Genomic DNA, 113467 nt, shown 5'->3' with positions numbered 1-113467 from the left:
CATCGCGGCCAGGACGGGGGTGGCCAGCAGGCCGCAGCCCGCGTTGTTGAAGTGGGTGACCTGCTCGCAGCCGGGTGTGTCGGCTCGCAGCATCAGAAGCGATTCCGCACTCCAGTCAGAAGCGCTACCATTGTCTCTCATGTCGGACAGTAGCACTTCTGATGCTTTGGTCGCGAGCCTCCGGCCTGAACTGGACCGGATGAAACCGGGTGAACGGCTGCCGAGCAGCAGGGACCTCATCGAGCGTTTCCGCGTCGGGCCCGCCACCGTCTCGCGTGCGATCGCCCTGCTGGTCGCCGAAGGCGCCGTGGTCACCCGGCCGGGATCGGGCACGTTCGTCGCGCCCCGCCGGTCCTCCGCGGACGCGCCGACGGGTGACACCTCGTGGCAGGAGATCACCCTGGCCGGCCGCGAGTACGACCCCGGAAACGCGGTCGAGGCAGCTCATCCCACACCCCGGGACGGCATCGCCATGTCCGGCGGCTACCTTCACGAGACGCTGCAACCCACACGGGCGCTGGGCGCCGCCCTGGCCCGGGCGGCGCGCCGCCCCGACGCCTGGCATCGCGCCCCGACCGCCGGCCTGCAACCCCTGCGCGCCCTGTTCGCCAAGACCGCGGGCAGCAGCGTGAACGCAGACGACGTGCTGATCACCGGAGGCGGGCAAGGAGCACTGTCGATGCTCTTTCGCGCGCTGGCGGCACCGGACGGCCCCGTGCTGATGGAGTCACCCACCTATCCGGGCGCCCTGGCCGCCGCCAGAGCGGCGGGACTACGCCCGATCCCCGTCCCCATGGACGGCGACGGTATCCGCCCCGACCTGCTGGCCGACGCCTTCGACATGACCGGCGCCCGCCTGCTGTACTGCCAGCCCACCCTGCACAACCCCTCCGGGACGGCACTGGCCACCCCACGGCGCCACCAGATCCTCCAGATCGCACGCCAGGCGGGCGCCTTCCTCATCGAAGACGACTTCGCCAGACACCTCAGCCACGGACGTCCCCTCCCACCGCCGCTGATCGACGACGACCCCGACGGCACGGTCGTCTACCTGACCTCCCTGACCAAACCCGTCTCCCCCAGTCTGCGCATCGGTGCCGTCATCGCGCGCGGCCCGGTCTCGCGGCGCCTGCTCGGCATGCGCTACGTCGACGACTTCTTCACCGCCCGGCCCCTGCAGGAAGCGGCGATCGAACTCCTCAGCGCCCCCGCCTGGGACCGCCACCTGCAGACCCTGCGGGGCATTCTGCGCGAACGCTGCGCCACCTTGGTCGGCGCCCTGTCCCACCATCTGCCCGACTGGACACCCACCCACCTGCCCCACGCCGGATTCCACCTCTGGGTCCGACTACCGGCCGGCCGGCAGGCCACCGCCGCGGCGGAGACCGCCCGAACCCGCGGCGTCCTGGTCAACTCCGGCGACCGGTACTTTCCCGCCGAACCCCCCGGCGCCTTCCTCCGGCTGAGCTTCGCCGCCCCCGCCACCGCGACGGAACTGACCGACGCCGCCCAACGCCTCCGATGACAACCCCGGACAGCTGCCCCCCATCTGGAGTCGGCCCGGTTTGGAGGGACTGAACCGCACCGGGTATGGCTCCGGGCCGGTGCCGACGATTCTCGAACTGGCCGAGGTGGAGAAGGACGCCCGGGTGCACGACGCCCGGCATACCGCTGCAACGCTGCTCCTGGAGCTGGGGGTGGACATCCTGTAGGGCTCAAGAACTCGATTCACTTCCAGCGCAGAGCGCATCGTCCTGGGGTGGACGGGTTGAGAGTTGCAGTGGCTGGTTCGGGTTATCTGGGATCATCTTTTGTGATCTTGTCCACGGTGCACGCGGCCCGGGTTCCAGCACCGGCACGCCACTTGTGGCAGCCGACCCGGTTGAGGCCGATCACCTGGCATAACCGCTTCACCTCGAAGGTGTCCCGATGGTCGTCAACGAACTGGAAGCGGTTCACCGGTGCGTCTCCCCGGCGAAATATTTGGCCGCCTTGCGAAGGATGTCGCGTTCGGTGGTGAGCTTCTTCTCGCCGGCTTCCAGTTCACGCACGCGGGCTTTCAGTTGGGCGATCCGCTCCGCGGCGTCGTCGCTTGCCTCGGCGGGTGGCCGTCGCTGTGGGATATCCGAGCCGGTCGTCGGCCTGGCTGGCTCTTCACCTCGGCGGGCGCGCCCGCAGCACCCACTCGCGCAGGCTGCCCCGGCTCACGCCCAGATCGGCGGCGATGCCTTTGTACGTCGCGCCGGGGGTGGACTCGTACAAGGCCACGGCATCGGCCCTGAACTCCTCCGAGTAGTCCTTCAACGCCATCGGCGGTCTTCTCGCTTCCTCCGGATCAAGCAAGATCCAGTATCAGCGTGTCCACCAACCAGGGGGAAGTCTCGGGTTTGCTTTCCGGTGCTGCGGCCGTCGCGCGTGCCGCCCTCGGCGCTTCGGCGTACGAAACCGAGCGGGGACCGGAGCGTCGTGACCGGCGTGCTCGTGCCCGGTCACGGTGCGCCGTCTACTGCTGGCGGACTATCGTCCGGAGATCAGCCTCCGTGCTCGAAGGGCATCGCCAGGGTTCCGCCCACCTGTGTGGACGTGGAGACCGCCAGGGTCGTCACCGTGGCCGCAATCAGTGCGACGATGGTGACCAGGATCCTGCAGGTCATATTGGTGACTCGCACGTCTGACCTCTCCATTTCGTGATAGACGAACTGACAAAGGCTCAGCCTACGAAGATGGCGTATAGATCACGTATATTCGACGTGCATCCCCGCGCTGTTCTTTCGCCGCTGTGCGAGGCGCCGGGCGCGCCGGCTGGGCTGGACACGGATGTGAACGCGGCCGCGCTCGGTGATGAGTGGCGGCATGGCGCGGGCCGGGGGATGGACACGGTCGCGTACATGACGGTGGGTACCGGCATCGGCATGGGCGCCATCGTGCACGACCGTCCGCTGCATGGCCTCATACATCCTGAGTACGGACATATCCGCATCCCCCACGACACTGATCGCGATCCCTTCACGGGTAGTTGTCCCTATCACGGAGATAGCCTGGAAGGGCTCGCCTCCGGCGAGGCGATGCGGCGGCGATGGGGGCGTCCGGCTGAGCAGCTGGACGATCCCGCGGCCTGGGAGCTCGAAGCCGACTATCTCGCGCTGGCTGTGCTCAACCTGGTGTACACGCTGTCCCCCCAGCGCGTCATCGTGGGCGGGGGCGTATCCAAGCGTCCCGCGCTCATCGATGAGATACGGAACCGTGTACGCGACCTCGCCGCGGGCTATCCGGAAGAGCCCGCCCTGACCGACCAGGTCGTCACACCGTCTCTCGGGGATCTGTCCGGGGTCGTGGGGGCCGTGGAACTGGCGCGCGACGCCGCGGAACGCACTCAATGAAGATGGGGTCGGCGTCCACGGTGACCCGCGGATACTCGCGCGCCAGCCGCTCGGCACGCGCCCAATGGGTGGTGACCCGACGCTCATCCAGCAATCCGGCCGCGGCCAGCAGAAAGGCACCGCTGCACACCGAGGTCACCCGCCTGGCTCCGGCCGACGCGGCACGCACCCAGCCGGTCAGCCGGGTGTCGTGCCTGGAGGCGTACACGCCCGCGCCGCCGGTGACCACCAGCGTGTCGATGCCCTCCGGTGGTGTGTCCAGCCCTAGCTCGACGTGGATCGGCAACCCCGTAGCCGACCGGACCAGGCCGGGCACGGGCGCGACGACCTCGCAGGTGTAGCCGCCTGCCCGCTGGAACACTCCGTAGGGTCCGACGAGGTCCAGCACCTGGAACTCCTCGTAGACCACGAACACCACCCGTCGCTTCACCTCTCCACCCTGTGCGGCTCGCCCTGATGGCGTCAACGACGCGCATCCCACGGATCGCGCCATGCCAGGGGCTCCAGAATCATCTGGCCCGAGGGTGCCCGGTTCTCGACGGCGGCGTGCGCTGGTGCCGCCTACTCCAGCGGGACGCCTGGATCGCCGGGATCAAGGGGCCTTCGCCGGCGGCCACGGCCCGCTGTTCTGCGCGGACGCCCTGCCGGTCCGCTGACCTTGAGACGGGATCGTGCTCCTGGTGGCGAGGAGTTGCGTCAGCGGTTCGGCGGCCAGGAGCAGGGATGGAGGACTTCTCACAATGTGAGACCGAGGACGATGTGGAAGTCGTCGCGCACCCACGTTTGCGATCGCCTCGCGGCGGCTCGACGCTAAGGCTGCGGGACCCCGGAGTACGCGGGGCCGAAGAAGACCAGGGTGACCAGGTCTTTTGTGATGTCGTGAAATCGATGCTCTTCGCGGGCCGGGATGAAGAGGGCCGTCCCCGGGCCGACCTCGACGGTCTGGCCGCCGGAGGTGAAGGAGCCGCGTCCTTGCGTCACCACGTAGATCTCATCCTCGTTGTGCGGTGACTGTTCGTCTGTCGCACCTGCGGGGATGGAGTACGTACCAAAGCTGAGCGCAGGCACGCTCAGGTGCTCCACGAAGTCAGCGGACCCGTCCGCCGCGGGTGTGAACTGCCCGCTCCTGATGATCTCCACGACCCCGATCTTCGCACGACAGGCAAGTTCGACACGTGCTGGCCTACGGCGCCATGACAGTCCTGTGGCCGCCTGGCGCCCAGAACGCCGGTATGCCCTGACCCCAGCGCAGCCAAGACCACCAGGCGACCAGCGGGAGACCGTACGTGAGTACGCATGATTTCCGACGGATGTGAACCCGCTGTCGCGGGTGGGTGGCGCGACTGACTCACCTGGATCCCGATCTCTCGTTCGCGCCGTCTCGATTGCGGGGCCCTGGCTGAGATGCTCACAGAGCTGGGGGACACAGTGGAACTGCTGGGCCGTGCCGATCAGGTCCGGAAGGCGAAGATCTACGCCGCTCTGGGTTTGCGTCTCGTCTTCCACCCGGGAAAGAGAAAAGTCCTGGTCACCTCAGTGAGCGACCAGGACCATATGGGGTATTCGTTTGTGTCCGAGGGGGGACCTGAACCCTTAGCCCATCACCTGGCCGCGTCCGAGGCGTCGTGGCTGGATCTGCCACCGTGATCGGAGGCGTTACAGATGCTCAGACTGCCGCATGAACTCAACTTCTTTGTGGGTGTCTGTCGTGCACCGTTCGGTCGGACGTACCCTGCATTACACCGACAGGAACAGGGAGGCATCGTGAGCGCTCAATCATTGGAGTCACACGACCCGCTGGATCCCGACACCATCCTTCGTGACCTGCCCCCCGGCGAGCGTGACCGGTTCCTGGTGGACTACCGGGCCGCTCTGGCCGCCGCGCATGAGACATGGCGGTACCGGCAGCTCCAGGACGTGCTCAGGCTTTGGCACATGCGTGCGGTCGCCTACGCGCAGCCGGACTTCACCGCACGTGCCCGGGCCGCGCGGGCCGACCGGGGAGAACGGGTTCCCGCGGAACAGGCCATACCGGGATGGGCCGACCACGCCGGGCAGGGGAGTTGAGCTACCGGCTGGAGTTCGACCTGGTGGCCGCCGGCCAGATACCGGGCATGCCCGACTGGGCGTTCCGCGTGCTGGTGGCCGCGCTGGTCCAGGTGAAGGCCGACCCCTACCAGAGCATGCCCCTGCGTTCGGAGGAACCCGACGACCGGCAGGTGGTGTTCGGGGAACGCGGCCTGGTCACCTTCTACATCAACAAGCCCGCCCGCCTGATCGTCGTGTACGACGTGACCTGGACCGGATAGAGTACGAGCGGTACCGTTCCCCGGTCCCGGCCTCCAGCACACTCGGCTCCGGAGACCCATCCAAAATCACGTTCTCACCTTGGCCTTCTCCTATCCCGGCCACCTCGTGTCCCAGAAACAATGCCCGCAGCAGCTACCTTCAGGCCGCTCAGACTTCGAGGCTGACTCGCAGACCACGCCGGGTGCAGCCATGGTGTGTGCAAAAGCTCCAGTGAACCTCAACCGATACTGATCGACCACCAGTCGAATCAATACCCCACCTCACAGGTGGTTGGCAAGGGAGCATGTCAGGGAGTCGATCCCACTAACACCCTAATGCTGACCAGCAAGGTACCCCCAAAGTAGGATTGAGTTGCGATGAAGAAGCACCGATCCTGATTGTTATGGCTCCGACGAACGGTAACGAAAGGGGAGGTTCCCGGACACCTATACAAGAGGCCTGCTCATAGATCCAGGATTGAGCACTCCCAGTAGCCTCTTCTCATGACTAACACATGCATATCACCCTATAATCGGCCTATGCCAACTGATCTATTTGTGCCAATCTTAGCGGGATCCTTCGCTTTGGGCGGTGGCCTCGGAGGTGCCCTACTCACTGGTTGGATGGCTCGGCGCAACGAACGACGTAAGTTGGCGGCCGACGATGAGCGGCGCTGGTTAAGCGACCGGCGCCAAATATACGCCCGATATCTGACACTCACCCAAGCTATGCATCGCGAGATTGATAGTATCGGGGTGTTCTTGTCGTACGACGGGCTCGAGATAGTCGAAGACGAACAAGAGGAGTGCATCTCGGACGGCCTATTAGGCTATTTTCGCCGTTGGGATGATGAACTACAGCCAATACTCCTCGAGGTTCAACTCATGGCCACGCCACCCGTTGCAGACCTTGCTGATCGCATATCAGGAGCACTCCTAGAGATTACAACAGTCATTGAGCTTCGAGGAGCCTTTATCGACTACTATCCTGGCTGGTTCCAAGCCCAGGATCTACTTGAAGTGTTGCGCAACGCAATGCGCGTAGAGCTCGGCCTGACCGAAACCCTCTCATCAAACCCTCGAAAACGTGATGACGATTGGCCGTGGCTAAGCAGTAGACCATCTCGCGAGTCCTACTCACAACACGATGCCAATGGGCGACACATTACGAAGTCAATTTCAAAGGTCAATGAACTACCAGAAGGCTCAACCCATGACAACTCGGGCGACTCACAGAAATTCGTGATAGCCAATTACGCCGAGTCTGGATTCTTTGAGCGAGGAAAGGGCCCCAAATTCGGGTGGCGTTGGAAAAATGCACGCTCTTAGCCATGAGGTAATCACGCGCTACGGAAGCGCATTGTGCCATCCATATCCCGCGACGGCATTGTCAGATTGCCAGCTCCGACATGGTTTCACGATGTAGCTTGCGCCAGCGGCGTGTAGGCGGGTGAGCTTCTCGGGGCGGTTTGCGTAGCCCAGGGCGAGGATGCCTGCTGTCTTGGAGACGGTCATGTCGGATTCGGAGTCTCCGATCAAGGCTGTGCTTGCCGCGTCGGCTTGTAGGGCGGTCATTGCCCGGTGGACGAGGTGGGGATTCGGTTTCATCAGGTCGGGGTCGGAGCTGACTCGTCCGGCTACGTAGTCGAAGTATGGCGTTAGCTCGTTTGCTTGAAGGTATGCTTTCACGGCTTGTTCGGAATTGTTGCTTACGACGGCGAGTGATCTGCCTGATTCCTTGAGCTGGCGGATGAGCTCGGCTGCGCCCGGGGTTGGGGTTGCCGACTCGGTCGCCGATACCTCGAATTCGGTCAAGGCCTTGTTCACCAGTGCGCTGACACTTTCTCCGAACATCGCGCTGAAGCGGAAGACGGACAGCGGATCGGGGTCGTCGGCGACTTCGCGGGGGATTTCCACTCCGGTGCTGAGCGGATGGTGCCGCTCAAGGCGCCCCCGGTCCCGGAGCACATGAGGCGGACGGGGCCCTCTCCCCGGGGGATCGTCCGGTCCCGGGTCCGGCACATGGACACCGTGCGGGCCGCGGCCGAGCGCGGCTGGCCCGGCGATGTGAACGCGCTGGTGGAGACGGCCGACCGGTTCCAGGAGGCGCTGCGGGCGGCGATCTGGGCCACTTGCGACCAGGAGGCCATGTACCGGCTGGGCATGGTGCTGGCCGAATACGCACAGGACGCCGGGCTGGGCAGGTGGGGACCGGAGCTGCTCGTCGACTACCGGCACCAGCACCACATGGAGGGGCTGGCCTACGTGGTGCGGCAGCTGACCTGCCGCATCATCGAGATCGCCGCCATGACGGGGCAGGTTCACGCGCTCGCGCGACTCGCTCTGGCCGCGCTCGCGGAGCTGTGCGCTCTGGAGTTCAGCGGCGGCCGGCGGCGTACCCGCCTCGAAACGAGGACGTAGCGATGAGGCGTCGCCGCCCTGCGTGGTCCCCATGCGGTCCCCAGGAACGATCACTGTAGATTGAGCGATCGAAGAATCCGGGGAATGAGTGACGGCCCGATGAGCTAGGGGTTTTTCCCCTTCATCGGGCCTTGCCACACCGTCCCAGGATTTGAACCTGCGACCCCTTGACCCCCAGAAATATAGCCCAAGCTAGTGGGATGCGTCTCTCTGTCGGATCACGGGGATTGACCGTTCCGGCAAGGCGGTAGCCGTGGCGCGCTAACGAACCATTTCAGTACGTCGTTGCTCGTTTCGGCATTGGATATGGAGCTCCTATTAATAATGGGTAGATCTATTTCCGGCGAGGTAAGGAGCTATTTCAGGATGGGGCTATCGGGTTCCACCCGAGGTTCTGAATGCCTATTGTTCGGTTTGGCACAGTATCTGATCGGGTGGCGGTGGGTCCCTTTTGGAGAACGTTAGGGTCCCTCATGGGGCTGCGATTGTGGGCGGAATGATTCTACAGGTAGATCGGAAATTCGTCTTCTGCATGTCATCTGACTCTCTTAGGGTCTCGCAGATGTTCCGGATCTACGCACTCTATGTGGCCCGCCGTTGCACCGCCGATTCCTATTGGCCAGGTGAACGGGTTTCTGAGTAGGAGCGGGTGGAATTGCACTCATCTTTCTGAGTGTTGATTTCATTTCTTCCAAGCGTTGCCGAAGGGCCCCCAATGCTTCTACCCTATCGTTTGTTCTAGTGGTTGCGTAGTTCAAATTCTGTAGCGCCTGATTGTGGGTGGCGATATATCTGGAAAGCTTGCTATATTTGGGGTCTAATAGCTTAATATGTTCGATTCGTAGCCCCTGTAGGGCAAGTTCGAGGCCAAGGCTTTGAATTTCCAATCGGACTCTGAGTAGGCTCTCGAATTCTTCTTCAATATCCCTTCTGATGCGCCATCTTTGGATCACTAATCGAGGTGATCTTAGATATTGGATGGCAAGCCAAGAGCCGGGGATGTTGAGCAGTCCAAAAATTGCTGGCTCGAGGACAAGTAATGTGAGGCCGCCTCCGATGGTCATTTCGGCAAGTGAACTACCATTTTTTGTTGGGGGGTTGCTTCGAAGTTGGTAAAGGGCCGTGTATTCTGTGACAATGCCACAGATGACATATGCTGTGAATGGTAGGGTTTGAATCAATTGGGTCCAAGGGGGAAGTGTATGACTCTGCCACCTATTGCGAATTGCCCGCAACTCAACGACCAGGGCGAGAGCAATTACGGGAACAATCGCCGCAACGGCTTCCCAATAGCTGTCCATGATGTCACTCTTTAAATCTAGTGAAGTCCCTGAAACTCCAGCCTGCTGATGGAGTCGAGCCTGTGCTCGATGGATAGGCCATGGCAGTGCTTGGTGAAGCCTAAATAGTAAACGAACCTCGTATCATGGTGGTCCCTCTTCTGCGGACATCTTGGGGTGCCTGACGATTCGGCTTGGCGAAGCCACCGTCATGTGGTCGCTGGCCGTTGAGGTTTGAGGTCAATCTGCCTCGACGGTCAGTGGCCGAGCCAGAGCAAATATGCACACTATCTGTTCGCTCTGGTACGGGCGGGCTACCCTCCTGGTATGGCAGAGACGGTTAAGGTCACGGTGTCCAAACCCAAGGAGCAGCTGTTCAAGGCCAAGCTCGATGCCAGTGAGATCGCCTCAGTATCTATGTCACCGAGGCCGTCGAAGACCGGATGACCCGGGAGAACTGGCTCAAGCAGTGACGTGACCGGGTCGGCGAGCCCACCCGACGCCCAGGTCTGGGCGGACGAACTCATTGACCGCTACCTCAACCAGGAGCGGAAAGCCTCGTGAGGCAGACGCCGGACACGCTCAGCGGGTTCGTCCTCGACGGTGCGGCCCTGGCCGAAATGGCGGACATGAGCATCTACGCGACCACCTTCGCCGACCGCGGCGTCACGCTGTTGGTGCGGGCGGCTGCCGTATCTGAGGCCTGGCAGACGATTCGCCGATCGGCCCGCAGCGGGTCAACCAGATGACCGACTTCCTCGCTGGCCCAACCATCCTGATCGAGGCCCTGGACGCCACCGACGCATTCAGCTGGGTGGGCAGGTGGCTCTCGTCGCCATTGGCGTCGCCCCCACAGACCGTAAGCCGAGTGGGTGGACAACTGGCGCCGCCGTAGCCGTCCACGCCGCATGCACGAGTGCCCCGGCTCCAACGGGTGAGTCCTCTTAGCTGCTCGTCTGCTCGATCTGCTCGCCGGGACCAGCCGCGACGAGACGCCGCACCTCGCCGATCACAACGAGCGGCAGCGTCACCACGAAGAACCCCACCCGCGTCATCCGCTCGGCGTGACGAGCCCAGGCGTTGCGGCCGTCGGCGAACCGCGGCCCGCCCGCCTGCATCAGGCGCTGCCAGCGCGTAGGACGATCGACCGGCGGCTCGAAGAAGCCGCGGTACCACGCAACCCGCCATCCGGCTGCCACCCGCCACCGGAGCCGACTAAGGCTCTCACGGTAGGCGACGTTCGCAATCACGACGCGACACCGTCCTCTCGATCGACGCGTTCTCCGCCGTGTACGGCTTCCCCTTGTAGCGTCCGACTGTGCGTGCCCGTACCCGCCAATGGCCGGGCGAGCATGCCGTACCCACAGTGACCTGCTTACGCACCTTGAAGTTCACTCCCGGGATCGTCGAGCTGGTCTCCTTCGCCCGGATCAGCCACTTGGCGTTGGTGTCGCGGCGCTCCAGCGAGACGGTCAGGACATGCCGCTGAGGTGGTGTGACGCAGATGGTGAAAGCCGCCCCGACGATGCGCCCGTTTCCGGGCCGGGCTTGCGATCCGAAGTCGAAGTGCGTCTCGCAGTTGAAGCCCACCCCGGACGGCTGAGGCGGGCCGGCGCACCCTGACGGTTGCGGGGTGAGCAGGAGTAGGGCGCCGGTCAGGGTGAGGACCCGCATCGGCGCCTCCGGAGCGTGGTGGTGAGCTCATCCAGTGTGAAGGCTGCTGTGCCCGAGGCCAAGAGGCGCAACCGACACCGCATACCCGATTGACCCCCGCGAGCACGGCTTCACGATGGGCTGGTGGACACTTCGACGAGCATCTCCGCCGACCCCGACCTCCGCCACCTCGCCGACCTCCTCGACATCATCCCCCGACCTGAGAACCAGGAGTGGTGGGAACTCCTGGCAGGCAAGGGCAAACGCGACAGGCAGTACTGCGACGACTATGTCCTCCCCAAACTTGTCTACCACCTGCGCGTGCTACGCCAGGACAAGCCGAAATGCTCGGACGTCGCCGGGTTGGGCAAGTATCTGTTGATGTTCTTCGGCGATCACGACGCGCCGGTGCTTGATCTGATCGAGCGGTTCACCGAGAGCCTGTACCTGAAGAACAATGTGATGGGTCGGCTGTGGGCTGAGGACCTGGTGGCGACGAGCTGGCGGTTGTTCGTCCGGTACTCGGCCGACGGTTCATGGGAGGAGAAGTGGCCGGCCGATGTCCTGGGCTGGTCCGAGGCACGGCGGAGAAGGACACCAGCGGCGTAAACGAACCGAGCAGGCGATCTTTCCCGTGCTCGAAAGCCCCGTCTAGCTGGGGCTTCTACGTTGAGCTGGCCCGCATCGAGTAGCTCACAACGACTCGTCGACCTATTCTTCCTGGCATTCGCACTTGACCATCAGCATGGTCCGCGTCGCCCAATCCACGTTCAGAACTCGGCTGGCGTCCAGGTAACGGTGGCGTTGGGTGGCGAAAGCGTACCTACCGCTAGCTGCTCCCGTCCGTAACCCCAACTGCCTGGTGATATGTGAGTTCATAGAGGTGGCCAGGCTTGACGATGATTGAGACCTCGATCGGCCGGTCGTGATCTGAGAAAACGGTCCGGAACTGGCGCAACACCGGCACTCCATTTGGCATGTTCAGCCCTTCAGACTCCTCTTTGGTCGGAGGGCGGGTGGACAGCCGGTCAGTGAATGCACGCTCGGGATGCCCCAGTTCGGCAAGCACCTTGGGAGCGCCTCCCGGGATCTTCCCCCGCTGAGTGAGAGGTGTTCCAGCGACAAGGCTCAGCGGATAGTAGGACCAGGACAGCTCAACAGGCACATCGTCTGGAAGCCGTACGGTCATGCGATGCCGTAGGACGGCTCGATCCTCACCTAGTGCCACGGCCACATCGGCGGGCGGCTCAACCTCGCGAACGTCCAGCATTCGGTACTTAACCGAGCGTGCGGCGGGATCGTAGTAGGCGGCAGCGTCAACGACAAAGGTGTCCCGTTCCCGCACATAGACGCCCTTGCCTGTTCGGCTCACCAAGTAACCCTCTGCCTTGAGGATCTTCCAAGCGTTCTGAATAGCAGTGGTAGATACGCCTCGCTGGGCGGCTGCCTTCGGCACCGAAGGCAATTCGGCCCCAGGTGCAAGCAAGCCAGCCATGATCAGGGCGCGCACATCGGCGGCGATCTGTTCGGACAGGTCGCGGGTGTCGGGTCTCACGAATGCCGCTCCTATCTGGTGGTACAGCACGGTGACCTTGCCACCTTATCCGTAGAGCAGTACGGCAGCAGGGTGGACCTATCCACATCCTTGCATCCTTGACGTCAAGGACGTATGCTCGCCTGGCATGCGGTGCAAAAGCCCTGCCGTCCGTGCCACGTACGCCTTGGCGCGGAAAGTTGTGAACGAGCTTCATTTCTAGGAGGGGATCTTTAGTGAGGAATTCGGTGGTTTCCGCTGCTCGGGCTTGGTTTCCCGGGCTGTACGTCCCGGGCACCGCGCCATCGATGACTGCGGCATCCCGGGGCCGGTGAGGACACCCATGGACATCGGCCCCGTCACACTGCCACCAGGCATCGGCAAGGCCTTTCGCTTCGAAGGGGGTCACCGGCTCGCGGGCCTACCGGCCGGGGCATCGGTGCTCGCGCCAGTACGGCCACAGCTACGAGGTAGAGGTCGTCCTGACCGCCTCCGATCTGGAAGGCCCCGGCTTCGTGACCGGTTTTGGCACGCTCGCCCCCTTCAAAGCGTTCGTGGACACCGGGCTCGACCACCGCAACCCGCACGAGATCCTGCCTGTCGAGCCGACCTCGGAGCTGCCGACCCGGTTCCTGGCCGGCTGGTTCATCAAGCACGCGCAGCCGGCGTCGAACACAATGTGACCGACGTTCGCCGGAAGCGCAGCAGGCGCTGAACAGGAGAGGGACCTGATGCTGAACACCACCACCGCTCAGGAGTTGCGGGAGGCGATGGTCGACCGGATCGCCGCGAACCGGCAGACCCTCGGCCTGAGGCTGCCGGAAGAGGTGGCGCGTGCGCTGCGGACCGTACCCCGGCATCTGTTCACCGGCGACGCCCCGCTGGAGGAAGCCTACGGAGACGGCGCGATCGTCACCGTGCGCGGCGAGGACGGATTGAACCTCAGCTCGGTGTCGGCGGCGTGGCTGCAGGCCGCGATGCTCTGCCAGGCTGCCCTGAGGCCCGGCGAGCACGTCCTGGAAATCGGCAGCGGCGGCTACAACGCCGCCCTCATCGCCGAGCTGGTCGGGCCGCGCGGCTCGGTGACCACCGTCGACATCGACCCTGCCGTCACCCAGCGCGCCCGCGCCTGCCTGGACGAGGCCGGATACACCGATGTCGAGGTCGTCTGCGCCGACGCCGAATTCGAGCTCGAACCGGGCCGCACCTTCGACGCCATCATCGTGACGGTCGGCGTTCCCGACATCTCACCGGCGTGGTGGTCCCAGCTCGCCGCCGGTGGACGCCTGGTCGTCCCGCTCCGCACCCTGGGCCTGACCCGCTCCTGGCTGCTTGGGCGCGAAGGCGGAACGCTGGTCTCCGGCGACCACTTCACCTGCGGGTTCGTGCCCCTGCGGGGCGCGGGCGCCCGGCAGGGCCTGAGTATCCCGCTGCGCGATGACCCGTCGGTGAGCCTGTGGCTGGGCGAGGACGCCCACGCCGGCCAAGCCGACAAGATGCGGGATCTGACGGGAGTCCTGGATCTGCCACGCGTCGGCGCGCGGTCGGGTATCACCTTCAGCTCGGGAGAGTCCACCTCCGGCCAGGACATGTGGCTGGCCGCGACCGTGCCCGGGTTCTGCCAGGTCATCGCCGACCAAGAGGCTATCGACACCGACATCGTGCGCCTGACCTGGAGGTGGGGAAGCCCCGCCCGCGCCGACGCGGCGACACTGGCCTACAGGGGCACGCCGCGGCTCGCAGCCGACGGCTTGCACGAGTTCGTGACCTACGCCCACGGCCCCGACGCCGCGGCCGCCGCCGCATTCCTCGCGGAACAGATCGGCGCCTGGGACCGTGCGGGCCGGCCCAAGCCTCGCCTGCGTGTCTACCCGGCCGCGACCCCCGACGGCGAGCTGGCGGAGGGGTTCCGGCTGGACAAATGGCACAGCCGCCTCGTCATCGACTTCCCGGCGGACATCGCCGGGTAGCACTCACCCCCGACAACCGGAAGGACCGTCGATGAACGACATCGAAGACCCCGAAGGCTCCGAGGACTTCACCCTCAACGTCCGTCTCGTGGACAACGCGCCCGAACTGGCGACCGTCCCCAGCGCCGACTGCACCAGCGACGGCTGCACGACCACCATGAGCGTCTACCCCTGCTGAAGGTGCCGACGGTCAGGCGGTCGTTCCCGGCAGATGCCGGGGACGACCGCCCACAGACGGGAGCAGCATGGACCGACCAGCGTTCGCCGCAGTGGACGCAGTGCTCCTGCGCGCCGCGGCCTACCCCGCCGCCTTGCGTCTTCCGCCCTGGCCCGACCTTGACGCCGACGAGCCCACCAGCCTGCTGGCCTGGCTAGACCAGGTGTGGTGCCTGGAGGGTGTCGCCCAAGCCATCGCGGTGGCCAGCCCCGACCTGGCCCACGCCCTCACCGGCCTGCACGACGGCACCGGCCCGCTGCGGCCCCGGCAGGCCCGCCGCGCCGTCGAGGCGCTGATGCGTTACCTGCTGCGCTGGACGAGCAGGGCAACGCCGTTCGGAGGGTTCGCCGGGATCGCCCCAGCCGGTCTTGCCGATCACGCATCCGTCCGCTGGGGCGGGCGGCACACCGGTGTCGAACGCGCCGACGCCGCCTGGCTCGCCGATCTCGCCAGCGGCCTGGAAGCACAGCCACAGGTGCTGCGCCGCCTGCCGGTCCAGGCGAACAACCTGGGTTTCCGGCGCGGCACCGAGTGGGTCGTGCCGTGTCGGCCTCTCGCGGAAGGCGGCTTCGCCGACGTCGCGGTCACCCTGTCGCCACCCCTGGAGCGGGCGCTTGAAGCAACGCAGGCTCCGATCGTCTTCGCGGCGCTGCTGGACAGGATGAGTCGGCAGCACCCGACGGCCTCGGTCGACACCATAGAGGCCATGCTGACCGAGCTGGTGGCGCTGGGGGTGCTCCTCAGCGGACTCCGCCCGCCGATGACGGTCACCGACCCGGCGCCGTACCTGACCTCCGCGATTTCGGGGTCGGCGACCACCGGATCTGCGACCGCCGCCCAAGCGCCGGCATCTGCGCCGAGGCGGGCCGTGGACCTGCGGCTGGACTGCGCGGTTGCGCTTCCGCCTGCCGTGGTCAGCGCCGCTGAACAGGCCGCGTTGCTGCTGGCTGCCCTCGGTCCCGACCGTCCGGTCTGGCGGGCGTATCACGCCGCGTTCGTTCACCGGTACGGGATCGGCGCCGTCGTGCCGGTCCGGGAGGTGGCCGACACCGATCGCGGGATCGGCTACCCGGCTGGCTACCGCGGCTCGGCGACGCACCCGCCGGCCCGGTGGTGCGACCGCGACCTCGTGCTCGCCCGCCTCGCACAGGAGGCCGCGCTGGAGGGTCGCCATGAGGTGACCTTGCAGGAGAGTCTCCTGGAGCGGCTGGCATCCGACCCGCCTGCCGTACCGGTCCCGCACACCGAGCTTCGGTTCCTGCTGGACGCCGCTGCTCCGGCCGCCCTCGATTCCGGCGACTTCACACTCTGGGTGGCGGGCGCCTCACGCCACGCCGGAACAACGGCCGGCCGGTTCCTGCACCTCCTGGACGAGGGCGAAAGAGCCCTCTTCACCAAGGCCTACCGGGACCTGCCGGTCAGTACCGCGGGCGCCGTCGCACTCCAGCTGTCGTGCCCACCGCTGGTCGCGCGCAACGGCCACCTGGCGCGCGTTCCCGAGCTGCTGCCGATCCTTTCGCTCGGCGAGCACCGGTCCGCAGGCGAGGCGGCATTCGACCTCGACGAACTGGCGGTGACGGCAGACGCCGGCCGGTTCTACCTGGTGTCGACTAGGACCGGGCAGATCGTCGAACCGGTGCTGCCGCACGCCGTAGACCTGCAGTACGGCACTCAGCCGATGGCGCGGCTGCTATGCGAGATCAGCACCGGCGCTTGCCGGCCGTGCCGCCCGTTCTCCTGGGGCCAAGCCGCCGACGGGTTCGCCTTCCTGCCCCGCCTCCGCCACGGCCGCATCATCCTCAGCCCGGCCCGATGGACCCTCACCGCCGACCAGCTACCCCCGCCCCGCACGTCGGCGCCCGAATGGCGCGCGGCCTTTACCGCCCTGCGGGCGGTTCGACGCATGCCCGATCACGTCATGGCCGGTGTCGGCGATGTCGTGTTCGGCCTGGACCTCACCGAGTCGGCGCACCTGGCGATCCTGCGCGGGCAGCTCCGCAAGGCGTCCCCGCTCACCCTGACCGAGGCCGGCCAGGACTTCGGCTGGATCGACGGCCGTCCCCACGAGATCGTCATGCCGCTAGCCCGCACGGCCGCCCCGCAGCCGCCGACCAGGCGGATCCGGCGACACCTCACCGCCGCGACGCCATCTCATCTGCCCGGCGCGTCCAGCTGGCTGTACGCGCAGCTGTTCGCCCACCCAGGCCGCCACAACGATCTTCTCACCGTCCACCTGCCCCGGCTGCTGTCCGGCTGGAGTGACGGGCCCGCCGACGACTGGTGGTTCATCCGCGACCGCCGGCCGCAGCCCCACCTGCGGCTCCGGCTGCGCCTGCACCACCCCGACCGGTACGGGCCCGCCGCAGCAGCCCTCGCCGCATGGGCCGCCGCGTTGCGCGAGACCGGCGTCCTAGGCGACCTCGCCCTGGCCGCCTACCAGCCCGAGACCGGCAGATTCGGGCACAGCGCCGCACTACACGCCGCCGAGACCGTCTTCGCCGCCGACTCCGCCTACACCCTCGCCCTCCTGGGCGCAGGCATCGACCCGGCAGCCGCGATAGCCGCAGGACACCTCGGCCTCGCGACCGGTCTCCTGGGAACCGACGGCACCCGTTGGCTGATCGACCACATCGAGCACGGCGGCGGCCCCGCACTGGACCGATCCGTCCTCGCCCAAGCACACCACCTCCACCACCGCCCGCCAGCCGACCTGGCGGGCCTGGCCGCCCGTCGCCGCCGTACGCTCATCGCCTACCGCTCCCACCTGGACGACTGCGACCTCGACGCCGCTGTGACCGACCTGCTCCACCTCCACCACGCCCGGATGATCGGCCTCGACCCCGACTCCGAACGGATGTGCCTGCGCCTGGCCCGGGCCCTCGCCCAGCAATCACGCCACCAGGAAAAGAGCAGACCGTGCGGTTCCACGAACCGGCGCGCCGCGCCGCCGACCACATAGCGCAGCAGTTGCACGCGCCTCCTCCCACCGGCGTGTACACCCCGTCCCTGACCGGCGACGGAGCTGCCGGTGTCGCGCTCCTGCACATCGAACGGGCCCTCGCCGACGGCGGCTGGGCACCTGCCCACCACTGGCTGACCGCCGCAGTCGGCAACGGACTCGCCATCCGCACCGGCAGCGGCCTCTACCACGGCGTGGCCGCGATAGCATTCGCGCTCCACCCCACCAGCGCCCATCCCGGATACGCGGCCGCCCGCGCCACCTGCGACAGCGCCGTACAGACCATCACCCGCCGCAAACTCCACCAAGCCCGCCACCGCCTCAGCTCAGGCCAGCGCCCCGACGTCGGCGAATACGACCTGATCAGCGGACTCACCGGTCTGGGAGCACACCTGCGCCGCCATGATCCCACCGGTGACCTCATCGAAGACGTCCTCACTTACCTCGTGCTCCTCACCCAGCCCGTGAACGGCCTGCCCGGCTGGTGGACTGAAGCGACACCCGGACGCGCCGAGGGCCATCCGCCCGGTGGCCACGCCAACCACGGGATCGCCCACGGCATCACCGGAGTCCTGGCACTGCTGAGCCTCGCCCTGCGTGACGGCCTGACCGTTCCCGGCCAGTGCGAGGCAATCGAGACGATCTGCGCCTGGCTCGACACCTGGCAGCAAGACCACCACGGACACCCTTGGTGGCCCGAAACAGTGTCGCTCGACGACATCAGACGTGGCCAGCCGACACAACACCGGCCGCCCCGGCCGTCCTGGTGCTATGGCACGCCCGGCATCAGCAGGGCGATGCAACTCGCCGCCCTGGCCACCGGCGACCTCGCCCGAGCCGTGCTCGCCGAATCCGCCGTGATCGGCTGCCTCACCGACCCCCGCCAGATCGGGCTGATCATCGACCGCGGTCTCTGCCACGGCGCCGCCGGCCTCCACATGACCGTCGCCAGCATCGCCGCCGACACCCCCACACCACTTCCCGACACCGCGAACCTGCTCCTGCGCCAACGCGCCCACCCAGCCGAGCCGACCGGGTTCCTCACCGGCAGCGCCGGGCACGCCCTCGCCCTGCACGCCCTCTCCGCCTGCAAGCCACCCACGACGACCTGGGACACCGCCATGCTCCTGCGCTGACAGCGAAGGGACCTACCCCCATGCGACTTGACGGAGACTGGCACCAGGCCAACCTCACCTTCACCGACCCCGACGACGCCGAACATCTCGCGGCCACCCGCATCGCCCCCGCCCTGCGCGACGCCGAGACAGGCGGAGCCGTCACCTCCTGGTGGTTCGCCCGCAAACAACAATGGAGAATCCGGTACCAGGCCACCAGCGATACAGCAGCCGACACCGTCTGGGCCGCGCTCGCCGCGCCGGGCCCATGGTCGGCGACCACCAGCGTGTACGAGCCCGAAACGCACGCCTTCGGCGGCATTGCAGGCATGCACGCGGCCCACGCCCTGTTCCACGCCGACAGTCACCACATCCTCGACCCCACCCACGACCGCAGCGACCGGCGGGAACTCACCATCCTGCTGTGCACCGCGATGATGCGGGCCGCCGGACTCGACTGGTTCGAACAAGGCGACATCTGGGCCCGTATCGCCGACCTCCGGCCACCGGCCGACCTCCCCAGCCCCACCCGATGGGCCTCCTTCAAAACCGTCACCCGCAGGCTGCTCACCGCTAATACCAGCCCCCTCCGCGCGAGCGGATCCCTGACCTACGCCGCCGACCGGTTCACCGCCTTCGAGCAGGCCGGTGCCACCCTGGAGGAACTCAACTACGACGGCACCCTGACCCGGGGCCTGCGCGCGGTCATCGCCCACCACATCATCTTCGCCTGGAACCGCCTCGGCCTCCCCACACCAACACAGGCAGCCATCGCCCAAGCCGCCAAAGAAGTAATCCTCGACGAATCGGGGGTCGAAGTACAGCGGAACGACAACGTCCGCTAAGCCTGTACGCGCAGGTCAATCGTGACGGCTGACGCCGAGACAAGGGCTTTGCGGACGTTCTCGCTCCATCGGACTGCCATAGTGAGCGGGCTCCAGCGGCCGGAGGGCTAGCTGGCGGGCAGGCGGGGGCGCGGGGCGGCCCATGACCAGGTCGGCGGCGCTGGGAAACAGTCCACGCAGGCGTCGTTGATCCGGTAGAAGGCGGCGGTGCCGACGCGGTCGCCCAGCACTAGGAGCGTCGGGCCAGGCATGGTCCGCAGCGTTTCGTGCCCGGCCTGTGGCGGCGGTGATTGGGTTGGGATGGCCGCCGTCTCGGGTGATGGCCGTTATCGTGGGTGGTCCTGCGTGGGGCGGTCGGGTGCTCCCGCTGGTGCCCGGCCGCGACCGGTCGGGGCTGCGGCCAGGCACCGTGGGGCGGTGGTCGCACCTGCGGCTGCGCCGTTCTCGGGCGCGGCTTTGCCATGGTCGCGTCGACGCCGGTTTTCTGCCTGTGTGGACCGAGCGATTGGTGACATCACTCAATCGATTACGGCGGGTATCGAAGTGAACTCGTTGAGTGCATGATCGGGTAGCGTTACTTCGAGATCGAAAGGACCACCTGGATCATGCGTGCATCGCCATCCGGGCGGCTGGGGGTCACCAGCGCCGCCCTCACCGTCCTGCTATCCGCCCTCACCGTCGCCGCCCCGCCCTCCACAGCGGCCGACGACCGCTACAACACCGGCTATCCCCCGATCGACACGTGGGTCCGGATCAAGTCAGAGGGCTCTCACAAGTGCATGACCGTTGAAGGCGACAGCGCCGCCTCCGGCGCCCGCATCGTCCAAGCACCCTGCGACCCCTCACGGGCCAGCCAGCGCTTCCGCGAATCCGGGGACGCCGAGCGGATCATGACCAACTACGGCAAGTGCCTCAACGTTGCCGATAACTCCAGCCACGACGGCGCCTTCATCATCCAGTGGGACTGTGGCGGATACGAGAACGAGAAGATGTACACCACAAGTGGGGGCGTGAACAGGGGGTTCAGGATCGGAACACGAATGCGTCACCCCAACCCCTACCTGCAATTCCGTTGGCGTAGCGACGAGGACGGCCAACCTCTTGTCCAATACACTCGCGATCTTGAGACGCCCTGGCAGAAGTGGTTCTGGAAGCGGGCATAGCACCCTCGGCGCGGACCGCGATGACCTGGCCCGGATGATGTTCACCCTGGGTGGGATGGTCCGGGTGCTGGGGGATGTCTCGGCGGAGCGCAAGGCGGAGATCTACACGGCGCTCAAGCTGCGGTTGATCTACCATCCGGGCAAACGAAAAGTGCTGGTCAGCTCTCAGCTAGACCAGCACTCCATCGGCGAAACGAACGTGTCCGAGGGGGGACTTGAACCCCCATACCCCTCACGGGGCACTAGCACCTCAAGCTAGCGCGTCTACCTATTCCGCCACCCGGACAGTGGTGCCTGGCACGTGGGGCTTGCCCGCGTCGGCGAACTTAGACTAGCAAACGTTCCGGGGTGCGGCATCCACGATTCCTTCGGCAAGATGAGGACGCCGGCTACGACGGGTTTCCGGATGCGAAGTACAGAGGTGGACGCTGTGAGTGGTGAGAACGAGGTCGTCGAGCTGTGCCGGGATCTCATCCGTATCGATACCTCCAACCCCGGGGACGACAGCGGGCCGGGGGAGCGGGTGGCGGCGGAGTACGTCGCCGCGAAGCTGGCCGAGGTCGGGGTCGAGTCGCGGATTCTGGAGAGTCGTCACAAGCGGGCGAGTGTGGTGGCCAGGATCGAGGGGACCGATCCGGGCCGGGACGCGCTTTTGCTGCACGGGCACCTGGACGTGGTGCCGGCGGAGCCTGGTGACTGGCGGGTCCATCCGTTCTCGGGTGAGGTCGAGGACGGGTGCGTCTGGGGCCGGGGCGCGGTCGACATGAAGAACATGGACGCGATGATTCTCGCGGTGATGCGGGATCGGCTGAGGAGCGGCCGTCGTCCGAGCCGGGACGTGGTGTTGATGTTCACGGCCGATGAGGAGGCCGGCGGCGGCCTGGGTGCCCGTTGGCTGGTGGAGAACCACCGGGAGCACTTCGACGGCTGTACGGAGGCGATCGGCGAGGTCGGCGGCTTCAGCGTGAGTCTGGACGAGCGGCGTCGCCTGTATCTGATCGAGACGGCGGAGAAGGGCATCGCCTGGCTCAAGCTGACCGCGACCGGCCGGGCCGGGCACGGATCGATGATCAACAATGAGAACGCGGTGACAGAGCTCGCGGCGGCGATGGCCAGGATCGGCCGGTACGAGTGGCCGATCCGGATGACCAAGACGGTTCGGACCTTCCTGGACGAGGTGAGTGCGGCTCTCGGTGTCGAGCTCGATCCCGATGACCTTGAGGCGACGGTGGCCAAACTCGGCCCGATGGCTCGACTAATCGGGGCAACATTGAGAAATACCACTAACCCCACCATGTTGGAGAGCGGATATAAGGTAAACGTCGTTCCGCAGACCGCGACCGGACATGTCGACGGGCGCTACCTTCCCGGCTACGAGGATGAGTTCTTCAAGCAGCTCGACGAGTTGCTCGGGCCCAATGTCACCCGTGAGTTCGTGGTTCACGACATCGCGCTCGAAACGGACTTCGACGGCCCGATCGTCCAGGCCATGACCACAGCCCTGCTGGAGGAGGACCCGGACGGGCGTGCGGTGCCGTACTGCCTCTCCGGGGGGACGGACCTCAAGTCGTTCAACGCCCTCGGCATCAGGGGATTCGGATTCGCGCCGCTTAAGCTACCGGCGGATCTGGATTTTTCGGGAATGTTCCATGGAATTGATGAGCGTATTCCCGTCGAATCCCTTCAATTCGGTACAAGGGTTCTTGACCGGTTCCTGGATCTCGCCTGAGTTTTTCCGGGGAATTTCATTGCCTTAACAGCCCGTGCTGCTACTGTAACTTTCCGTTCAGGGGCTACGTCTTCAAGACTGATTGAAGGCGTGGCCCGCGGATCGCATCGGGGAGTGCATGTGGCACCGGAGCCAGGACAGCGGAGGCAGGCGACGACGCCTTCTCGCGCTGTACGGCTTGCGCGCCGTCTCCTCGTGATGGGTGGCCTGATCGCCGCCGGCTGGCTCCTCAGCGGTTCCACAGCGCATGCTGAGCAGGTCCAGTCGCCCGCGACAGCGATCACCGAGGTCAACAGAGTCGTTGACCGGTCCTGTGAGATTCCCGGGGCACGTTGCGAGGGGCGGGAGACGACTTCCGATCCCGAGCATTCGGCCGTCACCGAGGCGAAGACCTTGTCATCGCCGATCGACGGTGTGGTGTCCTCCGCGGCCGAAGCCATGGCCGGTCGTGGTGTCGACGGCATCACGAGTCAGCGGACCCCTGGCTTTCCCGAGTCTCCACCGACCAATCACACCACCGACGTAGGCGGAGCCTTGCCGCAAACAGGTGGTGGTTCCGGCCATTTCGGTCCGGCGATGGGTGATTCCGCACGGTCGGGTCGCACCGTGCCGTCATTGGTCGTGCTCACCCCGGTGGCATGGCACATCCCCCCGGTCGTCCGCACGGCTGCGGACGAGCCGTCCTTCTCCCCCGACTGACCTTGCGTACCTAGCGACCCGTCCATGTGGCACGGGTCGGGGCGGAGCACGCCTTCACACGGCATCTCCGTGCGGGTCAAGCGTCACTTCATATTCCCGAGACACCGGGCCGACCCATCCCGGCGGATCGCGGGTGCCCACTCGGGCTGAACCTCGTGTGCCACACGCGGGCTCAGCCTGACGACAAGGCACGAAAAGTCAGGTTCTTCTTCCCCCAAATTACAAGGAGCATCAACCATGCGAACGTGGGCAAAGGGCACTGGTGCCCCTGCGGCTCTGCTCGCTGCGAGCGTTGTGGCCCTCGGCGCCGCTCCGGCCTACGCCGACACCTCCGGCAACAACTCCATCGGCGGTGGCAACCAGCTCAACCTCCCCATCTCCATCCCCCTCGACCTCAGCGGGAACGCCATCGGAGTGGCCGGGGACTCGGCCGCCTCCTCCACTGGTGGCGCCACCGTCCGCAACAGCGGAGGCGGCGGCATTCCCGGGGAGACCTCCGGGAGGAACAGCGTGCTCGGCGGCAACCAGGTGAACGCCCCGATCAGCTTGCCCGTCAACGCCTGTGGCAACGCCATCGCGATCTTCGGTGAGTCGAGCGCCGGATGCAAGGGCGGCTCGTCGGTGCGGAGTGGAGGCGGTGGCGGGGCCGGAGGCAACTTCACCACCGGCGAGAGCGGAATCCTCGCGGGCAACCAGATTCTCGCCCCGATCAGCGCACCCGTCAACGCCTGTGGCAACGCCATCGCGATCTTTGGTGAGTCGTCCTCGCACTGCCGGGGCGGTTCCGAGGTCAGGAACACCGGCGGCGGCCCCGGCGGGAACGAGACGACGGGCCGGTCCGGGGTGGCCGGCGGTAACCAGGTGGTGGCCCCGATCAGCGCGCCTCTCGGCATCTGCGGTAACACCGCGGCCGTGGCCGGAGAGGCGTTCTCCGGCTGCAGGGGCGGGGCGACCGTGAAGAACACGGGGGGTACCCCGACCTACCAGCGCACCCCGGCTCGCGCCGCCGTGCCCGGTCCCGGGGCGGGCGGAAACGCCACCGAGGGTCGCTCGGCCGCCGCAGGCGGCAACCAGGTCGTCGCACCGGTCGGCCTTCCGATCAATGTGTGCGGAAACGGCGTCGGGAACGCTCCAGGCCCGATCACCTGCCCGGGTGGCGCCACGGCCGAGAACGGTCCCGGCGCGGGCGCCGGCGGCAACACCACCACCGGACGCTACGGCGCGATCTCCGGTAACCAGGTGGTCGCCCCCGTGACCGCACCCGCGAACATCTGCGGCAACGCGGCCGCTCTCCTTGGGGAGGCGTTCGCCGAGTGCAAGGGCGGCGCCGAGGTCAAGAACGGCGGCGGAGGGGCCGGCGGAAACACCACGACCGGCAAGTCTGGGGTGATCTCCGGTAACCAGGTGATCGCGCCGATCACCGCGCCGGTCAACGCGTGCGGCAACGCGGTGGCGGCGCTGGGCTTGGCCGACGCCCACTGCAAGGGCGGCTCGAAGGTGACGACCGGCCCCGGTGGCGGATGGAACACCACCTCCGGACAGTCCGGTGTGGCCGCCGGTAACCAGGTGATCGCGCCGATCACGGCGCCGGTCAACGCGTGTGGCAACGCGGTGGGCGCACTCGGCGACGCGGGGGCGGGATGCCTCGGCGGCGCACTCGTCGGCAAGCCCGACACCCCGCTTGCGCAGGCCGCTCGCTGGGCGAAGGAGTTCCACCGCACCGGCAACCCCTCGACCGGCGTCCTTCCGGCGCTTCCCCTGGTTCCCGCCACCGGCGGCCTGGCCACGCTGAAGGGGGTGGCATCCCAGCCGATGCGTGCGGGGGCGCTCCCCGAGGTCCCGGTGATCGGCGGGGCCGGCGGCATGCTCGGCCTGCCGGAGCTGCCGGTGGTCCCCGGAATGTCCGGTGCCCAGGAGGCCCCTGGTACTCAGTCCGCCCGACAGGGTGCACAGGAGCTCAGGCCCACGCCCAGGCGGGGCGGCGGGCTGCCCGCCCTGGCTCCGGTTCAGCAGGCCGCCGGCTCCCTCCCGGTCTCCGGCGCGGTGCGGAACGCGGCGACCACGCTTCCCGTCGGCAACCTGGGGCTGATGAGCGCCGAGCAGCCGGCCGGGGCCGCGGGGATGGGGCTCGGTTCGCTCATCGCCCTGGCGCTGGGCTCGGCGCTGGCGCTCACCGCCAGCCTGATCAACGGCTCTCGCCGGTTCCGCTTCGGCCGTCGGTGAGACCGGCACCCGCTGAAGTGATGTGAGGTACCTGTCCGTGTCGAGGGCCAAGAGGGGGACTCCGACGCGGGCAGGGCTCACCCGGCACAGCCGCCGACCACAACAGCCCTGGCTCCAGGCACCTGCGGCAGGGGATCGCAAAGACGCTTTGCTCGTTTCGGGGGCGCGGCCCGAGGCGAGCAAAGCCTTTTTGATTTCCGGATATCAGGGGATGTTCGTAGCACACCCGGTGATGGGGGGCTACCAGGTCTTCCACGCTTTATCGGCATCGCTATGCACCCACCGCTGGGCACACAACGGGGGGATGTATGTCTGCATGGCGAAGGAGCCGTCGCGGACTGGGTCTAGACCGGGACGGTCTTCCAGCGACGCTGGCGGTGGCGGGGGTGATGGCGGGGGTCGTGCTCATTCCCACGACCCTGGACGCCCTGGTGGACGGCCGGGCCAAGATCAGTGTCGGCGCGGTGTTCACGGTCAGCGGATTCAAGTTCACCCCGAACCCCGAATGGCAGGTCGATCTCAGCCGCTCCTACTCCGGGCGGCAGAGCGTGCTCATCGACGGGGCGGCCACCTATCGGATCTACGGCTTGCGCGGAGTGAGGTCCGTCGTCGAGGCATATCGTGAGGCCGTCCGCCGGTTCGAGGCCACCACTCCGGGTGTGGTTTCCGGCGACCCGCGCTCTTTCGTCACGTCCGGGGGATTGGCGGGCTTGAGCGGGATGATCGTCGGGGTGAGTGTTTCCGGGCGGCTGTCGGTGGTGTTCACCGGGAACAGAGCCCTGGTCACCGTCTTGACCGTGCCGCCCAGGCCGGCGTGTTCGCGGCTGCTGGAGCAAGCCGATCAGATGACCTTCTCGGTGCGGACGGCGGCGAAGTGACCGCCGCCTCGGCCGGATGCGTGCGGTACGGCTTGCGTGACATCCCCTCCAGAGGCTTGCGTGAGATCCCCTCCAGAAGGGTGGGGTGAAGTGGCCTCTGTGATGGACGCGCCGCGTGCGGGAGGGTTTCTCCGTCCACGGCGCCATGCGTTCTGGCTGTACCTCATCGTCCTCGCTCTCGGCGGCTCGTCGATCGGGGGTTCGCTGGCCCGCCGGGCGTCGGAGGCCCCGACCGGCGCGTTTCTGCTGGAGATCGCGCTTTACACGCTCTGGCTCGCCCCGGCGCTGTGGTTCATCCACCGGCTCGACCTGTTCGAATGCGAGCCGCTCTCACTGGCCGCCGCCGCTTTCGTCTGGGGCGGTCTGGTCGCGACGGGCCTGGCGCTGACCGCCAACACCGCGTCTTTGTCGTTCCTGGCGAAGGTCGATCCGACCTTCGCGTCGGCATGGGGTCCGGCCGTCGCCGGCCCGACGACCGAGGAGACCCTCAAGATGATGGGGGTCATCGTGATCGTGCTGATCAACCGGAATCAGTTTGACCGGGTTCTGGATGGTTTCGTGTACGGCGCATTGGTCGGTCTGGGGTTCCAGTTCGTCGAGGACATGCTGTACGGGCTGGCGGCCGCGGCGCAGACCGGTGAGTCGTGGGTGAGCGCGGTCGTGATCAACTTCGTCCTGCGCGGTCTGGTCAACGGGCTCTGGACGCACGCGGCCTGGACGGCGATCGCCGGCGCGGGGGTCGCCTGCTTCGTCACCCGCCGCGAACTGTCCCGGTGGAAGCGGGTGACCGTCGCGACCTGCCTTTTCCTGGTCGCCTGGTTCCTGCACTTCCTGAACAACTCTCCGCTCTTTCCCATGCTGTTCGGGCAGGAGAGCGGGCTTCTCACCATCGCGCAGGTTATTTTCAACGGCCTGGTTACGTTGTCGGTCGGTGTGGCGATCTATCGTCGTGCGGTGAAGCTGGAGTACGGCTGGTTCGCCGAGGTGGTACGTGATGACATCGGGAATGCTTTGATCAGTGAGGCGGAGGTGGCGGAACTGGCGACCAACGGAAGCCGGCGTCGCGCGGTACGGCGTGCGGCGATCCGGGGTGGTCGCCGGGCGGCGCGGCTGCAGCGGCAGCTACAGCAGGCTCAGATCGCCTACGGCGTGGCGAAGGCCCGCCGCAGGGAGTCGGCTGTGATAGAGGAGAGGCAGCTGATAGAGGAGATCAAGAAGGAGATCAGAGAGTTCGGACGGCGCGGATGACTTTGCGGCGTAGCCACACCCGGCGGCTGCCGTCCGGATACAGTCGCAGGCGGTCGAGCTCCCAGTCGCCGTACTCGGCATGCTCGGTCAGTATCTGCCGCGCGGCGTCTCTGGACATCTCACGCGGTAGGCGGAGTACCAAGTACGAGTACTCAAGCACTGGGCATAATCTCCTGGGGGTGTGGAGGGGAGTCTTACCCCCGCAGGTCTTCTATTCTGCGTCCTGGGGGCTCTACCCGGAAGAGCCTGATAGCGAGGGCGCCGGATCGGGTAAGGAAGGGAAGTCCCCGGGGACAGTGGGGCAAGGGATGGGGAACCGCTCCACCAGGAGTGGGCCATGGTAGGTCCGGCTCAGGGTATTGACAGAGAGCAGCGAGGTAGGAAGCAGCGTGCCAGCTAAAAACGGCAACGCCGGAGGGACCCGCTTGGTGATCGTCGAGTCGCCGGCGAAAGCGAAGACGATCGCGGGATACCTCGGTCGCGGCTTCGTCGTGGAGTCGAGCATCGGCCATATCCGCGACCTACCGGAGAAGGCCGATGACATTCCGGCCAAGTTCAAGGAGCAACCGTGGGCCCGGCTGGGCGTGAATGTGGACCACGAGTTCGAGCCGCTCTATGTAGTCAACACCGGAAAGAAAGCCCAGGTCAAGAAACTCAAGGACCTTCTTAAAGAAGCCGACGAGCTCTATCTGGCCACGGACGAGGACCGTGAGGGCGAGGCGATCGCCTGGCATCTGCGCGAGGAGCTCAAGCCCAAGGTGCCGGTCCGCCGCATGGTCTTCCACGAGATCACGCCGGAGGCGATCCGGCACGCGGTGGAGAACCCGCGGGATCTGAATCTGCGGCTGGTGGACGCCCAGGAGACGCGTCGTATCCTGGACCGGCTCTACGGATATGAGGTCAGCCCGGTCCTGTGGCGGAAAGTCAGGTCGCGCCTCTCGGCGGGGCGGGTTCAGTCGGTGGCGACCCGGCTGGTGGTGGAGCGCGAACGCGAGCGTATGGCGTTCACGTCCGCCTCGTACTGGGATCTGCAGGCGCAGTTCGAGACGATTGACGTCGGTCCGGATGCGGATCTGCGGACCTTCGCCGCCACGCTGACGGGCCTGGACGGCAGGCGGATCGCGCAGGGCAGGGATTTCACGAGTTCCGGGACGCTCAAGGGGACCGGTGTCCTGCATCTGGACGAGGCTGCGGCGGGCGCGCTGGCCGGGCGGTTGAGCGGTGCCTCGTTCGTCGTCTCGAGTGTCGAGCGCAAGCCGTACAAGCGCAGCCCGTACGCGCCGTTCCGCACGACCACCCTTCAGCAGGAGGCGAGCCGCAAGCTCGGCTTCTCCTCGAAGTACACGATGCAGGTCGCTCAAGGCCTGTACGAAGAGGGATATATCACCTACATGCGTACGGACAGCGTGACGCTGTCCGAAACGGCGATCTCCGCCGCACGCAGCCAGGCGAGGAAGCTGTACGGCGCCGACTACGTCCCGGCCAAGCCGCGGATCTACGCCGGCAAGGTGAAGAACGCCCAGGAGGCGCACGAGGCGATCCGTCCCGCCGGTGAGTCCTTCCGGACCCCGGGCGAGGCGGGCCTGTCCGGGGACAAGTTCCGGCTGTATGAGCTGATCTGGCAGCGTACGGTCGCCTCACAGATGACCGACGCGGTCGGTGAGTCCGTCTCGGTGAAGGTGGCCGGGACGTCGAGCGAGGGTGAGCAGGCCGAGTTCAGCGCGTCCGGACGCGTGATCAAGTTCTACGGGTTCCTCAAGGCCTACGTGGAGGGCGCGGACGACCCGTCCACGGATCGGGACGACCAGGAGCGCAGGCTGCCCCCGCTCACCGAGGGCGAGGCGCTGAACGCGCAGGAGCTGAGCGTGGAAGCCCACGCCACCCGGGCCCCGGCGCGCTACACCGAGGCGTCGTTGATCAAGGAGCTTGAGGATCGGGAGATCGGCCGTCCGTCGACCTACTCCAGCATCATCGGCACGATTCTCGCCCGGGACTACGTCTTCAAGAAGGGCACCGCCCTGGTGCCCACCTTCCTCGCCTTCGCGGTGGTGAATCTGCTCGAACGGCATTTCGGGCATCTGGTCGACTACGAGTTCACCGCACGGATGGAGGAGTGCCTCGACTCGATCGCCCGTGGTGAGGCCGAGCGTGTCCCGTGGCTGCGCCGCTTCTACTACGGCGAGAACGGTGAGGAGGGGCTGAAGGAGCTGGTGACCAACCTCGGGGAGATCGACGCCCGCGAGGTGAGCTCCGTCCCGATCCGGGACTCCGACATCGTGGCGCGGGTGGGCCGTTACGGGCCGTACATCCAGCGGGGTGACGCGGAGCAGCGGGTCAACATCCCCGAGGACATGGCCCCGGACGAGCTGACCGCGGAGAAGGCCGAGGAGTTGATGTCCAGGCCGAGCGGCGACAACGTGCTCGGTGTGGATCCCGCGACCGGCCATGAGATCGTCGCCAAGTCCGGCCGGTTCGGCCCGTACGTCACGGAGATCCTGCCGGAGGAGGTCTCGGCCAAGCGGGGCGCGCCCAAGCCGCGGACCGCGTCGCTGCTCAAGACCATGTCGCTGGAGACGGTCACGCTGGAGGACGCGCTCAAGGTGCTCTCGCTTCCCCGTCTCCTGGGTGAGCTGGACGGCGAGCCGGTGACCGCACAGAACGGTCCTTATGGTCCTTATGTGACCAAGGGGAAGGAATCTCGCTCGCTCGCCTCGGAGGAAGAGCTCTTCACGGTCACGGTCGAGCGGGCCAAGGAGCTGTTCGCCCAGCCCAAGACCCGGGGGCGTGGCCGGGCCGCGGCCGCGCCACCCCTGCGTGAGCTGGGGGACGACCCCAACTCCAAGCAGCCCGTGGTGGTGAAAGAGGGCAGATTCGGCCCTTATGTCACCGATGGTGAGACCAACGCCTCGCTCCGCAAGGGCGACGTGGTCGATGAGATCACGATCGAGCGGGCGGCCGAGCTGCTCGCCGAGCGGCGGGCCCGTGGACCGGCGACACCGAAGAAGTCCGCGGCCAAGAAAGCGACGACCGGTAAAGCGACGGCAAAGAAACGGACCGCGGCAAAGAGCTGACGACCACGTTTTTTCAGGATGGAATTGAGGCGCCGAGAGCTTTGTCGTAATACCCTCGATGCGCGACCGGGCGGGTGAACCCCGCTTGATCGCGCATCGTAACCCCACCAACCCCCTGGATACGCTGACAGTATGACCACACCGGGTCGGGCAGCCGCACGTCGAAAGCCGCCCCATGTCTTGACATTCACGTCGTTTCGCCGACTGTGGATTGCGATGTCGCTGTGCAGTCTCGGGGACTGGCTCAACTTCCTCGCGCTGCAGGCCTTGGCGATCGGAATCACGGCGCAGAGCAGCTACGCGGTTCAAGGTCTGGCGGTCGGCGGTGTGCTCGCGGTCAAGATGCTGCCCGCGATCCTCCTCGGCCCGCTCGCCGGCGCGGTGGCCGACCGGTTCGACCGCCGTAAGACGATGGTCGTCGGAGATCTCCTCCGATTCTCACTGATCCTGTCGATTCCGATCGTGGGTTCGATTCTGGGGCCGACCCCGGGCAGTCTGCAGTGGCTGCTGGTCGCCACCTTCCTCGTCGAGTGCGTGAACCTGTTCTGGGTGCCGGCCAAAGAGGCCACCGTCCCGAACCTGGTCCCCAAGGAGCGGCTGGAGGAGGCCAACCAGTACGGGCTCCTGGTCACGTACGGCTCCGCGCCGGTGGCCGGTGGACTGTTCGCGATCCTCGCCCTCGTCTCCGGGCTTCTCGCCTCGGCCCTGCCGTTCCTCTCGGACAACCGGGCGTACCTCGCGCTCTACATCAACGCACTCGCGTTCCTCGCCTCAGCGATCGTCATCTCCACGATCAAGGGGATCCCGGGCGGCAGGCAGGGCGACATCTCCACCCCCTCGGTGCTCAAGCAGATCTTCGAGGGCTGGCGGTTCGTCGGCCGGACCCCGGTGGTCCGCGGATTGATCATCGGCATGCTCGGGGCGTTCGCCGCCGGTGGCGCGGTGATCGGCGTCGCCACCCTCTGGGTGGGTGCGCTCGGCGGGGGCGACGCGGCGATCGGTGTCCTGTTCGGCGCGGTCTTCCTGGGGATGGCCGTCGGGATGTTCTTCGGGCCGCGGATGCTGCGCGAGCTCTCCCGGCGCCGCCTCTTCGGCCTGTCGATCATCGTCGCGGGGATGACGCTCGCGCTGATCGCGCTGATTCCCAATCTGCCCGTCGTGGTCATGCTCACGGTCGTGCTCGGCATCTGCGCGGGGACCGCCTGGATCACCGGCTACACCATGATCGGTTTGGAGGTCAGGGACGAGCTGCGCGGCCGTACCTTCGCCTTCCTCCAGTCGATGGTCCGGGTCACCCTCCTGCTGGTCGTCTCGGTGTCGCCGATCCTCGCCGCGCTCGTGGGGCAGCACAACCTCAGGCTCGGCCGGGAGACGCTGTACCACTTCGACGGCACGAACCTGGTGATGCTCGTCGCCGCGGTCCTCGCCGCCGGGGTGGGCATCCTGGCCCTCCGGCAGATGGACGACCGCAGGGGTGTGCCCCTGGTGTCGGACGTCTTGGCGGCGGTGCGCGGCGTGCCGTACGAAGTCCCAGGTCAGGATGTCGGCCGGGGCTTGTTCATCGCCTTCGAGGGCGGTGAGGGGTCGGGCAAGACGACCCAGTCCAGGCTGCTCGCGATCTGGCTTCGCGATCAAGGCTTCGACGTCACGCAGACCCGGGAGCCGGGCGCGACCAAGGTCGGCATGCGTCTGCGCGCGATCCTGCTCGACGCGACCCATCAGGGGCTCTCCGCGCGTGCCGAGACCATGCTGTACGCCGCCGACCGGGCGGAGCACGTGGAGAAGGTCATCGTTCCCGCACTTCAGCGCGGCGGGATGGTGATCACGGACAGGTTCGTCGATTCCTCGCTCGCCTATCAGGGAGCGGGCCGCGCCATGGACATCCGCGAGGTCGCCAAGGTGAACCTGTGGGCGACCGGGGGGCTCGTACCCGATCTCACGATTCTCATCGACGTACCGCCTTCGGTGGGTTTGGCGAGGTTCGCCTCCCCGGCCGATCGGATCGAGTCCGAGCCGCTGGACTTCCACGAGCGGGTGCGCGCCGAGTTCCGCGCGCTGGCCGCGGCCGACCCCGACCGGTATCTCGTGGTGGACGGCACCTTGGCGGCCGAGGAGATCTCCCGGCGGATCCAGGATCGGGTCCGCGAGATCCTGCCCGATCCGGTGCCTTCGGAGTCCGAGGACGTCACCAGCACCATGCCCGCCATCCGCGACTGAGGGATGCGGCGTTTTCCCGAGAGCTTAGGGTGAGACGGTGAGCGTCTTCGATGATCTGATCGGGCAGGACCGTGTCGTCGGGCTGCTCAGGGGTGCCGTCGAGGCCGCATCCGACGTCCTCGCGGGCGGGCCGGGGAGCGGGATGACGCACGCCTGGCTCTTCACCGGACCCCCGGGGACGGGGAACTCGACGGCGGCACGGGCCTTCGCCGCCGCGCTGCTGTGCGAGTACGGCGGCTGCGGCCACTGCGATTCCTGCCATCAGGTCCACATCGGGTCCCATCCCGACCTGGAGATCGTCCAGCCGCAAGGGCTCTCCTACGGCGTCAAGCAGACCCGCGATCTGATCTTGCGTGCGGCCGGTACCGCCACAACCGGCCGGTGGCGGGTCGTCCTGTTCGAAGACGCCGACCGGGCCACCGAGCAGGCGGCGAACGCGCTGCTCAAAGCGATCGAGGAACCTCCGCCAAGGACCGTGTGGCTGCTCTGCGCCCCGTCTCCCGACGACATGATGATCACTATTCGGTCGCGGTGCCGGGTGGTGACGCTCCGGGTTCCGTCCGCGGACGCGGTCGCCGAGACGCTGGTGCTTCGGGACGGTGTGGCGCCGGAGACGGCGCTGTTCGCCGCGCGTGCCGCGCAGGGACACATCGAACGGGCCCGCAGGCTCGCGCTCGACGACGACGTACGGCTGCGCCGCGAGGCCGTACTCTCCCTGCCGCGATCCCTGGCGGGCGTCGCCGACTGCATAGTCGCGGCGGAGCGGCTGGTGAAGACCGCCGAGGCCGAGGCGGCGTCGGCGACGGCGACGCTGGACGAGGCGGAGGCCGCCTCGCTGCGGCAGGTGTACGGGGAGGGTTCGTCGGGCAAGGGGCTCGGCCGGGGGCTCGTCCGCGGCGGTGCGGGGGCGATGAAGGAGCTTGAGGACCGGCAGAAGTCCCGGGCCACCAGGATCAAGCGCGACTCGCTCGACTCGGCGCTGCTCGATCTGGTCGCCTTCTACCGTGACGTGCTCGCCGTGCAGTTCGGCGCGCCGGTGGAGCTGGCCACCGGGGATCGCCGCGGTGACCTCGAAGCCCTCGCGGCGACGTCGACCCCGGAGGAGACGCTGTGCCGCATCGATGCGATCGTGCTGTGCCGGGAACGGCTCGGGCGAAACGTCAATCCGCAGATGGCGGTGGAGGCGATGACTTTGTCGCTTCGTTCACCGCGGCAGGCAACTTTGCCGTAATGCCTGCGTCTCTTGGGTATGCAGGCCGAAACTCCCACTATGGATGTTGATAAACCCCCGGAGGCGGATACCCCGGTCGCGCGCTTGTACGCCGAGCACGCGCTGGGGTTGATGCGTCTGGCGTTGGTCATGGTGGGAGACAAGGAGACGGCGGAGGATGTCGTCCAAGAGGCGTTTCTCGGTCTGCACAGGCGATACAGCGCGCTCCGCGATCCCGACAAAGCGGTCGTGTATCTGCGAAGCGCGGTGATGAACGGCGCTCGGACGGTCCTCCGGAGGCGTCGGCTGCCCTGGATGTACGCCGGTGCCTACGAACCGCCGGTCTGGTCGGCCGAGTCGGAGGCGATCCTCGGAGACGAGCGGCGTTCGGTGATGAAGGCCCTCCATCGGCTGCCCCGGCGGCAACGCGAAGCCCTGGTCCTGCGTTACTACGCCGAGCTGTCGGAGGAGGAGACAGCGAAGGTGATGGCCGTGAGCCGCGGCACAGTGAAATCGACGACATCCCGGGCCCTTGCTGCGCTCGGCCGTCTCTTGGAGGGGGAGCGATGAGCGACATGATCGATCGTCTACGCGATGCGGCCAACGCCGTGGGCGAGACACTGCAACCCCGGGACGTGCCGCCCCTGAAGTTGGTGGTGAAGCGCCGCCCTCGCAGAATGCTCGTCATGCCGATCGCCGTCGTGGTTTCGGCGGCGGCCGTGGCGAGCATCGTGGTGGCGACTAACGTCACCGTGCCGGAGAACTCGGTTCAGGAAGCCCTCAGCAGCCAGCAGCCGGTCTTCGGGGCCATGCCCGACACGGCCGGCCCCAGGTTCTTCGTCGAGACCCTGGACAAGGGGCTGGGTATCAGGACGGCCGACAAGGGCGACGCCACCGGAAGCGTGCCCAACCCCGCGGCGGACGAGCGGTTCACCCAGGTTCAGGGGGCGTCGGACAATCGCACGTTCTACGCCGTCACCTCCACCCCCACCTGTGAATCAGGGCTGTACCGCCTCGAGGTCACCCAGGAGGGCGGCGTGGGATCCTTCTCCCGCCTGGATCTCACGCTGCCCAAGGGCACGGCGGTGACGAGCCTGGCGGTGAGCGGGGACGGAGGCAAGCTCGCCTACGGACTGCAGAGCTGCCAACCGAGCAAGCAGGAAACCCGGCTCGTCTTGGCGGATGTGGCCACCAAGAGCCTGCGCACCTGGGCGAGCCCGACCTTCGGCGACGTGTACGACGTCTCGATGAGCTCGGACGCGCGCTGGATCGCCTTCCGCAGCGTGCCGATGGCCGAGCGGGAGTCCGTCGCGGTGGTGACGGACCTCCCCGGTCAGGGCGCGGACACGGGCGGTGACTCCGGGTCGGTCGCGGCGGGGCAGACGAGTCTGTTCGCCCCGCAGGTCTGGGTCATCGACAGCTCGACGAAGAACAATGATCTTTCGAAGGGGCGCCTGGTGAAGCTGCCCACCTCGTTCCAGAAGATCTCCGGTGAGGTCACCGGGATCCGGATCACTCCGGACGGCCGGAGCTTCGTCGCCGCGGTCGGCGCGGCCCCTACTGCCAACACCCTCTCCCAACCCGCCCCTCAGCAGCCCAAAGCAGCCGATTCGTCGACGACCCCGTCGGGTCTCATCGAGTACTCGGCGCAGACGGGTGAACCGCGGCGCGTCGTGTACCAGGCGCCCGCCGGTGGCTCCGGGGGTTGGGATCTGGTCGACGCCGACGCCACCGGGCAGCGCCTTCTGGTGCGGCGCAACCACGAGTTCGGCTACGTCGAAGGTGGGGTTTTCCACCCGTTGACCGAGTCGACCGCGACCGGGATCGCCTGGTAACGGCACCTTCGGTGTGGTGGGACCGGATGGGGGCCCGGTCCCACCACACCGTGGCGGTGAACGCTGCCCGCAGGGTGGTTTCGCGCGTAGGCTGAGCGGAGCCGCAGGCGTGAGGACGGGAGCCGGCACCCATGGGCATGATCATGGCCGTGAGTTTCACTCGCTATGGACGGCTTTATTACCTGGATCCGGGTGCGCACAGTCCCAAGGTGGGGGACAAGGTCCTCGTGCCAACCGACAGCGGCCCCGAGGTCGCCGAATGCGTCTGGGCGCCGCAGTGGGTCTCCGAAGAGGTGGGCGACCTCCCGGTCTGCGCCGGGATCGCGGGCGACGAGCACCTCGCGCGCGACGAGATCAACCGACGGCGCCGAGCCGAGGTCCGCAGCGTCTCCAAGCGGCTGATCCGCAGGCACGAGCTGCCGATGAAGGTCATCGCGGTCGACTATCTCGACAAGGACAACGTCTTCACCGTCTACTTCTCGGCGCCGAGCCGGGTGGACTTCCGAGCCCTGGTACGGGACCTGGCCCGCAACCTCCGGGCCAGGGTCGAGCTTCGGCAGATCGGCCCGCGGGACGAGGCACGGCTCCAGGGGGGTATCGGCCCGTGTGGCCGTGATCTTTGTTGCGCGACCTTCCTGAAGGAGTTCGAGCCGGTCTCGGTCCGGATGGCCAAAGATCAGGACCTCCCCGTCAATCCGCTGCGGATCGCCGGGGCGTGCGGGAGACTCATGTGCTGCCTGAAGTACGAGCATCCGCTCTACATGAAGGCCCACGAGGAGATGCCGAAGGTGGGCGAACGGGTCGGCACTCCGGAGGGCGAGGGGACGGTTGTGGGGCGCAATGTTCCCTCGGACACGGTGACGGTCCGGCTTGACGACGGTGGCCGCCGCTGCGCGTGTCCCTCGGCGTCCGTCTGCTCGCCGCGCAGACAGCACGACGCCGTGTACTCCGGCGGTACCGAGGCCTGATGCGCGCCAACGGACCGCTACGTCTTCTCCTGCTGCTCGCGGTGGTGCTCTCCGTGGGCTGCACCAGCCCGGTCGAGCCGGTCAGGTCGCCGGCGAAGCCTCCGGTGCCCGCGCTGGCGCCGTACTACGCTCAGGAGCCGGCCTGGGTCGACTGTGACGACGGCTTCGAATGCGCCAAGATCCAAGTGCCGCTGGACTACGCGAAGCCGGAGGGAGAGCGCATTCACCTCTCGCTGATCCGGCTGCGGACCCACAGTGACCGGCGTATCGGCTCGTTGCTTCTCAATCCCGGCGGTCCGGGTGGATCGGGCATTCAGTACGCGCGTGCCGCGGCCACCGTGGTCAGCCCGGAGGTCCGCGAACGCTTCGACGTCGTGGGGTTCGACCCGCGTGGGGTCGGGGAGTCCACCCCGGTCCGGTGCCTCACCCCCGGGGAGATCGACTCCTACGTCGGGCTGGACGGCACCCCCGAGGAGGCGCACGAGGTTTCGGCGCTGGAGCGGGGGGCCAAGGCCTTCGCCGCCGGGTGCGCCGCGAAGTCGGCCAAGCTCCTGCCCCACGTGGGCACCGTGAACGCCGCCCGGGACATGGATGTGATCCGGGCGGTCGTCGGCGACCCCAAGCTCACCTACCTCGGCAAGTCGTACGGGACGCACTTGGGCGCGACCTATGCGGAGCTGTTCCCGTCGAATGTGCGCGCGCTCGTTCTCGACGGGGCGGTGGACCCCGCGCTCGCCCCGCTGGAGGTCAACTCCACCCAGGCAGAGGGGTTCGAGGTCGCCCTCCAGGCCTTCCTGGCGGACTGTTTCGAGGACGGCGCCTGCCCGTTCCGGAACCGTACGGCCGCCCCGGCGCTCGACGAACTCCACGAGCTGCTCCGCCAAGCCGACGCCAAGCCGCTCGGCAACAAGCTCGACGACGGGCGCGCGATCGGTGAGTCGTGGGCACTGCTCGGCATCGTGACGCCGCTCTACGACAAGAATTCCTGGCCCGCGCTGCGGGAAGCGATCAGGCAGGCCTTCGAAGGCGACGGCACCGGCCTGCTCCGGTTGGCCGACCTCCTGATCGACCGGCGCAAGGACGGAAGCTATTCAAACCAGACCGAGGCCAACATGGCCGTCAACTGCGTCGACAAACGCTACCCCCGGACCCGGGACGTGTTCGCGGGCGCGGCCGTGAAGGCGGCCCGCCAGGCTCCCAGGTTCGGTGAGTACGTGATGTGGGGGTCGCTGCCGTGCGCGTACTGGCCCGTCGAGGCGGCCGAGCACAAGCCGCTGACCGCCAAGGGGGCGGCGCCCATCCTGGTGGTCGGGACGGAGCGCGACCCCGCCACCCCGTTCCGCTGGGCCCAGGCGATGGCCTCCCAGCTCGCCTCCGGCAAGCTTCTCGCCTTCGACGGCGACGGCCACACCGCCTACCGGACCGGTTCCCGCTGCGTGGACGCCTCGATCGACCGCTATCTGATCTCGCTGGAGGTTCCCCCGGAGGGCACCCGGTGCCCAAAGATCACGGATTGACGAACGCACGCAATCACTACCGGGTCACCGAAGAGGGCGGGGTTGCCCTCCGGCCGGGGTTGGCCCGGGTAAGGCCTGGTACCGATCTATTGCTCACCACGACGGTCTTCAGCCGGCGCAGCATGAGGTGGCTTGAAGCCTCCCCCGCAGGGCGGCGTCCGTAGTGAAGGAGCCGGACCTGGGCGAGCCGGTCACGCTGCTCCTGGATCCCACGAGGTAATTGCCCCCGAGGGCCGCCCGGTGTCGTCGATGGCACCAGACGGCTTTCGCCTGATATGCAAATATACAAATGATACATAAATGGAGGAGAAGCATGGTCTCGGGTCTTCGTGACAACGATCATGGCGATTTCCAGGCGTTTTGACTGTTCATGCTCAAATGGAAATGTCGACAGTCGGGACGTTTTGCCGCAGTTGTTGACTTTTGTCGGACCCGGATAGCATGATGGTGTTCGGAATTCAATGGGAGACACGCAACGTAACGGGGCTGCGCGATTCCGGCTGCCTTGCTGACAGCATGGGGGCGCTCATGGGCTTGATGAACGGCATCTCACTGCACTTCCGCATCCTTGGCGCCGTGGAGATCGGTGGCCTTCCGAACGGCTGGTACGGAAACATTCCCCACCGGACCAGGCAATTGCTTGCGCTGCTACTCGCGGCCCGGGAGCAGTCCGTACCGAGCGAGCGCATCATCGGCCGGATCTGGGGCGACGAACCACCGTTATCAGCCGCGCAGATGTTGCGCGGGCATATTATGAAGTTGCGCAGAATAATTGGCGACAAGGGTCGCACAATGGTCATGATGGAGCCGAACGGGTACCGGCTCCGGCATTATTATTCCGCTCTCGACGCGGCGGTCTTCGAGAAATTGGTTTCCCGTGGCAGAGCACATCTCGCCAATGGCGAAGCCGATTCAGCGGGCGATATCTTCGAGGAGGCGCTGTCATTGTGGCGGGGCCCGCTCGCGCTCGAGGACGTCCGCGACATCAGCGAACTGGAAGCCGAGGCGGTGCGGCTGGAGGAGTTGCGCTCGCTGGCCGAGGAATCGCTGATGGACGCGTACCTGGCGACCGGCCGGGCGGCTGTGGCGTTGCCCATGCTGCGCATGTTCACCGTGACCCACCCGCTGCGCTGCCGGTTCTGGGTGCAGTTGATGGCGGCGCAGATGGAGGTCGGCCGCCCGGCCGAGGCCGCCGAGGTCTTCCACCAGGCCCGGCGATTGCTGCTGGACGAGGTCGGCATGGAGCCCCCGGCGCTGCTGGCCGAGGTGCACCAGGCGATCATCGAGGGCCGCCACTGCAGCGAGGTACGGCGAATGGTCGGGATGTCAACCGGCCAGTAGCTGGGTGGTGGCCAGCTCCCGGTAGAGAGGGTCACCGGCGACCAGTTCGGAATGGGTGCCGGTGGCCCGGACCCGGCCGTGCTCCAGCACCACGATGCGGTCCGCGTCGGTGACGGTGGACAGCCGGTGCGCGATCAGAATCACGGTGCAGCGCCGGGCGACCCGGCTGACGGTCTCCCGCAGCGCGCTCTCGTTGCGGGCGTCGAGTTGCGCGGTCACCTCGTCCAGCAGCAGCACCTGCGGGTGGCGCAGCAGGGCGCGGGCCACAGCCAGGCGTTGGCGCTCACCGCCGGACAAGGTCAGGCCGCGGGGGCCGACGGCCGTGTCCAGGCCCTTGTCGAGGCTGTCGACGAAGTCACGCAGGCAGGTGGCGGCCAGCACGTCGGCGATATCGTGTTCGGTGGCCTGCGGGGCGGCGTACAGGAGGTTCTCGCGGAGGGTTCCGGCCAGTACGGGGGTGTCCTGTTCCACGTAAGCGATCCTGCGGCGCACCTCGGCGCGCGGCAGCGTGGCGATGTCCCGCCCGCCGATGAACACCGAGCCGGAGTCCGGCTCGTAGAAACGCTGGATCAGCGACAACAACGTCGTCTTGCCCGCGCCGGACAGGCCGACCAGCGCGGTCTGTCCGCCGCCGGGTGCGACGAAACTGACTCCGTCGAGGGCCGGGGCACGATCCGGGTACGCGAAGCGCACCTCCCGTACCTCAACCTCGGGCACCTCCGGCGACGCGCCGGCGGACTCCGCGCCGACCGGGAGGTCGACATCGTCCTCAATGGGCATGTGGGTGATCTCCTCAAGGCGGGTGGCGGCACCCATGCCCTGCTGGAGTGTGGCCGCGCCGTTGATCAGCGAGCTGATCGGCGCGGACAGGTAGAACAGGTAGAGCAGAAACGCGATCAGAGCGGGTGTGGGCAGTTGCCCCGAGGTGACCAGCACCCCGCCGAAACCGAGCACGACCAGGAAGGCGAACTGCACGGCCGCGCCCGAGACCATCGCGACGACGGCCTGGTAGCGCGCGCCGACCATGCCTGCCTCGTACGCCTCCTCGACCGCCGCGTTCGACAGCTCGGTCTCCCGGCCCTCGGCTCCATTGGCCTTGACCGTGCGGGCGGCGTTGAGCGTGCGATCCAGCGCCGCGCCGATCGCTCCCACGGCCGACTGCGCACGGGTCACCGCGACGCGGATGCGCGGCAGCACGATCGTCACGACGGCCGCGACGCCGAGCAGTACGGCTAGCGTTGCCCCCAGCAGCCCGGCGTGCAGGGTGGCCATCAGCACGACCGCCCCCACGAGGGTGACCGCCCCGTTGATGACCTGAATGATGCCGTCGGTGGTGGCGTTCTGGATCAGCACGCTGTCGGAGGTCACCCGGGCGGTCAGGTCGCCGACCGAGCGCCGGTCGAACTCGCCGACGCGCAACCGCACCAGCCGGTACACCGACTCCGCGCGCACCTGCCGCACGATGCGTTCCGAGGTGCGCTGCTGCAACCAGGAGTTGACGCCGTTCAGCATGGTGGCCAGCAGAAGAAGCCCGGCGAGCCGGGCGACGTCAGCGACAACGCCGGAGTCGGCGCCGACCGAGGTGAGCACGCTCTGCGTCGCCAGCGGCAACATCAGACCGGCCGCGCTCGCCAGCAGGCTGAGCGCCAGAACGAAGAAGAGCACGCCCCGGTGTGGCCGGGCGTACCGAATGAGAACGGCGAGCGGCCCTGCCGCCTCGCGGTTGGCGGTGGCGCGTGGCAACGCGCCGGTGCTGACAGCCACGGTGTGAGCCTCCTCGGGCGGGCCGATCAAGGGCGCCGATCGTGGGGGGCGCCATGGTTCGCCCCCCACTTCTCGGTTAGTAGGTGTTGGTGCAGGTGCGGCACGTCCAGATCACTAGGCTGGCCAGCGGGTTGGTCAAGCAGGTGTACCAGCAGCAGAAGGCCAATGGCATGCCGTCAGACTCGGTCTGGGCAAGTTCCTGCAACGCGGCGACGTCGATGTTCATCCAGTTCACCCCCTCTCAGGAGAAGTGATGGGCGATCGGGTCAGTTGGCGCGGGTACGGGTACACAAGAACGTGCAGGTGTCACAGGTGAGGATCGACCACACCGCGCAACATCCGGCGACCTGTACTCCGGAGAGTCGTTCAGTCTCCGGCAGCTCCTGAAGAGCGCCGATCTCGATGTCCAATTTCCACCTCCCTGCGGTTCCGATCGGTACGGCTAGCGCGAGACGGTGCAGCCGAAACACGTAGCCCAGCTGGCACAGATGTCGATCCACGGGGTCGTGCAGCAGGCCGCGTAACCGCGCGCCTGCAAAGGAACGGGGTCGGACGGGGCCAGCTCCTGGAGAGCGTTCACGTCGACGGACATGGGGGGTTCACCTCCTTTCCCGAGCGGGATCAACGGGGGAACAGGAAACGCGGAATGAGGTCGGGCAGCGGAGTTCCGTCGACGTCGAACAGCGGGTTGTGGCCCGCGCCGGGAATCTCCCGGAAGTCGACTTCCCTCAGAGCGCCGACCAGGGCTCGGGACTGGCTGACCGGCACGACGGGGTCGTCGGTGCCATGGATGACCATCAGGCGCGCGGTGATCCGGGGGCCCAGGACGGTCAGGTCGCGGGGGCCGATCTCGTCGTCGATCTCGGTCAGTCCGTCGAGCCGCTCGAGCAGCCGGCGCACGCCGTCGCCGGCTTCGGCGTAGAGCTTCGGGCCGGACAGGAAGGGGGCGACCACGGCGCAGGCGCTCCACAGGTCCGGATGCACCGCCGCCGCCAGCAGGGCCAGGTAGGCGCCGTAGCTGACGCCGTACAGGGCCAGCTCGCCGCCGGGGCGCTTGACGATGCGGGCCAGGTGGTGGATGTCGGCCAGGTCGGGGCCGCCCCACGCGCCGTGGATGGCGGACTGGTGAGCGGCGCCGTACCGGGTGCTGCCGCGCTGGTTGGGGGCCACGACGGTGACGCCGTCACGGGCCAGCCGGGCGAACAGGGGGTCGAAACGGGGGCTCCAGTGGTGTTCGGGCCCGCCGTGGAGGGCGATCAGGACCCGATCGGCGGTGCGCCAGCCGTGCCTGCCGTACACGATCGCCTCGATGGGCCCGGCAGGCCCGGGGAACTGCTCCAGGACGGCGGGCACCTCTGGTTCCGGTCCGGCCGGGGGGAGAGTGCCGCCGAGCGGCACGGTACGCAGCTCGCCCGGCCGGTCCGGCGTCGAGTACGCCAGCACGAGCCCGGTTCCGGTGAACGCCACCGGCCCGCAGAGCCCGCCGAGTGGCAGCGCAACCTGCTTCGTCGTTCCGGTTCGTAGGTCGTGGACCACGATCCGCTGGTCGACACCCTTGCTGACCTGGAGTAACAGACGTTCACCCGAGTCGTCGAAGCAGAGCGGGTAGACCGCGCCGTCGATCGCGTTCAGCGCCGGAGGCACGTGATCGTCGACTCGCAAATGGAAGGTGCCCTCCTCGGCCGTCGCGACCAGTACCCGGCCGGTTCGCCGACAGGTCACCTGGAGCACCTCGTCCTCGGTGCGCTCGTCGAACAACGGAGTCACGGTGCCGTCGGCGACGGTGACCGCTACCGGGCTCTTGACCGCACCCTGCCGGTTGAGCCCGTATCGACGCCCCTCATGGTCGAGGGGGCCGCCGCCGACGAGCTGGAGTCCAGGAAGGTCACAGACGTGTTCCACTCGGTCGGTGATCCTCCAGACGGCTCCCTGGCTCTCCCCGGTACGGGTGGCGATGACCGCCAGGACAGCGGGGTCGCCACTCGGGCGGATGCGCAGTTTGTCGCACCGGATCGAACCCAGGTCCTCTCCCATGAGGGAGAAGTGGTGGACCGGCCCGGGAGCCGTACGGCAGAGCAGTATCCGTCCGTCGTCGAGCGGCAGCAACGAGGTGGGCGTGCCCTCGCCTGGGGGAACCGGCAGTTCGCGGAGCTCGGTGAACCCGTCCTCGCAGGTCCACATGTGGATCATGAGCTCGAGGCGTTCGTCGGCGGCCAGGCTGGCCGCGTGGCGGCCATCCCACGAGAAGGCGAAGTTGATACGCTCGACCGAGGGGGCCACGGACGGCGCGCTCACGCCCCGGCCTTCGGCAGTTCGAGCCCATCGGCCATCCACAACCGCCGCCCGCCGTGCCGCAGCCTCAGGAGGAAACCGAGAACCCCGGCCAGGCCCGAGTTGTAGCCCATCTCGATGTTGCCCATCGAGTCGCCGGGCACGACCATGAGACCGTCGCGGAAGGTGTTGCGCGTGTGCACACAGAGCGCCAGCTCCTCGGCCCAGGCGCGGTAGCGGTCATCGCCGGTCGCGGCGGTCAGATCGAGCAGGAACTCCCCGCCCCCGGCCGCGCCGTGGCAGGCCGTGGGGGAGTAAAGCCACTTCTCCGTCCGTACGGCCACCGCCGCCGCCTCGCACAACTCGCGGTAACGCGCGTCGCCGGTGTGCAGCCAGGCCCGGATGAGGAACGTGCCGACCCCGGCCGAGCCGCTGCACCACCAGGTGAGGCCCATGTCCTCCGCCCCTTCCTCGCCGGTCGGCCAGCGGGCCGCGTCACCCTGCCGGATAACGGCCTTGACCAGACTTTCCGCGCCGGTAAGGGCGAGGTCGACGTAATCCTCCCGCTCCAGGGCGAGCCCGGCGGTCAGCAGGAAGTTGCCGACCCCGGCGACACCGTGGGCGAAGCCGTGATGGCTGAGGCCGGCCATCTCTGAGCGCGTCTCGGTTGACACCGGCCAGCGCACCTCACCGGTCCGGCGTTCCACTCGGGCGATGAGCTCGTCGGCGCAGCCGTGCACCCGCTCGGCGAACCGTTCGTCGCCGGTCGCGCCGTGGAAGTAGAGCATGGCCGTGCCCGCTCCGGCGGTGCCGTGGGTGATGTCGGGGTTGGGCCAGCGGATCGGCACCCGCCGCGCGTACCCCGCCGCCCGGGCGGCCAAGTCCTCGTCACCGAGGAGCAGGGCCGTCTCGTGCAGCGCCCAGGCGGTGCCGGACCGGCCGAAGAACAGGCCGGGCAGGATGCGGGGCTCCTTGGGCAGGTTGCGGTCCAGCCAGTCGGCGGCCCTGACCAGGCCGTCATGTAAACCGCCGGGTCGTTCGCCTTCGGGGATGGCGGTCAGCGAGCGGGCCAGCACCGCGATCACGCCGCCGGCGCCGCACTGCACGTTGCAAGGGTCGGAGGTCAGCCCTTCAGCCATGATGGGCGGCCAGAGGTGCGGCTCGTCGAGCTTCATCGTCGCGATCGTGTACGCCAGCCCGTCGGTCAGCAGCCGCCGCTGCTCATCGGGGCTGAGCCGGCCGTCGGCCTCGGTGACCTCGTACATGTCCTCGGGGGACGCGGCGAGGAACTCGGCCGCCTTCCCGAGCGACCAGCGTTCGGCGGGGTCGTCATCGGTGAGCGCGATGATCAGCGGCGCGAGCCGCCGGGCCGCCGCCCCCGTCGCCGCGGACGCCTTGACGAAGCCCGCGACCCGCATACTGATCGGCCGGGCCAGCTCCTCATCGTCGGGCCCTACCGGGTCGATGCCGGACACCAGGTAGAGCAGGGTCGCGCCCAGGCTGTAGAGGTCGGCGGCCTGCTCGGGGGCCGGGCCGTACCGTTCGGCGGCGAGCTGCTCGGGCGCGGTGTAGCCGAAGGTCGCGATGTTGCGCACGTGCTCACCCGGCCGGGCCAGGAACTCCAGGTCGATCAGCCGGGGCGTGTCCCCCTCGACGACCACGTTGCCCGGGTTGAAGTCGCGCAGCACGAAGCCCTTGCCGTGGATGATCGTCACAAGCTCGACCAGCTGCCGCGCCATGGCCAGCGCGTCCTCCACCCTGATGGCACGCGTGGGCTCGTTCTTGACCCGCTCCTCACACCAGTGCCGCAGCGACTTGCCCTGGAGCTCCTCCTCCGCGAGGAAGAGGTCCCCCTGGTACTCGAAAAGCGACACCGGCCGGGGCGTGATGCCCGTCGGCTCGAACAGGGTGAGCATGTCCGACTCGTGCCGCATCCAGTCCCGGGCGTCCCGCCCGGTCAGATCCGCCCCCACGTACGGCCGCGCCTGCTTGATCACCACCTTCTCGCCCGTATGCTGGTCCAGCGCCCGGTAGACGCCGCCCCGGAACGAATGCCGGATGGCCTCATCCACGGCGAACCGGTCGGCCAGCAGGACCGTACGCCCTCGGGCCGAGTCCGGCTTGGCGGCGGGTGTGTCGGGCAGCGGCGCGGGAGCCCAGGGCGGCGCGCTGAACCATGCCTGCCGCTTGTCCCTCTGGTACGAGCCGTCCGGCTCGATCAGGACGTATTCGTAACTGCCCTCAGTGTTGAGCACCTGGCGAGGCGTGAATCCGCCGTACCGATAATGAACCAGACTGTCCGGCCGCAGCCGCCGGTCGGACAGGATCCCCGGCCCGGGAAACCCGCGCGTGGCCGCGTCGAGCTCCTCGACGAGCGCCCGGAACTGCTCATCCGAATCGGGATAGACCGTGATGAACTTCCCGCCGGACCCCCGGTCGGCCCGCGCCGACACGAGTTCCTCCAGCTCCTTCAGGCCGCGGGCGTACTTGAACGCGCACCGCTTCCTGACCAGCACTTCGGCGGCCTTCTCCAGCACGTCCGCCGCACCGAGTGGGGTGGCGGACAGATGGATCTTCCACCCTTGCTCCCGCCGCTGGTGTCCGGGCGGCGTGGCGTAGCACCAGAAGCCCTCATACCGGACATCCCACAGTTCGGGTCCGCCGAACGTCGCCAGGGCGTGGTCAAGGCGTTCCTTCAAGGGGGCTTCGGAGTCATGGTCGTGCGACGGCTGCATGGGAGTCTCCGTTCGACCGGGGCCCTGGGTGGCCCGACGGAGCAACACTCCCGCGCGGCCGTAACCGCCTCACCGACTCGAAGGTAGATTCGCCGTTGTCTCCGGATCGTGCCTCACCTATGGCACTTCGTCACTCCTCCGCCGCTTTGCTGTAACGCAGCAGATCCCCCGGCTGCCAGTCCAGCTCCTCGCACAACCGCGACAACGTGCTGAATCTGATCGCCCTGGCCCGCCCGTTCTTCAGAATGGACAGATTCGCCAGGGTCAGCCGGACCCGGAGCGACAACTCCGTGAGCGTGAGGCCCCGCTCGGCGAGCAGCTCGTCAAGCCGCACCTCAACGCCGCTCGCCCGGCTGCCATCGGCCATCAGACGGTTCCCTCAAGGTCTTCCAGCACGTACCGGCCCGGCTCGCGGTACCAGCCCATCCCGGTGCACGTGGACGCATGGTTGCACTGCAACGGGAATTGCAACTGGAAATGATCAAAGGGCGCTCCCCTGGTGGAGAACGCCCTGGTCAAGCAGAACTGCTCGCTGAGCCGCCTAAGGGAATCGAACCCTTGACCTACGCATTACGAGTGCGTCGCTCTGGCCGACTGAGCTAAGGCGGCGTGCCAACATACGTTGGCTGCACGCAGTCTACAGGTTCCGGCGCCCGGTGTGCGCGCCCAACGCCCCTGGGCTCACTGCTTTGTCCTACAGTGCGTAGTCCGTTCGCTTAGCTGCCACCTCGGCCACCGGATCGGACGGCTCGGCCATGTGGTGGCCGGCGGGTTCGGTGTCAGGTGAGTGGGAAAGCGAACAGGCACGACCTTCCCAGGAATCCCGCGGCCGCGAGAGATCTCATGATCCTGAAGGTCGTGCATGTCGCCATACGCTGCCTCTTAGAACGAAAGCTTGAGCGGCAGCACTTCATATCAGGCCCTAGGGCCGAACGGGGATATGACGTTGTTTAAACGTCCTTGCACCAGTACCAGCCGGTGTGACTGCCGGCCTCGATGTAGCAGCGGTACCAGCCGCCGTCCCTCGGCTGGGCCTGGGCAGCGGTGCCCATGATGGACAGGGCCGCCGCGGCGATGACCGTGACCGCGGCGATGCGGCGGCCGGCACGCGCGAAGGCGCTTTTCTTCGTGTTCGTCATGACAGAGATTTCATCGTGCTCCACTTGGAACTCTCTTGGAGTTGACTGGGACTCTGAAGACGGACGTCCCTCAGAACGATGCGGGGACCGCCTGGACCTTGAGATCGTTGTACAACCTGAAGGCCGGAGTCGCGGCGCCGTACCGGGATCGTCAGGGGAGGGGGTGGGTGGCGCGGAAGGTGTCGGCGACCTCGCCGTGGCGGAGGAATCGGGCGCCTCTGGCCTTGGCGTGGCGGAGGAAGTCGCGGAGGACGCGCAGGCGGGCACCGCGGGGGATGGTGGTGGGGTGCAGGACCAGGCTCAGCACGCCGTCGGGCTGGAATTCGCACATCCAGTCGAGTTCGTCGCACCACATCTTGAGGATCTTGTCGTAGGCGTGCAGCCCCGGCATGGGCGGCCGGACGAGGAACTCCATCTGCGGGACGTCGATCATCGAGCCGAGGAGCGGGATCTCCACGACGTCCACGAGATCGCCGAGGGCGAGCGGGCCGTCGGGGATCCAGGCGTAGACCACGGCGCCGGTCGCCGTACACCTCACTTTGCGGGCAGGGACGTCTTCTTCTTCGGGCGGTCACGCTCGTAGGCGTTGGCGAGATGGTCCTGGAGTTCGGCGTGTCGAAACTGGTAGATCGGGCCGACCGCGCGCAGCAGCCCCAGCCGATGCGCGTCATCCAGGAACGGCATCAACGCGCGGGGCAGTCGCTTCGTGAGGGCCAGCCGATAGGTGGCGACAAGGTAAGCCAACCATGCTTGGTGCTTCCCCATCGTGAGCCCGACCGTGAAGCCGAACGCGAACCAGACCGCCAGCCAGATCGCGAGCTCGAACCCGAGCGTGAACCCGAGCTCGAATGCGAGCCAGACCGCGAGCCCAAACGTGAGCCCGAACACGGTGGTCCGCACAAGATGCACCGTGCGGTCGGCTCGCCAGCTGGTCATCGGCGCCGCAGCTTGCTCTGCTCCGGCTGGAACCGCGACCCAGTTCATGAGCCCCCTCGTGAGCCCGAACGTGAGCCCGATTGTGAGCCAGATCGTGATCCCGTCCCAGAGAGAAAACTGGATCGCGCCCGTGAGCCATTCGTAGAACCCGATCGGGAGCCAGGCCAGGAGCCCGGCCGCGAGCCCGAACGGGAGCCCGGCCATCAGTCGTCGGGCCAGCGGAAAGCCTCGGCTGCCTAGGCGGAGATTGGTGAAGGCTGGTTCCCGCAAGGGCCAGGAAAAATCGACATGCGCCCGCTCGTGAACCCGATCATGAGCCCGATTAGAGGTCCGATCGTGAGCCCGATCGTGAGGTCGTCCGTGAAGTTGCCTATGAGCCCGGCTGCGAGCCCGCTTGGGAACCCAGCCATGAGCCCGATCACGAGCCCGACTGCGAGCCTGGTCGGGATGGTGAAGGCTTGGGTGGCGCGGGCCAGCCGCCACCAGGCGAAGTCACGGGTTGGCTCGCCCCCGGTCGGCGGACGGGTCATGGTGCGGGCCAGGTAGCCAAGCCAGCGCCGTACTTGGACGGGGTCGTAGCTGCGTCGGGGCCGGAAGAGATCGGCGGGATTGTCGCTGGGCGGGCGGGCCTCGATCAGGGCGGGGATGAGCCGGTCGAACAGATGAGCGCGCAGTGCCGCCGTGTCCGGGAAGAGATCGCCGTCCAATAGCTCGGCTGGATCTGTACCGGTGCTCACGTACACGGTACGCACCAGCCAAATTCCCAGCGGTTCCTTGCAGACGTCGGCCAGGACGACGAGAGCCCCTTGGGGAGCGGCGACAGCGCGCAGGCCGGTGAGGATCTGTTCCCATTCGGTTCCGGGCTTGGGCGGCAGGCACCGATGCAGGTAGCGGGCCACGGCTTTCCTGCTCAGGGGCCGGGGTTTGATCACCAGGGCGGAGGTCAGCACCGCGCGGGCCTGCGCGACGGCGCGGGCGTACTCGTCGGTGCGGCTGGTAAGGATCAGCTGGTCTTCACGGTCCAGGCACTTCCTGAGTGCTGCGATGACTCGTGCCTGCGCGGGGATGGGAAGTTCGTCGAGACCATCCAGCACCGGCAGTATCCGTCCGCTGGCGGCTAGATGTTGAGGGACTTCCGTCCCGAAAACGCGGGCGCGCACCGCAGGGTAGTCCTGGGTCAGTCGGGCAGCCACCCAATCATGCAACCGGGGGTGATCGTCGGTGTTCCAGTCGGCCACCGGCATTAGCACCGGCACCGGCTCGCTCGGGTGCTCGGCGCGGGTAGCGAGCAGTTCGCGCACCATTTGGACCGCGAGTGTGGTCTTGCCCGATCCGGGACCGCCGAGGATGACGAGGCGGCGACGCTTCATGGCGCGAAAGGCGGCTATAAGAGAAGCGATGTCGTCGCTGGAAGCCGTCATCTGGAGCGAGACCCCGGAGAGGTTGTCCGGGTGATCCATCAGCTCGCGGGCCGGTCTCCACCGCACCGGGATCGGGTCGGGGTCGTCCAGGGAGCGAAGGATCGCCTCGGTCCGCCACTGGTCCGCGACCAAGCCAGCCAGCACCTCTTCCGCCGCACGGAGCTCATCGTTTACCTCTATAGGCGAGGTGGGCTTGCGGCGGGCGTACTCGATCCATACCGCTGCCGCCATCAGGCTCGCGAACACGCCCCACACCGTCGCCGGCCATCCTGGCCAGTCAATCTTCACCGTGTTGGTCGCGAGGTTGCCGACCAGTGCAAGAGCGGCCGCTATGAGGACAGCAGTCGTCGGGGAGGGGGCACGCATAGGCTCATCATCATTGGGATAAGAGCCTCAATTCGCTACCGTGATTACCTTGTGACATGGGTGATCAAATGGCGACCTATCGGGGTCAAAGAACGGTGCCGTGGGAACGTCGGTGAATGGTTCATGATGGATTCGTAGACGGGTTGACCATCGAAGACGCGGCAGCCCTGCTGCACCCACTGTTCACCTTCACTGAGGGACGGGAGATCATCGACCTGCTCGGACTGGAGCCGTACGGCGCCTGCTTTACCGGGCGCCCGGGCGTCCCGCGCCGACCTACAATCTGACCATTCTGCAATACGCCCACGCTCTGGTGATCCGTGTCCTCGCGGGCAAGACGCCGGGACGGCAGGCACGGGGGAGCCCGAGCATGGCTGGCATCCCGCGCAGCAATTTCCGTACGACCGTTCGTCGCAGTCTGCTGTCATATATGACTCCGCCGTCCGATACGGACGAGGAACTCGTTGTCCTCCGGGAAACTGGTTACGGCTCAGGCCAGCCGTGTATCCCGATGCTGCAGCCGTTCCGGTAGAACCCAACACCTGCAGCCGTATACGGCACCGTGTTGTGTGGCAGCATGTCTGGCGGCGCCCAGGTGAGCTTCCCGCATTTACCCGGTTCGGCGTTTACCACGTCGCCGGTCCACTGTGATGAGGCGAAGAACATGCCCATGCGTGGCCGTCCTTCTGGCGACAGGTGGTGGACGACGGTGGCCGGCCGCAGGTCGGCCGTGTCGATCGTGACGCCGACTTCTTCCCGTGCTTCCCGGATGGCGCATTCGATGACGGTCTCGCCTGCTTCCAGGTGACCGGACGGCAGGCAGTACAGGCCGTCGGCGTAGCCGGTGCCCTGGCGCAGGCACAGCAAGATCTCGCGGTCGCGTTCTAGGATCACATGAACGTCGATGGTGACCTGGTAGCGCTGCTTCATCCCGCTTCCCGATTGTGGTGCTGGCGTTACCGGCGTGACCATAGCGCACGGACATGGTCGGCGATGGCGCGCGCAGCGACTTGCGGCGATTCCTCACCGGTATCCACCTGGTATGGCAGGAAGCCGTCTTCAGCGAATTCCTCGATCAACGTCGCATACAGGCGGTTTTCCGCGTCGCTGGACCCGGGATGTTCAAACCGCGAGTGGGCACCGCGGCTGGCTAGGCGCTGTTCCAGGACGTCCGGCGCGGCACTGGCGATGATCGCGAGTGCGGGCCGCAGAGCTGGTGCGTTCAACCGGCGTATGTACTCCAGGGGCACACCGTCGAGGTACTGGAGCACATACGAGGAGAGAACGTACCGGTCACACAGCACGAGCTGCCCTGCGTCGAGGGCGGGCTGGATCTCGGTGGCCAGGTGGTGGTAGCGGTCTGCGGCGACCAGGCAGGCCAGCGACATGCCGGTGAAGGTCGCAGATTGGTGGCGGGCGATCACTCCAAGCGGCCCGTCGGAAGGTTGCCGGGTGGTGAGCACTGGGTGACCGGATTCGGTGAGAAGTTCGGTGACCAGGCAAACGAGAGTCGACTTCCCGGCACCGCCTGGGCCGTCAAGTGTGACGAACAGGCCGGTCATCAGCGACTCCTTCGGGTGCGGGAGTACTGTTCGCGGGCGAGCTTGGCGAGGTGCCGGTGGATCTCTTCTTCAGAGGTATCCCCGAACTGAATACCGGAGGAGAAGTTGAACTCATCCCGTCCGCGGAGCGCTTCATCACTTGAGCCGAGCTCGACTGGGGCATAGTCAAGAAGCTGGTCGGCGGTGTATCGGCCGGTCGCCATGAGGCGGCTCCACTCGGGGGTGCCAGGGTAGGGACGGAACTGGAACACCGATGCCCGGAACGTTCCCGGCATGGTGTCGGTGAGGTCCCACAGTTGGTGGATCAGGCTTACGGTCTTTGCCAGCTCAGGCAGGGTCTCGGTGGGGAAGCCGAGGATGAAATATCCCTTCACCTTGATCCCTCTGGAGGTGAGCCGCTGTACAACGCTGGTCACCATCTCCGGGGTGATGCGCTTGTCGATGTAGGTGAGCATGCGTTCGGAGCCGGATTCGATACCGAGCGCGACCTCGCGTAGCCCGCACGCGGCGAGCCGATCGAGTGCCGTGTCGGGGAGCCGGTTCAAGACGTTGATGCGGCCGGTGGCATCCCATACGGCCCAGTCGCCGACATGGTCGGACGCAAATGCCGCCGTCATCTGGTCGATCACCCGGCGGGCGCCGAGGAACAGGTCGTCGACGAACCGGAATGCGGTCACCTTGCCCTGATCGCGTAGCTGGTGCATCTCAGTGAGGATGTGATGCGGGTCACGGACCCGGATCGTCACGTCCGGGTTGGCTGACACCGCGGCACCGCAGAAGGAACAGTCGTACGGGCAGCCCCGGGCTCCGACCATGTTCGCCTCGATCCGGCCGTCACCGGCGAGGTATGGATCCTGCGCCAGGTAGGCGCGATCGACGAAGGGCAACGTATTGATATCCGGTGCGAGGTGGTGACCGGTGCCAGGCTGGCCGCCTGTAACGGGAGCGCCGAGAACGGGGTCGAGCCACATGATGCCGGGTAGGTCGGCCCGGTTGCGGTAGTCGGTGAGGAGTTCGACGACGCGGGTCTCAGCCTCGCCCAGGATCAACGCGTCGCAGCGGGCCATGCGCGGGTCGGTGAGGATCCGTTGAGGCACGGCCTTTGCGTGGTGGCCGCCGACCATGATGCGGATACTCGGATCGAGGCTGGCGGCGATTGAAGCGCTGATCTCATAGGTGGGGGCGAGTAGATTGAACCCGGCCCATCGCGGTGCGAGTTGGTTGATGGTGGCGATCGTGTCGGCGACGGGAAGGCCATGTGCTTCGGCGTCCAGGACGGCGACGTTCCAGCCACGGGTTGCGGCGTGGGTTGCGATGTAGGCCATGCCGAGCACAGGCAAGGTGTAGTCGTTGACGCGAGGCCGTTCCGCGTAGTCGCGCAGCGGGGCGTTGACGAGCAGCAGGTCCAATAAGTCAGCGGGGTGGTTCCCCTGTACGAGTGGGGGCGGGGTGACGGACATGTTGATCTCCCCAAGCAAGGGTGAGCACAGTCAGCAAGGACAGGTGCGGTCCGGCCATGCGTCGCCAGGCGGTTGCGAAGCCGGGCTCGTCCTCGGGCCAGTCGGAGGCCGGGGCGATGCGGCGTGCCCAGGTACGTACGGCCAGATCGGCATAGGGGTAGAGGGAGAAGTCCCCCGTATGGTCGGCGACGGTCGCTCCAGCGGTCCATGGGCCGATACGTGGAACTGTCTGAAGAGCTTTGAGTAGTGCATCGGGCGGTAGGTTTGCCCACACGGTGTGATGGCGCAGAAATGCGGCGGCGGCAGCTTGCAGGGGACCGCGTTTGAACGCCATTCCCATGGCGGTGAAGGCCTCTACGGGCAGCGCGAGAACCTGCTCCGGAGTGGGGACCAGTGCGGTGGGCCCCACCTGGCGACCTACTGCCGCCCGGAATGTCGTGTGCATGACGTGGGCCTGGCCTGCGCGGATGACTTGTCGGATGATCGCAGTGACCAGAGCTTCCCATAGGTCGGCGTTGCGTATGCGCCGTACAGGACCGAGCGTTTGGAGTGCTTGAGCCAGGCCGATGGGAATGAGCGTCTCGTCCAGCAGGCCGGGATCATAGATGTCCACATACGGCGCTTCGCCAGTGCCGTCGACCAGCGTCGGGATGTAGTCGCTTCTCGCCTCGATCAGCCACGTACCAGATGTGCTGCGCATCGCGCGGATCGGCACGGTGCCGTTGGTGTCCCATGCGGGGTGGTCGAGCATCCAGCTCATAGGTACGGATCTCCATGCTTGGCTTGGTGGGTCGCGTGGGCGAAACGGTAATGGAGTGGGAGTCAACGTGTTCCTTGACGGGTTGAATCTGCTCGCCGCAGTGGGTACAGCGCGGCGGGCGGGCGAATGGGACGGCCTCCGCTGTTTCCTTTGGAGAGGCGCGCGCTGCCGGTCACTCCGATCAAACGACCAGCAGGACAGCTCAGGGCAAACAGGGATGGAAGGTGGCGGGTCAGCTGGGTGTTCATTGGCAGGTGTCCCAGTAAGCAGGCTCCTGTTTTGCTCATGAGGCGACCTGTTGTCCGGCCCAGCCGGTGGTTGCAGCCTCCCGGCGGAGGATCACCGCCATCTCGGCCTCGCACATCAGCTTCTCCAGTTCAGCCGCTGTGGCGGTGGAAAGGATGAGCGGCTTGGGGAAGGGCCAGGCGGCGAACGCGTAGAAGAGGCGCGAGCCGGTGCCGTACATGACGGTCCAGCCGTGCCACCGCTGGTCCAGGTGATGGGCTGCGCTGCGAGCCTGCCTGTCCCAGAAGTGGCGGCGGAACTCTGTCGGCGTGGCGGCCTGGTCACGGTGGCGGCCCCGGGGGCGTGGTGTGCGGTTCACCGCCTGCCTCCTTCGGTGAGAGCGGTGCAGGCCTCGATTTCGGAGGGCAGGCAGGTCCTCCGAACGGTGTGCGGCGTGGGCTTGGCGAGCTGCTCCTCGTCGCCGTCCACAGCCGGCCAGGCGTCCGCCATCAGCTCGGTAGTTGTGGTCGGGTTGATGTTGCTTGCAGCCCGTCGACTTGGGGGCGTGTCGGCGAAGCAACCGCAGCCGCTCGCCGTCACGGGCTCCGGAACCGGGGCACTGGGGTTGGTCACAGGTCAGGTCCTCGATTCTTGATCAAGGGCTTCGCTTGGTGTGTTACCACTGCGGCGGGTCCGCCATTTCTCGGGGCGCATTCAATGCAACCCTGGGTGATCACATTGCGGCAGGGGATAACTTGGATGCGGCGGATATCCCCTATGTCCGCCCCATGAGGTGAGCAAGGAATGAGCGATCTGCCCACGTGGGCCGACCGGTTACGTGCCGCACGGCAGGTACGCGATTGGTCCTTGGGGAAGATGGCCCGGCGCCTTACGGACGTTGCCGACGGCCATACCCGGGCGCACCTGCCGACACTCGAATCGCTCGTCCGCATGATTCGCTCCTGGGAGGCAGGAAAGCATCGGCCGAAGGAGCCATATCCCCGACTGTTTGCCCGAGCGTTCGGTTTATCGGAAGCAGAGCTATTCGATGAGCACGAGGAGCACGGCGAGCCAGGCTCTGACGACGATGAGATCGAAGCCTTAGAGCTGGCTCGTCGCGTCGCCGCGAGCGATGTCGGCAGCGAGACGATGGAACGGCTGGAGGCCGCGGTGGATGATCTCGCCGTGGCCTACTCCGGCACGCCGCCTGCTGAGCTGCTCATGCGAGTACGGCAGCACATCACGTACGTCATGCGACTGGTCGACAGGAGGAAGACGCTGGCTGAGCATCGACGTCTCCTTGTGGCCGGCAGCTGGCTGTCGCTGTTGGCCGCAACATCCCACATTGATCTCCATCAGCCATCTGCGGCTGCTGCCCGCCTGCGCACTGCCGCCCAGCTGGCCAAGCACGCCAACCATCCGGAGATCGCGGCATGGTGTCTTGAGACCGAGGCGTGGCAGGTTCTCACCGGAGGCGACTACCGTCAGGCTCTGAACTTGGCTCAGGCGGCACAACGAATAGCTCCAAGGGGAAGCTCGGCACACATTCAGGCCACCGCGCAGGAGGGGCGCGTATGGGCGCGGCTCGGCGTGACCCGGGAGACGCACGATGTCCTCGACCGAGTGGCGCGGCTGGTCGCACCGTTGCCGACGCCTGACCGGCCCGAACATCACTATCGGTACGATCCCACCAAGGCGGACGCCTACACCGCCACGACTCTGGCCTGGTTAGGAGACCCAGCCGCAGAACCATTCGCACGTGGGGTTCTCACTCGGCTGGAGTCGTCGACCGACGGGCCGCCGCGACTACGCAGGGCCGCCTCCGCGAGGCTCGATCTGGCTCTCGCCCTCTTGGCAGCTGACCAGCCAGATGAGGCCGGGCACGTCACGTTCACCGCGATTGCGAGCGGTCTCCTTGTGCCATCGCACTATTGGCGAGCGGCAGAGGTGATCGCCGCAGTAGAGGCACGTCGAGTGCCCAAAGCAATTGAATTGCGCGAAGCGTACCGGGAGTTGTGCAGACCAGCCTGACTAGGCATATCTAGACGTCTCGCAGATGCTCCGCATGACCGGCGGAGAAACCTGTGGCCAAAAGGAACTCCATCCTCAGCGCCTGACTGTGGCCGGTCCTCACGACATCGGGTGACGGTCAGAGGCCGAAGATCGTCAGGACTGTGAGGCCGAGGCTCAGGGCCACGAAGGGGAGCGTTCTGGGGTCTAGAAGGGGGTTTGGTGGTTGTTTGGATTATTTGTTGGAAATGTGAAGCTAGTGATGATCTGTCGTGTGCAATGAGAGTCATTTTTGTATCGATCTTAAGTCGGGAATTATGTTGATCTTCTCCGATGCTTAATGTGCCTCATGTGTTAGAGCTAGTCCCTACCGGAATCACAAGGGGAAACCATGAGTGAGCAGGCAGCATCGGAAGTTCTTGACAACAAGGCTGCTGCCACGCCGGCTAAGAAGCCCACTATGGTGAAGACGTCCCCAAAGTGGGAGAGTGACGCGCGGACCCGAGTTCGGGCAGCGGTGCGTCGCTTCGCCAAACCGCTTGCCGAACTGGTGGCTCGCGACGCGAACGAAGGCGATACCCGGCTTCTTATCACCGACTTCCTGTGCGAAGGACTCGGGTACGACAAGTACGAAGATCTCACAACGGAGTACCAGGTCAAGGGAGAGTTCGCCGACTACGGGATTCGGATCGACAAGCAGCTGGTCGCCTTCATCGAAGTCAAGCGCTGCAGTCAGAAGCTCAACGCCAAACATCTGCGCCAGGTGCAGATGTATGCCGTGAACGAGGGCGTTGAGTGGATGGTCCTGTCGAACGGACAGGTATGGCAGGCCTACCACATGACTCCCGGTCTGCCGGTGACCATCGACCTGACCCTCGAAGTAGATCTTCTCGATGACTCGGGTGCGGCCGCGAAGGTGGACGCGCTCTTCTACTTGACGAAGGAAGCGTTCAAGCGTCGCTTGATCGATGATCTCTGGAAGGCTCGGGCCGCGACGTCGCCAAAGTCGCTGGCCCAGGTGCTTCTATCGGAGACGGTCGTCGACGCGATCCGGAAGGAACTCCGGCGTCAGACGAGTTACAACGCCGAGGCGAGTGAGATTCATCGCATTCTGCGAGATGAAATGCTTCGAGCGGCTTCGTCGTCCTAAGGAATCCGACTCTGGTCCTTGCCTGGTGAGCCGGACTTCGCATCGAACGGTTGACGACCTGATCCGGCCGCCCATTGAGGCGGAGAGAGCTTTGTATCGACGCGAGCCTGGGCACCGGTCCGCAGAAACCTCCCAAGCTGGACGGCTAGGACCTACCGCTTGAGGGCGTCGGTAGGCCTGCGGACGGAGCCGCGGCGCCGTACGGAAGTCAGGGGGTGATGTCAGCTGAGGGGGTGGGTGGCGCGGAAGGTGTCGGCGACCTCGCCGTGGCGGAGGAATCGGGCGCCTTTGGCCTTGGCGTGGCGGAGGAAGTCGCGGAGGACGCGCAGGCGGGCACCGCGGGGGATGGTGGTGGGGTGCAGGACCAGGCTCAGCACGCCGTCGGGCTGGAATTCGCACATCCAGTCGAGTTCGTCGCACCACATCTTGAGGATCTTGTCGTAGGCGTGCAGCCCCGGCATGGGCGGCCGGACGAGGAACTCCATCTGCGGGACGTCGATCATCGAGCCGAGGAGCGGGATCTCCACGACGTCCACGAGATCGCCGAGGGCGAGCGGGCCGTCGGGGATCCAGGCGTCGCCGACCCGGGCGTAGTAGGGGAGGTAGTCGTGGGCCGTCCCGGAGGCGTCGTAGGAGAGCCCGTGTTCCAGGGCGAGCGGGATGGAGTTGGCGGAGAGGTCGCCGCCGGGTGCCCGGAACCCGCGGGGGCGGAGGCCGAGGATGCGATCGTAGGCGTCCAGACCGCGGACGAACTCCCGGCGTTCCGCCTCGATGTCGAGTGACGTGTGGTCCTTGTGGAGATATCCGTGGTGCCCGATCTCGTGGCCTTCGGCGAGCGCGCGGCGGCAGACCTCGGGGAAGACCTCGACCGTGTGTCCCGGCACGTAGATCGTCGCCGGGACGTCTTCGGCGGCGAACAGGTCGAGCATCCGTGGCAGGCCCACGGTGCCGGCGAAGTCGGCTCGCCCCATTTTGGCCGGTGAGAGGGTCGGATCCCACTGGAGCCAGATCGCGTGCCCGTCGAAGTCGACGGTGACGCAGACGGTGGGTGAGGTCACCGGGCCTCCGTATCGATCCGTAGCCAGCACGCCGCGCTGCGCGCCGTACCAATCGGCGTGTCAATCGATGTGCCAAGCTTCCGACCAGACGGAACGAGCACCGTCAGGTCCGGCTGTTCGACGGAGCAGCGGGCGATCGCCTCGGGGCAGCGCGGGTGGAACCGGCAGCCGGACGGCGGCCTCGCCGGGTCGGGGACCTCACCCGGCAACGCCGTCGGCAGCGTGCCGAGGCCGTCGGGCTGGGGTACCGCTCCGATCAGCGCCTGGGTGTACGGGTGCCGGGGATCCGACCAGATCTGTTCGGTCGGGCCGACCTCCACCACTCTGCCCAGGTACATCACCGCGAGCACGTCGGCCACCTGCCGGACGACGGACAGGTCGTGGGAGATGAGCAGGATGGCGAGGGAGAGTTTGTCCTTCAGCTCGACCAGCAGCGAGGCGATCTGGGCCTGCGCCGAGGCGTCCAGGGAGGAGAGCGGCTCGTCGAGGACGACGGCGGACGGTTCTGCGGCCAGGACCCGGGCGATGGCCAGGCGCTGACGCTGCCCGCCGCTGAACTCGTGCGGGTAGCGGCCGGCCGCGCTCGTCGGCAACCCCACGAGTTCCAGCACCGCGGCGACCCGGGGGTCGTCGGCCCGGACCTTGGTCCGGCTCCGGGCGCCCACCCCGTCGGCGATCTGGGCGCCGACCCGGCGCCGGGGATTGAGGGACGCGTACGGGTTCTGGAACACCATCTGCAGCCCGAGCAGGTGGGCGGGCCGGGTGCCACGGCTGAGCCGGGTCGTGGGTGAGCCGTCGAATTCGACCGTACCGGCGCTGGGTGCCACCAGGCCGACCGCCGCCCGGGCGAGGGTGGATTTGCCGCAGCCGCTCTCGCCGACCAGGCCCAGGATCTGGCCCTTTTCCACCGAAAGGCTCACTCCGGCGACGGCCTGTACCGTCGGCCGTCCGCGGCGGCGGTAGTCGACATGGAGGTCCGCGATGGACAGGACGCTCACGGCGCGACCGCCTTTCGTGGTCGGGTCAGCGGATTCTCGGCGCAGGCGAGCAGGTGACCGGGGGAGATCGGGACCAGCGTCTGGTCGTCTGCGGCGCATCGCTCGGTCGCGTACCGGCAACGTGGGTGGAACGCGCACCCGCCGGGCCGCTCGGCGGCGCCGGGCGCGCTGCCGGGCAGCGGCCGGAGTGCGCCCGTGTGGCTGAGTGCCCCGATCAACGCGTCGGTGTACGGGTGTCCGGGGTCGCGCAGCACGTCGGCGCGGGTGCCGGACTCGACGATCCGGCCGGCGTAGAACACGCTCACCCGATCGGCGAGGGCGGACATCACCCCGAGGTCGTGGGTGATCAGGGCGACGGCGACCCCGTGGTCCCGGCGGAGCCGGTCGAGCAGGTGCAGGACTCCGGCCTGCACGGTGACGTCCAGCGCGGTCGTGGGCTCGTCGGCGACGATGAGCCGCGGGCGGCAGGCCAGCGCCACGGCGATCGCGATCCGCTGGCGCATCCCGCCGGAGAACTGGTGCGGGTACGCCCGCAACGCCCCGGACGGGTCGGGGATGCGGACTTCGTCGAGCAGTTCGGCGGCCCGCGCCCGGGCGCTCCGGCGGTTCACCCCCAGGTGGGTACGGAGGTGGTCCGTCAGTTGCCGCCCGATCGAGAGCATCGGGTGGAGCGAGGTCATCGGATCCTGGAAGACCATGGCGATCTGCCTGCCCCGGATCCGGCGGAGCTCCCCGGCGGGCGCGGTGAGGAGGTTCTGCCCGGAGAAACGGGCCTCCCCGTGCACGGTCGCGCCGGCCGGGAGCAGCCGCAGCAGGCTGAGGAAGGTCATCGTCTTGCCGCTGCCGCTCTCCCCGGCCACACCGAAGATCTCGCCCGCGTCGACGGTGAAGTCCACCCCGTCCACCACGGTGACGGGCCCGTTCGGTCCGGGCAGCCGGACGGTCAGGCCTTCGACCGACAGCAGCGGCTCAGCCATGCGCCCTCCCGGTGTGCGGGTCGAAGACGTCCCGGAGCGCGTCGCCGACGAAGTTGAACGCGAGCACCACGGTGAAGATGGCGAGCCCGGGGAAGAGGCCGAGCCACCAATGCTGGAAGTACTCGGTGCCGTGGGACACCATCGACCCCCACTCCGCGACGGGGGCCTGGGCTCCGAGGCCGAGGAAGGAGAGCCCGGAGAGCAGGAGTACGGCGCCGCCGAGGTCCAGGGTGGCCAGGACGAGGATCGGCCCCACGATGTTGGGCAGCACGTCGTCGAGGAGGGCCCGCCAGGTGGACGCGCCGAGGAGCCGCCGGGCGGTGACGTACTCGGCTTCCCCGAGGGAGACGACGAGGCCGCGGACGATCCGGGCGTACCACGGCCAGGAGATGAGGACGAGGGCGAGGACCGCGTTGGTGATGCCCGGTCCGAGGGTGGCCGCCACGACCATGGCGAGCACGATGCCGGGGAAGGCGAAGAGCAGGTCGCAGATGCGCATGAGCACGCCGTCCACCGGGCCTCGGAGGAAACCGGCGAGTGCTCCGAGTGTCCCGCCGATCAGGGCGGAGAGCACGACGAGCAGCAGCGCGAGGGGGAGCGAGAGCCGCGCCCCGTAGATCACCCGGCTGAGTACGTCGCGGCCGAGTTCGTCGGTGCCGAACCAGTGTGCGCCGGAGGGGGCGGTGAACGGTGTGCCGTCCTGCGACAGTGGGTCGCCGGGGGCGAGGACGGGGGCGAGCAGCGCGACGAGGAGCCAGATCGCGATGACCGTCACGGCGATCACGGTGAGCGGCTTGCTACGGGGCAGAACCCGCCGGGACAGGATGTTCATGCGATCCTGATCCTCGGGTCGACGACCCCGTACAGCACGTCCACGACGAAGTTGACGACGACGTACACGATCGCGATGAACAATCCCACTCCCGCGATGGAGGGCAGGTCCAGCGTGATGGCGCTGGTGTAGGCGTAGCCGCCGATCCCCGGCCAGGTGAAGATCTTTTCGACCAGGACCGCGCCGGTCAGCACGCCGGCGAAGGCGAAGCCGAGGATCTGGAGCATGCTCGGCAGCGCGGCCCGCAGGACGTACCCGACGACTACGGTACGGGCGTGCAGCCCTTTGGCGTACGCGGCCCTTATGTAGTCATTGTGGATCACCTCAAGTACTGCGGTCCGGGTGTATCGGGCGATGTATCCGACCGTGTGTGCGGCGAGCACCAGCGTGGGCAGCGCCAGATGCGCGAGCGCGCTGCCGAGCGCGGCCCAGTCGGCGGAGAGGAGCGCGTCGACCGTGTACAACCCGGTGACCTGGCTCGGCGGGTTCAGCGCAGGGTCGAGCCGCCCCCCGCCGGGGAACCACCCGATCAGGAAGAAACCCAGGTAAAGGCTGATGAGGGCCAGCCAGAACGCGGGCATCGACATCCCGCCCAGCGACACCACCCGGAGCACCTGGTCGGCGAGACGGTCCCGGTGCAGGGCCGCGAACACCCCGAGGGTCACGCCCGCGAGACCCGCCACGAGTATGGAGGAGACCGCGAGCTCCACCGTCGCGGGGATGTAGGTCGCCAGCTCCTCCAGGACCGGGGTGTTGCTCGCCTGGGAGTTGCCGAGATCGCCCTGGATGAGGTTGCCCAGGTAGATGAGGTAGCGGTAGGGCAGCGGCTTGTCCAGGCCGTTGCGCTCGTTCCAGGCGCGGACCGCTTCCTCGTTTTCGCCTTGGATCGGGCCGAGGGCGGCCCGCGCCGGATCCCCCGGTACCAGCGCGGTCAGGACGAACGTGACGAACGTGATACCGAGTAGCAGCAGGACGAGCGCGGCCAGCCGGCGTGCGACGAAACGGATGCCGGGCTTCAACCGGACCTCCTTCGTGGTTGACGGGCCAGGCCGCCGGGCGCGTGGGGTGCCGCACGCGCCCGGCGGCGGCTACTTGCGCCCGACCTTGGCGAGGTCGACGCCCCACATCCCGTTGCTCACCAGACCGGTGAGGTTGGCGGTGCCGACCAGGATCGACTCCGCCTGGAACTCCGGAATGTAGGCTCCGAGGTCGTTCATCTTCCGCTGCAGCTCCTGGTAGGCGGCGGCGCGGGCGTCGTCGCCCACGGTGGTGGCGGCCTTCTCGTGCAGCGCCACCAGCTCCGGGTGCTTGGCCTTGTCGATGCCGAGCCGGGTGGCCGTGGCTCCGCCGGGCCAGTGCGGCAGGTAGTTCGCCGGGTCCGGGTAGTCGACGGCGTACAGGTTGGCCGAGGCCTGCTGCTTGCCCTCGCGGAAACGCTGGATGTGCTGCTGGAGCGGGAGCCCCTGCGGGGTCGCGGTGATGCCCACCTCGGCGAGCGATGCCTGGATCTTTTGGGCGACCAATTCCACCGAGACGCCGAAGATGGAGAAGTTCGCCACGTAGTTCAGGGTGAAGGTGGGGTTCTTCAGCCCGGATTCGGCGACCAGGGCCTTGGCACGGGCGACGTCCCGCTGAACGCGCTCGCTCTCGGGCAGGGCGCCGAGCATCCCCTTGGGCACCAGGCCGGCCAGCTGGATCGCGCCGTCGCCACCGAGTTTGCGCAGACCCTCGTAGTCGAGTCCGTACCGGATGGCCTCGCGGATCTTCGGGTTGGCGGTCACCGGTGACTTCGCCGGGTCGAGGTTGGCCATGAAGAAGAAGATGTTGGTGGACGGTGCCCGGACCACCTGGACCGCACTGTTCCCGGCCAGCTGGCCCACCTGGTTGGCCGCGATGTCGTAGGCGATCTCGGATTCACCGCGCTGCACGGAGAGCAGCTGCGCCGGAGCCGCGGCGTTCTTGACGATGACCTGCTGGAAGGTGGGTTTGGTCCCCCAGTAGTGGGGGTTGGCCTCAAGGACGTACTGCTGCTTGGGGGTCACCGTCTTGAGCTTGTACGGGCCGCTGCCGGCCGAGTTGACGTTCAGCCAGGCCTGCGCCTTGTCGCTCTGGTCGGCCCCGGCCTGGTCGCTGCCTCCCTGCGCTTTGACCGCTTTGGCGGAGACGATGCCGAGAGCCGCCATGGCCACGATCCGCGGGAGCGCCGGTTTGGGCACGGCGCTGGTGAGGATCACCTTGTCTGGGCCCTCGGTCGTGACGGTGACACCGTCGAGGACTGCGGCGCCCGCGCCCTTGACATTGATCATCCGATTGAAGCTGAAGGCGACGTCGTCCACGGTCAGGGGTGTGCCGTCGGCGAATTTCACGTCGGTGCGCAGGGTGAACGTGAACGTTTTGCCGTCCGGGGACGCGGTGTAGGCGCTCGCCAGCGCGGGTTTCGGCGTGGTCGAGCCAGGCTCCAGGGTGAGCAGGGTGTCGTAGACCGAGTGGAAAACCATGTTCGCGGTGACGGCGGTCTCGTGCGCCGGATCGAGCCCGTCGTTGTTGAAGACGTTGTTGACGATCAAAGTGCCGGTCGATCCGCCACTTTTTCCGGTGTCCGCGCTGCTCGGGCTGGTGTTACCCGAGTTGGCGTTGGTGGTACAGCCGGTCACGGAGAGGGTGAGTGCGACAACGGCGGCTAGGGCGACCGTCCGTTGCTGCGATCCACGGAAATTATCGAACATGGCCGCGATGCCTCCTTGGGGATGTCCAGAATGTAGAAACGGGCTGTTCGGAGTGTCCAACCGGCTGTTCCGATGCCATCGATCGGGAAAACCGAACGAACAGCGCGGTTGGCGGGAGGCGGCCGTCTCAAGCGTCCGGTACGGCCGCACCGGCGCGTCCTGAGCATCCGGTACGGCTACCGCGGCACGGACGGGAAGACCCCGGATTGCGGTCCCGCGGGAGGGAGCCCGGATGAGGTCGTTCCGGAAGGAACGCCGATGGATTCCAGCGGTCCGCCCGATGGGTGCCGCTACGCTCGCCCGCCATGATGGACAGACTTCCGGTGGCAACCCTGGCGGACGCGGTCCGTGCCGATGAGGAGCGTATGGTCGCCGAGTGGCTGGCGGTGACCGAGCATCCCGCGCCACGTGGCGCCGAGGCCGCCCGGGTGGCGGTGATCCTCGACCTGTTGCGCGGGCAGAGCGGCCTGGACGAGGTCCGGGCCGACGATCAGCCGAACGTGTACGCGCTGCGCAAGGGGCGTGGGGACGGCCCCCGGGTCGCGCTGCTGGCGACGCTCGACGATCTCAACTCGGCAGCGGCGCTCCGCCGGAACACGCCGGTGGTGCGCGGCGGAAACCGGCTGGTCGGCCCGTGCGTGAACACGACGTCGAGCGACGCGACCGTCCTGGCCGTCCTGCGCCACCTGGAGAACTTCGGCCTGCGGGGCGGGGGCGACCTGCTGGCGGTCTTCGTCTCCGGTGAGGAGACCGGGCTCACCGGGGTCCGGCGCCTGCTCCGGGACGAGCGGGGCCGGATCGACCTGCTCGTCGACGTCATGGGAGGCATCGGCACGATCAGCTACAACGCGATCGGCCGCTACCGGCTGGAGGTCCGTTTCGAGGGGGTCTCCCGGCACACGCTGCGCGGCGGCGTCTCGGAGATCCCCGGTGCACTCGCCCGTACCGTACTCCGTTTGGAGGAGCTGGCCCCCGCCAACGACGACTCGGGGGCCTGGCGGGTGCTCCGGGTGAACGGGGTGGACGCCGGCGACGTGGACAACCACTCCCCGGCCTCCGGGCGGCTCGTGGTGGATCTGCGCGGCACGAGTCAGGGGTGGCTGGAGGACATGCGGATCACCGTGGGGCGGGTGGCCGACGAGGTCGCCGCCGCGGCGGGGATCACCGCCCACGTGGCCACGGTCACCGCCGGGCCGGCCGTCGAACTGCCCGGTGGCGCAGGACATGCGCTGGTACGGGCGGCGGGCGCCGCAGTGGCGGCCACCGGCCACCCGGTCGTGCTCAGACCGTGGACGTCGTCCAACGTCAACGCCGCCCTGGAATGCGGGGTGCCCGGGATTGCGATGGAGGGGACCAGGCGCGGGGACGGCCGGGGTACCCCGGACGAATGGTGTGACATCGCCGGAGTCTCCTCTGGCGTGCTCGCCAACACCCTGCTGGTCGCCGCACTCACCGATCCCTGATGTGGTTTCCGGAACGCATGATTGATCTTTCGGGATTTTTCATTATGGAAATGCTGGTGTGTAATCAAGTTGATGTAAATCGGGAAATTTGCTGACTTCCGGGTTTTCTGGCCGCGTCGTTGATTCGCCAAATCGCCAGGGTGCGGGCACTCGACGAGTAAGGTGGAAACCTCGCGGCCACCAGGGAGTTTGTGATGTCCAATCTGGCGTTTCGGCGGAGAAAACGGGTTCATCCGCCTGAGGCCACGGGAATACGCGCTCGACTCAGCCGGGCGTCGAAATCGATACGCGTCATGGTGGGCACCGTTGTCACCGCGATTCTGGTGGTAGCCGCGACCTATGTCACCAATCTCGTCTTGGAAGAATCTCGCAAGCCGGACAGGCCGTTCACCTGGACGGTGAGTACGCGCCCCGCCGATCACTGCCTGCCGCACACCGTGGTCGGGAAAACGGAGCGGGAGGCGTCTCCGCCGGACAACCTCGCGGAGCTCGCCGCCTGGGCCAAACGCGTGGAGGCGGCTCCCGGCAGCGGCTCCCCGGTGACGATCACGCTGCAGGGCAGCGGCGAGGAAGCCGTGGTCCTCCTGGATATGAAGATCAATGTCGTGTCGGCTCCGGTACCCGCCCAGGTGTTCACGGTGGGTGGCGGCTGCGGAGGCGGCATCACCCCGCGGAGTTTCTCCAGTGATCTTGACCAGCGGGTTCCGGTGCTGGTCGCCCAAGGCGGCCTTGAGCCGGGCCCGGGTGGCCTCGACGAGCTCAAGGAACTTCCTCCGGTGAACTTCCCGTATCGGATCTCATCGAAGGATCCGGAGGTCTTCGCGATCAATACGTCGGCCGAGCGCTGCGACTGCCGCTGGACGCTCGACCTGCACTGGTCGAGCGGCGGGGAGACCGGCTGGGCCCGTATCGACGATCAAGGCGCCCCGTTCCGCACGGTCGGGGCCGCAGGCGGACCCCGCTACGTCTACGACCTGGGGCGTGAGCGCTGGCAGAAGATCTGACCGTTCGGTACGGCCGAGTGCGGCGGGTCGCGCCGAGCCCGCCGCACTCTCCGTGGCCGTCTACTTGGTGGGGTCGGCGACGTGCCCGATGAACAGCGGAGCCCGCGTCGGCAGATGCATCACCGCGAAGGCGAACGGCCGATCGGCCCGTACCGTGATGTTCGGGGGAACGGTCGCCGAGGTGGGGAACGCGAGTCCGGTGACCGCCGCCGCCTCGGTGCCCCACTCGTCGACCGTGATGTTGGCCAGGTGGGTGGCCTGCCCGATCCAGACGCCCTGGGTGATACCGGAGAAGTCCGCCCCGGGGGTGAACGGGGTGGTCAGTCCAAGCTTCCGCAGGGAGCCGATCAGATTGAGCTCGGTTTTGATGTCCCATTTCGGCATGGAGAAGTCGACCGGCGCGGTCCGCAGCTCGGTGGCCGCCTTCGACAGCAGGGAAGAGGTCGGCTGCGGTCCCGCCGGCCCCGCGGTCTTGGGCACCATCACCCACATGGCGAGCTCGTCCCCGGCGTAGGGGAGTTCGACGACGTCCCAGCCGTCGACCGCCGCGTGACGCATGGGGCCTTGCTCGTTCATCATCGGGGCCTGCACGGTCGTGCCGTCGGCCCTGGTGAAGGTGCCGGGTTTGACGGGGTGCTTCGCGAACGGCGTCTTCCAGTCGGCCTTGAGGTACACGGCATTGGCCAGGACCACCTTGGTCGACGGATCCAGCTGATCGAAGAGCTTCTTGATCCGGTCCGCGGTCTGCTCACGCACCCAGGCATCCATGATCTTGATTGCGTCGGGGGAGGTGAAGTCCACGGTCCGCACCCCGGCGCCGTACTGCCGGGCGAGTGTGCCGAGAAACTCCTCCCCGATCGCGGTGCCCCGCTGGGTGAACAGCCCGTTCGCCACCGTCACCACCGGGGCGGCCGGGGGACCCTCGGTCCGGGGCCCGGCGTTCGCCGGCGCGGGCGGAACCTTCTCCCCGGTGACGATCTGACGGGTCAGATCGTTGATCGCCTCATGGACGCCTTCGGCAGGGAACCCGAAGACCCGGTCCATCTGGGTCCCGGTGTCGCCGAGGGCGCCCGCTCGGGCCATGGCGAAGGCGGAGACGATGCTCAAGGGCGATGTGACCGCGTTCTTGTTCGGATCGGTGCTCACCCGATGCAGCTCCCCGGCGAACTTGGCGAGTCCGGCGACCGTCTCCTCGACGGGGGCGTCCTTGGGGATCTCACGGCTGACCCCTTCGGCGCGCAACACCCCGTCCGAGCTTTGCCGGGCAGGTGATCCACCGCACGAGGCGAGCAGGAGCCCCGCGGTGGCAACCGTGATGAGTGTCCGTCCTTTACCCATAGCCCAGAGACGCGCCTTTGCCGCACAGGGTTGCTCGGACGGCACCCGAAATGTCAAGAGACCCAAGGAACCCCCGGTGTTCTTGCCGATGAGGGGCGATATTTGGTGTTTCGCAGATTGCCGCAACTCCACGCGGGCGACGCGAGTCCGTCCATTCACGGCCGTCCGGTACGGCGAGTGCGGCGAAAAGGAGATGCTGAGGCGGGAAAACGGCAGGTAGCCTGCCCAAAGACCGGGAAGGGGCAAGACAGTCATGGGACACGTGGAGATCGGCCATCTGGTGTATGTGCTGCCGGATGGGCGGACGTTGCTGAACGATGTCTCCTTCCGAATCGGGGACGGGGTGAAGGCCGCGCTGATCGGGCCGAACGGGGCGGGCAAGACCACGCTGCTGAAGCTGATCGCGGGGGACGTCGCACCGGTGAGCGGTTCTGTGGTCAGCTCCGGCGGGCTCGGGGTGATGCGGCAGTTCCTGGGCGGGAAGACCCCTGAAGGGGAGGACGGGCGGCGTCCGTCCGCTGGCGACGGCCGTACCGTGCAGGAGCTGCTTCTGGCGGTGGCCCCGGCGGCGGTCCGGGAGGCGGCGCAGCGGCTGGAGCGGGCGGAGCTCGCAATGATGGAACGGGACGACGAGAAGACGCAGCTGCGCTACGCCCAGGCGATCACCGACTATTCGGACGCGGGCGGATACGACATCGAGGTCCTTTGGGACGCGTGTGCCATCGCCGCGTTGGGGATGTCCTACGACGAGCTGAAATATCGGGAAGTGGGCACCCTCTCCGGTGGTGAACAGAAGCGCCTGGTGCTGGAGGCGCTGCTTCGGGGACCCGACGAGGTGCTGCTTCTCGACGAGCCCGACAACTTCCTCGACGTGCCGGGCAAGATCTGGCTGGAGGGGGCGCTGCGGGAGACGCCGAAGACGGTTCTGCTCGTCTCGCACGACCGGCAGCTGCTGGCCAACGCCGCGGACAGAATCGTGACCGTCGAATCCGGAAATATCTGGATTCACGGGGGAGGGTTCGCCGGTTACGCCCAGGCCCGTCGCGATCGGAACGAGCGACTCGACGAGCTGCGGCGCCGCTGGGACGAGGAACACGTCAAGTTGAAGCAGCTGGTGAACATGCTGCGCAACAAGGCCAGGTACAACGACGGCATGGCTCCGGCGTACAAGGCGGCGCAGACCAGGCTCCGCCGTTTCGAGGAGGCGGGCCCGCCCGAGGTGGCGCCCAAGGATCAGAACCTGCAGATGCGACTGCGGGGCGGGCGGACCGGCAAACGCGCGGTGGTCTGCGCGGGTCTGGAGATCACCGGGTTGATGAAGCCGTTCGACCTGGAGATCTGGTACGGCGAACGCGTCGCGGTACTCGGCGCGAACGGATCGGGTAAGTCACACTTTCTCCGTCTGCTCGCCGGCGAACCGATCGCGCACACCGGGGTGGCCAAGCTGGGCGCTCGGGTGGTGCCCGGCCACTTCGTCCAGACGCACGCGCACCCCGAGCTCCAGGGGCGTACCCCGTGCGAGATCGTGATGACCGAGCACGCCCGGCTGAAGAACGAGGCGATGAAGGCGCTGGCCAGGTACGAGCTCACCCCCGCCGCCGACCAGCGGTTCGAGACCCTTTCCGGAGGGCAGCAGGCCCGGCTCCAGATCCTCCTGCTCGAACTGTCCGGTTACACGCTGCTTCTCCTCGACGAGCCGACGGACAACCTCGACCTGGCCAGTGCCGAGGCGCTGCAGGAGGGGCTGGACAGTTTCGACGGCACGGTCTTGGCGGTGACACACGATCGCTGGTTCGCCGCGGACTTCGATCGCTATCTCGTTTTCGGCGGAGACGGGCGTGTCCACGAGTCCACGGAGCCCGTCTGGGATGAGGTTTCCGTGACGAGCCGCCACCGCGCCCGCCGGGAAAACGTCACGAGTGGAGTGCCACGCTCGCCGAACCGCTGAATTAGGCCATGGTGACCGGACGGTGTCGCGCCGTGTCAACTTTTGGCAATGGTCGCACGTGTTGTCTTTCAGAGAATTGTCTTTCCGAGTTATGAACGCGGAGTGAGACTTTTTGTGGTGGGGGCCACGACCGCATCGTTCCTGCTCGTGGGCTGTAGTAGCGAAGAGGCTGTGAAGAAACCGGTCATGCAGCCGCTGGCCGTGGTCGACCAGGCCTCTTCGATCGTCAAGGCGGCGGGTGGATATGTCGTTCACTGGGCGGGATTATTACGCAATCCCAACCAGTGGCATTTTGGGGAGAACACCGTCGCATCGGTCGTCGCACGTGACTCCGCCGGCAAGGAGGTCATGCGTTTCGACCAGCCGCTCGACGCGGTTCCTCCCGCAGGGAAGATGGCTTTCAGCGGTGAGGCCCGCGCCGAGCGGCAGCCGACCGACGTGAAGATTGAGTTCAAGCCGTCCAACTGGCGTGAGGCGGCTCGTATCACCTCCGCGTTCAAGCCGTTTCCGATATCCAATGTGTTCACGCAGAAGCTCGGCACGCAGGGATATCAGGTCATCGGGCAGGTGGGGAACCCGTACAGTCTCGCGGTATCGGGATTGGCGGTGACCTCCCTCCTGCGGGATTCCGCCGGGAAATTGCTGGGAGGGGGCACCACCTATGTCGACCGGGTCGGTCCCGGCGGTCGCCGTACCTTCGTGATCACTGTGGACTCGCCGGCTGCGGGCGCGGTGCGCAAGACCGACGTGACGGCACGGACCTGGGGGTCGACCCGGTCGGCGTACGAGGAGCTCGTGCTCGCCGGTCTGCTTCCGGCACATCTCACGAAGCCGAAGACGAAGCCGTTCGTCAACGACCGAGCCCGTGAGTCGGCCGCGGCACCCGCCCCGGCATCCGCTCCGACCACTCCGAGATGACTTTGATCGCCCCCGCTCCCTGGGGTGCGTTTGCCGAGAGTTACGGTAGCTACGTGGCTTCGACGTCATCTCCCCGGATTGTTCTCTTCGGTGCCACCGGGTACACCGGCCGGCTGACCGCCGAGGCGCTGGTCGAACTTGAGGCGCACCCCATACTCGCAGGTCGTGACCTGGGCAGACTCGAAGCGCTGGCCGCCTCGCTGCCGGGGAACCCCGATACCGCGGTGGCCGACGTACGGCGGCCCGCGACCGTACGTCGCCTGCTCTCGGAGGGCGATGTGATCGTCTCGACCGTGGGGCCGTTCACCCGATGGGGGGAGCCCGCCGTCGAGGCCGCGATCGAATCCAAGGCGATCTATCTGGATTCGACCGGGGAACCCACATTCATCCGGCGGATCTTTCAGCGGTACGGGCCCCGGGCCGCATCCTCGGGCACCGCGTTGATCACTGCGTTCGGCTACGACTACGTGCCGGGGAACCTCGCCGCCTGTATGGCGCTGGAGGAGGCGGGGCCGTCCGCGGAACGGGTGGACATCGGGTACTTCATCCGGGGCAACGTGGCGGGCCGGACCAGCGCCGGAACGAAGGCCTCAGCCGTCGGCATGATTCTGGAGCCGATGTTCGGCTACCGGGGTGGCCGTATCACCCGGGAGCACGGCCGCACCCGGGCGTTCTCGATCGACGGAAAACGTCGCCACGGACTCTCCATCGGCGCCTCGGAGCACTTCACGCTGCCCCGCCGCTATCCGGGCCTGCAGGAGGTCGGCGTCTACCTCGGCTGGCTCGGCCCGCTCACCCGGGTTGCCGGGGTCGTCGCCAAGGCGACCCCGGTCATCGCCGCCCTTCCCGGGGCGAAGTGGGTGACGGAGAAGGCGGCTGCGCGTGCCTTGAAGGGCGCACCGCCCTCGGCCGAGCCGTCCCCGATCACCACACAGGTCGTCGCGGAGGCGTTCGACTCCTCCGGCAAGCAGCTCACCAGGGTCGAGCTCACGGGCGGCGACCCGTACGACTTCACCGGCAGGATGCTCGCCTGGGCGGCGATCACCGCGGCGAACAGAGGGGTTCAGGGGGTCGGCTCGCTCGGTCCCGTCGACGCCTTCGGCCTGGACGGACTCACGGCGGGGTGCGCCCGAGCCGGGCTTGTCCGCCTCGACAAGGACTGACCGACGACCCGGCGGCCACGAAATCCAGCATGCTTAGCCCGTATAAGATGATTTTTCGGGAAATAGCGATTCGGATTCGTCGGGCGATCTGTTCTGTTTGAGGATATTCGAGGGTTCTTTGTAGCCGGAGATACCGGAGCCGTATATTGATCTCCGGTCGGAAGGGCTTGATCAGTCCGTTACGTAGTATGCCCGAGCTTTGATGGTTTTCTACTCCTATGGCGGGCCGAGTAAAAAAGTGGGGAGCACATGTCATGGGTGCTTCTTTATGGTGAATCGGTAGCTGCCCGAATGGGAAACCCTTTACTTTCGACGATATGAATGACCGCGTTCTGGTCGAGGCCCTCAGGGCTCGTGACCCGGGCGCCCTCGCCGTGCTGTACCACTCCTACGCAGAGGGCGTCTACGGCTACTGCCGCTTCATCCTCGGAGACGTCGACGCGGCCCGGACGGCGCTGCGCGATACCTTGATCGTCGCCGAATCGAAGATCCACCTGCTCGCCGAGCCTCGGCTGCTCCGGGCGTGGATCCACGCGCTGGCGCGGGCCGAATGCGCCCGTCACGGCGGTGAACCGCCGCGTCCCGCGCCGTTCTCCACGGGCGGTCCACCACAGATCGCGCGGAACGCCGTACTCAGTCTGCCGCTCGCCGACCGCGAGGTGCTGGACCTGGTCACCAGGCGTGGCGTCGCCCTGGCCGATCTGGGCCGGGTGCTCGGCCTGGGCCCGCGTCAGGCCCGGTACCGGTGGAGTACGGCCAAGGCGCGGCTCCGCGATTCGGTGGCGGCGGAGCTGCTCGTCCGGCGGGGCGCCGCCGGCTGCGCGCCGTGCGAGCGGGTCGTCGCGGGGCTCGTCCGGGACCGGGCGCAGCTCGCCCGGCGGGTGCACGGGTGTGACGCGTGCGGGCGGCGCAAGTCCGGCTCGGTGTCGGTCGCGAAGGTGTTCGCGACACTGCCCGAGGAGCGGATCTCCGCCGATCTGCGCATGCGGATCCTCGACGGTTTCACCGACCCCGGGCTTGCGCCGTACCGGTCCGAAGTCGCCGGGCGATCCGGCCCCTTCGACAGCGGCGGGTTTCCGGTCGCCGCGGTTTCCCGCTGGCCTCGGGCGGTCGGCAGCGTCCTCGCCGCGGCGGTCGTCGCCCTGCTGATGGTGCTGGTCTTTCGGCACCTCGGCCAGGATGCGGGCGGGGTGGCCCTCGGATCCGGCGCCTCGGGTTCGCCGGCCGCCGGCACCTCGGCCGGTACCCCTTCGCGGCCGGGTGGAGCGGCGGATCCGGTGGTGTTCGACGAGGGCGCCGCCGATCCGGCCGCAGGGGTGCCCATCGGAACCGGTCCGACCCTCGGGACGGAGTTCCCCCGGTTCCCCGCGCCCGCCGAACCCGCGCGACCCCGGCCACCCTCGGTGACCGGCCCCGGAACCCAGCCGGCCGACTCGGGCCCCGGTCGGCCGCCGGGCCGTCCCGGACCGCCGCCACGCGATCATCAGCACGGCGGCGGGAAGCCCGGATCCTCCCCGCCGCCCGACTCCGCTCCGCCGGCGTCGCCGCTGCCCAGCCCGTCGCCGGGCGACTCCGATCCGCCGACGTCTTCGCCGCGGCCCACCCCGTCGCCGACCGACTCGCCGGCCACGCGTCCCACCTTTGCCGTCAAGAGCCCTCCTTCCGCGACAGGTGCTTGATTTCGCAGGTCAAACCGTTGAGATTACAGATCGTAATCAAAATGTGTGCAGTGCGTTGTCAGGGGGAACAGAGGGTTTTGTGTGACCAGATACTACGCATGGTTACACGTCGGTTACGTTTCGAGGGGGATTCGTGCAACCGTTGGAAACACTGCGGAGAAGCACGATGGTTGGAGCCGCGGCGCTGCTTGGCCTCACGGCCATCGCTCCCGCCGTCGCGGTGGCGAAGCCGGCGCCGTCGGCCAAAGAGGTGAAGGAGAGCAAGGAGCAGGTACGAAAACGGGCCAAGGCCGTCGCCCGCATCAAGTCCCGTCTCGCCGCCGCCGATCTTCGGCTGGAGCAGCTGACGACACGGGCGGAGACGCTGGTCGAGGCCTACAACGGCGAGATGGTCAAGCTGGACTCAGCCGAAGACGAGTACCGGACCGCCGCGGCAGGGCTGGCCGCGGCAGAGGACGAGATGACCTCCGCCAGGGATCGGGCGGGCGCACTCGCCGCCGAGACCTACGCGAACGGCCCCTTCTACACCCCCATATCGGCTCTCGGCGACGGAGACGACGGGCCTGAGGCGTTTCTCGCCCGGGCGACGATGCTTCAATACCTGGCCGGCCGGCAGTCCCAGGTGATCCAGCGGGTCGAGGACACCCAGGAGGTCGCCCGCATCCTCGGGCAGCGGGCCGAGAACGCGTTGAGCACCCAGACGCTGGCGACGGAGCGCGCCGAGTACAGCAAGAGCGCGGCTCAGGCCATGGTCGAGCATCAGCAGCGGGAGACGGCCCGGATTCAGCGGGAGAAGGCTCAGCTTGAGCGGGAGCTCGACGCGGCGCGGTCCCGCGCCGAACGGCTGGCCGCCGCCCGCGCGGCCGCGTTGGCCCGGGCGCGGGCGAGGGCCTTGGCGGCCAAGGCGGCCAGGGAGCTGCGGTCGCAGAGCGGGGTCATGTGGGGCGCGATGAGCCGGGGGGCGTCCTCCCGCGCGGGGGACATCGCGGCCAACTGGGCGCTGACCCAGCTCGGCAAGCCGTACGTCTGGGGCGGTGAGGGGCCGTCGAGTTTCGACTGCTCGGGCCTGACGATGCGCTCGTGGGAGCGGGTCGGGGTGAAGATGCCGCACTGGGTCGGCTACCAGTGGTCGCAGAACCGCAAGGTCCCGCTCGATCAGCTTCGGCGCGGCGACCTCGTGATCTTCGGTCGGCTCACCAGCTATCTGGGCACGCTGCACCACGTCGGGATCTACATCGGACGCGGGCTGATGGTGCACGCGCCGCAGACCGGCGACGTCGTCCGGATCGCGTCCGCGTTTCGCAAGGACTTGGTCGGAGCCGTCCGCCCCGGGGTGTGACCGGCGGGGGCTCGGCACGATGCACCGTCCACGGGGACGCCGGGCGGGGCACCGTGCCGATCAGGATGGATCCCCGGGCGGCTCAGTGCGCCGCGTACCGGGTGCCCTCGGCCCGCTTGTAGGAGGCCTCTATCTCCGCCTCGGCCTCGGTCCGGCCCACCCAGGTGGCGCCCTCGACCGACTTGCCGGGCTCCAGGTCCTTGTAGACCTCGAAGAAGTGCTGGATCTCCAGCCGGTCGAACTCGGCGACGTGGTGAATGTCGCGAATGTGCTCCATCCGGGGATCCGTCGCCGGGACGCAGAGCAGCTTGTCGTCACCGCCCTTCTCGTCGGTCATCCGGAACATGCCGACGGCGCGGCATTTGATGTGGCAGCCGGGGAAGGTCGGCGCCTGAAGCAGCACCATGGCGTCGAGGGGATCCCCGTCCTCGCCGAGGGTGCCCTCGACAAAGCCGTAATCGGCGGGATACTGCGTGGATGTGAACAGGAGCCGGTCCAACCAGATACGGCCGGTCTCGTGATCCATCTCGTACTTGTTACGCTCACCCTTCGGAATCTCGATGACAACGTCGAACTCCACCGCAGTTCCTCCGCTCATGCCCGGTCCCGTGGACCGAGCCACTAATGTCTCGTAGGCGTATACCCAGGATGACGTATGTCGGGAAGAGGTCGACGACGTGGTGCGGCGTGAGCGCTTGGTAGCGTTGATCACTCTTGCGCTACTCCAAGCATATGTGATCCTCGCCGCGCTGTTTGTGCAGGTCCGGCCTGCTGCGAAGGTACCCACCCAGACATTGCGCCCCCCTCCTCCCATTGTGACGGCCGGTCCGGTGTTTCCGATGGGAGGTGCCGGAAAGCTCCCGGTTTCGGCAACGCTCGGCCGACGGCTTGAGGCCGCGCTGCGCGATCCCGCCCTGGGGAGCAACGTCGCGGCGGTGGTGGTCGACGCGGCCGACGGCACCACGCTCTTCGCCCGCAATCACGGTTCACCCCTGACCCCGGCCTCCACCACCAAGGTCGTCACCGCGGTGGCGGCCCTCGCCTCGCTGGGCCCCGACGCCAGGCTCTCCACCAGGGTCGTCCGGGGCCAGACCAAGGACTCGGTCATCCTGGTGGGCGGCGGCGACCCGACGCTGGCCGGCCCGCGGGCCTACGACGTCTATCCCAAACCCGCCCTGCTGAGCGCGCTGGCCCAGCGCACCGCGCAGGCGCTGAAGGCGCAAAAGATCACCAAGGTCAGACTCGGCTACGACGACAGCCTGTTCCTCGGCTCCCGTACGGCGGCGAGCTGGAAGCCGGGATACGTCCCGGAGGGGAGTGTGGCACCGATCACGGCCCTGGAGATCGACGGCGGACGGCTCCATCCGAACGGCCACGCCCGTTCCACCGATCCGCCCGCCCTGGCCACCTCGGCCTTCGCGAGCCTGCTCACCAAGGAGGGGATCTCGGTCGTCCGGGGGCAGCGGGTCAAGGCCGCGCCGAAGGCGGCCGAGCTGGCCAGGGTCGACTCGCCGCCGGTCTATGCGCTGGTGGAGCGGATGCTGACGTTGAGCGACAACGACCTGGCCGAGGCCCTTGCCCGACATATCGCGATAAATGAGGGAAAGCCAGCCTCGTTCGACGGCGGGGCGCAGGCGGTGAAAGCCGTCCTGTCCGGACTGGAGGTGGCCACGGGCGTCGAGGTGTACGACGGGAGCGGACTGTCCGTCAAGAACCGGCTCACCCCCATGGCCCTGGCCAAGATGCTCGCCGTGGCCGCGGGCCCCGAGCACACCTATCTGCGCGGGGCGATCAGCGGTCTGCCCGTGGCCGGCTTCACCGGGACCCTGGCGGACCGGTACGGCGCGGGCCCCAACCGGGTGGGCGCCGGGGCGGTCCGCGCCAAGACCGGGACGCTCAACGGCGTCAGCACCCTCGCCGGTGTCACCCGGACCGCCGACGGCCGGATGCTGGCCTTCGCCTTCCTCGCCGATCGCGTGCCCGGGGTGCCCCGGGCCCAGGTGGCCCTGGATCGTCTTGCATCCATTGTCGCGACCTGTGGCTGTTCGTAACGCCTGCGCGCGTGGAGGTGTGACAACGCGTACGGTGGGGACGTGAGGATGCGCAGTAGCGAATACTCGCCCACCGACGAACCGAAGGCGACGGGATGCAAGTAATCGATTGGGATGTGGCCGTCGCGACGGGAGTCCGGCTGGTTCGCCCGGGGCCCCAAGTGTCCCGCGCCGAGGCCCGAGCGGCGGTCCTTGAGCTACGCAAGCTCTCCCGCGAGGCCGAAGTGCACGTCAAGGAGTTCACCAAGCTCGACGGCGACAGCCCCCCGCATCCGGCCACGGTCGTGGACCGGATCGGCTGGATCAGGGCGAACGTCGACGGGTTCCGGGTCGTCCTGGAGCCGATCACCGACCGGCTCGCCTCCAAGCGGGCCACCCCCGCGATCGTGGGAGCGGTGGGGTCGCGGATCACCGGTGTCGAGGTCGGGGCGGTGCTCGCCTTCCTCGCCTCACGCGTGCTCGGGCAGTATGAGCTCTTCCTGCCGCCGGATCCGTCCGGGCAGACCCCGGCGGGCCGGCTCACCCTGGTCGCGCCGAACATCGTCAACGCCGAGCGGGAGCTGGGGGTGAACCCCCGGGACTTCCGGCTCTGGGTCTGCCTCCACGAGGAGACGCACCGGGTGCAGTTCACGGCGGTGCCGTGGTTGCGGGAGTATGTCCGGGCGCAGATGACCGAGTTCCTGCTCGCCTCGGACATCGACCTGTCGACCTTGCTCGAACGGCTCCGTTCGGCGGCCGACGTCCTCGCCGACGCCGTGCGCGGCCAGGGCGACGCCAATCTGATCGATGTGATCCAGTCGCCGGAGCAGCGGGAGATCCTTGATCGCCTGACGGCGGTGATGACCCTGGTCGAAGGGCACGGCGACTATGTGATGGACGCCGTCGGCCCCTCCGTGGTGCCGACGGTCGAGGAGATCCGCGCCCGGTTCCAGAAGCGCCGGGAGGGTGCGTCCCGGATGGATCGCACGATTCGCCGGCTTCTCGGGCTCGAAATGAAGATGAAGCAGTACGCGGAGGGGTCCGCCTTCGTCACTTCCGTGGTGGAACAGGTGGGGATCGAGGGGTTCAACCGGGTCTGGACATCCCCGGAGACCCTGCCCACCCACGCCGAGATCGCTCAGCCGCGCCTGTGGATCAACCGGGTGCTGAGCAACGGCGCACTGTCCGACGGCGCGTCGGAGCCGTCGGACGGTGGATCGGAGTCGTCGGATTCCGGTTCGGCGGACACCTCGCCGTAGATTTTGAAGCATGGGTCCACATCCGGCGGTGGCCGACGCGCGGCGTGCGGTACGGCTCGCGCTCGCGGACCTCGCCCCGGGCGACCTGGTGCTCGTCGCGTGCAGCGGCGGGGCCGACTCACTGGCCCTCGCCGCCGCGACCGCGTTCGCGGCGCCCCGGCTCGGCCTGCGCGCGGGACTGCTCACGGTGGACCACGGCCTCCAGGCGGGCTCGGCGGAGCGGGCCGCGGAGGTGGTACGGCTGGCGCGGGAGCTCGGTCTCGACCCCGCGGAAGTCCTGAACGTCACGGTGGGCACCCGGGGCGGGCCGGAGGCCGCGGCGCGAGAAGCCCGATATGAGGCCTTGGGTACGGCCGCGGAGCGGCTCGGGGCGGCAGCCGTACTCCTGGGCCACACACGTGACGATCAAGCCGAGACCGTGCTGCTGGGTCTCGCCAGGGGGAGCGGGACCCGGTCGCTGGCCGGCATGAGATTTGTCACAGGCCGCTACCGTCGGCCGTTCCTCGATCTCTCCCGGGTCCGGGCCCAGGAGGTCTGCGCCGCCCTCGGCCTGGTGCCCTGGGACGATCCGCACAACAGCGACCCCGCCTACGCCCGGGTACGGGTGCGGGCGCGGGCGCTGCCCGTACTGGAGGAGTCCCTCGGCCCCGGGATCACCGAGGCGCTCGCCCGTACCGCCGCGCTCTGCGGAGACGACGCCGACGCCCTCGACGAGTGGGCCGGGCGGGCCTACGCGCGGGCGCGGTGCGCGGACGGGGGGCTGGCGGTGGGTATGCTCGCCACGCTGCCGACGGCGGTGCGGCGGCGGGTGCTCAAGACGGCGGCGACGGCCGCCGGATCCCCGTCCGGGACGCTCGCCGCGGTCCACATCCGGGAGCTGGATCGGCTGATCACCCATTGGCGGGGACAGAAGAGGGTCGAGCTGCCCGGCGGCGTCGGCGTGAGCCGTCGATATGGCAGGCTTTTCTTTGGTATCGGGACTTCGGCGGAGGCAACGCGGGTGGACGCAGGGGATATGGGCAAGGACCTGGAGCGGATCCTCGTCTCCGAGGAAGAGCTGCGCTCGAAGATCAAGGACATCGCCGGGCGGATCGACGAGGACTACGCCGGCAAGGACCTCCTGCTCGTCGGGGTGCTCAAGGGCGCGGTCATGGTCATGGCCGACCTGGCGCGGGCGCTGCACTGCCCGGTGCAGATGGACTGGATGGCGGTCTCCTCCTACGGGGCCGGCACCAAGTCCTCCGGCGTCGTGCGCACCCTGAAGGACCTCGACACCGACATCGCCGGCCGGCACGTCCTGGTCGTGGAGGACATCGTCGACTCGGGGCTCACGCTCTCCTGGCTCATCCGCAACCTGAAATCGCGCGGCCCGGCCTCGGTGGAGATCTTCGCGATGCTCCGCAAACCCGACGCGCTCAAGACGCCGATCGACGTGAAGTACGTGGGTTTCGACATCCCGAATGAGTTCGTGATCGGATACGGTCTTGACTACGCCGAGCGCTACCGGAACCTGCCGTTCATCGGGACTCTCGCACCCCACGTCTACGGAGGTAAGTGATTAATCTTGGGCGGCGGGGAACACGATGGCGGCCGACGTACGTTGGTTAGATAACGCGCCGCGCCGAGCGGGCTGGTCATGCTGTTCGGTGGGTGGTGTACCCGTGGGGGTTCCGGGGCGTCGCAGACGATTCCGGGAGAGCCGCGGGTGCGGCGACCGGTGCCGCGGACCCTGGGTGTAACCCAGGGTATCGAATGCTGATCAGGAAGGGACGGGCCCGCCGGGGTTCCGCAACGGATGGATCTCAAGCGCTTTACACGTGGGCCACTGCTGTGGATCCTGGGCATCGTCGTGCTGTTCGTTCTCGCCACCACGATGTTCAGCGGGGACGGCGGCTTCGAGAAGAAGGACACGTCCTTCGTCGCCGATCAGATTCGCAACGGCCAGGTCTCAGCCGCGAAGATCATTGACAAGGATCAGCGGGTTGAGATCACAACCAAGGACAACAAGCGTTACTACGCTTACTGGGTGAGCGGCCAGGGCCTTGAGCTGGCGCACGAGATGGACAAGGTGAAGCCCCCGAAGGGCTACACCGTGGACGTCCCTCGTGAGAACTTCCTGCTCAGCCTGCTCTTCACCTTGCTTCCGATCATCATCCTCATCCTCATCTTCCTGTTCATCATGAACCAGATGCAGGGCGGCGGCTCCCGGGTCATGAGCTTTGGCAAGTCCAAGGCCAAGCTCATCACCAAGGACACCCCGAAGACGACGTTCGCCGACGTCGCCGGGGCCGACGAGGCGATCGAGGAGCTTCAGGAGATCAAGGAGTTCCTGCAGGCCCCCTCGAAATTCCAGGCCATCGGCGCCAAGATCCCCAAGGGTGTGCTGCTCTACGGCCCGCCCGGTACGGGTAAGACCTTGCTGGCCCGTGCGGTCGCCGGTGAGGCCGGGGTGCCGTTCTACTCCATCTCCGGTTCGGACTTCGTGGAGATGTTCGTCGGTGTCGGCGCCTCCCGGGTGCGCGACCTGTTCGAGCAGGCCAAGGCGAACGCCCCGGCCATCATCTTCATCGACGAGATCGACGCCGTGGGCCGCCACCGTGGCGCGGGCCTGGGCGGCGGGCACGACGAGCGGGAGCAGACGCTGAACCAGCTGCTCGTCGAGATGGACGGCTTCGACGTCAAGGGCGGGGTCATCCTGATCGCGGCCACCAACCGGCCCGACATCCTCGACCCCGCGCTGCTGCGGCCCGGGCGGTTCGACCGCCAGGTCGTCATCGACCGGCCGGACCTGGAGGGCCGTAAGGGCATCCTGCGGGTGCACGGCCGGGGCAAGCCGTTCGCGGCCGACGTCGACCTCGACGTCATCGCCCGGCGCACCCCCGGGTTCACCGGCGCGGACCTTGCCAACGTGATCAACGAGGGTGCGCTGCTCACTGCGCGCCAGGACGAGAAGCTGATCTCGATGGCGACGCTGGAGGAGTCGATCGACCGGGTCATGGCCGGCCCCGAGCGCAAGAGCCGGGTCATGTCCGACCAGGAGAAGAAGATCATCGCGTACCACGAGGGCGGGCACGCCCTGGTGGCGCACGCGCTGCCGAACTCCGACCCGGTGCACAAGATCACCATCCTCTCGCGCGGCCGGGCCCTCGGTTACACGATGACCCTGCCGATGGAGGACAAGTTCCTGGCCACCCGTTCGGAGATGCTCGACCAGCTCGCGATGCTGCTCGGCGGGCGTACGGCGGAGGAGCTCGTCTTCCACGAGCCCACCACCGGCGCGGCCAACGACATCGAGAAGGCCACCGCGATCGCCCGGCGCATGGTGACCGAGTACGGCATGAGCGAGCAGCTCGGGGCGCGCAAGTTCGGCACCGGGACCGGTGAGGTTTTCCTCGGCCGGGACATGGGCCACGAGCGCGACTACTCCGAGAAGATCGCCTCCACGATCGACGAGGAGGTGCGGCGCCTGATCGAGGCGGCGCACGACCAGGCGTGGGAGATCCTCGTCCAGTACCGCGACGTCCTCGACGACCTGGTGCTGCACCTGATGGAGAAGGAGACCCTCTCCCGTGAGATGGTGCTCGAGATCTTCCGGTCGGTGGTTCCCAAGGAGCACCGCCCCTCCTACGCGGGCTACGGCAAGCGGCTTCCCTCGGACCGTCCCCCGGTGCTGACCCCGAAGGAGCAGCAGCTGGGTAACGGCAACGGGTCGGGCCCGGCGCTCCCCGCGGGTGTGACCACTCCGGAGCCGGGCAAGTGGCTCAACGAGCGTGAGCCGGGCACCTGAGTTGTCGATCAAACCTCTGGGTGTCGACGCGGTCCGGATCGAGAAGGCCGTTCGCGAGATCTTGCTCGCGATCGGTGAGGATCCGGATCGCGACGGCCTCCGCGACACCCCCGCACGAGTGGCCCGCGCGTACGCGGAGCAGTTCGCCGGCCTCAATCAGAAGCCCGAAGAGGCGCTGACGACGATCTTCGACGCGGACCACGATGAGATGGTGCTGGTCAAGGACATCGAGCTCTTCAGCACCTGTGAACACCACCTGGTGCCCTTCCACGGGGTGGCCCACGTGGGTTACATCCCCAACGACAAAGGGCAGATCACCGGCCTGTCCAAGCTCGCCCGGCTGGTGGACGTCTACGCCCGGCGGCCCCAGGTGCAGGAACGGATGACGTCGCAGATCGCCGACGCCATGGTCAAGATCCTGGAGCCGCGCGGGGTCATCGTCGTGGTCGAGGCCGAGCACCTCTGCATGACGATGCGGGGTGTGCGCAAGCCGGGCGCGAAGACCATCACGTCGGCCGTCCGCGGTGACTTCCGGACCTCGGACCGGACCCGCTCCGAGGCGATGGCGTTGATCCTCGGCCGTTCCTGACCCACAGATATCTGACAAAGCCCCGGTCGCCCACCGATGGTGGCGACCGGGGCTTTCGGCTTGTCCGGGGCTTGCCCCATCGGGCCCGGCCGGCGTCGCTCACGCCGACTGCCCGCTCCCGTCCGTGGGTTGTCGCGGTGATCGTTGTTGTGTGTGTGCCGTGTGGGGTGCGGACAGCGCAATGATCACCTGGAGGGGGTGTACGGGCTGCGCCGGGCCAGGTGGTGGGGCGCTCGGATCCGCTGCGAGGCGTGCCGGCCTGCCTGTCCGTACAGGGTCGGGGGTGATCGTTGCGGTATGCGCGCCGTGTGGGGTGCGGACAGCGCAATGATCACCTGGAGGGGGTGTACGGGCTGCGCCGGGCCAGGTGGTGGGGCGCTCGGATCCGCTGCGAGGCGTGCCGGCCTGCCTATCCGCACAGGGTCGGGGGTGATCGTTGCGGTATGCGCGCCGTGTGGGGTGCGGACAGCGCAACGATCACCCGGAGGGGGGCGCTGTTGGCTGCCGGGGTTGGGAGTGGGAGGGGGCATTCCGGGGCCTAAGCGGCCGTGGGGAAGTCTGAGGAATAGGCTGACCATATGAGCACAACCACCTCTGTCCCTGGCATACAGGGCCGTGACAGGTGCCTGGTTATGGGTGTGGTCAACGTCACCCCCGATTCCTTTTCCGATGGAGGGAACTGGTTTGATCCCGAGGTGGCGATCGACCACGGTCTCCGCTTGGTCGAGGAGGGCGCCGACATCATCGACGTGGGCGGTGAGTCGACCCGGCCGGGGGCTCAGCGGGTCTCGCTTGAGGAGGAGCGGCGGCGCGTCGAGCCGGTGATCAAAGCGCTCGCGCAGGAGGGCGTCCCGGTCAGTGTGGACACGATGCGGGCCGAGGTCGCCGAGTCGGCGATCGAGGCGGGTGCCCGGCTCGTCAACGACGTGAGCGGCGGGCTCGCCGACCCGGTGATGCCCCGGGTGGTGGCGGCGGCGCGGGTGCCGTACGTCGTCATGCACTGGCGGGGGCACAGCCACACCATGGACACCCGGGCGGTCTACGCCGACGTCGTGACGGAGGTCCGGGACGAGCTGGCCAAGCGGGTCGATTCGGTGCTGGCCGAGGGTGTCCCGCCGGAGTGCGTGGTGCTCGATCCCGGCCTGGGTTTCTCCAAGCACCCGCCGCACAACTGGGCGCTGCTCACGCATTTGGGCTCGCTGCGCGAGCTGGGATATCCATTGATCATTGGGGCGTCTCGTAAAAGGTTCTTGACCAGATTGCTCGCCGCACCTGACGGTACTCCGAGGTCGTTCGGCGGATGTGACGACGCCACACAGGCGGTGACCGCGTTGGCGGCGGCCGCCGGAGCATGGTGTGTACGGGTGCACAAGGTCCGGCCGAACGCCGATGCCGTTCGAGTCGCCGCCGCCTGGAGTTCGGCGAGGGGTGGGTACGATCGCGGGTGAGGAGCCGTCACGCGGCCAGGAGATAACACGAATGAGTGCTGAAGCAGCAGCGGATGTCGCGGCGGTCGAGTCGGTTAACCAGGAGTTCTACGCGGCGTTCGAACACGCCGACCTGGATCGGATGTCCGCCGTCTGGGGCACGGACGAGAACGGCTATGAGATCGGTTGCGTGCACCCGGGCTGGCCGCTGCTCCGGGGCCGGAGCGAGGTTCTGCGGTCCTGGGCGTTGATCATGGCGAATACTCCGTACATCCAGTTTGTTCTCACCGATGTGCAGGTTCGCGTCTTCGGCGATGTGGCCGTGCTGACCTGTGCCGAGAACATTTTGACCGCGGGGGAGGCCGGGGAGTCCAGCTTCGCCGCGGGGGGACGGGTGGTGTCCACCAACACCTTCACCCGGACGCCCGACGGCTGGCGGCTGTGGTTGCACCATGGTTCACCGGTGTTGCAGGGGGAGGTGGACGAGGATGAGGAGTCTTGATCGGGTGACCTTGAAGGGTCTTCGATCACGGGGGCGGCATGGCTGCCTGCCCGCGGAGCGAGAGCTCGGCCAGGAGTTCGTCGTGGACGCCGTGCTCTCCTTGGACACCGGACCCGCCGCGGCCGGGGACGATCTGAACAAGACTGTGGACTACGGCGAACTCGCCGGTAGGCTCGTCGCCTGCGTCGCGGGCGAGCCGGTGAACCTCATCGAGACTCTGGCCTGGCGACTCGCCGAGATCTGCCTGGACCATCCCTTGGTGGAGGAGGTGGAGATAACCGTCCACAAGCCCGCCGCACCGATTCCGCACTCGTTCGACGACGTGGCGGTGACGATCGTGAGGAGGAAGCCGTGACTCACGCCGTCCTCGCGCTGGGAAGCAATGTCGGGGACAGCTTCGAAACCCTCCAGGGGGCCGTGGACGTCTTGTTCGACGCGCCGGGCCTGGATTTCGTCGCCGTCTCCCCTGTGTACGAGACCGCTCCGGTGGGCGGGCCGGACGGTCAGCGTCCCTATCTCAACGCCGTCGTGGTGGCCGAGACGGTCCTTGCGGCGATGACGTTGCTGGAACGGGCGCAGGGCGCCGAGGCGGCGTTCGCCCGGGTCAGGGGCGAGCGCTGGGGGCCACGCACGCTGGACGTGGACATCATCGTCTTCGACGACGTCATCTCGCACGACGAGGAGCTCACCCTGCCGCATCCGCGGGCGCATGAGCGCGCGTTCGTGCTGACCCCGTGGTACGACGTGGAGCCCGCGGCGGTGCTCCCCGGCCACGGCCCGATCGCGGATCTGCTGGCTAGATTGGATCAGAGTGGAGTCCGGCAGCTGGATCTGCTGCTTCAGCCGCCCGACTGATCCGCACGCCGTCCGGTGGAGGCCGGACCCGGATCACCCGCCGGCTGGAGACGGCCGACCGAGCTGAGAGGAATCAATGAAGTCGACTCGCCCCGGCGTGCTCGTCGTGCTCGTTCTCGGCTGTGCCGCGATCGTCTGGCTGCTGCTTCAGAATTTCTATTCCGTGCTGCCGACCCTGCCCTGGACGGCGATTCCCACCTTGCTCGTCCTGGCGCTCGGCGAGAGCTACACCGGGGTGATGACGCGGTCCCGGATCCGCCGCCGGCCCGGCTACAAGCCGGCGGAGCCGCTGGCGGTGGCCCGCCTGGTGGCGCTGGCGAAGGCGTCGGCCTACATGGGTTCGGCGCTGGCCGGGTTCTTCGCCGGTTTCGTCCTCCACCTGATCCCGCTGTTCGACCAGCCCACGCCCCGGCGGGACCTGTTCATCGCCGTCGGGACGCTGGTCGCGGCGATCGCCCTGGTCGGCTCGGCGCTCTTCCTTGAGTACGCCTGCCGGGTGCCGAGGCCCCCGGATGAGGAGCCGAAGGCCTGATCACTTGTCGATGTCGCCGACCACGAAGAACATCGAACCGAGAATCGCGATCATGTCGGCCACGAGCTGGCCGGGGAGCATCTCCTTGAGCGCCTGGATGTTGTTGTAGGAGGCGCTGCGCAGCTTGAGCCGCCAGGGGGTCTTCTCCCCGCGGGACACCAGGTAGTAGCCGTTGATCCCGAGTGGGTTCTCGGTCCACGCGTAGGTGTGCCCCTCGGGCACCTTGAGCACCTTGGGAAGGCGCTGGTTGACCGGCCCCTGGGGGAGCCCGCGCATTCGGTCGACGCACAGGTCCGCGAGGTCGAGGGAGACTTTGACCTGGTCCAGGAGGCATTCGAATCGGGCCAGGCAGTCGCCCTCCTGGCGGGTGACGACCTTCACCGGCAGTTCGCCGTAGGCCAGGTACGGCTCGTCCCTGCGCAGGTCGAAGTCGACCCCGGAGGCGCGGGCGATGGGGCCGCTGACGCCGTACTGCATGATCGCCTCAGGGGTGAGGATCCCGACCCCCCGGGTCCGCGCCCGGAAGATCTCGTTTCCGTGGATGAGGTTCTCCAGGTTGGGCAGCCGGGTCCGTACCTGGTGGACGGCGTCCGCGACCCGGTCGAGCCAGCCCTGCGGAAGCTCCTCCTTGAGGCCGCCCACGCGGTTGAACATGTAGTGCATCCGGCCGCCGGAGATCTCCTCCATGACGGCCTGGAGGGTCTCGCGCTCCCGGAAGGCGTAGAAGATCGGCGTGATCGCCCCGACCTCCAGCGGGTAGGAGCCGAGGAACATCAGGTGGTTGAGGATCCGGTTGAGCTCGGCGAGGAGGGTCCGCGTCCAGACCGCCCGGATCGGGACCTCCATCCCGAGCATGCGTTCGACCGCGAGGACGACGCCGAGCTCGTTGGCGAACGCCGAGAGCCAGTCATGCCTGTTGGCCAGGACGATGATCTGCCGGTAGTCGCGGACCTCGAAGAGCTTCTCCGCGCCGCGGTGCATGTAACCGACGATCGGCTCGGCCTGGGAGATCCGCTCCCCGTCCAGGGTGAGCCGGAGCCGCAGCACCCCGTGGGTGGACGGGTGCTGTGGGCCGATGTTGAGGACCATGTCCTCGGTGGCGAGCTCCTTGGCCCCCGCGCCGATGCCGACGACCTGTTCCCGGTTCTCTGTCACATTCGCCATGCTGCCACCGCATCCGCGAGACAGCCAGCATGATCTTGGAGGCTCAGACCCGGACCTTCAGCGACTCCAGCCCCCTGATCACATATCCGGGGTTCCATCGCGGCTCCTCGATCAGGTCCATCGCCGGGGCGGCCCGCAGCAGGGCGCCGAAGGACTCGACCAGCTCGACCCGGGCGAGCGGGGCGCCCAGGCAGAAGTGGATCCCCGCCCCGAAGGAGATGTGCGGGTTGTCGGCCCGGCCGACGTCGAAGGCGTCCGGGTCGGTGAAGACGGCGGGGTCGCGGTTGGCCGAGCCGAACAGCAGCGCGACCTCCGAGCCTTTGGGGATGTCGACACCGCAGACCGTGATGTCTTCGAGCACCCATCGCTCGAACATCTGCAGGGGGGTGTCCCAGCGCATCATCTCCTCCACGGCGGAGGGGATGAGCGAGTGGTCGGCGCGGAGCCTGGCGAGTTCGGCGGGGTTGCGGAAGAGGGACCACCAGCCGTTGCCGGTCACGTTGACCGTCGCCTCGTGCCCGGCGTTGAGCAGCAGGACGCAGGTGCCGACGAGCTCGTCCCCGGTGAGCCGGTCCCCTTCGTCGACGACCGCGGCGAGCGCGCTGATCAGGTCGTCTCCGGGGCGGTCCCGCCTGGCCGCGGCGAGTTCCCGCAGGTAGTCGCCGAACTCCTCGCAGGCCCGTACGGCCGTGCGCTGCGCCTGCACGGACGGGTTCGGCTCGTACATGCCGCAGATGTCGGCGGACCACGGCCGGAGCAGGTGCCGGTCGGCCTGGGGAATCCCGAGCATCTCGGCGATCACCGTCACCGGGAGCGGTTCGGCGACCTCGGAGATGAGGTCGCCGCCGCCTTTGGCGACGAAGTCGCCGACGAGCCCTTTCACGATCTCGCGTACCCGGGGCCGGAGGTTCTCCACCATGCGCGGGGTGAACGCCTTGGAGACCAGACGGCGCAGCCGGGTGTGCACGGGGGGTTCGACGTCGAGCATCCCGGCCCGGATCACCCGCCAGAAGGGCTCTTGGAAGCCGGGTTCGGGTTCCCGGCCCATCTGCTCGTGGGTGGCGAGGTGGAGGTAGGAACGGCCCAGGCGCCGGTCCCGGAGCAAGGCGTTGACATCGGAATATCGTGCGACAAGCCACTGGTCGGTGGGCTGGTAGTAGCTGACGGGAGACTGCTCGCGCAGTTCGGCATATACCCCATAGGGGTGTGCGACGAACTCCGGCGACCACGGATCGAACCTCATGTCCCCAGGATATGGACTTGCCGGACAAACAAGTCAGCGCGTTATAATCCTGATCAGGTCATGAGTGCCAGCGTCAAGCCCCGGCTAGCTGGCCGGCAACCCTCGCGTCCGCGGCGGGGTGCCCCGGGTGAGGACCAGGCCGGTCACGAACCCGTGGCGGGCAAGCGCGGGCTCCTGCGAACACGGTGCGTCGGGGTCCGACGACCTTAGGAGCATGCCCGTGTCCGTCCTCGTCGAAGCCCCCGACCTCACCGTCGTCGGCGCGAACACCGCCGTACCCGTCGGGGGCGGCGCCCTCGTGCCGTACGCCAACCTCGACTACGCCGCCAGCGCGCCCTGTCTGGAGGCCGTGCGGTTCGCACTGGAGGAGGCCCTGCCCACCTACAGCAGCGTGCACCGGGGCGCCGGCTACACCTCCCAGCTCACCACCGCGCGCTACGAGCACGCCCGGCACGTCGTCCGCTCCTTCGTCGGGGCGCGCCAGGACGACGCCGTGGTCTTCACCCGCAACACCACCGACGCCACGAACCTGCTCGCCCACTGCCTGCCCGAGGACACCACCGTCGTGGTCTTCGAGACCGAGCACCACGCCACCCTGCTGCCGTGGGAGCGGGCGGTACGGCTGCCCGCCCCGGCCTCCCCGGGCGCGGCGATCCGGGCCGTGGCCGAGGCCCTCGCCGCGGTCGAGGGCCCCAAACTGCTCTGCGTCACCGCCGCGTCCAACGTGACCGGCGAACTCTGGCCGATCGCCTCGCTCGCCCACATCGCCCACGAGCACGGCGCGCGGATCTTCGTGGACGCCGCCCAGCACGTGCCGCACCGGCCGCTCAACCTCACGGCGCTCGACCTGGACTACGTCGCCTTCTCCGGGCACAAGCTCTACGCGCCGTTCGGATCGGGCGCGCTGATCGGTCGGCCCGACTGGCTGAGCCAGGCCCGGCCGTACCTCGCCGGGGGCGGCGCGTCCCAGGCGGTCGACGACGAGGGGACCCGGTGGTCCGCCGACCCCGAGCAGCGCCATGAGGCCGGCACCCCCAACGTGCTCGGGGTGATCGCCCTCGCCGCGGCGTGCGACGCCCTCGCCGGGGTCGGCTGGAGTTCGCTGATCGAGCAGGAGGAGCGGCTGCTCACCCGGCTCCGCGCCGGGCTGGCCACCCTGCCCGGTGTCCGTGAACTCTCCCTGTGGGGGCCGGATCATCCCAGGCTCGGCATCGTGTCGTTCGTCGTGGACGGCGTGAGCGCGCGGGACGTGGCGGAGAGGCTCTCCACCGAGTACGGGATCGGGGTCCGGGACGGGCAGTTCTGTGCCCATCCGCTGGTGAACCACCTGCTGGAGGGCTCCGGTGGCGGGTGCGTCGACTCGACCGCGAGGGCCGTACGCGCCTCGATCGGCGTCGGTACCACCGAGGAGCACATCGACCGGCTGATCGACGCCCTCAGGTCGTTCTGAGGCCGCTATCCGTCCGCGGCGTCGGCCTGGTCCTCCTGGTCCGCCGCCGCGGTACGGCGTTCGCGCCTGCCCCGGGCGAGTTCGGTGGCGAGGGCGTCCAGGTGCGGCGTCCAGAACCGGCGATAGGGCTCAAGCCACATGTCGACCTCCTGAAGGGGTGTGGGATCGACGGCGTAGAGCCGCCGGGTGCCTTCGGCCCGGACCGTCGCGAAGCCGTTGTCGCGCAGCACGCGCAGGTGTTGCGACACCCCGGGCTGGGAGATCCCGAACTCCCGCTGGACGATGGTGCTGATCTCTCCGGCCGCCAGCTCCCCGTCGGCGAGAAGCTCCAGGATCCGGCGGCGTACCGGGTCGCCGAGGACATCGAACGCGTGCATATCCCCACTATCTCAGTCATGGCTTATATAAGTCAAATATGAAATACGATCCTGTCTCAGCCAGCCGAAGCCGCCCAGCCCGTACGGGTCGATGAGCTCGGCCTCCTCGCCCGCCCGGACCAGCTCGGCCAGATACCGGCGCGGATCGGTGCGGGCCAGCTCGATCGAGGGCCGCTCCCCGGTGACGCCGAGCACGCGAAGCGCCTCCCGTTGCGTGGTCAGCACGGTGGCGGTCGCCCCGGCCGCCTCCCCCGCCGCGGCGCACGCGTCCAACGCCACGTGCGCGGTGATGTCGCACGAGCCGTCGGGGACGGCGCGGACCAGAGCACCGTCCCGGTAGGAGGCGAGGGTTCCCCCCGGCGGGCGCCCTCCGAGCCGATGGGCGTAGTCGGCGGTGATCGCCACCCCGTCCCGGATCGTCCCGATCAAAGCGCCCCAGGCCTCGTCGCGGGGCCGCCCGATCTCGGCGCGTTCCCCCAGCGCCGCCATCGGCCACCAGCGCTCCAGCCAATCCAGGTCGGCCCCCTCGGGAGCGGGGCCGAGCCGTTCCGCGCCGTTCGCCGGGTCGACGAGCACGAGCCGGGGACCCCGCCGGGTCTGCTCCACCACATCCACCGGGACGTTGTCCAGCCACTCGTTGGCCACGACGAGCCCGGTGACGGATTCCGGCGGCCCGGTCGCCCACTCGATCGTCTCCGGCAGGCCCTCCGGTCGCCCCGCGACCTCGACGCCGCGGGGGCGGAGCCGGGCGCGCATCTCGGGGGGAGCGCCCCGGACGAGCCCGGTCAGCAACTCCCCGCCGCCCGCGCCCACGTCGATCAGGTCGAAAGGGTCGGGGCGGCCGAGCATCGCGTCCACCTCGGTGAGCACCCGGACCAGCGCGCCGGCGAAGGCGGTGGAGGCGTGCACCGAGGTGCGGAAGTGCTGATCGGGGCGTTCGCGCAGGTAGAACCCGCCTTGGCCGTACAACGCACTCTGCATCGCCTCGCGCCAGGTCAGCCACACGCCCTCGACGGTACCGGGGAACCGGCGCGGGCGAGCGGGGTTCCGCGACTCACTTGATCACGGACCTCCGCACGGGAGGTTGTCCCCTCCGGCAGATTCGTTTACGCTTATGTAGAATATTCGACACATCTCTAAGGAGGGTCATGGGCGACCGCACCCTGGTCTGCCTGGGCGGCGGCCCGGCCGGTCTCTTTCTGGCCAGGCTGCTGCGCCGGGCCGACCCCTCGTGGCAGGTCACCGTCTACGAGCGCGACGCCCCCGGCGCGACCTTCGGATTCGGGATCGGCCTCGCCGACAAGACCCTGGAGTCGCTGGCCCGGCTCGATCCGGACACCCGGCGACGCATCACCGAGGCCGGGGTGGTCGGCGACGGGATCCACCTGCGCCACCGGGGAACCGCCCTGCGCTGGGGCCCGCGAGGGGGCACCGCCATCGCCCGCGCCGCACTCCTGAACATCCTCCGCGAGCAGGCCCTGGAGGCGGGGGCCGTCCTGCGCCACGGTACGGCCGTGGAGCCGGGAGCCGTCCCCGCCGCCGACGTCGTCGTCGCCGCCGACGGGGCCAACAGCGCCACCCGGGCGGCGCTCAGCCGCGAGCTCGGTGTGGAAGAGGGGCTCGGCCGGGCCAAGTACATCTGGCTCGGCGCCGAGCTCGACCTCCCCGGCATGACGTTCAGCTTCGTCTCCGACGAGAACGGCTCCTGGGCGGCCCACGCCTACCCGTACGCACCGGGGATGGCCACCTTCCTGGTCGAGACCGACGAACGCACCTGGCGTCGGGCCGGGCTCGACCGGCCGGGCGCGCCGCTCAGCCCCGACGGCACCGACCTGCGCAGCAAGGAGTACCTGGAACGGCTGTTCGCCGCGGACCTCGACGGGCGCCCGCTCCTCGGCAACAGGTCCAGGTGGGCCAACTTCCGAAACGTCCGCTGCGCCACGTGGAGCAGCGGCAACACCGTCCTCGTCGGCGACGCCGCCCACACCGCGCACTTCTCCATCGGATCCGGCACCACACTCGCCATGGAGGACGCGGTCAGCCTCGCCCGCTGCCTCGCCGAGCACCCCGAGCCGGCGGTGGCGTTCGACCGCTACGAGGCCGAACGGCGACCTGCCGTGGAACACCTGCAGTCCAGGGCGATGGCCAGCCAGATCTGGTGGGAGACCTTCGACCGCCGGATGGACCGCGACCCCAGCCAGATCGCCTTCCAATGGCTCACCCGCACCGGGGCGCTCTCCTACGACCGGCTCCGCGCCGCCGACCCACGCCTGGCCCGTGAGATCGAGAACTGGTTCGCCGACGCCACCGCCGCCCAGAGCCGGCTCACCCTGGACGCCGGGGCCGATCCGATCTGCACCCCGGTGCGCGTCGCCGGAACCGCGCTGCCGACCAGGGTCGTCGTCACCCGGCCGCCCAGCCACTCAGACGTCGAGGCGCGCAGGGAACGCGACCTGGCGCTCTTCGGCGGGCTCGCACTCGCCGGGGCCGGGCTGGTCGTCGCCGACCTGACCGCCGTCCCGGCCGACCCGCCGGACTGGACGGAGCTCGCCGGCCTCGCCGACTTCATCGCCGCCCACAGCCACGCCGTCCCCGGGGTCCGCCTCACCCCGGATCCCGTCCAGGCCAAGGCGGCCGCCGAGGCCGGATTCGGCTACCTGGAGTTCGCCGGCGGCGCGCTCGCCGACCTGGCGTCGGCCGTCGGCTCGGTCGGCGCACCGCTGCGCGCCGCGACGCTGATCGCCGACCCGGCGTCGGCCCTGACCGGGGGACGCATGCTGCGCGACGCGGGGGCCGACGTCGTCCGCCTGGTCCACGAGGGCGGGCGGGCACCCGACCTGGCGCTCTACGCGCTGGCCGAGGAGGTGCGCGCGGAAACCGGCCTGGCCGTCCTCGTCGGCGACGGATCGGCCCGCACCGAGCAGCTGCGCACCGCGGTCGTGGCCGGGCAGGCCGACCTCACCGAATGCTGGCCCGTCGTCCCCGCCGGCTCCCGGAACCCGTCCTGACGTGGAGATCCACGGCCTGTACGACGTTCCCGACACCGTCCTCGCCGAGGGGGCGCCGCCCCGCGCGCACCCCGCGACGGTGCCCGCGCTCGCCCGCCTGCTCCGGCTGGCCGCCGGACACGACGCCACCGTGGCCGTCGTCGGCGCCGGCACCTCGATCTCGGGAGCCGAGCCGTGGCTCGACGCCGATCTGGTGGTGGCGACCGGGCGCCTGGACGCCCTGCTCTCCTACGATCCGGGGGAACTCGTGGTGAAGGCCCAGGCCGGGATGCCCTTCGCCAGGCTCCGCCGGATCCTCGCCGACCACGGGCAGCGGCTCGCGCTGGACCCCGAGGACGAACGGGGCACCCTCGGCGGCCTCGTCGCGTCGGACGCCTCCGGGCCGCTCCGGCTCCGCCACGGCACGGTGCGCGATCAGCTGCTCGGGGTGACCGTCGTCCTCGCCGACGGCCGGATCGCCCACGCCGGCGGGAACGTCGTCAAGAACGTCGCCGGATACGACCTGGGCAAGCTCTACACCGGAAGCCTTGGCACGCTGGGGATCCTCGCCGAGCTCACCTTCCGCACGGCCCCGCTGCCGCCCGCGGCCCGGTGGATGTCCGTCCCCTGCGACCTCACGGCCGGTTCCGCCTTCGCCCAAGCGGTGGACGAGGCCGCGCTGGAACCCGCCGCCGCCCAGTGGCACGGTCACACCGGACCCGGCCCAGGCGAGCTGAAGCTGCTGTTCGAGGGTGAGCCGGACGCCGTGGAAGCGGTCCTCCGCGACGCCGTCCGCCTGCTTGGCCCGGCCGCCCGGGTCCACGGCGCAGAGCCCGGTACGGCCGATGCGGCGCCGTCAGGCCGTACGGAACCCGAAGTCGGTGTTGTCTCGGATGGATTGTTCGGTACGGCGGCAGCGGGCGGTCACCCGGCGCCGGTTACGGCCGATGCGGCGCCGTCAGGCCGTACCGCAGGCGAAGGCCCCGTCAGGCTGCGGCTCACCGCGCCGCCCTCGCGCCTGCCCGCACTGGTGCACGCGGTCACGGCGGAATGCGCCCGCGAAGGCATGCCGGGGTGGATCGAGGCGTCGGTCGGCGTCGGCGTCGCGACCCTCTCGTTGCCCCCGGACGCACCGCCCGCCGGCTGGAGGCGGGCCCTCGACCGGGCCAGGGAGGCCGCCCGGACACACCGGGGAAACGTGGTGGTGCGGACCGGGCCCGGGACGACCGTGCCCGACGCCGACCTGTGGGGACCGCCGCCGCAGGCCGTCGACCTCATGCGCGCCGTCAAGAATCAGTTCGACCCCCGGCGCCGGCTCAACCGGCATCGATTCCTGGAGGGCCTATGACCGATCGGCCGGACCCCGGCGACGACCTGCGAGGCCTGCTCGCCGACTGCGTGCACTGCGGGTTCTGCCTGTCCGCCTGCCCGACATACCTGCTCGACGCGGCCGAGCCGGATTCGCCGAGGGGACGGATCCAGCTGATCGGGCAGATCGCCGACGCGGGTACGGTGACCCCGGTGCAGGCCGCCCACCTGGACAACTGCCTGGGCTGTCTCGCCTGCATGCCGGCCTGCCCGTCGGGGGTCCGCTACGACAGGCTGATCGAGCACGCCCGGGAACAGGTCGAGGAAGGTCATTCGCGGAGTCGACGGGAGCGCATTCTGCGTGGATTCGTCTTCGCGCTCTTTCCTCACCCGGCCCGGCTGAGACTGATCCGCCCGGCGCTCTGGGTTTACCAGCGCTTCCTGGCCAGGTTGGTCTCCCGGCTGCTCCCGGGCGTCCTGCGCGACATGGCGGCGCTCGCTCCCGAGGTGCGGAATCTGAGGAGCGGCTCCCTGCCCGCGCTCACCCCGCCGACCGGGCCCCGGCGAGCCGTGGTCGGCCTGGTCACCGGCTGCGTCCAGCGGGTCTTCTTCCCCGAGGTGAACCGGGCCACCGCCCAGGTGCTTGCGGCCGAGGGATGTGAGGTGCGGGTGCCCCGCGCCCAGGGCTGCTGCGGTGCGCTCAGCGCCCACGCCGGACGCACCGAGGAGGCCAGGCGGTTCGCCCGCGGGCTGATCGAGGCGTTCGAGGATTCCGGGGCCGACATCGTCGTGGTCAACGCCGCGGGCTGCGGCGCGACGGTCAAGGACTACGGGCACCTGCTCGCCGACGACCCCGAGTGGGCCGATCGGGCCACCCGATTCGCGGCGAAGGTACGGGACGCCACCGAGTGGCTGGCCGAGCTCGGGCCCGGCGCGGCGAAACGCCCCGTCGAGCTGAACGTCGCCTACCAGGATGCCTGCCACCTCAGAAACGGGCAGGGGATCGTGGGCCAGCCCAGGACCCTGCTGAACGCCGTACCCGGTCTTGAGCTGCGTGAAGTCGCCGAGCCCGGGGTGTGTTGCGGCTCCGCCGGGATCTACAACCTGCTCCAGCCGGACACCGCGGCCCGCCTGGGGGATCGCAAGGCGGAGCAGGTTCGCGCCACCGGGGCGGACGTGCTGGCCACCGCCAACCCCGGCTGCGCCATGCAGATCCGCCAGGCCCTCCGCCGGTCCGGATCGGATATCCCGGTCATGCACGTCATGGAGGTTCTCGCGCTCGGCCTGGCGGATCAGCCGGACGCCGAGGGGCCCTTCTCGGCGGGCAGACGGAGCAGTAGCCGATAGCCCCCGTCCGGGAGGGGACCGTACTCGATGCTCCCGCCGAGGAGCTCGGCCCGTTCCCGGAGCCCGATCAGGCCGTGCCGGGCGCTGGGCAGCGGAAGCGTGGCCCTGGTCGGCGGGCCGTTCGTCACCGTGGTGCGGATGCCATCGCCTTCCCGGCGGATCCGGACGGCCGCGGACGCGCCGTCGGCGTGTTTGCGGACGTTGGTCAGCGACTCCTGGACGACCCGGTAGATCGCCCGCTGGACGGGAGGACGCGGCTGCTCCCCGGGGAGATCGACCTCCAGGGCGACCTCGATGCCGCACGCCTTGACCAGCCGGTCCAGGTCGGCCAGGCCCGGCTGCGGGGTGAGCTCGGCCGGCTGTCCCGTCGCCGTGCGCAACACGGTGACCATGTGCCGGAGCTCGTCGAGGGTGTCCACACTGAGCCCGCGGATGGTCACCGCGGCCTCCCTGACCTCGGGGTCGGCCGTGGCCACCTGAAGCACCCCGGCGCGTACGGCGATCAGGCTCACCTGGTGGGCGACGACGTCGTGCATCTCCCGGGCGAGCCGGGTCCGTTCGCGGACCAGCACCGTCTGGGCGGTGAGGAACCGCTCGTGCTCGCGTGCCGCGGAGAGTTCGGCGAGCCGCAGGGACAGGTCCCCGCGCACCTGGGTGAGCCGGCCGATGAGGATGGGCGCGGCGGCGAGCGACGCGGCGGAGATCAAGTGGATGAGGACTTCGCCCAGGGCGTTTCCGACCAGGAGGCCCTGGGGCCACGGAGCGAGAAAGACCGCGGTGAACATCAGGGTTTCGCCCGGGGCGTTTCCGACCAGGAGGCCCTCGGGCCACGGAGCGAGGAAGACCGCGGTGAACATCAGGCCGCAGGCGTAGACGACCAGCCGGTTGCGGACGATTGCGGCGATGGTGAAGAGGGCGACCTGTGCGGCGATCGGGGCGCTCGACAGCAGTGAGGGGAGGCAGAGGAGGAAGACCGGCAGCGGCCACCGCCGCCGGACGGTGAGCGCGAGACAGGCGAGGGCACCCAGTGCCATCTCCCGCGGCCCCCGTACGCCGGCCAGCAGGTCTGCGGCGCTCACAGCGATCAAGAGCCCGTCGACCAGTGGGGCGGGGAGACGGCGGGGGCTCATCGCCGGTTCCGCAGCAGCCCGGCGCGCTCGGCGATGAGGGCGGCCTGCACCCGGCTGCCCACCTCAAGCTTGGTGAGGATCGCGCTGACGTGGTCTTTGACCGTACCCACACCAAGGTGCATGCGCGCGCCGATGTCGGGGTTGGACAGCCCGTCCGCGAGCAGGACCAGCACGTCCCGCTCGCGTTCGGTGAGCCGGGAGACCGCGTCGTCCGCCCGGTCGGCACCGCTTCCGGCCGGGTGGTCGCCGACCACGGCACAGGTCACCCCGGGGGAGAGCACGACCCCTCCTCCCGCCAGGGTCCGCACCACGTGCGGGAGCTGCTCGGGGTCGGTGTCCTTCAGCAGGAAGCCCGAGGCGCCCGAACGCAGCGCGGTCATCACGTACTCGTCGGCGTCGAAGGTCGTCAGGATCGCCACCACCGGAGGGCGGGGAAGCAGACGGATCCGCTTGAGGATCGTGAGACCGTCCACGTCGGGCATCCGGATGTCCAGGAGCACCACGTCCGGCTCGTGATCGTTCACCGCGTCCAGCGCCGCCGTTCCGGTCACCGCCCCGACCACGTCGATGTCGTCGGCGGTGTTGAGAATGTAGCGGAACCCCGAACGGATGAGGGCCTCATCGTCGACCACCAGTACTCGGATCACCGTCCGACGCTACAAGTTCAACCGGCTGAACGGTTTTGGTTCGGCCGGCGAGGAGCCGGTGCATCACGAGTTCCAGCGGTCCCCGTTCGAACCACCGCAGCCACAGCAGGGCGAGGGCGACGAGCAATGCGCTGAGTACGGCCCAGGCCAGCGGGTCGGCCCATTGCCCCAGCGGCTCCAGCCACGGCCGCAGATCGAGCCCCCACCGCTCCAGGGCCACACTCGCCAGGACGTTCTGCCCGACGTAGCAGGAGAGCGCGGTTCTGCCCACCGCGGTCAGCCCGCGCCGCACCGGGCCGTTCACCGGGCGCCGCAGGCAGAATCCGGCCACCGCGGCCAGGAGGCCGAAGGCGAGGAAAGGCGCCACCAGGTAGCGGGAGTCCGGCAGATGGGGGATGGCGGTGTAGTCGGCGAGCAGGCGCAGCGGCACGCCCACCCCGAAGCCGACCACCATGAGCCGGAACCGGATCCGCCTGCCCCGCTCGGTGTCGACCAGGACATTGGCCCGGACCAGCATGGCCCCGGCGAGGAAGAGCGCGATGCCGAGAAACAGGATGTAGACGAACTCCATCCGGTTGAGCGGGAGGTTGGCCGGGTCGATGCGGTGCAGGACCTGGTCCAGGTACCCCGGGGAAGCCCCCGTGGGCAGGTACCCGGAAGCCTGCGAGGGCAGGAAATCCACGGAACCCTCCGTGGACGCTTGGGAGGTGCTTGTCACCGCGAACAGGGGGCCCGCGTTGAAGTAGGTGACGGCGACGTGGGCGATGGCCGCACCGATCATCACGGCCCTGATCACCCATGCACGGTGTCGCAGCGTGAACGCGACGATCAGTGAGACGATCGCGTAGAACATGAGCACGTCGTAGGCGAAGACCAGGACGAAGTGCACCGCGCCTTCCACGAAGAGCAGGGCGGCGCGGCGGATGTACCGCCCGGGCCAGGCCAGGCCCCGCCGTACCGCCGACTGCCGCTGGATCTCCACCCCCACCCCGAACATGATGGTCAGCAGGGCGAGGAAGACCCCGTTGACCAGGGTTGTCATCACGCTGCGCACGTCGAGGGCGAGCAGGAGCGCCTCGTCCCCCGGCACGGCCTGACCCTGAATGACCGTCCCGATGATCCCGGTGGACATGCCGAACAACGAGATGTTGGAAGCGAGGGTGCCGAGGATGGCGATTCCGCGCAGGACGTCGAGTGAGGGGATGCGGGTCTGGCCGGAGGCGGGCGCTTCCCGGAGGTCTGCGGACATGGCGCAAGCCTTCCGCGGGCGCGCGTGTCCCGGCACCCGTCGACCGGTGGTGGTTGACCGGCCGATCGGGGGGCCGCATCCGCCGGTCGGCGGGCGCCGAGTGACCGGGTCGCGGCCCGGTACGTTCGGGCCTGCACGGCGAAGGGCGGGATGCTGGTGGTGACCGTCAAGAGCGTCCATGTGGTCGACGCCGCGGGCAAGGTCACCGGATCGGTCGACGTCGATCTGGCCAAGGCCGTGGAGTCCGGTGAGGTCCTGCTCGGCCTAATCCGTTGGTAGGAGACTCTTAGAAGAGCTCGGCCAGCCCGGCTGCTTGGAGAGGGTGGACGCCGTTTCGGCGGCCAGGGCGTTCGCCGCAGAGCCGGGGGGTGGGGAAGAGTTTCCCCGGGTTGGCGAGACCGGCCGGGTCGAAGGCACAACGGAGCAGCTGCATGACGTCGAGGTCGTCGCGGGTGAACTGATGCGCGAGATAGGCACGCTTCTCGATGCCTACGCCGTGCTCGCCGGTGATGGAGCCGCCGAGGTCCAGACAGGTGGTGAGAATCCGGCCGGCGAGACGTTCCGCCGTCTCTCCGGCGCCGGGGATCGCGCCGTCGAACAGCACCAGAGGGTGCAGGTTGCCGTCTCCGGCGTGGAAGACGTTGGCGACCCGGAGCCCGGCCTCCCGCGCGAGGACCTCGATCCGGGCGAGCGCCTCGGGGAGCACGGTACGGGGCACCACCCCGTCCTGGACGTAGTAGTCGGGGCTGATCCGGCCCACCGCCGCGAACGCGGATTTGCGCCCCCGCCACAGCGCGGCCCGGTCCTGCTCGTCCTTGGCCCGGCGCAAGCCGAAGCCGTGGTGCCGTAGGCAGAACTCCTCCACGCGGGCGAGGGCGTGGGTGACCTCGGCGCGGGTGCCGTCGAGCTCGACGAGGAGCACGGCTCCCGCCTCTGCGGGGTATCCGCATCCGACGGCGGCTTCGGCGGCCTCGACGGCGAGGGCGTCCATGAGTTCGGCGGCGGCCGGGACGATGCCTGCGGCGATCACGGCCGAGACGGTGGCCGCGGCCGAGCCGATGTCGGGGAAGCCCGCGAGCAGGGTCTCCACGACTTGGGCCCGGCGGGTGAGCCGCAACGTGATCTCGGTGGCGATGCCGAGGGTGCCCTCCGAGCCGATGAACGCCCCGAGCAGGTCGTAGCCGAGCGGGTCGGGTGCCTCTCCGCCGAGTTCGACGATCTCTCCGGTGGGCAGGACCACGGTGGCGGCGAGGACGTGGTTCACGGTGAAGCCGTGTTTGAGGCAGTGCGCCCCGCCGGAGTTCTCCGCCACGTTGCCGCCCACGGTGCAGACGATCTGGCTGGAGGGGTCGGGGGCGAAGTAGAGGCCGTGCCCGGCCACGGCGGCGGTGACGTCGGCGTTGACCACTCCCGGCTGGACCACGGCGATCTTGTTCACCGGGTCGACATGCAGGATCCGGCGCATCCGGGTGAGCGCGATCACCACGCCGTCGGCGACCGGGAGGGCTCCGCCGGACAGCCCGGTGCCCGCACCGCGGGCGACGAACGGGACGTCGGCCGCCACGCAGGCCCGGACGACCACACTCACCTGCTCGGTGGTCTCGGGCAGCACCACGAGTCCCGGGGTCACCCGGATGTGGCTGAGCCCATCGCAGTCGTAGGTGCGGAGCCGCTCGGGGTCGGTCAGGATCGCGTCGTCCGGCAGGACCCCGGCGAGCACGGCGGCCACCCGCGCCACCCCGCCGGACCCCGGCTGATCGGGAGCAGCCGGTATGGCCGTCCGGCCGCGATCTCCATGGCCGAAATCCGCACCTGGAGTGGCTGGGTCCGCCGACCCGGAGACGTCCGCGTGGTCTGTCATGGAATCACCGTCCTGGTCACGGGAGCTGAGCCGAACCCGTTCGGCCGTGCGGGAGCAGCCGGTACGGCCGAACGGCGGTATCCGCTGCAATGGGGTGTGCGGCTGGGCCTGGTCATGGATACGGGGCCTCGCCGGGCACGGTCCTGGAAGCGCGCGGAGTGAGTGGCAGGCTACCCATCGGTGCGGGAGCCGCCGATGCGGCCGTACCCATGGCGGTACGGCCTGATGGCGACGTCCGCCGGAGCCCGGGGAGCGGGTGGTTTATGCCGCCGTCGGCCGTACACAGGGCCGGAGAGCGGCGTTTCCGAACCCCGGGACGTGCTGAAGGGGGCGCCGATGCGGCCGTACACCGTGGTTCCGGGGTGGTACGACCGTACGGCGGCGTTCGATGGGTCATCGGGGTCCGGCGAGGAGGGCTCCGGCGCCGGGGACGACCGGGTCCAGGCCGAGGGCGGTCAGCACGGTGTGCACGGTGGCGGTCGCCGCGGTGAGCACGGGCAGTCCGATCTCGTCCTCCACTTGCTGGACGACCGCCAGGGAGGGCATCTGCACGCAGGCGGACAGGATGAGCGCGTCGCAGCCGGTGAGGTCGAGCCGACGGTAATGGTCGAGCAGGCCGGCCGGGTCGAGGCAGCCGACGGCGAGGTTGTCGGCGACGCCGAGGCTGAGGGCGTCGTGCACGGTGACGCCGTGGCCTTCGATGTAGGCGCGGACCAGCCCGGTCAGCTCCGGCAGGTACGGCGTGACCATGGCGACGGTCCGCGCGCCGAGCACGTCGAGCCCGGCGAGGAGGGCGCCCGCGCTGGAGACGACGGGCGCGGGCCCGCCCGCGGAGGCGGCGACCTCGGCGAGCCGCTTCTCGGATACCTCGTGGTAGCCGGGCCCCTGAGCCATGATCGCCACCAGGCAGGCGTAGGCGTGGACGTCGCAGCGGGCGTCGGCGAGTTCGGCGACACACCGGTCGCTCTCGGCGTCCATCCGGCGGAGCTCGTCGGGCGTGACGTGCTTCATCCGCATCCGGCTGCCGTGCGTGGTGAAGACCTCGCCGGGGTACAGCTCCCGCCGCCGCCTGAGCAGCTCGGGGATCTCGGTCTCCATGGTGGTGTTGGAGCTGGGCACGACGAGGCCCACCCGATATGCGGTCATCGGCCCGCTCCGGGGTTGCGGTGGAGGAACCACAGGTGGGGTCCGCCATCGGGCAGGTCGGCCTCGGCGACGACGTCGAATCCGTTGCGCCGGTAGAAGCGCACGTTGTCCTCCGTGGAGGTCTCGGTGAAGGCGGGGAGTCCCTCCGCGTCGCAGCGGTCGAGCACGGGCCGCAGGACCCGGGTACCGAGCCCGCGGTTCCACCAGTCGGGGTGGGTGCCCATGGAGGCGAGGTACCAGTGGGGTTCGGCGGGCCGATGCGGATCGATGACCTCGGATGCGGCGAGGTGGGCGGGGAGCCGGTCGCCGATCAACTCGGTGAACGTCGCCCCGTGCCGGGCGAGGAAGGACTCGTCGGGGCCGATGACGCCGGGCGGCAGCCAGGAGGCGACGGCGGCGCAGTCGTCGGTGACCCAGACCCCGTCGAAGCTCGCGGCGAACTCGGCCACGAAGAGCGTGTAGAGCCCGCGCAGCCGCTCATGGCGGTTCTCGGCTTGGACGGTCCAGACGGTGTACGGATACTCGGCGAAGGCCCGTGCCATGGTCACAGCCACCTGTGTGGCGTCGCCCGGCTCAAACAGGCGGACGTGCGTCATCGGATACCTCCGAGGAAACCCCCGCCTTCAGGCGGGGGAGGAATCGGATCCCGGCGGAGCAGGGCAGAGGCAGGCGACTCGCCGCAAGGCGAACCGCCGTCCACCGGAAGCAGGACGCTCTTAGGGGAGGGGAGGACGGTCACGGCCGCCTCCTGAAGACGGGGAGCGGCGGGGCGTCCTCGCGGGGGCGCCAGGCCACGTCGACGGCGTCGCCGATCTCGCAGCCGGGGCCGGGTTCACCGTCGGCTCCGACGATGAGGGCGGTCATCCGGGGGCCTTCGGCCAGCTCCACGACGGCGACGGTGTACGGCGGGGCGAGGCCAGGCAGGACTTTCACCTGGACCTCGGTCTTGGAGTAGACGACCCCCGCACCGCTCACGGCGGTCCAGGTGCTCCGATCGTCGTCGCAGCTCAGGCAGAACGGCCTGGGGTAGAACCGGTGGGCGCCGCAGGAGTCGCAGCGCTGGAGCAGCAGCCGCCCTTCACTGGCGCCCGCCCAGAAGGGGGCGGTGACGGCGTCGCCGTACGTCTGGGTCATCTCATCGCTCCTCATCGGGCCAGGACCACCGTGGAGGCGGTCGAGTTGTAGCCGCCGACCCCGTGCGCGACGGCGATCTCGGCGTCGGCCACCTGGCGGTCGCCGGCTTCACCGCGCAGCTGCCGTACCGCCTCCACCAGCAGCAGCGCGCCGAGCGCCCCGGGATGGTTGTAGGACAGGCCGCCGCCGGAGGTCATGGCGGGCAGCGCGCCGCCCGGGGCGAGCCGGCCGCCGGAGACGAACGCACCGGCTTCGCCCTTGGCGCAGAAGCCGAGGTCCTCCAGGGCGAGCAGGACGGTGACGGTGAAGGAGTCGTACGGCTGGAGCACGTCCACGTCGGACGCGGTGATCCCGGCCATGCCGAAGGCCTCCCGGGCGGAGACCGCGCCTGCCGTGACCGTCATGTCGGGCATGCTGGCGATGTGCCAGTGGCTCTGGCTTTCTCCTGCGCCGAGGACCCGCACCGAGGGCTTGCGCGCATCCCGGGCCCGGTCGGCGCTGGTCACCACGACGGCGGCGCCCCCGTCGGTGACCAGGCAGCAGTCGCTGCGCCGGAGCGGGGTGGAGATCATACGGCTGCTCAGCGCCTGGTCGACGGTGAGCGGGTCACGGGACCACGCCTTGGGGTTGAGCCGCGCCCAGGCCCGCGCGGCCACCGCGATCTCGGCGAGCTGCTCGGGCGTGGTGCCGTACTCGTGCATGTGTCGGGCGGCCATCATCGCGTAGTGGCCGATCGGGGCCGGCAGGCCGTACGGCGTCTGGAACTGGGCGGCGAGGCTGTCCAGGTCCACCGCCCCGCCGCCGATGTTGCGGGCCCGGCGGGTCCGCTGGCGGGAGGCGTAGCCGATGAGCGCCACCTCGCAGCGGCCCTCGGCGACGGCGAGCATGGCGTGGTGCACGAACGCCTCGAAGGCCGCGCCGCCGATGTCGGTGGAGTCCAGGTAGCGGGGCGCGGTGACGCCCAGGTACTCGCCGACCTGGACGGTCCCCTCCTCACCCATGTAGTTCACGAAGAGGCCGTCCACGTCGCGGAGCGTCATCCCGGCCTCGGCGAGGGCCTCCCGGGCGGCCAGGGCGAACATGGACAGCTCCGTCTGGTCGTGCACCTCCCCGAGCGCGGTCTCGGCGACGCCGGCGATGTGCACCTCGCGTCCGCCTCCGGTACGGGTCATGGGTTCCTCCGGTTCTCCAGGGTGAGCGGGCCCGCCACCGGGAGGCCGTCCTTGACCACAAGGGCGACCCGGTCCCGCAGGCCGGTCAGATCGGTGAGGTCGCCGGTGAGGGCGACCAGGTCGGCGCGGCGGCCGGGCGCGACGACACCCAGGTCGCCGTCGAGGCCGAGCAGTTTCGCGGCGGCGCCGGTGGCGGCGTGCAGCGCCTGGTGGGCGGTCATGCCCCCGGCGCGCATGAGTTCGAGTTCCTCCAGGTTGCGGCCGTGCGGATAGCCGATGGCGTCCGTCCCCATGGCGACCTGAACCCCGGCGGCGACCGCGCGGCTGAAGGAGTCCCGGTGGGCTTCGACGATCTCGGCCACCTTGCGCCGGGACTCCTCGCTGAACGCCACCCCGGCCGCGGCGGCGTCGAGCACGCTGCGGGGCGCGATCAGGGTGGGCACGAGCACGGTGCCGCGGTCCAGCATGAGGTCGATCAGCTCGTCGTCCAGGTAGATGCCGTGTTCGATCGACCGCGCCCCGGCCAGGATCGCGTTGCGGATGCCCTGGCCGGCCTGGGCGTGCGCCATCACCCCGATCCCCGCGGCGGCGGCCTCGGCGACGGCCGTCTCCAGCTCGGCCGGGGTGAACTGGGCCCGGCGCGGATCGGTGAGCGGGGACATCACCCCGCCGGAGGCGGCCACCTTGATCCAGTCGGCCCCCGCCCGCACCAGCTCGCGGACCCGCCGGCGCATCTCGTCGGGCCCGTCCACCACCGGTTCCGGGTGGCCGGGGCCGGTCGGCAGGAGCGAGGTGCAGCCGCCGGAGGGCAGCCAGGGGTCGGAGTGCCCGCCGGTCTGGCTGAGGATCGTGATGGAGATCCGCAGCCTCGGGCCGCGGGTCACCCCGGTGTCCACGGCGGCCTTCACCCCGAGGTCGGCCCCGCCCGCGTCCCTGACCGTGGTCAGCCCGGTGTCCAGCAGGGCGCCCAGGTTCCGGGCGGTCCGGAAGTACCGGAGCGAGTACGGCGCCGAGATCCTTTCCAGGGTGTCGATGCCGTCGACGGTGACGTGGACGTGGCAGTCGATGAAGCCCGGCAGCAGCGTCATCCCGGACAGGTCGACGTGAACGTCGCCGTCGAGTCCGGAACCGACCTGGACGATCCGGTCACCTTCCACCACCACGTCGGCCCGCTCAGGCGGCCGTCCGGTCCCGTCGAAGACCTCCGCCCCCGAGTAGAGCGTCCTCATCGGGTCTCCTTCCGGAGGTCGGTACGGTCGTCGGCGCGGTCGCTTGCGGAGCAGGCCGTGAGTCTGGGTACGGCCGAGGGCGGGGTGGCCAGGGGTTCGGCGTGCGGGCCTTCGGCCGTACGGACTTCGCGATACGGGGTACGGCCGGGAACGGGTCGCCGGGAATGGGCAGGGTCCGTCACCGTGGTCTGGGCCCGGAGGTGGCGGCCGTGGGCCGTACAGGTGTCGCGGGAGCGGGCACGGCCGGAGGGGTGGCCGCTCACGGAACGGGCTGCGGGTACGGCCAAGGGCGGGAGGACCGTGGTTGTGGCCCGGGATTCGGCGTGCGGGCCTCCGGCCGTACGGACCCCTGGGTTCGGGGTACGGCCGGAGGCGTGGTCGTCGCCGGGGACGGGCACGGACGCCGCTGTGGTGTGTGGGCTTTCGGCCGTACGGTCCGAGTAGGGGCGGGTACGGCGCGGGCGGGCGCTCATGAGGCCGCCTCGCCGAAGAAGTCGGTCAGGCCGGGCGGGACGGTGAGCCGGTCGGGAAGGGTCCGGTCCAGCGCGTCCTGGGTCCATCGGCCGTCGGTGCGGAGCCGGGCGGCGACCCGGGGCATGTCCACGACGAGGATCTCCTCGCCGGAGGCGTGGAAGACCTGGCCGTCGGCGGGGCAGTCGGCCCGGGCCAGCCAGGCGATCAGGGGGGAGACGTTGCCTGGGTCGGCGGCGTCGAATTCGCCGTCCGCCACCTCGGGGACGGCAAGACCTGAGGTGATACGGGTGCGGGCGCCGGGGGAGACCGCGTTGGAGCGTACGCCGTATCGCCCGGCTTCCAGGCTGACGCAGCGGGAGAGCGCGAGCATCGCCATCTTGGCCGAGCCGTAGTTGGCCTGCCCGACGTTCCCGGCGAAGGCGGCCACCGAGGTGGTGTGCACGACGGAGGAGTCGACGATCGGACCGTCCGCCGCCCGCTTCCGCCAGTAGGCGAGGGCGTGCGCGGTGGGCGCGGCGTGGCCTTTGAGGTGGACCCGCAGGACCGCGTCCCATTCGGCCTCGCTCATCCTGGCCAGGGTGCGGTCACGCAGGATGCCCGCGTTGTTGACCAGGACGTGCAGGTCGCCGAAGGCGCCGACGGCGAGGTCGATCAGGGCGGCCGCCCCGGCCCAGTCGGCGACGTCGTGCCCGTCCGCGACGGCCTGCCCGCCCGCGGCCCGGATCTCCTCGACGACCTGGTGGGCGGGGGCGGTGTCGCGGCCTGAGCCGTGCACGTCGCCGCCGAGGTCGTTGACGACGACGGCCGCGCCGAGTTCGGCGAGCAGCAGCGCGTGGGCCCGGCCGAGGCCGCGGCCGGCTCCGGTGACGATCGCGACGCGACCGGCGAGTGGGGGCACGGGGGTTCCTTTCCTGTCCTGCTTGGGGTCAGCCGAGCCGGTCGCGCAGCCAGTCGGTGACAACGGTTTTGGCCTGCGCCGGGACCTCGGGTCCGTCGCCGGGGAGGGGGCCGCCGAAATGGTCGCCCCGGATGCGCACATGGCTCTTGTCCGCGGCGCCGAGGGAGTCGGTGATCGCGGCGACCTGGGTGGGAAAAACGCAGTTGTCGCCGGTGTACTCGACCACGATCGTCGGCAGCTTCATCTCCGGCGCGGTCCTGGCCATCTCGGCGTTGCTGCTCAGCCCGGACCAGGTGGACAGCCACGCCTCGGGGGTGGTGCGGCGGCCGAAGCCGGAGAGGCCGTAGTTGACGATGTCGGGCCGGGGGCCGAACACCGAGCCGTACCGCCGGTCGGAGGGGTCCAGGGAGAGGTCGACGGTACGCGGGTCGGCGTCGGTGCGGTGCACGGTGACGACCGGCATGTGGGTGGCGAGCCGCAGGTCGGCGACGTCCCCGGTGCTCTTGTGCCGGGCTCGTGCGGCGAGCCGGGTCTGGATGAGCGCGCGGGCATGGGCGTCGATCCGGGCCACCCGGTCCCGCTGGGCCTGCCGGTAGCGGGCGAGGAACGCCGGGTCGTAGGCGGAGCTCTCCGGCGCCGGGGCGAAGCCGTTGGCGGGGTTGAACGGGTCGAGCGCGGGGTCGGCCGAGAGCGGGTCGTCCTCGTCGGTCACCGACGGGTCGATGCAGCCGAGCAGGAGTGCGCCCTGGCCGGGGTGGGGTGCGAGGTAGGCGACCGCGTCGGGGGCGGGCAGTTCGGCGGTGTCGAGTCCGCTGGGCCGCCCGCCGGGGGTGACCGTGATCCGTTTGGCCGGGTCGCGCAGCGCCTGCTGGACGTAGTACGTGTACAGGCTCGCCCCGCCGGAGTTGCCGAGCGCGGCGATCCGCCCGTACCCGCGGTCGCGCAGGAAGCGCATCCCGGCGGCGACGTCCAGCAGCGCGGTCTCGTGGATCAGCTGCAGGTCGGTGCCCGCGCCCCGGCCTGTCTGCGCCCAGACCGCGAACCCGGCCCGCAGCAGGTGCGGGATGAGGTGGTGCCGGGCGGCGTCGGCGCGGGGGTGCATGACGGTGACGGCGGCGCGGGCTTTCGGCGGCGCGTACAGCCAGCCCCGGGTGGCCGAGCCGTCGGCGGTGAGCAGGAGGTGGGAGGAGATGTCGGTCCCGGCGGGCGGCTGCTCGGGATACCAGTCGCCGCTGAGCGCGGGGGGCCGGCGGACGCTGGTCACCTGGCTCACTCCCCGTCCGGGACGACCCGGATCTGTTCGTCGTCGAAGCGCTCCAGCCGGCCGGTGTAGCCTCCGCCGAGCGCGCTGAACCAGACGGCGTCGACCATGGCGGCGTCGGCCCGCCGTACCGTGATCGGACCCGGGGCGGTCAGCCGGATGTAGCCCGCGCGGCGGGTGAGCTCCAGCTCGTCGGCTACGGCTGCGCCGGCCAGGGGGGAGAACTCGGGGACGTCGAGCACATAGATCGCGGTCATCTCAGTCGTCCTCCTGCCCGGTCTCTTCCGGGGTGGCTTCGTTGTCGAGCTCTTTGGCCACGAGTTCGGCCTTGCGCCGCCAGAAGTCCTCCAGGGTCGCGCCGGTGTCCGCGGTGAGCGAGTCCACCAGGGCTTCCAGGGAGAGTTCGGCGTCGCGCTGATCGCGTTCGGTGAGGTCGCGGAGCGGTCGGGTGATCTCGAAGATCATTCCGTTGGGGTCGCGGACGTAGATCGACTCGATGGTCTCGTGGATGATCTGGGCGATGACCCGGACCCCGTGCTCCTCGAAGCGCCGGCGCCAGGCGAGCAGGTCCTCCTCGGTCTCCACGTGCAGCGCGAGGTGGTAGTTCGGCCGCTCGGCGTCCGGGCCCTCGGGCACCCCGAAGTAGTAGAAGAAGGCGAGCCGGTCGCCCGAGCCGATGTCGAAGAAGAAGTGCACGAAGTCGGGGTGCGGCTTGCCGCCCCAGCCTTTGGCCGTGATGGCGTGCGGGGTGCGCAGCCCGACGACGTCGCGGTAGAAGCGGATGGTCTCGATGGGCTTGGTGGTCACGTAGGCGGCGTGATCCACACCGCGGAGTCGCAACGTCACTTCACCACCTCCTATCTTTCTCGTTAACTATTCTACATAAGTGTCAAATCTCTGGGCATGCGGAGCCCCGGCCGGAAAGCGGTGGGATCAGCCCAGCGAGTCGGTGCCGGACATCTCGAACGGGCCCATCGGCCAGCGGAGCGCGTCCCGCATGATCTGGTCCACCTGGGCCCGGGTGGCGACCCCCTCGGAGACGATCGCCTCCGCCTCGCGCCGTACCGTCGCGTTGATCCGGTTGGCGACGAAGCCCCAGGCCAGCGGCTGGTCGTTCACCGCCACGACCCGGCGGCCACACCCCTCGGCGACCTCGGTCACCAGCTTCAGCGCGTCGGGGTCCACGGAGTCGTGCACGACCAGCTCGGCGCAGCGCATCACCGCGCACGGCTGGAACCAGTGCCAGCCGAACACCCGGCCCGGCCGGTCGGTGGCGTAGGCGAGCGCGGCCACGGAGAGGCCGGCGGTGTTGGACACCAGGACGGCCCCCGCCGGGCTGAGCCGGTCCAGCTCGCGGAAGACCCGGACCTTCAGTCCCATGTCCTCCGGTACGGCCTCCTGCACCAGGTCGGCACCCTCGCACGCCTCGGCCAGGTCGACGACGTAGCTGATCCGCTCCTGCGCGGCCAGGGACTCCGGTTCGGTCAGTTTGCCCCGGGCCACCGCCGAGCGCAGCCCGAACCGGCCGTCCACGATGCGGTCGCGGGCGGCGGTCAGCCGCTCCCAGGTGAGGTCGTGGATGCGCACGGTATGCCCGTGGGCGGCGAAGACCTGGGCGATCTGCGCGCCCATCACCCCGCCGCCGACCACGACGATGGTCTGCGGTTTCATCGGTTCTCCTTAAGGGGACCTTCGACAAGATCAGGCGGTACGGAGGACTCGGCGCCTTCGGCGTGCGCGACCGGGACAAGCCCACGTCGCCGCAGCTTGCCCGCCTCGTCGCGCGGCAGCCGGTCGCGGAACTCCACGCCCCGGGGCACCTTCTCCGCGGAGAGCCGCTCCCGGCAGAACGCGATCAGCTCGGCCGCGCCGGCCTCGACGCTGGCGGCGAGTTTGACCACGGCGTGCACCCGCTGCCCGTACTCCTCGTCCGGCAGGCCCACCACGGCGACGTCGCCCACGGCGGGATGCTCGGAGAGCACGGCCTCGACTTCGGCGGGGTAGACGTTGACCCCGCCAATGTTGATCATGTCGGGCCGCCGGTCCGCGAGATAGAGGTAGCCATCCGCGTCCAGCCACCCCATGTCGCCGACGCTGGTGTATCCGTCGGGGGTGGTTGTGGCCGGTTCGGCGCCGAGGTATTCGTATGTCGGCTCGTCCGTGTGCAGCGCCCGCATGAAGATCTCGCCGACCTCGCCGACCGGGACGTCGGCGCCGCGGTCGTCCAGAATGCGGATACGGGTGTTCTCCCCGCGGCCCACGCTGCCCGGACGGGTCAGCCACTCGCCGCCGGTGATGCGGGTGTTGCCGACCGCCTCGGAGGCACCGAAACGCTCGATGACCCGGTCGGGGCCGAGCCGCTCGATCCAGGCCCGCTTCAACCAGGGCGGGCAGGGCGCCGCCGTGTGAAAGAGGGTCTCCACACTGGATAGGTCGGCGTGCTCGACACCGGGCAGCTTCATGACCCGCTGCATCATGACCGGTGCCATGAACAGGAACCCCACCCGGTGCCGCTCGATCAGGCGGAGGCTGTGCGCCGGGTCGAACCGGTCGGTGAGCACCAGGTGGTGCTCTTCGCACAGGCCGAAGTGGGCCCAGCAGAAGGGCGCGTTGTGGGAGAGCGCCCCGGCTACCAGCTGGGTCTGGCCGTGGCGGAAGCCGAGCGGCGAGCCGACCCCGACGACCTCGCCCGGCCGGTGTGTCCACGGCCGCGGGTCCACGATGACCTTGGGGCGCCCGGTCGAGCCGCCGGAGGCTACCGCCTTGCCGGGATGGGGCACGATCGGGGGGAGCCCCCCGGCGTCCAGGTGCCCGGTCGCGGTGAGCTGCGGGGTACCCAGGAAGACCGTGCCCGGCGCACCCTCCCACTCGTCGGCCGCCACGATCACCGGCCGGACCAGGTCGAGGAAGGCCGCCTGCTCCCGGGGCGTGAGCGAGGGCTTGAGCGGCAGCACCATCGCGCCGGCCTTCCAGGCGCCGATCGAGACGAGGAAGTGCGCGGGCCCGTTGCGCAGCGCCACCACCACCGTGGTGCCCGGCCCGGCGCCGTGGGAGGCGAGCAGCCGGGCCGCGCGGTTGGACTCGGCGTCCAGTTCGGCCCAGGTGTAGACGGACTCAGGACCCGCCACGGGTGCGAAGGTGAGCGCGGGCCGGTCGGGCGAGGAGCGGGCGATCAGCGTGATCCGGGTGCCGAACCCCACCGCCTCAGCCATCCACGGCTTCCTTCTCCAGCGTCTCGGCGATCAGGGTCCGCAGATCGCGCTTGGAGACCTTGCCGACCTTGGTCCGCGGCAGGTCGTCCACGATCTCGACCCGTTCGGGGAGCTTGAACTTGGCCAGCCCCTCCGCGAGCAGGAACTCGCCAAGTTCGGCGACGGTCGGCGTGTGGTCGCCGGACGGCCGTACGAACGCACACACCCGCTCCCCGAGCAGCCGGTCGGGCATGCCCACCACCGACACCTCGGCGATCGCCGGATGCCGGACCAGCAGGGCCTCCAGCTCATCGGCGTGGATCTTCTCCCCGCCCCGGCTGATGTTGTCGGTGATCCGGCCCTCGTGGGAGTAGTAGACGACCCCCTCGATCACGTGGGCGCGGGTCAGGTCGCCGGTGCGGTAGAAGCCGTCGGAGGTGAAGGCGTCCCGGTTGCGGTCGGGCGCGCGGAAGTACCCGTGGATCGTGTACGGCCCTCGGGCGGCCAGCTCACCGATCTCGCCCACCGACACCTCGTCCTCGGTCCCGGGGACGAGCACCCGGATCTCGTCGAGCGGGGAGAGCGGGGCGCCGCAAGTGGACTTGCGGGCCTGCTCGGGGGCGTCGTCGGGGGCGGTGAGGAAGATCCCCTCACCCGCGCCGAAGAGCGGCACCACCGTGCAGCCGAACAGCCGCTCGGCCTGGTCGCCGGCCGAGGCCACGGACGGGGCGAAGAAGACCCGGCGGAGCGAGGAGAAGTCGAAGCGGTCCGCGTCGGGATGCTCGACGATCCGGGTCATCAGGCCGATGCCCATCATGGTGTCGGTGACCCGCTCGGCGGCGATCGCCTCGGCGAAGAGCGTCACGTCGATCCGCGGCACCAGGACCACGGTCGCCCCGGTCAGGTGGGCGGACTGCACGGAGACCACGATGCCCGCGTTGTGCATCATCGGGGTGGCGTGCAGCACCACGGTCCCCGGGCCCCAGCCCCAGGACTGCGCCCACGCCCGGGCGTTGTAGGCGTACTCGCAGTGCAGCCGGGGGATCACCTTGGGGTCCCCGGTGGTGCCGCCGGACAGCTGGAACACGCCCACCGACTCCGGGTCGGACGGCCAGGAGCGGGTCTGCTCCGCCGCGTCCCCGGGGTCGACCGAGGCGAGCAGCTCCTCGTAGGAGTGCTGCCCTTCCCGCGCCTTGGCCGGGTCGCCGAAGACCACGACCGCGGCGATGCTCTCGTGCTCGGCGGCGAGCCCGGCGGCGAAGCCCGGCAGGTCGTAGTCGCGGAAGGCGGCCTCGACCAGGTGGGCGCGGGCGCCGGTGTGCCGGATGAGGTAGCCGATCTCCCGGGCCCGATGCTGGGCCAGGGAGCAGATCGGGATGAGTCCGGCGCGGAGCACCCCGTAGTAGGCGCGACGACGGTGTGGACCTCGTTGGCGAGCTGGAAGACCACCGGGTCGCCGGGCCGGAGCCCGAGGCGGCGCAGGGCCACCGCGAACCGGTCGGCCCGCAGATCCAGCTCGCGGTAGGTGATCCGTTCGGTCGCGGTGATCACGGCGGTGACGTCCGGCCAGGTCTCGGCGGAGCGGCGCAGCTCACCGTCGATGGTGTACGGCTGCCAGAGACCGGCCTCGCGGTAGGCGCGGGCCAGGTCGCCGGGGTAGGGGATGACGTCGGTCATGGAACCTCCGGGGCGAAAACCCCTGGTCTACACGGGTGCACGGTCGAGGAGGACGGGCTGGTCGGCGGGGACGACCTGGGTGAGCAGGGCGGTGTAGCAGCAGGGGCAGTAGAACTGGCGGAACTCGATGGCGGCGTCCACGTAGACGCCCGGGTCGGGCCAGGCGGTGGGCCCGGCCTCGGCCGGAGGTCCGGTACGGCGCGGCAGCCTGGCCAGGTAGTTCTCGCCCCACAAGCCGAGCGCTTGGTCGCAGTGGGCGCAGACCACCGCCTGCCCGCCGTCCGGGGTGGGCGCGAGCCGGAGGTTGTCGTCGAGCAGACGGCGTTCCCCGGGGACGACACGCACCGGCGGGGAGGCGGGCGGGGAGACGGCCAGCTCGCGGCGGCGGGCGCGGAGGAGCTCGCGCTCCTTCTCCGTGGCCGTCAGGTCGGCGGAGCCGTCTGTAAGGAGCACCACGCCGTACAGGGTGAGCGCGGCCTCGCCGGACACCTTGGCGTCGGCGACGTCCCGGGCGACGGCGTGCGGGTCCCGCAGGACC

110 protein-coding genes, 2 tRNA genes, 2 pseudogenes and 1 riboswitch (2 of these 115 cut by a window edge) are annotated in these 113467 nt (G+C 68.6%); of the genes and pseudogenes, 55 read left to right on the top strand and 59 right to left on the bottom strand.

The features are described from left to right. Window positions 1–93: the 5' portion of an aminotransferase class V-fold PLP-dependent enzyme gene (locus RUR_RS34030; protein ID WP_283139337.1), read on the bottom strand. Its footprint begins 1074 nt before the window's first position; 93 of the gene's 1167 nt are visible here — the first part of the coding sequence; the start codon lies at window positions 91–93; its stop codon lies off the left edge, out of view. A gap of 46 nt (window positions 94–139) precedes the next feature. Between RUR_RS34030 and RUR_RS34025 the strand changes: the two genes are divergently transcribed. Further along, entirely contained in the window at window positions 140–1525 is a 1386-nt protein-coding gene (locus tag RUR_RS34025; protein ID WP_283139336.1) for an aminotransferase-like domain-containing protein, read from the top strand. A gap of 40 nt (window positions 1526–1565) precedes the next feature. Next, complete coding sequence (locus tag RUR_RS34020) at window positions 1566–1712, top strand: hypothetical protein (RefSeq protein WP_283139335.1); 147 nt, start codon at window positions 1566–1568, stop codon at window positions 1710–1712. Window positions 1713–2154: 442 nt separating this feature from the next. Here RUR_RS34020 and RUR_RS34015 read toward each other — a convergent pair whose 3' ends face one another. Then, window positions 2155–2310, bottom strand: a complete 156-nt coding sequence (locus RUR_RS34015; protein ID WP_283139334.1) for a transposase — start codon at window positions 2308–2310, stop codon at window positions 2155–2157. 221 nt (window positions 2311–2531) lie between these two features. Next, entirely contained in the window at window positions 2532–2669 is a 138-nt protein-coding gene (locus RUR_RS34010) for a hypothetical protein (RefSeq protein WP_283139333.1), read from the bottom strand. 54 nt (window positions 2670–2723) lie between these two features. Between RUR_RS34010 and RUR_RS34005 the strand changes: the two genes are divergently transcribed. Continuing rightward, on the top strand, window positions 2724–3380 hold the full coding sequence (locus RUR_RS34005; RefSeq protein WP_283139332.1) for an ROK family protein: 657 nt from the start codon (window positions 2724–2726) through the stop codon (window positions 3378–3380). Here the strand turns inward: RUR_RS34005 and RUR_RS34000 are convergent. Next, the gene (locus RUR_RS34000) at window positions 3301–3810 is read right to left on the bottom strand and encodes a DJ-1/PfpI family protein (RefSeq protein WP_283139331.1); all 510 of its coding nucleotides are present in this window, start codon (window positions 3808–3810) and stop codon (window positions 3301–3303) included. The genes RUR_RS34005 and RUR_RS34000 overlap by 80 nt on opposite strands. A gap of 380 nt (window positions 3811–4190) precedes the next feature. Continuing rightward, complete coding sequence (locus RUR_RS33995; protein ID WP_283139330.1) at window positions 4191–4520, bottom strand: cupin domain-containing protein; 330 nt, start codon at window positions 4518–4520, stop codon at window positions 4191–4193. 624 nt (window positions 4521–5144) lie between these two features. Between RUR_RS33995 and RUR_RS33990 the strand changes: the two genes are divergently transcribed. From RUR_RS33990 to RUR_RS33980, 3 genes are all read left to right on the top strand, one after another. Further along, window positions 5145–5447, top strand: a complete 303-nt coding sequence (locus tag RUR_RS33990; protein WP_283139329.1) for a DUF6247 family protein — start codon at window positions 5145–5147, stop codon at window positions 5445–5447. Then, a complete protein-coding gene (locus RUR_RS33985; protein WP_283139328.1) occupies window positions 5417–5689 on the top strand; it encodes a hypothetical protein in 273 nt (90 codons plus the stop codon). Before RUR_RS33990 ends, RUR_RS33985 begins: the two co-directional genes overlap by 31 nt. A gap of 519 nt (window positions 5690–6208) precedes the next feature. After that, on the top strand, window positions 6209–6997 hold the full coding sequence (locus RUR_RS33980) for a hypothetical protein (RefSeq protein WP_283139327.1): 789 nt from the start codon (window positions 6209–6211) through the stop codon (window positions 6995–6997). A gap of 18 nt (window positions 6998–7015) precedes the next feature. Here RUR_RS33980 and RUR_RS33975 read toward each other — a convergent pair whose 3' ends face one another. Continuing rightward, window positions 7016–7585 (bottom strand): HAD family hydrolase, encoded by a 570-nt coding sequence (locus RUR_RS33975; protein ID WP_283139326.1) that lies wholly within the window; start codon window positions 7583–7585, stop codon window positions 7016–7018. A gap of 105 nt (window positions 7586–7690) precedes the next feature. On the opposite strand from RUR_RS33975, the gene RUR_RS33970 reads away from it, so the two are divergent. Both RUR_RS33970 and RUR_RS33965 read left to right on the top strand, forming a co-directional pair. Then, a complete protein-coding gene (locus RUR_RS33970; RefSeq protein ID WP_283139325.1) occupies window positions 7691–8089 on the top strand; it encodes a hypothetical protein in 399 nt (132 codons plus the stop codon). 1840 nt (window positions 8090–9929) lie between these two features. Beyond that, window positions 9930–10118, top strand: coding sequence for a hypothetical protein (locus tag RUR_RS33965; RefSeq protein WP_283139324.1), 189 nt, complete (start codon window positions 9930–9932; stop codon window positions 10116–10118). A gap of 195 nt (window positions 10119–10313) precedes the next feature. On the opposite strand, the gene RUR_RS33960 is transcribed toward RUR_RS33965, so the two are convergent. Both RUR_RS33960 and RUR_RS33955 read right to left on the bottom strand, forming a co-directional pair. Next, the gene (locus tag RUR_RS33960; RefSeq protein WP_283139323.1) at window positions 10314–10619 is read right to left on the bottom strand and encodes a hypothetical protein; all 306 of its coding nucleotides are present in this window, start codon (window positions 10617–10619) and stop codon (window positions 10314–10316) included. After that, entirely contained in the window at window positions 10594–11043 is a 450-nt protein-coding gene (locus tag RUR_RS33955) for a hypothetical protein (protein ID WP_283139322.1), read from the bottom strand. The genes RUR_RS33960 and RUR_RS33955 overlap by 26 nt, the downstream gene beginning before the upstream one ends. A gap of 123 nt (window positions 11044–11166) precedes the next feature. Between RUR_RS33955 and RUR_RS33950 the strand changes: the two genes are divergently transcribed. Next, a complete protein-coding gene (locus RUR_RS33950; RefSeq protein WP_283139321.1) occupies window positions 11167–11631 on the top strand; it encodes a hypothetical protein in 465 nt (154 codons plus the stop codon). Between the two features lie 220 nt (window positions 11632–11851). Here the strand turns inward: RUR_RS33950 and RUR_RS33945 are convergent, their stop codons facing one another. After that, complete coding sequence (locus RUR_RS33945) at window positions 11852–12577, bottom strand: GntR family transcriptional regulator (protein ID WP_283139320.1); 726 nt, start codon at window positions 12575–12577, stop codon at window positions 11852–11854. Window positions 12578–13038: 461 nt separating this feature from the next. Between RUR_RS33945 and RUR_RS33940 the strand changes: the two genes are divergently transcribed. From RUR_RS33940 to RUR_RS33915, 6 genes are all read left to right on the top strand, one after another. Next, entirely contained in the window at window positions 13039–13239 is a 201-nt protein-coding gene (locus RUR_RS33940) for a hypothetical protein (protein WP_283139876.1), read from the top strand. Window positions 13240–13287: 48 nt separating this feature from the next. Beyond that, window positions 13288–14526, top strand: a complete 1239-nt coding sequence (gene fxlM / locus RUR_RS33935; protein ID WP_283139319.1) for a methyltransferase, FxLD system — start codon at window positions 13288–13290, stop codon at window positions 14524–14526. A gap of 31 nt (window positions 14527–14557) precedes the next feature. Continuing rightward, entirely contained in the window at window positions 14558–14704 is a 147-nt protein-coding gene (locus tag RUR_RS33930; protein ID WP_283139318.1) for a hypothetical protein, read from the top strand. 91 nt (window positions 14705–14795) lie between these two features. Further along, window positions 14796–17702 (top strand): lantibiotic dehydratase, encoded by a 2907-nt coding sequence (locus RUR_RS33925; protein WP_283139317.1) that lies wholly within the window; start codon window positions 14796–14798, stop codon window positions 17700–17702. Then, the gene (locus tag RUR_RS33920) at window positions 17660–18838 is read left to right on the top strand and encodes a lanthionine synthetase C family protein (RefSeq protein ID WP_283139316.1); all 1179 of its coding nucleotides are present in this window, start codon (window positions 17660–17662) and stop codon (window positions 18836–18838) included. Before RUR_RS33925 ends, RUR_RS33920 begins: the two co-directional genes overlap by 43 nt. Before the next feature lie 20 nt (window positions 18839–18858). Then, window positions 18859–19662: a thiopeptide-type bacteriocin biosynthesis protein gene (locus RUR_RS33915; RefSeq protein WP_283139315.1), complete on the top strand. Its 804-nt coding sequence runs from the start codon at window positions 18859–18861 to the stop codon at window positions 19660–19662. 107 nt (window positions 19663–19769) lie between these two features. On the opposite strand, the gene RUR_RS33910 is transcribed toward RUR_RS33915, so the two are convergent. After that, on the bottom strand, window positions 19770–19913 hold the full coding sequence (locus RUR_RS33910) for a hypothetical protein (protein ID WP_283139314.1): 144 nt from the start codon (window positions 19911–19913) through the stop codon (window positions 19770–19772). A gap of 354 nt (window positions 19914–20267) precedes the next feature. Between RUR_RS33910 and RUR_RS33905 the strand changes: the two genes are divergently transcribed. Continuing rightward, the gene (locus RUR_RS33905; RefSeq protein WP_283139313.1) at window positions 20268–20825 is read left to right on the top strand and encodes an RICIN domain-containing protein; all 558 of its coding nucleotides are present in this window, start codon (window positions 20268–20270) and stop codon (window positions 20823–20825) included. A gap of 200 nt (window positions 20826–21025) precedes the next feature. Here RUR_RS33905 and RUR_RS33900 read toward each other — a convergent pair. Continuing rightward, window positions 21026–21111 (bottom strand) — tRNA-Leu (locus tag RUR_RS33900). Window positions 21112–21231: 120 nt separating this feature from the next. Between RUR_RS33900 and RUR_RS33895 the strand changes: the two genes are divergently transcribed. From RUR_RS33895 to RUR_RS33875, 5 genes are all read left to right on the top strand, one after another. Then, the gene (locus RUR_RS33895) at window positions 21232–22554 is read left to right on the top strand and encodes a M20/M25/M40 family metallo-hydrolase (protein ID WP_283139312.1); all 1323 of its coding nucleotides are present in this window, start codon (window positions 21232–21234) and stop codon (window positions 22552–22554) included. A 198-nt stretch (window positions 22555–22752) separates the two neighbouring features. Next, complete coding sequence (locus tag RUR_RS33890) at window positions 22753–23253, top strand: hypothetical protein (RefSeq protein ID WP_283139311.1); 501 nt, start codon at window positions 22753–22755, stop codon at window positions 23251–23253. A gap of 237 nt (window positions 23254–23490) precedes the next feature. Beyond that, window positions 23491–25476 (top strand): chaplin family protein, encoded by a 1986-nt coding sequence (locus RUR_RS33885; RefSeq protein ID WP_283139310.1) that lies wholly within the window; start codon window positions 23491–23493, stop codon window positions 25474–25476. 401 nt (window positions 25477–25877) lie between these two features. Next, window positions 25878–26354: a hypothetical protein gene (locus tag RUR_RS33880; protein WP_283139309.1), complete on the top strand. Its 477-nt coding sequence runs from the start codon at window positions 25878–25880 to the stop codon at window positions 26352–26354. Between the two features lie 90 nt (window positions 26355–26444). Beyond that, entirely contained in the window at window positions 26445–27602 is a 1158-nt protein-coding gene (locus tag RUR_RS33875) for a PrsW family intramembrane metalloprotease (RefSeq protein WP_283139308.1), read from the top strand. Here RUR_RS33875 and RUR_RS33870 read toward each other — a convergent pair. After that, window positions 27577–27762: a DUF5703 family protein gene (locus tag RUR_RS33870; RefSeq protein ID WP_283139307.1), complete on the bottom strand. Its 186-nt coding sequence runs from the start codon at window positions 27760–27762 to the stop codon at window positions 27577–27579. The two genes, RUR_RS33875 and RUR_RS33870, sit on opposite strands and share 26 nt — an antisense overlap. Window positions 27763–27991: 229 nt before the next feature. Between RUR_RS33870 and topA the strand changes: the two genes are divergently transcribed. From topA to RUR_RS33830, 8 genes are all read left to right on the top strand, one after another. Further along, the gene (gene topA, locus RUR_RS33865) at window positions 27992–30673 is read left to right on the top strand and encodes a type I DNA topoisomerase (protein ID WP_283139306.1); all 2682 of its coding nucleotides are present in this window, start codon (window positions 27992–27994) and stop codon (window positions 30671–30673) included. A 132-nt stretch (window positions 30674–30805) separates the two neighbouring features. Then, a complete protein-coding gene (tmk, locus tag RUR_RS33860; protein WP_283139305.1) occupies window positions 30806–32890 on the top strand; it encodes a dTMP kinase in 2085 nt (694 codons plus the stop codon). Window positions 32891–32927: 37 nt separating this feature from the next. Further along, the gene (locus tag RUR_RS33855; protein ID WP_283139304.1) at window positions 32928–34121 is read left to right on the top strand and encodes a DNA polymerase III subunit delta'; all 1194 of its coding nucleotides are present in this window, start codon (window positions 32928–32930) and stop codon (window positions 34119–34121) included. Between the two features lie 39 nt (window positions 34122–34160). Then, the gene (locus tag RUR_RS33850; RefSeq protein WP_283139303.1) at window positions 34161–34670 is read left to right on the top strand and encodes a SigE family RNA polymerase sigma factor; all 510 of its coding nucleotides are present in this window, start codon (window positions 34161–34163) and stop codon (window positions 34668–34670) included. Then, entirely contained in the window at window positions 34667–35935 is a 1269-nt protein-coding gene (locus RUR_RS33845; RefSeq protein WP_283139302.1) for a hypothetical protein, read from the top strand. Before RUR_RS33850 ends, RUR_RS33845 begins: the two co-directional genes overlap by 4 nt. A 143-nt stretch (window positions 35936–36078) precedes the next feature. After that, window positions 36079–36903 carry a PSP1 domain-containing protein gene (locus RUR_RS33840; RefSeq protein ID WP_428847057.1) on the top strand — a complete coding sequence of 275 codons (825 nt, stop codon included), beginning with the start codon at window positions 36079–36081 and terminating at the stop codon, window positions 36901–36903. Continuing rightward, the gene (locus tag RUR_RS33835) at window positions 36903–38420 is read left to right on the top strand and encodes an alpha/beta hydrolase (protein WP_283139301.1); all 1518 of its coding nucleotides are present in this window, start codon (window positions 36903–36905) and stop codon (window positions 38418–38420) included. The genes RUR_RS33840 and RUR_RS33835 overlap by 1 nt, the downstream gene beginning before the upstream one ends. Before the next feature lie 441 nt (window positions 38421–38861). Then, entirely contained in the window at window positions 38862–39761 is a 900-nt protein-coding gene (locus RUR_RS33830; protein WP_283139300.1) for an AfsR/SARP family transcriptional regulator, read from the top strand. On the opposite strand, the gene RUR_RS33825 is transcribed toward RUR_RS33830, so the two are convergent. The 10 genes from RUR_RS33825 to RUR_RS33780 all read right to left on the bottom strand — a co-directional run bounded on the left by RUR_RS33825 (window position 39747) and on the right by RUR_RS33780 (window position 50393). Further along, a complete protein-coding gene (locus tag RUR_RS33825; protein WP_283139299.1) occupies window positions 39747–41525 on the bottom strand; it encodes an ABC transporter ATP-binding protein in 1779 nt (592 codons plus the stop codon). The genes RUR_RS33830 and RUR_RS33825 overlap by 15 nt on opposite strands. Before the next feature lie 76 nt (window positions 41526–41601). After that, the gene (locus RUR_RS33820) at window positions 41602–41751 is read right to left on the bottom strand and encodes an ALQxL family class IV lanthipeptide (RefSeq protein ID WP_283139298.1); all 150 of its coding nucleotides are present in this window, start codon (window positions 41749–41751) and stop codon (window positions 41602–41604) included. 395 nt (window positions 41752–42146) lie between these two features. Further along, window positions 42147–43820, bottom strand: a complete 1674-nt coding sequence (locus tag RUR_RS33815) for an alpha/beta hydrolase family protein (protein WP_283139297.1) — start codon at window positions 43818–43820, stop codon at window positions 42147–42149. After that, on the bottom strand, window positions 43817–46531 hold the full coding sequence (gene lanL / locus RUR_RS33810) for a class IV lanthionine synthetase LanL (RefSeq protein ID WP_283139296.1): 2715 nt from the start codon (window positions 46529–46531) through the stop codon (window positions 43817–43819). Before lanL ends, RUR_RS33815 begins: the two co-directional genes overlap by 4 nt. Window positions 46532–46661: 130 nt before the next feature. Next, the gene (locus RUR_RS33805) at window positions 46662–46898 is read right to left on the bottom strand and encodes a helix-turn-helix domain-containing protein (RefSeq protein ID WP_283139295.1); all 237 of its coding nucleotides are present in this window, start codon (window positions 46896–46898) and stop codon (window positions 46662–46664) included. A gap of 168 nt (window positions 46899–47066) precedes the next feature. Next, window positions 47067–47140: transfer RNA gene (locus RUR_RS33800), tRNA-Thr, on the bottom strand. Between the two features lie 341 nt (window positions 47141–47481). Continuing rightward, window positions 47482–47670, bottom strand: a complete 189-nt coding sequence (locus RUR_RS33795) for a hypothetical protein (RefSeq protein ID WP_283139294.1) — start codon at window positions 47668–47670, stop codon at window positions 47482–47484. 151 nt (window positions 47671–47821) lie between these two features. Beyond that, window positions 47822–48184, bottom strand: a complete 363-nt coding sequence (locus tag RUR_RS33790; protein ID WP_283139293.1) for a polysaccharide deacetylase family protein — start codon at window positions 48182–48184, stop codon at window positions 47822–47824. A 20-nt stretch (window positions 48185–48204) separates the two neighbouring features. Next, window positions 48205–48810 carry a hypothetical protein gene (locus RUR_RS33785; protein WP_283139292.1) on the bottom strand — a complete coding sequence of 202 codons (606 nt, stop codon included), beginning with the start codon at window positions 48808–48810 and terminating at the stop codon, window positions 48205–48207. Between the two features lie 32 nt (window positions 48811–48842). Then, the gene (locus RUR_RS33780) at window positions 48843–50393 is read right to left on the bottom strand and encodes an NACHT domain-containing protein (protein WP_283139291.1); all 1551 of its coding nucleotides are present in this window, start codon (window positions 50391–50393) and stop codon (window positions 48843–48845) included. A gap of 143 nt (window positions 50394–50536) precedes the next feature. Here RUR_RS33780 and RUR_RS33775 point away from each other — a divergent pair, with 143 nt between their 5' ends. Then, on the top strand, window positions 50537–50680 hold the full coding sequence (locus tag RUR_RS33775; RefSeq protein ID WP_283139290.1) for a hypothetical protein: 144 nt from the start codon (window positions 50537–50539) through the stop codon (window positions 50678–50680). Window positions 50681–50876: 196 nt separating this feature from the next. Here the strand turns inward: RUR_RS33775 and RUR_RS33770 are convergent, their stop codons facing one another. From RUR_RS33770 to RUR_RS33745, 6 genes are all read right to left on the bottom strand, one after another. Next, the gene (locus tag RUR_RS33770; protein ID WP_283139289.1) at window positions 50877–51323 is read right to left on the bottom strand and encodes an NUDIX hydrolase; all 447 of its coding nucleotides are present in this window, start codon (window positions 51321–51323) and stop codon (window positions 50877–50879) included. 26 nt (window positions 51324–51349) lie between these two features. After that, on the bottom strand, window positions 51350–51955 hold the full coding sequence (gene tmk, locus RUR_RS33765; RefSeq protein ID WP_283139288.1) for a dTMP kinase: 606 nt from the start codon (window positions 51953–51955) through the stop codon (window positions 51350–51352). Then, the gene (locus RUR_RS33760) at window positions 51955–53364 is read right to left on the bottom strand and encodes a B12-binding domain-containing radical SAM protein (RefSeq protein ID WP_283139287.1); all 1410 of its coding nucleotides are present in this window, start codon (window positions 53362–53364) and stop codon (window positions 51955–51957) included. Before RUR_RS33760 ends, tmk (RUR_RS33765) begins: the two co-directional genes overlap by 1 nt. Before the next feature lie 4 nt (window positions 53365–53368). After that, the gene (locus RUR_RS33755; protein WP_283139286.1) at window positions 53369–54175 is read right to left on the bottom strand and encodes a DNA glycosylase family protein; all 807 of its coding nucleotides are present in this window, start codon (window positions 54173–54175) and stop codon (window positions 53369–53371) included. Window positions 54176–54458: 283 nt separating this feature from the next. Beyond that, window positions 54459–54779: a hypothetical protein gene (locus RUR_RS33750; RefSeq protein ID WP_283139285.1), complete on the bottom strand. Its 321-nt coding sequence runs from the start codon at window positions 54777–54779 to the stop codon at window positions 54459–54461. Continuing rightward, window positions 54776–55033: a hypothetical protein gene (locus RUR_RS33745; protein WP_283139284.1), complete on the bottom strand. Its 258-nt coding sequence runs from the start codon at window positions 55031–55033 to the stop codon at window positions 54776–54778. The genes RUR_RS33750 and RUR_RS33745 overlap by 4 nt, the downstream gene beginning before the upstream one ends. Window positions 55034–55204: 171 nt before the next feature. Here RUR_RS33745 and RUR_RS33740 point away from each other — a divergent pair, with 171 nt between their 5' ends. Continuing rightward, on the top strand, window positions 55205–56431 hold the full coding sequence (locus RUR_RS33740; RefSeq protein ID WP_283139283.1) for a helix-turn-helix domain-containing protein: 1227 nt from the start codon (window positions 55205–55207) through the stop codon (window positions 56429–56431). A gap of 370 nt (window positions 56432–56801) precedes the next feature. Next, window positions 56802–57560 (top strand): type I restriction enzyme HsdR N-terminal domain-containing protein, encoded by a 759-nt coding sequence (locus RUR_RS33735; protein ID WP_283139282.1) that lies wholly within the window; start codon window positions 56802–56804, stop codon window positions 57558–57560. 221 nt (window positions 57561–57781) lie between these two features. On the opposite strand, the gene RUR_RS33730 is transcribed toward RUR_RS33735, so the two are convergent. The 6 genes from RUR_RS33730 to RUR_RS33705 all read right to left on the bottom strand — a co-directional run bounded on the left by RUR_RS33730 (window position 57782) and on the right by RUR_RS33705 (window position 64151). Beyond that, entirely contained in the window at window positions 57782–58618 is an 837-nt protein-coding gene (locus RUR_RS33730) for a polysaccharide deacetylase family protein (protein ID WP_283139281.1), read from the bottom strand. Next, the gene (locus RUR_RS33725; protein WP_283139280.1) at window positions 58615–59616 is read right to left on the bottom strand and encodes an oligopeptide/dipeptide ABC transporter ATP-binding protein; all 1002 of its coding nucleotides are present in this window, start codon (window positions 59614–59616) and stop codon (window positions 58615–58617) included. The genes RUR_RS33730 and RUR_RS33725 overlap by 4 nt, the downstream gene beginning before the upstream one ends. Next, window positions 59613–60593: an ABC transporter ATP-binding protein gene (locus RUR_RS33720; RefSeq protein WP_283139279.1), complete on the bottom strand. Its 981-nt coding sequence runs from the start codon at window positions 60591–60593 to the stop codon at window positions 59613–59615. Before RUR_RS33720 ends, RUR_RS33725 begins: the two co-directional genes overlap by 4 nt. Then, window positions 60586–61425, bottom strand: coding sequence for an ABC transporter permease (locus RUR_RS33715; RefSeq protein WP_283139278.1), 840 nt, complete (start codon window positions 61423–61425; stop codon window positions 60586–60588). Before RUR_RS33715 ends, RUR_RS33720 begins: the two co-directional genes overlap by 8 nt. Continuing rightward, window positions 61422–62444 (bottom strand): ABC transporter permease, encoded by a 1023-nt coding sequence (locus RUR_RS33710; RefSeq protein WP_283139277.1) that lies wholly within the window; start codon window positions 62442–62444, stop codon window positions 61422–61424. The genes RUR_RS33715 and RUR_RS33710 overlap by 4 nt, the downstream gene beginning before the upstream one ends. 69 nt (window positions 62445–62513) lie before the next feature. After that, the gene (locus tag RUR_RS33705) at window positions 62514–64151 is read right to left on the bottom strand and encodes an ABC transporter substrate-binding protein (protein ID WP_283139276.1); all 1638 of its coding nucleotides are present in this window, start codon (window positions 64149–64151) and stop codon (window positions 62514–62516) included. A 305-nt stretch (window positions 64152–64456) separates the two neighbouring features. On the opposite strand from RUR_RS33705, the gene RUR_RS33700 reads away from it, so the two are divergent. Together RUR_RS33700 and RUR_RS33695 are read left to right on the top strand one after the other, a co-directional pair. After that, a complete protein-coding gene (locus RUR_RS33700) occupies window positions 64457–65614 on the top strand; it encodes a zinc-binding metallopeptidase family protein (RefSeq protein ID WP_283139275.1) in 1158 nt (385 codons plus the stop codon). Between the two features lie 293 nt (window positions 65615–65907). Further along, complete coding sequence (locus tag RUR_RS33695) at window positions 65908–66618, top strand: hypothetical protein (protein ID WP_283139274.1); 711 nt, start codon at window positions 65908–65910, stop codon at window positions 66616–66618. Window positions 66619–66678: 60 nt separating this feature from the next. Here the strand turns inward: RUR_RS33695 and RUR_RS33690 are convergent, their stop codons facing one another. Next, window positions 66679–67956 (bottom strand): serpin family protein, encoded by a 1278-nt coding sequence (locus RUR_RS33690; protein ID WP_283139273.1) that lies wholly within the window; start codon window positions 67954–67956, stop codon window positions 66679–66681. A gap of 253 nt (window positions 67957–68209) precedes the next feature. Here RUR_RS33690 and RUR_RS33685 point away from each other — a divergent pair, with 253 nt between their 5' ends. The 5 genes from RUR_RS33685 (at window position 68210) to RUR_RS33665 (ending at window position 75003) form a co-directional block, all read left to right on the top strand. Beyond that, on the top strand, window positions 68210–69904 hold the full coding sequence (locus RUR_RS33685) for an ABC-F family ATP-binding cassette domain-containing protein (protein ID WP_283139272.1): 1695 nt from the start codon (window positions 68210–68212) through the stop codon (window positions 69902–69904). A 48-nt stretch (window positions 69905–69952) separates the two neighbouring features. After that, window positions 69953–70822, top strand: coding sequence for a hypothetical protein (locus tag RUR_RS33680; protein ID WP_283139271.1), 870 nt, complete (start codon window positions 69953–69955; stop codon window positions 70820–70822). 53 nt (window positions 70823–70875) lie between these two features. Beyond that, a complete protein-coding gene (locus RUR_RS33675; RefSeq protein WP_283139270.1) occupies window positions 70876–71985 on the top strand; it encodes a saccharopine dehydrogenase family protein in 1110 nt (369 codons plus the stop codon). A gap of 317 nt (window positions 71986–72302) precedes the next feature. Next, entirely contained in the window at window positions 72303–73664 is a 1362-nt protein-coding gene (locus tag RUR_RS33670; RefSeq protein WP_283139269.1) for an RNA polymerase sigma factor, read from the top strand. Between the two features lie 166 nt (window positions 73665–73830). Then, window positions 73831–75003, top strand: a complete 1173-nt coding sequence (locus RUR_RS33665) for a C40 family peptidase (protein WP_283139268.1) — start codon at window positions 73831–73833, stop codon at window positions 75001–75003. Between the two features lie 82 nt (window positions 75004–75085). Here RUR_RS33665 and RUR_RS33660 read toward each other — a convergent pair whose 3' ends face one another. After that, complete coding sequence (locus RUR_RS33660; RefSeq protein ID WP_283139267.1) at window positions 75086–75583, bottom strand: inorganic diphosphatase; 498 nt, start codon at window positions 75581–75583, stop codon at window positions 75086–75088. 259 nt (window positions 75584–75842) lie between these two features. On the opposite strand from RUR_RS33660, the gene dacB reads away from it, so the two are divergent. The 11 genes and pseudogenes from dacB to RUR_RS33605 all read left to right on the top strand — a co-directional run bounded on the left by dacB (window position 75843) and on the right by RUR_RS33605 (window position 85984). Further along, window positions 75843–77054 carry a D-alanyl-D-alanine carboxypeptidase/D-alanyl-D-alanine endopeptidase gene (gene dacB, locus RUR_RS33655; protein ID WP_283139266.1) on the top strand — a complete coding sequence of 404 codons (1212 nt, stop codon included), beginning with the start codon at window positions 75843–75845 and terminating at the stop codon, window positions 77052–77054. Window positions 77055–77149: 95 nt separating this feature from the next. Continuing rightward, a complete protein-coding gene (locus RUR_RS33650; protein ID WP_283139265.1) occupies window positions 77150–78292 on the top strand; it encodes a zinc-dependent metalloprotease in 1143 nt (380 codons plus the stop codon). Between the two features lie 10 nt (window positions 78293–78302). Next, window positions 78303–79256: pseudogene (tilS, locus tag RUR_RS33645) on the top strand (tRNA lysidine(34) synthetase TilS); the annotation flags it as partial. A 51-nt stretch (window positions 79257–79307) separates the two neighbouring features. Then, window positions 79308–79850 (top strand): hypoxanthine phosphoribosyltransferase, encoded by a 543-nt coding sequence (gene hpt, locus RUR_RS33640; protein ID WP_283139874.1) that lies wholly within the window; start codon window positions 79308–79310, stop codon window positions 79848–79850. Between the two features lie 237 nt (window positions 79851–80087). Then, on the top strand, window positions 80088–82079 hold the full coding sequence (ftsH, locus tag RUR_RS33635) for an ATP-dependent zinc metalloprotease FtsH (RefSeq protein ID WP_283139264.1): 1992 nt from the start codon (window positions 80088–80090) through the stop codon (window positions 82077–82079). Then, on the top strand, window positions 82063–82668 hold the full coding sequence (gene folE, locus RUR_RS33630; RefSeq protein ID WP_283139263.1) for a GTP cyclohydrolase I FolE: 606 nt from the start codon (window positions 82063–82065) through the stop codon (window positions 82666–82668). Before ftsH ends, folE begins: the two co-directional genes overlap by 17 nt. Window positions 82669–83246: 578 nt before the next feature. Beyond that, complete coding sequence (gene folP, locus RUR_RS33625; protein WP_487250726.1) at window positions 83247–84116, top strand: dihydropteroate synthase; 870 nt, start codon at window positions 83247–83249, stop codon at window positions 84114–84116. A 31-nt stretch (window positions 84117–84147) separates the two neighbouring features. Continuing rightward, entirely contained in the window at window positions 84148–84597 is a 450-nt protein-coding gene (locus RUR_RS33620; RefSeq protein ID WP_283139261.1) for a nuclear transport factor 2 family protein, read from the top strand. Next, window positions 84584–84952, top strand: a complete 369-nt coding sequence (folB, locus tag RUR_RS33615; RefSeq protein WP_283139260.1) for a dihydroneopterin aldolase — start codon at window positions 84584–84586, stop codon at window positions 84950–84952. Before RUR_RS33620 ends, folB begins: the two co-directional genes overlap by 14 nt. After that, window positions 84949–85452 carry a 2-amino-4-hydroxy-6-hydroxymethyldihydropteridine diphosphokinase gene (gene folK, locus RUR_RS33610; RefSeq protein WP_283139259.1) on the top strand — a complete coding sequence of 168 codons (504 nt, stop codon included), beginning with the start codon at window positions 84949–84951 and terminating at the stop codon, window positions 85450–85452. Before folB ends, folK begins: the two co-directional genes overlap by 4 nt. 76 nt (window positions 85453–85528) lie before the next feature. Next, the gene (locus RUR_RS33605; RefSeq protein WP_283139258.1) at window positions 85529–85984 is read left to right on the top strand and encodes a DUF3180 domain-containing protein; all 456 of its coding nucleotides are present in this window, start codon (window positions 85529–85531) and stop codon (window positions 85982–85984) included. On the opposite strand, the gene RUR_RS33600 is transcribed toward RUR_RS33605, so the two are convergent. Further along, entirely contained in the window at window positions 85985–87148 is a 1164-nt protein-coding gene (locus RUR_RS33600; protein WP_283139257.1) for an NADH-quinone oxidoreductase subunit D, read from the bottom strand. It lies immediately after the preceding gene. A gap of 43 nt (window positions 87149–87191) precedes the next feature. Further along, complete coding sequence (locus RUR_RS33595) at window positions 87192–88391, bottom strand: cytochrome P450 (protein WP_283139256.1); 1200 nt, start codon at window positions 88389–88391, stop codon at window positions 87192–87194. 56 nt (window positions 88392–88447) lie between these two features. Beyond that, window positions 88448–88564, top strand: a riboswitch (SAM riboswitch). A 41-nt stretch (window positions 88565–88605) separates the two neighbouring features. On the opposite strand from RUR_RS33595, the gene RUR_RS33590 reads away from it, so the two are divergent. Further along, a complete protein-coding gene (locus RUR_RS33590) occupies window positions 88606–89841 on the top strand; it encodes an aminotransferase class V-fold PLP-dependent enzyme (RefSeq protein WP_428847042.1) in 1236 nt (411 codons plus the stop codon). A 5-nt stretch (window positions 89842–89846) separates the two neighbouring features. On the opposite strand, the gene RUR_RS33585 is transcribed toward RUR_RS33590, so the two are convergent. Both RUR_RS33585 and RUR_RS33580 read right to left on the bottom strand, forming a co-directional pair. Further along, window positions 89847–90218, bottom strand: coding sequence for an ArsR/SmtB family transcription factor (locus RUR_RS33585; RefSeq protein WP_283139254.1), 372 nt, complete (start codon window positions 90216–90218; stop codon window positions 89847–89849). Between the two features lie 12 nt (window positions 90219–90230). Beyond that, entirely contained in the window at window positions 90231–91223 is a 993-nt protein-coding gene (locus RUR_RS33580) for an SAM-dependent methyltransferase (RefSeq protein ID WP_283139253.1), read from the bottom strand. A gap of 143 nt (window positions 91224–91366) precedes the next feature. Here RUR_RS33580 and RUR_RS33575 point away from each other — a divergent pair, with 143 nt between their 5' ends. The 3 genes from RUR_RS33575 to RUR_RS33565 are packed head-to-tail and all read left to right on the top strand — an operon-like array spanning window position 91367 to window position 95860. After that, window positions 91367–93226, top strand: a complete 1860-nt coding sequence (locus RUR_RS33575; RefSeq protein ID WP_283139252.1) for an FAD-dependent monooxygenase — start codon at window positions 91367–91369, stop codon at window positions 93224–93226. A gap of 1 nt (window position 93227) precedes the next feature. Next, a complete protein-coding gene (locus tag RUR_RS33570; protein ID WP_283139251.1) occupies window positions 93228–94553 on the top strand; it encodes an FAD-binding oxidoreductase in 1326 nt (441 codons plus the stop codon). After that, complete coding sequence (locus tag RUR_RS33565; protein WP_283139250.1) at window positions 94550–95860, top strand: (Fe-S)-binding protein; 1311 nt, start codon at window positions 94550–94552, stop codon at window positions 95858–95860. The genes RUR_RS33570 and RUR_RS33565 overlap by 4 nt, the downstream gene beginning before the upstream one ends. Here the strand turns inward: RUR_RS33565 and RUR_RS33560 are convergent. Genes RUR_RS33560 through RUR_RS33550 form a run of 3 tightly spaced genes read right to left on the bottom strand, consistent with a single transcriptional unit; the run spans window position 95806 to window position 98886 of the window. Further along, a complete protein-coding gene (locus tag RUR_RS33560; RefSeq protein ID WP_283139249.1) occupies window positions 95806–96990 on the bottom strand; it encodes a sensor histidine kinase in 1185 nt (394 codons plus the stop codon). The two genes, RUR_RS33565 and RUR_RS33560, sit on opposite strands and share 55 nt — an antisense overlap. Next, window positions 96987–97637, bottom strand: a complete 651-nt coding sequence (locus RUR_RS33555) for a response regulator (protein WP_283139248.1) — start codon at window positions 97635–97637, stop codon at window positions 96987–96989. Before RUR_RS33555 ends, RUR_RS33560 begins: the two co-directional genes overlap by 4 nt. Beyond that, window positions 97609–98886 carry a DUF418 domain-containing protein gene (locus RUR_RS33550; protein WP_283139247.1) on the bottom strand — a complete coding sequence of 426 codons (1278 nt, stop codon included), beginning with the start codon at window positions 98884–98886 and terminating at the stop codon, window positions 97609–97611. Before RUR_RS33550 ends, RUR_RS33555 begins: the two co-directional genes overlap by 29 nt. Before the next feature lie 150 nt (window positions 98887–99036). Between RUR_RS33550 and RUR_RS33545 the strand changes: the two genes are divergently transcribed. Continuing rightward, entirely contained in the window at window positions 99037–99165 is a 129-nt protein-coding gene (locus tag RUR_RS33545; RefSeq protein WP_283139246.1) for a hypothetical protein, read from the top strand. 7 nt (window positions 99166–99172) lie between these two features. Here RUR_RS33545 and RUR_RS33540 read toward each other — a convergent pair whose 3' ends face one another. From RUR_RS33540 to RUR_RS33470, 16 genes and pseudogenes are all read right to left on the bottom strand, one after another. Then, window positions 99173–100747, bottom strand: a complete 1575-nt coding sequence (locus RUR_RS33540) for an FAD-linked oxidase C-terminal domain-containing protein (RefSeq protein WP_283139245.1) — start codon at window positions 100745–100747, stop codon at window positions 99173–99175. A 393-nt stretch (window positions 100748–101140) separates the two neighbouring features. Continuing rightward, entirely contained in the window at window positions 101141–101893 is a 753-nt protein-coding gene (locus tag RUR_RS33535; RefSeq protein ID WP_283139244.1) for a maleate cis-trans isomerase family protein, read from the bottom strand. Continuing rightward, complete coding sequence (locus RUR_RS33530; protein ID WP_283139243.1) at window positions 101890–102489, bottom strand: GNAT family N-acetyltransferase; 600 nt, start codon at window positions 102487–102489, stop codon at window positions 101890–101892. The genes RUR_RS33535 and RUR_RS33530 overlap by 4 nt, the downstream gene beginning before the upstream one ends. A gap of 139 nt (window positions 102490–102628) precedes the next feature. Continuing rightward, window positions 102629–103027 (bottom strand): Zn-ribbon domain-containing OB-fold protein, encoded by a 399-nt coding sequence (locus RUR_RS33525; RefSeq protein WP_283139242.1) that lies wholly within the window; start codon window positions 103025–103027, stop codon window positions 102629–102631. A gap of 11 nt (window positions 103028–103038) precedes the next feature. Beyond that, complete coding sequence (locus RUR_RS33520; protein ID WP_283139241.1) at window positions 103039–104199, bottom strand: acetyl-CoA acetyltransferase; 1161 nt, start codon at window positions 104197–104199, stop codon at window positions 103039–103041. After that, complete coding sequence (locus tag RUR_RS33515) at window positions 104196–105428, bottom strand: metal-dependent hydrolase family protein (RefSeq protein ID WP_283139240.1); 1233 nt, start codon at window positions 105426–105428, stop codon at window positions 104196–104198. Before RUR_RS33515 ends, RUR_RS33520 begins: the two co-directional genes overlap by 4 nt. Beyond that, window positions 105425–105901, bottom strand: coding sequence for a hypothetical protein (locus RUR_RS33510; protein WP_283139239.1), 477 nt, complete (start codon window positions 105899–105901; stop codon window positions 105425–105427). Before RUR_RS33510 ends, RUR_RS33515 begins: the two co-directional genes overlap by 4 nt. Then, window positions 105898–106800, bottom strand: a complete 903-nt coding sequence (locus RUR_RS33505; protein WP_283139238.1) for an SDR family NAD(P)-dependent oxidoreductase — start codon at window positions 106798–106800, stop codon at window positions 105898–105900. Before RUR_RS33505 ends, RUR_RS33510 begins: the two co-directional genes overlap by 4 nt. A gap of 28 nt (window positions 106801–106828) precedes the next feature. Beyond that, the gene (locus RUR_RS33500) at window positions 106829–108064 is read right to left on the bottom strand and encodes an alpha/beta hydrolase family protein (protein WP_283139237.1); all 1236 of its coding nucleotides are present in this window, start codon (window positions 108062–108064) and stop codon (window positions 106829–106831) included. Window positions 108065–108069: 5 nt separating this feature from the next. Beyond that, on the bottom strand, window positions 108070–108318 hold the full coding sequence (locus tag RUR_RS33495; RefSeq protein WP_283139236.1) for a hypothetical protein: 249 nt from the start codon (window positions 108316–108318) through the stop codon (window positions 108070–108072). Between the two features lies 1 nt (window position 108319). Then, window positions 108320–108907 carry a VOC family protein gene (locus RUR_RS33490; protein WP_283139235.1) on the bottom strand — a complete coding sequence of 196 codons (588 nt, stop codon included), beginning with the start codon at window positions 108905–108907 and terminating at the stop codon, window positions 108320–108322. Window positions 108908–108994: 87 nt separating this feature from the next. Continuing rightward, entirely contained in the window at window positions 108995–109732 is a 738-nt protein-coding gene (locus tag RUR_RS33485; protein ID WP_283139234.1) for a 3-hydroxyacyl-CoA dehydrogenase family protein, read from the bottom strand. Further along, entirely contained in the window at window positions 109729–111273 is a 1545-nt protein-coding gene (locus RUR_RS33480) for an AMP-binding protein (protein ID WP_283139233.1), read from the bottom strand. The genes RUR_RS33485 and RUR_RS33480 overlap by 4 nt, the downstream gene beginning before the upstream one ends. Next, window positions 111266–112648: an AMP-binding protein gene (locus RUR_RS33475; protein ID WP_283139232.1), complete on the bottom strand. Its 1383-nt coding sequence runs from the start codon at window positions 112646–112648 to the stop codon at window positions 111266–111268. The genes RUR_RS33480 and RUR_RS33475 overlap by 8 nt, the downstream gene beginning before the upstream one ends. A 26-nt stretch (window positions 112649–112674) precedes the next feature. Next, window positions 112675–112929: pseudogene (locus RUR_RS36900) on the bottom strand (AMP-binding protein); the annotation flags it as partial. Between the two features lie 27 nt (window positions 112930–112956). Further along, window positions 112957–113467: the 3' end of a hydantoinase B/oxoprolinase family protein gene (locus tag RUR_RS33470; protein WP_283139231.1), read on the bottom strand. Its footprint extends 1781 nt past the window's final position; the window shows 511 of its 2292 coding nt (coding positions 1782–2292); its start codon lies beyond the right edge, outside the window; the stop codon is at window positions 112957–112959.

It is taken from the genome of Rhizohabitans arisaemae (assembly GCF_025996515.1).
Lineage (GTDB): Bacteria > Actinomycetota > Actinomycetes > Streptosporangiales > Streptosporangiaceae > Rhizohabitans > Rhizohabitans arisaemae.
The sequence above is the reverse complement of the archived record's forward strand: the minus strand, read 5'-3'. Positions and strand labels throughout refer to the sequence as shown.

Excerpts from the sequence above, each read along its gene's own strand:
- RUR_RS33795 (WP_283139294.1), bottom strand. The coding sequence starts at position 47,670 with ATGACGAACACGAAGAAAAGCGCCTTCGCGCGTGCCGGCCGCCGCATC.
- RUR_RS33770 (WP_283139289.1), bottom strand. The coding sequence starts at position 51,323 with ATGAAGCAGCGCTACCAGGTCACCATCGACGTTCATGTGATCCTAGAA.
- RUR_RS33495 (WP_283139236.1), bottom strand. The coding sequence starts at position 108,318 with ATGACCGCGATCTATGTGCTCGACGTCCCCGAGTTCTCCCCCCTGGCC.
- RUR_RS33720 (WP_283139279.1), bottom strand. The coding sequence starts at position 60,593 with ATGGCTGAGCCGCTGCTGTCGGTCGAAGGCCTGACCGTCCGGCTGCCC.
- RUR_RS33885 (WP_283139310.1), top strand. The coding sequence starts at position 23,491 with ATGCGAACGTGGGCAAAGGGCACTGGTGCCCCTGCGGCTCTGCTCGCT.
- RUR_RS33480 (WP_283139233.1), bottom strand. The coding sequence starts at position 111,273 with ATGGCTGAGGCGGTGGGGTTCGGCACCCGGATCACGCTGATCGCCCGC.
- RUR_RS33565 (WP_283139250.1), top strand. The coding sequence starts at position 94,550 with ATGACCGATCGGCCGGACCCCGGCGACGACCTGCGAGGCCTGCTCGCC.
- RUR_RS33685 (WP_283139272.1), top strand. The coding sequence starts at position 68,210 with ATGGGACACGTGGAGATCGGCCATCTGGTGTATGTGCTGCCGGATGGG.
- RUR_RS33510 (WP_283139239.1), bottom strand. The coding sequence starts at position 105,901 with ATGAGCGCCCGCCCGCGCCGTACCCGCCCCTACTCGGACCGTACGGCC.
- RUR_RS33650 (WP_283139265.1), top strand. The coding sequence starts at position 77,150 with ATGCAAGTAATCGATTGGGATGTGGCCGTCGCGACGGGAGTCCGGCTG.
- RUR_RS33715 (WP_283139278.1), bottom strand. The coding sequence starts at position 61,425 with ATGAACATCCTGTCCCGGCGGGTTCTGCCCCGTAGCAAGCCGCTCACC.
- dacB (WP_283139266.1), top strand. The coding sequence starts at position 75,843 with ATGGGAGGTGCCGGAAAGCTCCCGGTTTCGGCAACGCTCGGCCGACGG.
- RUR_RS33670 (WP_283139269.1), top strand. The coding sequence starts at position 72,303 with ATGAATGACCGCGTTCTGGTCGAGGCCCTCAGGGCTCGTGACCCGGGC.
- RUR_RS34025 (WP_283139336.1), top strand. The coding sequence starts at position 140 with ATGTCGGACAGTAGCACTTCTGATGCTTTGGTCGCGAGCCTCCGGCCT.
- RUR_RS33780 (WP_283139291.1), bottom strand. The coding sequence starts at position 50,393 with ATGCGTGCCCCCTCCCCGACGACTGCTGTCCTCATAGCGGCCGCTCTT.
- RUR_RS33485 (WP_283139234.1), bottom strand. The coding sequence starts at position 109,732 with ATGAAACCGCAGACCATCGTCGTGGTCGGCGGCGGGGTGATGGGCGCG.
- tmk (WP_283139305.1), top strand. The coding sequence starts at position 30,806 with ATGACCACACCGGGTCGGGCAGCCGCACGTCGAAAGCCGCCCCATGTC.
- RUR_RS33535 (WP_283139244.1), bottom strand. The coding sequence starts at position 101,893 with ATGACCGCATATCGGGTGGGCCTCGTCGTGCCCAGCTCCAACACCACC.
- RUR_RS33695 (WP_283139274.1), top strand. The coding sequence starts at position 65,908 with ATGGTGGGCACCGTTGTCACCGCGATTCTGGTGGTAGCCGCGACCTAT.
- RUR_RS33845 (WP_283139302.1), top strand. The coding sequence starts at position 34,667 with ATGAGCGACATGATCGATCGTCTACGCGATGCGGCCAACGCCGTGGGC.
- RUR_RS33895 (WP_283139312.1), top strand. The coding sequence starts at position 21,232 with ATGCGAAGTACAGAGGTGGACGCTGTGAGTGGTGAGAACGAGGTCGTC.
- RUR_RS33985 (WP_283139328.1), top strand. The coding sequence starts at position 5,417 with ATGGGCCGACCACGCCGGGCAGGGGAGTTGAGCTACCGGCTGGAGTTC.
- RUR_RS33980 (WP_283139327.1), top strand. The coding sequence starts at position 6,209 with ATGCCAACTGATCTATTTGTGCCAATCTTAGCGGGATCCTTCGCTTTG.
- fxlM (WP_283139319.1), top strand. The coding sequence starts at position 13,288 with ATGCTGAACACCACCACCGCTCAGGAGTTGCGGGAGGCGATGGTCGAC.
- RUR_RS33905 (WP_283139313.1), top strand. The coding sequence starts at position 20,268 with ATGCGTGCATCGCCATCCGGGCGGCTGGGGGTCACCAGCGCCGCCCTC.
- RUR_RS33690 (WP_283139273.1), bottom strand. The coding sequence starts at position 67,956 with ATGGGTAAAGGACGGACACTCATCACGGTTGCCACCGCGGGGCTCCTG.
- RUR_RS33560 (WP_283139249.1), bottom strand. The coding sequence starts at position 96,990 with ATGAGCCCCCGCCGTCTCCCCGCCCCACTGGTCGACGGGCTCTTGATC.
- RUR_RS33785 (WP_283139292.1), bottom strand. The coding sequence starts at position 48,810 with ATGGCCGGGCTCCCGTTCGGGCTCGCGGCCGGGCTCCTGGCCTGGCTC.
- RUR_RS34005 (WP_283139332.1), top strand. The coding sequence starts at position 2,724 with ATGGCGTATAGATCACGTATATTCGACGTGCATCCCCGCGCTGTTCTT.
- RUR_RS33545 (WP_283139246.1), top strand. The coding sequence starts at position 99,037 with ATGCTGGTGGTGACCGTCAAGAGCGTCCATGTGGTCGACGCCGCGGGC.
- RUR_RS33970 (WP_283139325.1), top strand. The coding sequence starts at position 7,691 with ATGGACACCGTGCGGGCCGCGGCCGAGCGCGGCTGGCCCGGCGATGTG.
- RUR_RS33590 (WP_428847042.1), top strand. The coding sequence starts at position 88,606 with ATGCCCGTGTCCGTCCTCGTCGAAGCCCCCGACCTCACCGTCGTCGGC.
- RUR_RS33665 (WP_283139268.1), top strand. The coding sequence starts at position 73,831 with ATGGTTGGAGCCGCGGCGCTGCTTGGCCTCACGGCCATCGCTCCCGCC.
- RUR_RS33915 (WP_283139315.1), top strand. The coding sequence starts at position 18,859 with ATGCGACTTGACGGAGACTGGCACCAGGCCAACCTCACCTTCACCGAC.
- RUR_RS33525 (WP_283139242.1), bottom strand. The coding sequence starts at position 103,027 with ATGACCCAGACGTACGGCGACGCCGTCACCGCCCCCTTCTGGGCGGGC.
- RUR_RS33930 (WP_283139318.1), top strand. The coding sequence starts at position 14,558 with ATGAACGACATCGAAGACCCCGAAGGCTCCGAGGACTTCACCCTCAAC.
- RUR_RS33520 (WP_283139241.1), bottom strand. The coding sequence starts at position 104,199 with ATGACCCGTACCGGAGGCGGACGCGAGGTGCACATCGCCGGCGTCGCC.
- RUR_RS33890 (WP_283139311.1), top strand. The coding sequence starts at position 22,753 with ATGGGTGGCCTGATCGCCGCCGGCTGGCTCCTCAGCGGTTCCACAGCG.
- RUR_RS33620 (WP_283139261.1), top strand. The coding sequence starts at position 84,148 with ATGAGTGCTGAAGCAGCAGCGGATGTCGCGGCGGTCGAGTCGGTTAAC.
- folB (WP_283139260.1), top strand. The coding sequence starts at position 84,584 with ATGAGGAGTCTTGATCGGGTGACCTTGAAGGGTCTTCGATCACGGGGG.
- RUR_RS33735 (WP_283139282.1), top strand. The coding sequence starts at position 56,802 with ATGAGTGAGCAGGCAGCATCGGAAGTTCTTGACAACAAGGCTGCTGCC.
- RUR_RS33910 (WP_283139314.1), bottom strand. The coding sequence starts at position 19,913 with ATGCCTGGCCCGACGCTCCTAGTGCTGGGCGACCGCGTCGGCACCGCC.
- folP (WP_487250726.1), top strand. The coding sequence starts at position 83,247 with ATGAGCACAACCACCTCTGTCCCTGGCATACAGGGCCGTGACAGGTGC.
- lanL (WP_283139296.1), bottom strand. The coding sequence starts at position 46,531 with ATGCAGCCGTCGCACGACCATGACTCCGAAGCCCCCTTGAAGGAACGC.
- RUR_RS33705 (WP_283139276.1), bottom strand. The coding sequence starts at position 64,151 with ATGTTCGATAATTTCCGTGGATCGCAGCAACGGACGGTCGCCCTAGCC.
- RUR_RS33850 (WP_283139303.1), top strand. The coding sequence starts at position 34,161 with ATGGATGTTGATAAACCCCCGGAGGCGGATACCCCGGTCGCGCGCTTG.
- RUR_RS33820 (WP_283139298.1), bottom strand. The coding sequence starts at position 41,751 with ATGAACATCGACGTCGCCGCGTTGCAGGAACTTGCCCAGACCGAGTCT.
- hpt (WP_283139874.1), top strand. The coding sequence starts at position 79,308 with ATGGGCAAGGACCTGGAGCGGATCCTCGTCTCCGAGGAAGAGCTGCGC.
- RUR_RS33515 (WP_283139240.1), bottom strand. The coding sequence starts at position 105,428 with ATGAGGACGCTCTACTCGGGGGCGGAGGTCTTCGACGGGACCGGACGG.
- RUR_RS33600 (WP_283139257.1), bottom strand. The coding sequence starts at position 87,148 with ATGGCGAATGTGACAGAGAACCGGGAACAGGTCGTCGGCATCGGCGCG.
- ftsH (WP_283139264.1), top strand. The coding sequence starts at position 80,088 with ATGGATCTCAAGCGCTTTACACGTGGGCCACTGCTGTGGATCCTGGGC.
- RUR_RS33540 (WP_283139245.1), bottom strand. The coding sequence starts at position 100,747 with ATGACAGACCACGCGGACGTCTCCGGGTCGGCGGACCCAGCCACTCCA.
- RUR_RS33830 (WP_283139300.1), top strand. The coding sequence starts at position 38,862 with ATGATGGTGTTCGGAATTCAATGGGAGACACGCAACGTAACGGGGCTG.
- RUR_RS33955 (WP_283139322.1), bottom strand. The coding sequence starts at position 11,043 with ATGCGGGTCCTCACCCTGACCGGCGCCCTACTCCTGCTCACCCCGCAA.
- RUR_RS33755 (WP_283139286.1), bottom strand. The coding sequence starts at position 54,175 with ATGAGCTGGATGCTCGACCACCCCGCATGGGACACCAACGGCACCGTG.
- RUR_RS33835 (WP_283139301.1), top strand. The coding sequence starts at position 36,903 with ATGCGCGCCAACGGACCGCTACGTCTTCTCCTGCTGCTCGCGGTGGTG.
- RUR_RS33595 (WP_283139256.1), bottom strand. The coding sequence starts at position 88,391 with ATGAGGTTCGATCCGTGGTCGCCGGAGTTCGTCGCACACCCCTATGGG.
- RUR_RS33530 (WP_283139243.1), bottom strand. The coding sequence starts at position 102,489 with ATGACGCACGTCCGCCTGTTTGAGCCGGGCGACGCCACACAGGTGGCT.
- RUR_RS33585 (WP_283139254.1), bottom strand. The coding sequence starts at position 90,218 with ATGCACGCGTTCGATGTCCTCGGCGACCCGGTACGCCGCCGGATCCTG.
- tmk (WP_283139288.1), bottom strand. The coding sequence starts at position 51,955 with ATGACCGGCCTGTTCGTCACACTTGACGGCCCAGGCGGTGCCGGGAAG.
- RUR_RS33700 (WP_283139275.1), top strand. The coding sequence starts at position 64,457 with ATGATGGACAGACTTCCGGTGGCAACCCTGGCGGACGCGGTCCGTGCC.
- RUR_RS33680 (WP_283139271.1), top strand. The coding sequence starts at position 69,953 with ATGGTCGCACGTGTTGTCTTTCAGAGAATTGTCTTTCCGAGTTATGAA.
- RUR_RS33575 (WP_283139252.1), top strand. The coding sequence starts at position 91,367 with ATGGGCGACCGCACCCTGGTCTGCCTGGGCGGCGGCCCGGCCGGTCTC.
- RUR_RS33740 (WP_283139283.1), top strand. The coding sequence starts at position 55,205 with ATGAGCGATCTGCCCACGTGGGCCGACCGGTTACGTGCCGCACGGCAG.
- RUR_RS34015 (WP_283139334.1), bottom strand. The coding sequence starts at position 2,310 with ATGGCGTTGAAGGACTACTCGGAGGAGTTCAGGGCCGATGCCGTGGCC.
- RUR_RS33840 (WP_428847057.1), top strand. The coding sequence starts at position 36,079 with ATGGCCGTGAGTTTCACTCGCTATGGACGGCTTTATTACCTGGATCCG.
- RUR_RS33605 (WP_283139258.1), top strand. The coding sequence starts at position 85,529 with ATGAAGTCGACTCGCCCCGGCGTGCTCGTCGTGCTCGTTCTCGGCTGT.
- RUR_RS33805 (WP_283139295.1), bottom strand. The coding sequence starts at position 46,898 with ATGGCCGATGGCAGCCGGGCGAGCGGCGTTGAGGTGCGGCTTGACGAG.
- RUR_RS33550 (WP_283139247.1), bottom strand. The coding sequence starts at position 98,886 with ATGTCCGCAGACCTCCGGGAAGCGCCCGCCTCCGGCCAGACCCGCATC.